The organism is Actinoallomurus spadix (assembly GCF_024055725.1).
Lineage (GTDB): Bacteria > Actinomycetota > Actinomycetes > Streptosporangiales > Streptosporangiaceae > Actinoallomurus > Actinoallomurus spadix.
The window spans coordinates 170,792-286,134 of the sequence record NZ_JAMXMX010000007.1 but is presented as its reverse complement, the minus strand read 5'-3'; the positions used below and the strand labels follow the sequence as shown (position 1 = coordinate 286,134).

Genomic DNA, 115,343 nt, shown 5'->3' with positions numbered 1-115,343 from the left:
CAGACGCAAGAGGACGATCACCGGTTGGTCGAAGTGGGTTTCCAGATCGGTGCGAAGCGTGAGACCGGGACCGTCCGCCTGGAGCGCGAGGACGGGGCTTTTTTCACCCACTGGCGCGTCAACGGCCTGCAGGAGGTCCGCGGAGCAGCGACGGGGGCGACAGAGCTCACGGTGAACGGCGTACGGCTACGGACGGACTCCGCTGAGGCACAGCCCCGGGCCTTCAGCACGTTCGCCCTGCCAGGCGGTTACACCGTCCGGCTGCCCGATAACCCGGTGCTAGGGGCGTCTCCGGAACAGGTGCACGCCGCCGGTACCGGCAACGAGGTGACCCTGCAGCCGACGGTCAAGGCGTCGGCTGTCGGTGAGGCGGACAATCAGGTCCGGAGCTACCTCGATCAGTGTGCGCAGAGTACCGAACTGTCCCCGACCGGTTGCCCTTTCTCCGTCCTGGTGTTCGGCACTCCGTCGACCCTGCGGTGGAAGATCGACAAGTATCCGCAGATCACCGTGCAGATGTCGCAGGACGGCCCCTACCTGACGACCGTCGCCGAGGGGTCGGCGACCGCGGCTGGAACGGCGAAGGACTTCAGCTCCACGGAGAAATTCTCCAAGTCGGACAGCTTCTCCGTGGAGGGCCCGGTCGAGGTCGCCGGGAACGGCGTGAAGTGGACTCCCAGGTAGGGCGCTCCGAGCCGGGTGGCGCCTATAGCGTCAGGCCTGGCCGCGCTTGGCGCGGGCCCGGGCGCGCTCCCGCTCCTTGGAGTCGAGGATGACCTTGCGCAGCCGGATCGCGTTCGGCGTCAGCTCGACGCACTCGTCGTCGGCGACGAACTCCAGGGCGGCCTCCAGGCTCAGCGCGCGCGGCGGCGTGAGCCGCTCGAACGTCTCCGCCGTCGAGGACCGGATGTTCGTCTTCTGCTTCTCCTTGGTGATGTTGACGTCCATGTCGTCGGCGCGGGAGTTCTCCCCGACGATCATGCCTTCGTACACCTCGGTGCCGGGCTCGACGAACAGCGAGCCGCGCTCCTGCAGGTTGAACATGGCGTACGCGGTGGCGGCGCCGGCGCGGTCGGAGACGAGCGAACCGGTCGGCCGGGTGCGCAGCTCACCGAACCACGGCTCGTAGCCCTCGAAGACCTGGTGCGCGATGCCCGTACCGCGCGTCTCGGTGAGGAACTCGGTGCGGAACCCGATCAGGCCACGGGCCGGGACGATGAACTCCATCCGGATCCAGCCGGTGCCGTGGTTGGTCATCTGCTCCATGCGGCCCTTGCGGACGGCGAGCAGCTGGGTGATCGCTCCGAGGTACTCCTCCGGGGCGTCGACGGTCAGGCGCTCGACGGGCTCGTGCAGCTTCCCGTCGATCTCCTTGGTGACCACGCGGGGCTTGCCGATCGTCAGCTCGTACCCCTCACGGCGCATGGTCTCCACCAGGATGGCGAGCGCCAGTTCGCCACGGCCCTGGACCTCCCAGGCGTCGGGGCGGTCGGTCGGCAGTACCCGGATGGAGACGTTGCCGATGAGCTCGCGGTCGAGCCGGTCCTTGACCAGCCGCGCGGTGACCTTCGTGCCCTTCTCACGACCGGCCAGCGGCCCGGTGTTGACGCCGAGGGTCATCGAGATGGCCGGCTCGTCCACGGTGATGAACGGGAGCGGGCGCGGGTCCTCCGGGTCGGCGAGCGTGTCGCCGATCATGATGTCCGGGATGCCGGCGATGGCGATGATGTCGCCGGGACCCGCCTGCTCGGCGGGCTTGCGCTCCAGCGCCTCGGTCATCATCAGCTCAGTGATCTTGACGCGCTCGATGGTGCCGTCGTGCTTGCACCAGGAGACCTGCTGCCCCTTCTTGATCTGCCCGGCGTGCACGCGGCACAGCGCGATACGGCCGAGGTAGGAGCTGGCGTCGAGGTTCGTGACGTGCGCCTGGAGCGGGGTGTTCGGGTCGTACGCCGGGGCGGGGATCGTCTCCCGAATGACCTGGAACAGTGGCTCGAGGTCTTCGGAGTCCGGCAGGCCGCCGTCGTCCGGCTTGGTCAGGCTGGCCCGGCCGGCCTTGGCCGAGGCGTACACGATCGGGAAGTCGATCTGGTCCTCGGAGGCGTCGAGGTCCATGAACAGTTCATACGTCTCGTCGACGACCTCGGCGATCCGCGCGTCCGGCCGGTCGACCTTGTTGACGACCAGGATGACCGGCAGCTTGGCGGCCAGCGCCTTGCGCAGAACGAACCGGGTCTGTGGCAGCGGCCCCTCGGAGGCGTCGACGAGGAGCACCACGCCGTCGACCATCGACAGGCCCCGCTCGACCTCGCCGCCGAAGTCGGCGTGCCCGGGGGTGTCGATGATGTTGATCGTCATGCCGCCGTGCCGGACGGCGGTGTTCTTCGCGAGAATGGTGATGCCCTTCTCGCGTTCGAGGTCGTTGGAGTCCATGACCCGCTCGTCGACGTCCTGGTTCTCACGGAACGCGCCGGACTGCCAGAGCATGGCGTCGACGAGCGTGGTCTTGCCGTGGTCGACATGGGCGACGATGGCGACGTTACGGAGATCGTCCCGGGTGGCGATGGGCATACGTGCGGGTCTCGCTTCGTGGTGTGGGATTCGCCGCGGGATCCACGCGGCACCCCCATTCTACTTGGCCCGCCGAGGGCGCCGATCGCGTCGCCCGTACGCCACCGGGCCGCCTGCCCCGCGCGAGATCGGTTGTGAGAAGGGGCCGCCGTCGTGGCAACCACACGCCGGGGTCAGGCGTCGAATCTTGGGCGGGACGTCTCGATCCTGGCCGGAGCATTCAACGAGGCGTCCCGCCCACGATCTTGCGCCTCCGGCGCCGCGGTCGCATGATGTGCCGTCGATGGCATCGAGGAGCACACGGTGAGCCGGTGGGCACTCCCGGGGTACACGGAGTTGCGCGAGCTCGGTTCCGGCGGTTTCGGCCGGGTCGTGCTCGCCCGCGATGACGCGTCCGGCGGCATCGTCGCCATCAAGTACCTGTTCACCCACCGGCTCGGCGGGGACCTCTTTCTGACGGCCTTCCGGGACGAGGCCCGGATCCTGGCCATGCTGCACAGCCCGTACATCACCCGGCTGTACGACTATGTCGAAGGGAGTGAGCACGCGGCGATCGTGATGGAGGCCGTCGACGGCGCCTCCCTCCGCGCGGTGCTCGACGAGCACGGTCCGGCCGGGCCGGAGGCGGCCCTGACCGTACTGAAAGGGTCACTGCTCGGGCTCGCCGCCGCGCATGCCGCCTCGGTGGTCCACCGCGACTACAAGCCCGCGAACGTCCTCGTACAGCAGGATGGCCAGAGCAAGGTCGCGGACTTCGGCATCGCCGTACGGTCGGGTGAGTCCGGCACACCCGCCGGCACCCCCTCGTACATGGCACCGGAGCAGTGGGAGGGCGGACCGGCCGGCCCGGCCACCGACGTCTACGCGGCGACCTGTGTCTTCTTCGAATGCGTCACCGGCCACCGGCCGTACGGCGGAGACCAGGCGGCCCTCCGCATCGCGCACCTGACCGCACCGATCCCGCTCGACGAGCTCCCCGAGCCGGTGCGGCCGCTCGTCGCCCGCGGTATGGCCAAGAACCCGGCCGACCGGCCGTCAGGGGCGCCGGCGTTCGTCGCCGAACTCGAGGAGGCCGCCAGGGCGGCGTACGGGCCGGACTGGGAGCGCAACGGGTGGCGGCGCCTCGCCGAGGCCGCCGCCGGCCTGGCCGCGCTGCTCCCCTTGGCGTTGCTCCTCGGCACCTCGCCCGGCGGCGTTGCCGGCGCGGGCGCGGCCGGAGGCGGCGCCGGTGTCGCCGGTACCGGAGGCGCGGGTACGGCGGCGGGCGGCACGGGTGCGGCGGGTACTGGAGGCGCCGGTGCGGTGGGGGCCGGTGGCTCGGGTGGGGGTTCCGGAACGACCACGGGCGGTGCCGGCCATGCGGTGGGCAGGAGCGTCGTCGGCAAGGCCGCCACGAAGGCCGGTCTCGCGGTCGCCGGCGCGGTCGTCGTCGGGGTGGGCGGCGCGGTGGCGGTGCTTCATCAGCATGACGAGGGCAGGAGACCACCTGCGCCGATGCCTGCGCCGAAGCCGCTCACGATCTCCTATGCCTCACTGCAGCGGAGGTTCGCGCGGCCGGAGCTCACCGTCGAGGGACGGTACGTCCAGGTCGGCGGACTGCGCGATCCGGCGATCGAGCAAACGGCCGATCGGGCCCTTCGTGCCCCGCTCGATGAACAGCTGAAGCGGTACCAGATCGCCCGTGAACCCAGCGTCCCGTCATCCGACCGTCCGACGGTGACGACGGAGATCGAGCTGGGCATGCGAGGGCCCCGGCTCGTGGCCGCCCGGTACACCTTCCTGCCGCACCACGCGCCCCTCACCCCGTTCGACCTGAACACCACGCGAGCCGTGGTGGTCGACCTGGCCACCGGGCGACGGCTGAGGGCTCGGGACATCCTGCGCGACGCGGTCTTCAGCGAGTCCGGGCTGAAGGATCTCGAAGGACGAATCGGCAAGGCGGCGCCCGGCGGCGCGCTGTGCAGCGGGGATCCGAAGATCGACCCGGGCCGGCTCAGCGCCGCCACCATCGACAACGATGACAAGGAGACGCGCGCGCTGGACCTGATGCCCACCCGGGACGGACTCGAGTTCGACGTCACGCCGTCGGCGCTGGGCTACTCCTTCTCGTGTACCGAGACGGTGATCACGGTCTCCTACGCCAGGATCTCCGACCTCGTCCGCCCGGAGATCCTGTCGCTCATTCGCACGTCGCTCGCGAAGCCGGCGCCGTCACCGTCATGAGGTCTCGCTCAAGTGCCGTTCGACCGCTTCCACCTTCGTGGTCAGACCGTCGACGACGCCTTCCCGGACATCCGCCTTCAAGACGAGGCTGACCCGCGGGCTGCGGGCCGCGACCGCGTCGACGGCGCGCTTCACCACGTCCATCACCTCGTCCCACTCGCCCTCGACGCTGGTGAACATGGCGTCGGTACGGTTGGGCAGACCGCTCTCCCGGACGACCCGGACCGCTTCGGCGACGTACTCTCCCACGGACTCGCCCACCCCGAGCGGGGTGATCGAAAAGGCGACGATCATCCAGATTCCTTCAGGTGTCTGCGCACGGCCTCGACCACGGGCAGGTCGGCCGGCAACCAGGGTACGTCGAACAGCTGGGCCTCGGTCAGCCATCGAAGCTCGGAGTGTTCCCTGGCCTGGGGTTCACCGCGCGTCAGCGAGGCCGTCCAGACCCGCATCACCATCCCGTTGTGAAGGGGACAGTCCGCACCGATCCGCTCGCCGACCACGACGTCGATCCCCAGCTCTTCGCGGCACTCCCGCACGAGAGCCTCCTGCTCGGTCTCTCCAGGCTCGACCTTCCCGCCCGGGAACTCCCACCCCCCGGCCAGTTCCGGGGGATCGGCGCGGCACGCCGCCAAGAGCCGTCCCCCGTGAATGATCGCCGCTCCCACCACGAGAGGCGACCTCCGCCGCTCACCGTGCACTCAGAGCCTCTTGGTCGGGCCGTTGTGACCGTTGTGCGCCGTTGGACGGGTGAAACCGACGGCACCACCCGGGTAGGTCTTGTAGTTCTGGTACTTGACGACGTCGCCGGTATGCGGTGCGACGATCATGATGCCCTTCTGCGGGTTGTAGACCGTACCGACGTGCCCAGGGCCGGTGTGTCCCGGCAGGTACTCGAAGAAGACGAGATCGCCCGGCTGCTCCTGCCCTCGGGGAACCAGCGCCCCCCACCAGTACTGGTCGTCCGAGAGACGAGGAATGGTGACGCCGGCGCTCTTGTAGGCGGACATCGTCAGGCCGGAACAGTCGAAGCTGTTCGGACCGGTCGCACCATAGACGTAGGGCTTGCCGATCTGCGCCTTCTCGTAGGCGATGACCTTTGCGGCCACCGCGCTCGGCGCGACCGGAGCGCCGTTCACATCGGAACAGCTCGGGCCGTTGGCTTGGACTACGTCAAAGTTCCCCGAAGCGTACTTCTTCGCCCAGGACAGGACGTTGTTCACGTATGACACCAGGTGGTTGTACATGAAGATGGCACTGCGCATCTTCTGCGGAGCGCCGTTGTGCTTCAGATACCGCGCAGCGGCGGGAATGGCATCGGCCGGATCATAGCGACTTTTCTTGCCGTCGCCGTTCCCGTCGACTCCGAACTGCGCCCACGTACCCGGGATGAACTGCATCGGGCCCCCGGCATGCGCATAGTTCTCGCCGCTCGAGACGCCGGGCGCCTTCAGCTGGCCGTGGTGGGTCTCCACCCACCCGATTCCGGCGAGCACGTTCCAGGGGATGCCGTACTGCTGACCCGCCTTCTTGTAGAGCTCCAGATAGTTGGACGGAATCCCGTTCGCGTCGCTGGACTGCTGAGGCTGCGACCCGGCACCGGACGTGTCCGTGCAATTTGCGCCACTCATGTTCTGGAAAAGATTATTCGCGCCGAAGAACAGTGGAATAGCCACTAGGCTCATGAAGAATAGCGCCGCAGCGCCTCCGGCGATGATGATCGGCAACCGGACCGCGCCTTGGTCCGACCGCGTGAAATGAAGAAGAGAGATAATACGACGGCCGTCGTTCCGTCCCCCCGAGCCGACGCCGAGCCGCAGGTGCCGGCGAAGCTTCATTTCTTTCCTTTCACTTGTCACCCACGTTGGCCTGGTCGAAGGCGTAGACGACCCAGCCCCCACCTGACCTCGTCACCGTGACGGCGTACTGCTCCTTGCTGTCATTGGGCGCACTCTCTCCCTTACTGACATGCCGCGTCTGGGTGACGAGAAAGATGAACTGGTCCTTCTCCATATCGCGGAGCGAGTCCAGATGCGCGTCGGAGGTTGAGACCTCCCTGTCCTGCTTTCGTTGGTCAAGCAAGCCCGGTACCGACGAGTCACGCTGCAGCTGTGCCAACAGATCAGTGGTGACCAGGCCCTGCATCCGTCCGAGATAGGCGTTCGGCTGCTCGTCGTACCGGTAGGTGCCGTAGGCGATGACAAAACGACGGGCGACGTCGGCCGCCGCGCTGAAGTCCTTCTGCGTGAACGGCATCAGCGAGTAGATATCGTAGGTGCCCCCGCTCGGCGGCGGCCCCGCCAAACCCGGAGCGGAGAACGTGGGCGTGGACGGCGACGGGGCGGCCACCGAGCCGCTCTTGTGCGCCGAACCTTTGTGCCTCCCGCTCCCGCTACCGATGGTGAGGATCACCCCCGCAGCGGCGAGGAGCGCCACCAGCACGGCGAACAGAATCTTGCGCTGGCGATCGGTCAGGTCCATCGGCCCCTCATTGTTCGTCGTCCTCTTCACGCTTGACCGGGCGGAGCCAGAACGGCATGGACGGACCGTCCTGGCGTGACCTGTCCGACCAGAGCGGCGGCGGCGCCTTGCCCTCCGAACGGGTCTCCTCACGCCTTCGGCTCGTGGACGCGGGGTCGGGCCGCGCTCCCGATGCTCCTCCGCGTGCCGGAGGAGCCTTCTTCGCGCCGCCCGACTCAGGTCGCGGAGTCGTACGACCGCCGGATCCTCCGCCGAGCCGGCTCCGCCCGCCGCCGGTCCCGCCGGTGCCTCCGCCGTCGGCGCCGCTCTTCTCGCCGCCGCCCGTACGGCCACGGCCTCCCCTCTCACCGCCGCCGGCCGACCGGCGAGGCGGTGTGCGGGTACCGGATCCCTGGCCCGCGTCGGTCTTGCCGGCGGCGCCCCAGCTGGGTCCGGTGGGTGCAGAAGGCGGTCGCGAGCCGCCTCCGGCGGCGCTCGGCCGTTGTTCCTCGCGGGAGGGCGAGTCGAGTGGCGCACGAGGAGCCGGCGGACGGGCCGTGCCGCCGGATCCGGACGGACGCGGACTCCACAGGCCACCGCCGCTCGCCCGCGCGGCCGGCGCGGCTGCCTGCGCGCGCGGCGACAGGTTCAGCGGAGGGGCACTGCCCCGCGCCGCCCCGGCCGCCTTCGCGGCGAGTTGCGCCGCGCGTCCGCGCCGGTCGGAGGCGCCGACAACTTCGCGGCCCGCCGTGTCGAAGTCGGCCGCCTCGTCCCCCCTCAGGGTCGGGGCACCGGCCAGAGCGCCGGAGTCGCGTTTGCCGCCCCAGCGGCCGAGCCGGTACCCGGCGGCACTGGGGATGGCGGCGGTCGCGACCGCGGTGGTCCGCTTCCGCGTCTCCCGGACCGCCATCTCCACCTCCTGTTCGCCCTTGCGGGAGCCGACGGCGGAGTAACCGACCGCGGCGAACAGGTGCTGGAAGGGTTTCCGGTAGACGAAGGCCGCCAGCGTGACGAGGGAGATGAGCAGGATCTGCAGGCCCCACGGCAGGCTCTCGGCCATGACCAGGCCGTAGCACCACAGCAGGAGCGCCAGCACTCCGATCAACGCCGCCTGCTTGAGGAGCGTCGACAGAAGCAGTTCGAACCAGCGGACCGCGATGACGCGGCCGATGCCCGGATGGATGCCGATGCCCAGGAAGATCGGCCCTGCGACGAGGAGCAGCAGGAACGAAATCTTCAGGATGATCAACATGACCGCGATGACCAGGACCAACAATCCGGCCACCAAGGCCGCTAGAAGAGCACCGAACGCTACCGCCAGCCGGGAGGTCCAGTTCTTACCCTGGAATAGGGAATAGATGCCCGGCTGCTGGCTCTTGATATCTTTTGCGACCGCCTCGTAGTCACTGCCTTTTTTATTGAGATCCGGCTTCTGATCCGAATAAGTTTCGTGTAGATCCACTGCTTGCGAAGCCAGTAGGCGAGCACCGTACTGCTGGACCACCTGGTTCTTTGGGTCGTCGGTACCGAACTCCCCCATCAACCATGGCTTGCAGACGAGCGTGACCCAGAGGCCGTTGGCGTTTCGAGTCACCGCGTCGTTCTGCGCGGGGTTCGGCGCCTTCTGGCCATCTGGGAGGCAGGAGGTGCTGGCATCGCTCTGCGGCAGAGCGGCATTGAACGCCGCCGTGGCTCCGTCGGAGACCTTCGTTCCAAGAGTGGTGAAGTCCCCGGGTCTGCCGATCAGCCATAGGAGGCCGACCATGGCGACGACCATCCATATCGTTCCTTCAGCGACCCTGCTGGCCCTCCGGCGGATGAGCCCCCACCAAGCCAGCCAGAGCGCCCCCAGGATGACCACCCAGGACCAGTACTTGGCCCCGAAGGTGTTCCCCATGCTGTGGATGACACCGTCGACGGTCTTCTTAAGCCAGCCGAGCAGAGACTCCGAGGCCGCCGCCTGGTAAATGGTGATGGTCGTCCGGTCGAAGGCCTTCGCGAGTGTGAACACCACGTTGGAGACCGAGTTACCGACCATCGCCATGGCGTCCGAGCAGCCCATGTCCACCGCATACCAGGTCTGACCGGCGGTGCCGTACCTGTCGTAGTAGCTGAGCTGCTTCGGATCCGCGGCCTTCATCTGGTCGCTGGGATAGTTCGGGGGCCGGACCATCCCGTCGATGCCCGAACCGTACTGTTCCGGAGACGGATGGTCCGCCGGGGCGCAGGCATTGTTGGGGTTGTTGTCAGGCGGCCCGGCGCTCGCGATGCCCACTGGGCTGAGGACGAACACCGCCATCAGCACGAGGACGAGGAGCGATCGGCGCTTTCCCCGGGGAGTGCCCTTCGCCGTTTGTCGTCGTCGGCGGTGACGGACGCCTGACACCCTCATCGGGGGACCTCCTGGGTGACCTCTGTGGCGGGGTCGCGGGGGGCGGTGGAGGGACGGGATGGTCGCTCGTTCCCACTATGCGGGTCCGGCGCTTGGTCCGCACTGATTTCGCCGGGCTTGGAGCGTGTCGGGTTGGTGTCGAGCCAGCGGAGGAGCTCTTCGGAGACGAGGTCCACGCCGATCCGGCCGGCGCGGCCGTCGAGGTCACGGAAGACGCACTCGCCGTTGCCGAGGTTGCGCAGCACGGCGCGGTGCTCGTCGGAGTTCTCGACCCCGAGGAGCGCCATGACGTTGCCGACCTCGTTGCGCTCGGTCGAACGGAACGAGTAGACGGACGAGAGGCAGTTCGTCACCTGCTCGTTGAGGAGGTCGCCGGCGTTCTGCGAGACGAGGATGAGGGCGGTGTTCCGGGAGCGGCCCATCCGGGAGACCTCCGGGATGAGCTTGGCGCCCTCGGGCGTCTGCGTGATCGCCCACGCCTCGTCGAGGAAGATCGTCTTGGGGAGGTGGCGGTCGAGGCCGTGCATCAGACGACGGGCGAACTGCGACACGAGGTACATCAGGGCGACCGAGAGGCGCTGCTCGTACGAGTAGTCCTCGCGGTTGATCGCGACGTCCGGCAGGGTCAGGCCGCCGAGCGTGAAGACCGTCGTCCAGCCGGCGGTGTCGATCCGCTCACCGCCGGACGGGTCGAAGCACAGGCGGGCGAGGCGCATCTCCGACATCGAGCGCAGCACCGCGCCAAGGTTCTTCGACGCCGGGTCGTCGGACGCGTCCAGATAGTCGACGACCTTGCCGAGTGAGGGCTGCGGCTGGTTGGCGACCGCGCCGACCGCCTGGATCATGGCGGACTCGCGCTCCTCGGACATGCGGGGCAGCAGCAGGCGGAGCGTCTCCGTGGCCATCGTCTTCTTGGCCGCGAGGTCGTCCCCGAAGCTGAAGGGGTCGAGGAGGCCGGGAGCGGCGGATCCGAGTGGCAGGACGCGGGCGCGGCGGCCGCGGCGGCGCAGCAGCTCGACGAGGGACTCGGCGTCGCCCTTGGGGTCGATGGCGGCGATCGTGACGCCGCGCAGCGCCATCTGGTACAGCAGCAGGAGTGCCAGGGTCGTCTTGCCGCCACCCGGCTCACCGGTGATCGCGACCGCGGTGGGACGGTTGCGCGCCGCGGCGACGAGCGGGTCGAAGTGCACGATGGACCGGGCACGGCCGAGCGTCTCCCCGATGTACGGGCCGACCCAGCCCGAAGAGGAGGTGTCCTCCCGCCGGTCGCCGAGGTCGACCGTCGCGGTGGGCATGCCACCGGCGATCGTCCGCAGCGGCTGCCGCTGGGCGTACGCGTTGACACGGATCCGGTCGCCGGGCAGCGACTCGCAGAACAGCGAGAACTGGTCGCCGGTCGAGCAGACGATGTCGATGCCCAGGTCGCGGTAGTGCTCGACGACGGCGTCGACACGCTGCTGCAGGAGCTCCTCGGTCGGCGCGGAGACGATGAGCCGGTGCCAACCGTAGACGAAGGGCAGGCGCTCCTTGGTGATGCCGTGCTCGAGCATGCGGGCGGCGTCGATCTGCTCGGCGAGCGCGATGGGCGCCTCGGCACCCGCCTCGCGGATGTGCTGATCCATGTCGCGGGCGTGCGCGAGCTTACGGGAGACGTCCTTGGACGCCTTGGCGGGCGGAACGAGCTTCATCCGCGCCGAGACCTCCACGGGGAAGGGCAGGGCGTCGGCGAAGTGCATCCACGGCTCGCCGTCCGGGAACGGCATCAGGTCCGGGAAGCGGGCGAACGACAGGTACGCGACGTACGACGAGCCGTCGGGCTGTTCCATCCGGAGGTTGGAGCGGCCGTTGACGATCGTGCCCTCGACGAGGCTCTCGATCTCACCGGCCCCCCAGGTACGGCGCGGGGTGGCCGACGGGGGCGGATCGGTCAGGGCGCCGGTGGCCGCGTGCTGGAACAACCAGGCGATCTCCGTAGACGAGGCGTGCCGGGCGTAGAGGGCGCTGCCGCCGAGGGAGCGGCCGAGCCGCTCGGCCTGCTCGGTCCAGCGGGTGATCTCCTTCTCCGGGATCGCCTCGTCGTGCAGCCCGAGGACCTCCTCGCTGCGCTTGTACAGGCCGAACATCTGCTTGAAGGCGCCTCCGGACAGCTGGGCGCCCACGCCGCGCTGGCCGAGCCGGACCCCGAGGTACACCTCCTTGGTCCAGAAGTCCTTGGACCAGACGTGGGCGTACATCTCCTCGAGGTACTCCCGCCAGCCCGGTCCCCCGTCAGAGGTCTCGTCGAGGGCGAGCGCCCACTCCGCGGCCGGGTACGTGCGGTGCGCGATTCGCAGGTGGATCTCGGCGTCCTGCATACGGATGCCGGCCAGCGCGATGGTGATGTTCGTGGCGAGCGCCTCGCGCTCTTCGTTCGTCGTGAACTCGTAGGAGACGGTCGGCAACCGGAAGTACGCCCAGGCGGCGTTGTCGGTGAGGAGGATCCGATCGTCGAAATACCGTACGGCCAGCCGGCTGCGGGCCTTGGACGCCCTGCTCATCGGTTACTCCTCGTTCGTACTGAAAACATGATCAAGCACTGCCCGGCGAGGTCCCGCCGAAGAGACGGCCGTCGTCCCGGAGCCGCCGTCCGGCGGTCGCGGCACACCGCGCGCGCCGGCGGGGACGCCCCCGCCGGCCCACTGGGTGCCCCGCCCCGAACGGGCGCGCGCCGGACGACGCCGGCTCATCGGGAGACCTCCTGCTGGGGGTAGCGCCCCGGCGTCTGGACGAGACCGCCCGCGACGACCCCGCCGAGCGCGATGTACGCCTTGCGGGTCGGAGCCCGCAGCGAACGCAACTCGTTGCGCGGAGCGCGGTCGAGGCTGAGGTGGTCGTCCCAGGGGATGCGCACGAGGGCGCGGCAGCGGCCCCTGGCGACCGACTCGGCCTGCTCGACGTCGTCCATGCTGCGGCGGCTCACCCCGTTGATCACGGTGACCGCGCGGGAGCGCAGGTCCTCGTAGCCGTGGCCGTCGAGCCACTCGAACGTCATGGCCACCGCGCGCGGCGCGTCCGAGCTGGCCGGCGCGACGAGCACGATCTGGTCGGCGTACGGCAGGACGCGGGCGACCACGGCTGCCGCGGCGTCCAGCAGCGTGATCGAGTAGAACCGGTCGAGGGTCCGCATCGCGAGGGCGTAGTCCCGGTCGTCGAGCGCCTGGACGGGGTTCTTGCCCGCCGCGACGACCTCCAGCCCGGACTTGGAGATGGAGGTGTACCGGCGCATCATCTGGTAGCCGGAGACCTGCTCCGCGTGGGCGATCAGCGAGGTGAGCGTCTCCCGTGTCTCGCTCCGGGTCCGCCGGGCCATGGCGCCGGGGCCGGGATTCACGTCGACCGCCACGATCCGGTCACCACGATGCTGGGCGAAGGTGTGCCCGAGCATGAGCGCGGTCACCGTCTGGCCGGCGCCTCCGGTGCAGCCGAGCACGACGACGCGCCGGGCGCCCGCGAACGCGGTCCGTACGCGCTGTTCGTAGTCGCCGTCGCCGTTGCCGCCGCCACCCGCGAACATGCGCCTGCGGCCTCGGCCGTCGTCGTCGCGTCCCTCGTCCTCGTGGGTCACCTGCGGCATCGGTCCGGGGCGCACGGGTGAGGCCGGACCGGAACGGACGGCGCGCGCCGGCGACTCCGGCGGCGCACCGGCGGCCTGCGGGCGGCCCTGCCAGGACTGCTCCGCGCCCGGCCGGGGCGCGGCCGGTGGCCGCGAGACGGCCGGCGGGCGGGCCTGCCGGGCCGCCGGCACCTGCGCGGGTCTGGCCGGCTGTGTCCGGGGCGGCTGGGCCGGTGATCTGTCAGGGACCGCGGGCGAGCCGGACGGGGGTGGCGTGGTGCGGGGCGACGGATGCCCGGCCGCCGGAGCGCGGGGCGGCACGGAGGGCGTCGACGATCGCCCGGGACCAGGGGGCGTCGCCGGCCGGTCGGAGGCGGGCGGCGTCGCCGGCCGCCCGGGCGCCGGCGGGGTCCAGCCCGGTGCCGGGGACCCTGCGTCCCGTGCGGCGGCCGGCCGCGTCTCCGGGGAGGGCGGGGCCTCCTCGCCGTGCGAACGGCCTCGGGCCGCTGCCGCGGGCCGGTCCGGGCGGCCGGGAGACGGCTCGCGCGGTGGGACGGAACCGGCCTCAGGTCGCGGGGCCGGGCCACGCCACGATGGGGTCGGCCACACGATCTGGTCGGTGCGGGCCTTGGCGATCTCCTCCTCGTCGTCGCTCGGCCCTGCCGGATCCCGATCGGTCGCCGCAGGACGGTCCGCCGCCGCAGGACGGTCCGCCGCCGCAGGACGGTCCGCCGCAGGACGGTCGTTCGCCGGGTCCGGAGCCGCTTGGTCCGCAGTCGCCCTCTCGCGCTCCGGCTCGGCCTCGGCCGGCGGTCGTCCGGCGGGAGCCGCCGGATCGCCGTCCCCGGCCGGCGGCTCGGTGGCGCGTGCGGCCGCGGAGCCGTCGGCGGTCTTGGCGTGCCGTCCGGGCGGCAGCGAGATCACCGACGCGGGGAGCATCCCCTCCCCGGCCTCTCCCTGACTCGTCGAGCGGTCCGGCCGGTCGCTCTCTTCCGGATCGGCGGAACGAGCGTCGGCCTCCGGTCGGGCAGCGGGTGCCGGGGCATCCGGTCGCTGAGCGGCCGGTGGCTGCACCGGTGGCTGACCGGCCGGTGGCTGGGCATCCGGTCGCTGAGTAGTCGGTGGCTGGGCGGTCGGCCGCTCGGCGGGCGTCGCGCCCTCCGGCCGCCGGGCGTCTCCGCGGTCGGAGGCGGGCGGGGCCCAGGCGTCGGGGTGCCTGCCGACGGGGCCGTGGGGACCCGCCGTGGCCGGTTTCGCCGACGTTGCCGACGAATCCGGACGCTCCGGCGTCTCCTGAGGGGCCGTGGCCTCCGGACGGGCCGGGGTGGCCGGGCCGGTGGACTCGGCCGCGGAGGGCTCCGCCGGCCGTCCCAGCGTGGGCGGGACCGGCCGGGAGGTCGCGGCGGGGGCCTCCGGTTCGTGCGAGATGTTGCGTTGCCGCGTCGGCCGGTGCGATGTGTCGTCTTCCCTGCCCTGCCCGGGGAGGGTGGCGCCGGGGGGGCTCTCCTGGGACCGTCCACGCTCGGCGACGCGCCGGTCACCGTCCTCGCCGGCGGGCGACTCCGGACCGGCGGCCCGTGCGGCGGGCACGGCGGGGGTCTCCGGCCGCGCGGGTGGGGTCGGTCTGGCCGGGATGCCCGGGAAGACCGGCGTGCGCGGTGCCGCCGGCGGGTCGGAGGCCGCGGGGAGGCCGGGGACGGGCTGGGGCGCCGTCGGCTGAGGACGGGCGGGTCGCGCCGTGTCGGGCCGGGAGGGAGGTTCGGATCGCACCGGCTGCGGACGGGTCGGCTCCACAGGGGCCGGGGTGAGCCGCCGGTCACCGGACCCGGACGAGGGCACGACGGTGGTGCCGTCGTGCGGCGTCGGCTGCAGGCTCGGCGCCTGCGGACGCTGTGCGGCGGCGGGCCGGCGCGCCGCGCCGAAGGGTGGCTGCTCCGCGGCGGGGCGGCGGGACACGCCGGAGGGCAGCTGATCGGCCCCGGTCCCGGGGTACTCGAGGAAGGGCGGCGCGGCCGGCGCCGCGTCGCGTTCGGGAGCGGGCGCGAGCTCGGCGGGCTGTTCCGTGGTCCCCGCGACGTGCATCCGGTCTCCGGCCAGGTGGCCTCGCCGCCAGATCCGGCCGACGATGGCGACCTCACCGGGCTCCCGGATCGGCGTGAGACGCGCCCAGGTGCGCGCCTCGGTGAGGTAGCGGATCTGGGAGATCAGCAGCTCGGTGAGGCGTTTGCCCTCGATGACGGGCCGGGTGGCGAGCCAGGTGAGCACACCGGGCGGGACCAGGTAGACGACGTGCCAGGGCGCGTGGAACGGCAGGCCGACCACCTGCAGCAGGATGATCCATGGCAGGAAGACACCGACGAACACCCCGATCTGCACCAACGGCAGCGGCATCGGAAGCCGTAGGTCGTAGAGCTTGTACAGCCGCTTCTCGATGCGCCAGATATTGGTGTACGTAGGCAGATCCACCCGGGCCCCACTCCCCTATTTGAGACCAGCCATGACTAGACCAGGACGACCCCGGCCGGGTTCAGCTCGTTTTGATGCCAAGGGCGGTCGCGATCGCCTTGGCCGTCGTCTCGATGATGTTGGGGACGTAGAAGATGACTCCAATGCCGATCGCGAGCAGGATGAATTGCACGAAGCGCGTGATCTCCCGTGTGAACAGGAAGAAGATCGCGACGATGGAGACGACGACCAGGAACAACGGCCCGAAGATGTCGCGCAGCCATTTGGCGAGATTGTCGGTGTCCAGGCCGTTGGCAGGCGCCGCCTCCACATGATGCGGCAGCATCGCCAGCATGTGTTGCATCATCGGGCTGGCCTTCCTTGGTCGGGGAGTGAATCGTAGCGTTGGGGACGGTCCGGCCGGGACGTCAGGATCCGGCCGGAAGCGGGGAACCTTGAATGTCCCTGACGAACCAATATGCGGCCTTCTTCACCATTGCGAGCTGGTAGGTCTGCTCGAGCGTGCCACCCGACGTCTTCCCCTGACCGGCGGGAATCTGCCAGACGACCGTCGCGGTGACGGTTCGGGAGGCGGCGTCACCACGCGGGGCGGTGACCTCCTTCAGCTGACCGAACGTCACGGTGTTGCCCAACCCGGTGACGGGCGGGTCAGAGTACCGCTGGAGGGAGCCGGCGTCGCTGGCGGCGTACGCCTTGAAGAAGTCGTTCAGCGGCTGCTGCAGGTCGTTCTCCAGCCCGGAGTCGCGGTCCTGGGCGGCCGGGGGAACCGACGCGGTCGCGGGCGGCGGCAGCGTGGCGGGGCGCCCGGTGATCGCCATCGCCCCGTCCTTCACGTAGACCGGGACGGCCAGCTGGAACAGCCGCCCGTTGGCCCGCGCGAGGAGGGTCACGACCCCGTGCTCGGTGTCGCTCGCGCGCACCGAGGCCACGTGGGCGGACTGCAGTACCGACTTGCCGGTGCCGTCCCAGCCGAGCTGCGGGTCGATCCCGCCGGAGATGAACTGGGCGAGTTGCCGCTGCCGTTCCGCGGCGTTCGCCTGGTCGTAATTCAGATAGACCTCGGCGAATGACAGGGCGTAGGCCGAGGCCGCCGTCTCCGGGAACTTCGGCTTCGCCGTATCGCCGGTCGTGGCCGTGGTGGAGCGGTTCTCGGTGAACCGCTCGAAGGGCGCACGGATGCCGTTGACCAGCACGACGATGAGGAAGGCCCAGAGGATGACCCGTCCGACATAGATGAACCAGCGGCCGCCGGATCCGCCCCAGCCACGGCGGTCACCGCCGCCACCGTCGGAACCGCCGCGGCGCTTGCCGCGGCGTCCCTTCTCCTCCGTCGTGTCCCAAGGGTCGCCGGACGAGAATCCGCCCGGCGGGTAACCGGACGCGCCGGCGTCTACAACGCCGGACGACCTGCGAGCCATCATGCCTCCGCTCGCGCCTCACCGCCCGGGATCGGCGCGCCGTCTATCCGTCTGGTCGAGTTCGGTTTACCACCTTAACCACGGCGGTCAATTGTTCCAGCCTCGAGCGAGGATGCACAGTCCCGCCGCGCGGTTGTGGACATCTCGGTAGCCGACGGAACATTACCGGACAGCGAGGTTCGTCTGCCCTGCTAGACGTTGAACCGGAACTCGACCACGTCACCGTCCTGCATGACGTACTCTTTGCCCTCCATCCGGGCCTTCCCTGCCGCACGGGCGGCGACGACCGAGCCCTCGGCCACCAGGTCCTCGTACGACACGATCTCGGCCTTGATGAAGCCCTTCTGGAAGTCGGTGTGGATCACACCCGCGGCCTCCGGGGCGGTGGCGCCCTTGCGGATCGTCCAGGCGCGGGCCTCCTTCGGCCCGGCGGTGAGGAACGTCTGCAGGCCCAGCGTGTCGAAGCCGACGCGGACGAGCTGCAGCAGGCCGGGCTCCTCCTGCCCGGTGGACTGCAGCAGCTCCAGGGCCTCCTCGTCGGGCAGCTCGATCAGCTCGGACTCGATCTTGGCGTCGAGGAAGATGGCCTCGGCCGGGGCGACCAGCTCCTGCAGGCGGGCGCGCAGTGCCTCGTCGCCGAGCTCGTCCTCGTCGACGTTGAAGACGTACAGGAACGGCTTGGCGGTCAGCAGGTGCAGCTCACGCAGCGGCGCCGGGTCGATGCCCGAGGCGTACAGTGTCACGCCGTCGTTGAGCGTCTTCTGCGCCGCCTTGGCCGCCTCGACGACCGCGAGCTTGTCGCGGTCCTTGGTCGTCCGCGCCTCCTTCTCCAGGCGCGGCAGGGCCTTCTCAAGCGTCTGCAGGTCGGCGAGGATCAGCTCGGTGTTGATGGTCTCGATGTCGCGGGGCGGGGCGACGTCGCCGTCGACGTGCGTGACGTCCGGGTCGTCGAACACCCGGATCACCTGGCAGATCGCGTCGGTCTCGCGGATGTTCGCCAGGAACTGGTTGCCGAGCCCCTGCCCCTCGGAGGCGCCCTTCACGATGCCGGCGATGTCGACGAACTGCATGGTGGCGTGCACGAGTTTGGCCGAGTCGTACAGCCTAGCCAGCTCGTCGAGGCGGGGGTCGGGCACGGCCACGACACCGACGTTCGGCTCGATCGTCGCGAACGGGTAGTTCGCCGCGAGAGCGGTGTTCTTGGTCAGCGCGTTGAACAGCGTCGACTTGCCCACGTTGGGCAGCCCGACGATTCCGATGGACAGGCTCACGGACGCAGAGTCTACGGGCCCGCCGGGACCGCCCGGGCGGCCCGCACGCCCCCGTGAGCGGCCCGTACGCGCCGCCTCCTCGCCCGCGCCCCGCGCCGCGCGACGGCTCCTCCGCGCGGCGCCCGTAGCCGGGCCGTACGCTCGGTTCCCCGCCGTACCGCGGCCCGGCGGAGGCCCCTTCCACGCGACCCCCACGAGCGCGCCGTACGCGCCGCCTCCTCGCCCGCGCCCCGCGCCGCGCGACCGCCGCTCCGCGCGGCCGAGCGGGTCGTACGGCCGGTGTCGTCGGTCGGTCATCGGTACGGTGCCCCGACCGGGGTGGCGGCTCGTCCGCGCGTCGCGCCGACTTTCTCGTGCTGCTTTGTCACGATGCGGACATGGACGTTCTCCTCGGGCTCGTGATCGGTCTGGTGCTGGGCGCGGCGCTCGGTGTCGCCTGGGCCCAGAGCCGTACCGCCGTGGTGACCGCGCGGGCCAGGGCCGCCGAGGAGAAGCTCGCCTACGTCGAGCAGGGGATGGCCGAGCGGTTCCAGGCACTCTCGGCGCAGGCCCTCGACGCGAGCAACCAGCGCTTCCTCGATCTGGCCGGCAGCCGTCTGGCCACCGCCAACGCCGAGGCCGCCGGGGAGCTGGACCGGCGGATCGCCCCGCTCAGGGACACGCTGAGCAAGGTCGAGGAACAGCTGCGCGAGGTCGAGACCGGGCGGCGCGAGTCGCACGCCATGCTGGCCAAGCAGGTAGAGTTCGTGCGGCAGAGCTCCGACCAGCTCCGCCAGGAGACCCAGACGCTCGTACGGGCGCTGCAGCGGCCGGAGGCCCGCGGGCGATGGGGGGAGCTCCAGCTGCGCCGCGTGGTCGAGATCTCCGGGATGACCCGGCACTGCGACTTCGACGAGCAGGCCACCGCCGGCAACGGTCTCCGTCCCGACCTGGTCGTACGGCTCGCGGGCGGCAAGAACATCATCGTCGACTCCAAGGTGTCCCTGGCCGCGTACCTCGACGCCGCCGGTGCGGACGGACCGGACGTGTGGGAGGCCCGCCTGGACGCGCACGCCCGGCATCTGCGCGAGCACGTGGACCGTCTGGCGGCCAAGGCGTACTGGCAGTCGTTCAGCCCGGCGCCGGAGTTCGTGGTGCTGTTCGTTCCCGGCGAGGCGTTCCTGGCGCCGGCCCTCGACCGCGACCCCGGCCTGCTGGAGTACGCGATGCGCCGCCGGGTGCACATCGCCACGCCCACCACCCTGATCAGCATGCTGCGCACGGCGCATTACGCCTGGCAGCAGCAGGCGTTGTCGGAGAACGCCCGGGCGGTGTTCGAGCTGGGCCGGGAGCTGTACGACCGGCTGGGGACGCTCGGCCGGCACGTCGACCAGCTCGGCAGGTCCCTGACCAACGCCGTCGTGGCCTACAACCGGACGATCGGGTCGTTGGAGAGCCGCGTCCTGGTGACCGCCCGCAGGCTCAACGAGCTGGGCGTGACCGACGCCGAGCTCGATCACCCGGCGCCGGTCGAGGAGCCGGCCCGCTCGCCCTCCGCGGCCGAACTCGCCGACGACGCCGAACAGGATCGCCAGATCCGCCTGCTGCCCTGACGTCGTGTCGCGAGACGCGGCGTGCTGAACGGGCTACCGTGGAGCGAGGCACTGTCGACTCTGGGGCGGGCTGGTGGCAACGGACACGCGCGGGGACCCCGAGACGGTCCCCGCTCCGCGCGGGCGGGAGAAGCGGCGTCCGCCCGCGTCTCCGGCGGGGCGCTCACGGGCCCGTTCGGCCGTGACGCTGACCGGCCGGGGCGGTGCGGTCGTGGTGTTCGGATGCACGCTGCTCGGCGCGGTCGTCGGCGGGCTGTTCGGGCTGCGGTCGGCGCAGGGCGTGCTGTTCGTGGCGGGATGTCTGCTGGCGGTCTCGGCGACCCGCCGCACGGACCTGCTCACGCTCGTGGTGAGCCCGCCGCTGCTCTTCTTCCTGGTGAGCCTGCTGTCGGCGGTCACCGTCTCGCTCGGGGAGAAGTCCTTCCTGGTGAGCGTCGTGGTGACCCTGGCGGCGAAGCTCACGTCGAGCGTGCCGTGGCTGTTCCTCGGCGCGGTGCTCGTCGTGCTGATCGCGGTTCCGCGAGGCCTGCCCGCGAACCTGCGCGACCTGCGCACCCGGGTGGCGGCCGACAATCCGTTCCGCGGGCGCACCGCGCTGCGCGACCGCGGACGCGGCCGGAGGGCGACGGACGAGGACCCGGTCCGGTGGGACGAGAGCCCCGGACGGCTTCCGGCCGCGAAGGCCCCGTCCACCGAGACCACGGAGTCCGAGGACGAAGGCTAGGGCCCGTCTCGGAGTCCCCGTCCGTAGGACAGCGGAGCTTCGCGACAGGCCTCAGGCCGACCGCAGGTCGCGGCGGAGTTCGTGCGGGAGCGCGAAGACCATCCGCTCGCGGACCGACTCGACCTCTTCGACGGTGTCGAAGCCGTACTCCGCGAGACGGGCGAGCACGCCCTGGATCAGCTCCTCCGGAACGGACGCGCCGCTGGTCAGTCCCACCGTGGCGACGCCTTCGAGCCACGCCGGGTCGATCTGCTCGGCGTAGTCGACGAGGTACGCGGCCTGCGCGCCGTGGTCCTTGGCCACCTCGACGAGACGCTTGGAGTTGGAGGAGTTCTGCGAGCCGACCACGATCACGAGCTCCGACTCCGCGGCGATCTCCTTCACCGCCACCTGGCGGTTCTGGGTGGCGTAGCAGATGTCGTCCGACGGCGGGTCGAGGAGCTTGGGGAACCGCGACCGGAGGGCCTCGACGGTGGCCTTGGTCTCATCGACCGACAGAGTGGTCTGGGAGAGCCAGACGACCTTGTCCGGGTCGCGTACCTCGATGTTCGCGACGTCGCCGGGGCCGTCGACGAGCTGGATGTGCTCCGGGGCCTCGCCGCTCGTCCCGATGACCTCCTCGTGGCCGTCGTGGCCGATCAGGAGGATGTCGTAGTCGTCGGTCGCGAAGCGCCGGGCCTCCTTGTGCACCTTGGTGACGAGCGGGCAGGTGGCGTCGATCGTACGGAGGCTGCGTCCGGCGGCCTCATCGTGAACGACGGGGGCGACCCCGTGCGCGGAGAAGACGACGATCGCGCCCTCCGGCACCTCCTCGGTCTCCTCGACGAAGACGGCGCCTCGTTCCTCGAGGGTCTTCACGACGTGGACGTTGTGCACGATCTGCTTGCGGACGTAGATGGGCGCGCCGTAGCGCTCGAGCGCCAGCTCGACCGTCTGCACGGCGCGGTCCACACCCGCGCAGTAGCCGCGCGGCTTGGCCAGAAGAACCCGACGAGTCATGTGTCCCATGGTAGGTGTGATCCGGGGGCACCGGTTTCGGGCGGAGAAAAACCCGGCGACGGCGCGTGAACGGTGCCGCGCCGTAGGGCAGAGTGGTGGATGACAGATCGTCATACCGACCAGTCCGCGTCCGCGAGGCTGGAGGGAGCTGAACACACGATGACACCATCGCCGCGCCGCCTTAAGGACCACGTCCGGGAGACCGTCAGCGAGCTTCCCATCCATGCCGCACGGCTCGCCGTGATGGGCGTCGGCCAGGCTCTCCTGCTCACCGACCGGGTCCGCAAGGACTACAAGGAGGCCCGGGAGTCGGGTCTGGCGCCGGTGCTCGGCCGGTTGATCGACGACGCGGAGGACCTGACCGGCCGGGTCGTGGGCAAGGTCACCGGGCTGGTCACGTCCGACGGGCGGACGGAGGCCGAGGAGGGCGCCGCCCCGGCCACGGCGGGCCCGGAGATCGCCGTCGGCAAGCCGGCGGCCGCCGCGGGCCGTACGCGCCCCGCGACGCCGCGCCCGAAGCCGCCGACGCGTTCCACGGCCGCTCCGGCCAAGGGCCGGGCCACCGCTCCGTCCCGCGCGAAGGGCACCACCCCTGCCGTCCCGTCGGACACGGCCGCCGCCCGCCGGGCCGGGACCGCCGAGACGAGGCCCGCGAAGCCGGCCGGACCGAGCCGGAAGGCCGGCGCAAGTGGGGGCGGCCGGGCGACCGGGCCGGCGGCGACGGAGCCGAAGACGGCGACCAGGCGGCCGTCGGCGAGGAGCACGGCGACTCCGGCGAAGGCTCCCGCGTCTTCGCCGGCTCCGGCCACGGAGGAGAAGGCCCCCACCACCGGCGCGCCACAGGCCGAGGCCGGGACGACGGCCGGCCGGGAGCTGCCCATCGCCGACTACGACCACGCGACCATCGCCTCCGTGCGGGCCCGGCTGCGCACCCTGAACGCGCGGCAGATCAACGAACTGCGCGACTACGAGCGGGCGCACGCGGCGCGCGCCGAGTTCCTGCGGATGTTCGAGAACCGCATCGCCAAGCTCCGCGGCCAGGCCTGACCCTTCGGCGCGCGCAGACGGCCGTGGCCGGGCGGCCCGGCCACGGCCGTACCGCGTCGTGAAGGTCCTCCTCAGGAGTCGGCGAAGAGCTTGGCCAGCGCGGGCAGGGCGGCCTCGATGGTCTCCCGCTCGTCCTCGCTCAGCGCCATCAGTCGTTCGGTGAGGTGGTCGATGCGCCGTTCGCGGGCGCGTAGCAGCCTCTCCGTGCCGGCCGGGGTGAGCTCGACGGTGACCACGCGCGCGTCGTCGGCGTTCCGGCCGCGGACGACCAGCCCGTCTCGCAGGAGACGCCCGATCTGCCGGGTCATCGTGGGTAGCCGGACGCCGTGCTCGGCGGCGAGGTCGGACATCCGGCGCGGGCCGGCCTCCAGCGAGCCCATGACCGCCATCTGCTGGGTCGTGATCGACTGGCCGAGACTCACCCGCCGCAGCATGAGCACGAGGTCACGGAGCCCACGGTTGATCTGGTCGGCGAGTGTCCGCGGGTCGGTCATCGCCCCTCCTCATCGCTCGGCCAGCCTAAGTTAGCTTGGCTAAGCATAAGAACGGCCCCGCCTTCCCCGGCATTCCCGCAGGGGAGGTACGCGCGCCTCAGGCCGAACGGAAGCCGGGCAGCAGCGCGGGCAGCTCACGGAGTCCGCGTTCGGTCACCTGGAGGTCGCGGGTGCCGGGTCGCGGCTCGACCAGTCCCCGCTCGACGAAGGCGTCGAGGACCTCCTTGCCCAGCGCGCCGCCGAGATGCGGGAGCCGCTGGGTCCGGTCCAGGCAGGCCGTCGCCAGTTTGCGACGCCCGGCGCGCACGGCGTCCGGGTCGACGCCGAGCTCGGCGAACGGGGAGCGCTCCGGCCCCAGGGCGAGCTCGGCGGTGCGTCCGTCGGGCGGCACGAGGGCTCCCCGGTCGACCAGCGCGGCGAACACCGCGACGCCGAGCCGGCCCGCCGTGTGGTCGTAACAGGTGCGGGCGAGGCCCTGCGCGCCTGCCCGGGGCCGCGGGCGGGTGTCGGCGGCCCCGCCGTGCGCGAAGCGGGTCAGCGCGGCGAGGACCTCACCGATCCCGGCCTCGGCCACGCGGTAGGTCGCGTGCCGGCCGGAGTGCTCTACGGCGACGAGCCCGGCGGCGCGCAGCCGCGCCAGGTGGTTGCCGAGCCGGGGCGCCGAGACGCCGAGCGCGTCGGCGAGCTGGCTCATGGTGTGCGGCCCCTCGGCCGCGAGGACCTGCAGCGCCGTGAGGCGGATCGGGTCGGCCAGCTCCCGCGCGAGCGAGGTCACCGCGCCGAGGACGGGGTCCTCGGGGTCAAGCCATCCGCTCATGGGACACCTCTTTCTCGACGCATTCACGATACACCGAAGCGTGAAGGATGCTTGTCGAGCCGATCTCCGGGAACTACGGTCACCATTAACGCAATCGTGAAAGGTGGTCGTCCGTGGTCGCCGTCTCATCGCCCGAGGTCACCGCTCCGGTCACCGCCGGCCTGCGCCGCCTGCTGTGGGGACGGGGGATCTCCGCCCTCGGCGACGGCCTGTGGTTCACGATCTGGGCGCTGTACTTCACCCGGGTGCTCCACCTCTCCCCGGCGATCGTCGGCGCCGGCATGGCCGTCGCGGGCGGGGCGGGCCTGGCGGCGGCCGTCCCCCTGGGTGCCCTGGCCGATCGGGCGAGCCCCCGCGCCGTCCTCGTCGTCGTCACGGTCGTCCGGGGCGCCGCGATGGCCGCCTACCTGCTGGTCGACGGCGCCTGGGGCTTCCTCCTGGTCACCGTGGTGTTCGTCGCGCTCGCCAACGGCGGGACCGCCGTACGGACGGCCCTGGTCGCGGCGCTGGTCCCGGACACCGAGGCCCGCCTGACGGCGCTGGGAGCGCAGCGATCGGTCCAGCACATCGGCTACGCCATCGGCGCCGGCCTCGGAGCCGTCGTCCAGTCGGCGGACCGCCCGGGGGCGTACCTGTTGGCGATCGCGGGCAACGCGGTGAGCTTCGCGGTCCTGGCCGCCCTCACGGCGGCCGTTCCGGAACCGGCCAGGCGGCCGCCGGCCCACCCGTCCCCCGGCCGGGCGTCCCAGGGCTCCCGGCCGGGCGCCCGGGCCGCCCTGGCCGACCGCCCGTACGTCACCGTGATGGCGGTGTCGGCGGTCCTCTCCCTGTGCTGGGCGATGCTGTCCACCGGGCTACCGCTGTGGATCTCGCACTCGACGCGCCTGCCGCTGTCCCTGAGCGGCGCGGTGGTGGTGATCAGCTCGGTGGGGATCGCGCTCCTTCAGGTGCCCGCCGGCCGCCTGGCGCGGACGACCGCGAGCGCCGCCCGTACCGGTTCGTGGGCGGGCGTGGCGCTCGCGGCCGCGTGCGCACTCCTGGCCACCACCGCCGGAGGCGGAGGCCTCGTGGCGGCCGTCGTCGTGATCGCCGCGGCGCTGCTCCACCTCGCCGGAGAGCTGGGGTACGTCGCCGCCGGCTGGGGGCTGTCGGTGTCCCTCATGCGGGAGGAGGCCAAGGGCGCCTACCAGGGGGTGAGCGAGGCGGCCACCGCGACCGTCCAGATCGCGGCGCCGGCGATCTTCACGTCTGCGCTGGGCGCCTTCGGCGCCCGCGGCTGGCTGCTCGTGGCCGGCGTCTTCCTCGCCGTCGCGGCCCCCCTGCCCGCGCTCGCCCGCCACGCCTCCCGCACCCGCTGAGGGCTCCGGCGGCTCAGGCCCGAGCGCGGGCGCCTCGCCGGGCCGTGACGACCATCGCCGCCACCAACGCGATCTGGAGGCCCCGGAAGACGGTCACGAGGATCACCGGGCCGGCATTCCCGGCCGGCACAAGGGATGCGTGCACGCCGACGCTCGTGAACAGGAAGAACGCGCCGGCGAGCGCCCAGCGCAGATCCCGGGTCACCGCCGTCGCCCAGACTCCGCAGGACAGCAGGAGGATCGTCAGCCCGGTGCGGGCCAGGTCGAACAGCGGAACGTCGACGGCGACCCGCGCCACGTGGCAGACGTCGTCCGCCGAGCACAACGTCACGTCGTGGGCGCCCATCGGGAGGTGCGTGTGCCAGGCCGCCCACACGATCGCCACGACGATCGGCCACCACCACGAACGGCTCTGTGGCCTGAACGAGCCGCGTACGGCGAGGACGGCGAGGATGACCAGGGCGGCCACGACGGCGCCGTACCGTATGACGGTCTCCCCGGTGCCGTAGTCGGGGCCGAACTGCGGCACGACGTGGAGGACCGAGTCACCGCCGATCAACGATCGGTTGATCTGGTAGACCTCGAGCAGCGCGACCGGCAGCGCCACCCAGAGCCGGCCGCGCAGCAGGGCCAGGAACAGGACGACGGAGCCGATCACCCAGGGCGTGTAGGAGTTCCAGACGTCCCCGTCGACCATCGTCAGGTCGCCGCAGAGGTCGGCCAGGGCGACCAGGAAGGCGCCGAGGGCCAGGCCGTCGGCCCACCACGGCCCGGATCGCGTGGTGCGCTCGCGGAGGCGGGCCGCCAGGCCGCCGCCGACCAGGCCCGCGCACTCGCGTGCCGAAGGCCTTCCGCGGTCCGCCGAGACCTCCATCAGCGTCCCGACGATCTCCTCCCCGTGCGCCCCGGTAGGCGGGTGGGTACGCCCGCAGCAGGCGCCGGTACCACGCCTCCGCGCGGCCGTCCCCCGCGCCGCTCACGACGCGCTCGCTCATGACAGCGCCGTCCCGGGTCGCCCGACAACGATCCTGGCCGCTCGTGCCATGCGTCGCGCCTCCTCGGTGACGGCTTCGGCGCCGTCCTCGGTGATCCGGAAATAACGGCGGGGTCGCCCGCCGACGGTCTCCTCGCGGTCCACGGTGATCAGGCCGGACCCGGCGAGCCGGTCGAGCGCGCCGTACAGCGTGCCGACCGCCAGTCGCACCCGGCCGCCGGACTGCTCCTCGGCGCGCTTGATGATCGCGTAACCGTGGAGGGGACCGTCGAGGAGCGCCGCCAGGATGAAGTAGGTGGGTTCGCTCATCGACCTCATGCCACCGAACCATATATCGAGTGACGAAGTATGGCTAGGCTTCCCGTCATGGCGTTGGAGTCCTCGCCGGAGTCGCCGACCCCGGTCCGTACCGTCCTGCAGCTCGTCGGCGGCTGGATCGCCAAGCTGGGCAGGATCTGGGTCGAAGGCCAGATCACCGAGCTCAACCGCCGGGGCGGCACGGTGTACTTCACCCTGCGCGACCCGGTGGCGAACGTCTCGGTGCGGGTGACCTGCCCCCGCGCCGTGTGCGACAACGCGGGCCCGGCCGTGGTCGACGGCGCGCGCGTGGTCGTGCACGCCAAGCCGGACTTCTACATCAACCGCGGCTCGTTCGCGCTGTCGGCGTTCGAGATCCGCCCCGTGGGCGTCGGCGAGCTGCTCGCCCGGCTCGAGCGCCTCAAGCAGCTTCTCGCCGCCGAAGGGGTGTTCAACGCCGAGCGCAAGCGGCCGCTGCCGTTCCTGCCCCGCACGATCGGCCTGATCTGCGGCCGTGACTCGGCCGCCGAACGCGACGTGCTGGAGAACTCCCGCCGCCGCTGGCCCGCCGTCCGCTTCACGGTCGAGAACACCGCCGTGCAGGGCTCCTACGCGGTGGGCGAGATCATCGACGCGCTGCACCGGCTGGACGCCGCACCCGACGTCGATGTGATCATCATCGCGCGGGGCGGCGGATCCCTGGAGGACCTGCTGCCGTTCTCCGACGAGGCGCTCGTCCGCGCGGTCGCCGCCGCCCGTACGCCCGTCGTCTCCGCGATCGGCCACGAACAGGACACCCCCCTGCTCGACTACGTCGCCGACGTGCGCGCCTCGACCCCGACCGACGCCGCGAAGAAGACCGTTCCCGACGTCCGCGAGCAGCTGGCGCTCATCGGCCAGCTCCGCGACCGGGGGCGCCGCTGCCTGTCCGGGCGGGTCGAACGCGAGGTCCAGTGGCTGACGGGCGTGCGCTCGCGGCCCGCCCTCGCCGACCCGGCACGGGAGATCGAGCGGCAGGCGGAGGGCGTCGCGACCCTGCGCGACCGGGCCCGGCGCTGCCTGGCCGCGGCGCTCGACCGGGCGGACGACGGCCTGTCCCACACCCGGGCCCGGCTCGTCGCCCTCTCCCCCGCCGCCACGCTCGAGCGCGGCTACGCGATCGCGCAGCGCCCCGACGAGTCCGTCGTGCGGGCGGCGGCGGACGTCCGCAAGGACGACGAGTTGCTGGTGCGGTTCAAGGACGGCCGGATCACGGTGCGCGTCGACGCGGTGTGACCGCGTACTCTCGGCCGAACCGGATGCACATCCGTCACACAAGCGGCAAAGATGGTCTCTTGCCACTGGATCACCTGCACTCGGGCTGACCGCGGACGGCGGCACGGTCCCGAGATCTCGAAAAGGACCCCCGTTGACCCAGCCCCCGCAGTACCAGCCGCCCGCTCCCGGCCCCTACGGCCAGCAGCCGTACCAGGGCCACCCACAGCAGCCGACCCCCCCGTACGCCGCCCCGCAGCAGTACGGAGCCCCACAGCAATACGCCTCACCCCAGCAGTACGCCGCCCCGCAGCAGTACCAGCAGCCCTACCAGGCGCCGCAGGGATACCCGCCCGCGCCCGCGCAACCCGGGGCGTACCCGGCCGGTCAGGGCTACCAGCAGGCGTACCAGGGGCAGCAGCCCGCCGATCCCGCGCAGGGATACCAGGGACCGCCGGCCGCCTACCGGCAGGCGCCACCCCAGGGCCACTCGGCGCCGATGGGGAACCCGTCCGCGTTCGGCGGGCCGGCGTGCCGCGTCTGCGGCAACGGGCCCGCGGCTCCGGCGACGTTCCGCGGAGTCGTCGGCGCGGTCGTCATGCACACGATCTGGACGGCGAGCGGGCCGTTCTGCCGGGACTGCGGCCTGGCGACCTTCCGGAAGCAGACGGCCAAGACGCTGGCCGGTGGCTGGTGCAGCATCGGCGCGATCGTGCTGTCGCCGTTCTTCCTGCTGTTCAACCTGATCGCCCGCGGCAAGGTGGCGAACCTTCCCGCGCCGCAGCCGGCCGTCGCCGGCGCCCGGCCGCCCGCGGACCCGGGGCCTTCGGTGTTCCAGCGGCCGGCGGCCTACGTCTTTCCGACGATCTTCGTCCTCTTCTTGCTGCTGCTGATCGTCGGAAACCTGTCCGGCTGACCGCCGCGCCGGCGCGCGTCCGGCACCCGGCCGTACCGGACGCGGCCTGCCCTTAGGGCCTGTCTCAAAGCCCCGCTGTCCTACTGCGCGGCGCCCAGGCGGCGCCTCGCCGCGTTGTCGTCGGTCGGCAGCCAAAACCAGGCTGCCTCCCTTCTCCGTCTTGCGACGCACCACCTGGACACCGCTCGCTACGGATGGGGACTTCGAGACAGGCCCTAGGGTGGGGACCGTGGCGGAGGAGAAACCGGAGCTGTCCTATGAGCAGGCCCGTGACGAGCTGACGGACGTCGTACGACGCCTGGAGGCGGGCGGCCTGACGCTGGAGGAGTCCCTGGCGCTGTGGGAGCGCGGCGAGAGACTGGCCGCGATCTGCGAGGAGTGGCTGGAGGGCGCCCGGGCCAGGCTCGCCGCGGCCATGGCCGAGCGCGCCGAGCCGGCGGAGCGCCCGGAGGGCGCCCCCTTCTGACCCGGCGGGAGCAGGCGCCGCCCGGCGACGGCCGCGGCGCCGCCGAGGCGCCGTGCGCCCTCAGGAGTTCGCCGTGCCGAGCCAGCGGGCGATCGCCGCGGCCCGAGTACGGACCCCGAGTTTGGCGTAGATGCGGCTGACGTGGTTCTTGACGGTCTTCTCGGACAGGACGAGCTCGCCGGCGATCTCCACGTTCGAGCGTCCCTGTGTGATCAGCCGCATGACCTCCACCTCCCGCGTGGACAGGCCCAGCCCTCCGCATCCGGCCGGTGGCCCGCCGGGCCGGGACTGCAGGGACTCCACCACCACCCGGGCCGCCACCGCGGAGAGCGGGTTGGCACGGCCCGCCACGACGTCGCGGATGGCGGTGACGAGGTCGTCCGGGGAGAAGGATCCGTGGACGAGGTAACCGCACGCCCCGGCCTGGATGGAGTCGCGGATCGACGCGGGGTCCTCGTTGTAGGACAGCATGAGCACCCGGCTGATCGCCGACAGCGGGCCGGCGGCACGGATCCCGTCGACGTCGGGCATGCGCACGTCGAGCAGGACGACGTCCGGGCGGAGCTGCCGGGCCACGTCGATGGCCTGCCGGCCGTCACGGGCCGTCGCGACGACCTTGAGGTCGTCGGCGGTCTCCAGGAGCGCGACGAGCCCCATCTGCACGACCGGGTTGTCGTCCACCACCATGACGCTGATCATCGAACCGCCTCCCGTACTCCGTTGACCTCCGGCAGGCTGACCGTGAGGATGCTTCCGTCGCCGGGTGAGGACGCCAGGGTCAGCAGGCCACCGACCCGCCTGGCCCGTTCCGCCATCCCGACGACGCCGTAGTGACCGTCTCGTGCCAGCGCGGCCGTCAGGTCCGCCATGTCGGGCGGGCACGCGAAGCCCTTGCCGTCGTCCCGCACCGACAGTTCGGCGCCGCGGTCGTCCGCCGTCAGGGTGACGCGCACGGTCTCGGCGGCGGCGTGGCGCTCGATGTTGGTCAGCGCCTCTTTCAGGATCGCCAGCGTCTCCGCGCGCCGGACGGGTGGGAGGCGTACGTCGTCGGTCACGCCGACCTCCACCGCGATTCCGGTGCTCGCCGCCCACTCCGCCGTCATCCGCCGTACGGCCTCGGCCAGCGGCCGGTCCTGGTGGCCGTCCCGGAGGCCGGCGATCAGTTCCCTGGCCTCCGCCAGCGCGATCTTCAGGCCGGAGGCGATGTTCTCCGCCTCCTGCTCGGCCCGGGCCGGGGACTTGCGCACCCAGGCCGGCAGGGCCGCCGCCGACAGGGCGACCCCGTGCAGCGTCTTGGCGAGGGAGTCGTGCATGTCCCGGGACAGCCTCAGCCGCTCCTCCGCGGACGCCGCGACCACCTCCGCGTCGCGGCGGGCCTCCTCCGCCTCGGCGTACTGCTGGAGCAGGCGGTGCACGGCGACGCCGACGCACCCCGCCACCGGGTAGAAGACCGGCAGGGCGACGACCGCCTGGATGCCGACGCTCTGGATGGACCGGGCGGCCCAGTCGTACAGCATGACCTGCAGCGCGCAGACGAACAGCAGGCCCCGCCACTCGTACAGCACTCCGGCCAGCGCGGAGGTGACCACGCTGAACAGGAAGAACGGGCCGAAGGCGCCGGCGGGCTCCAGGACCAGGTAGGCCGCGGCGGCGTCGACCGCCAGGGTGAGGGGCCTGCGGGCCAGCAGCGGCAGCAGCCGGCCCGGCAGCTGCGCCACCGTGAGCGAGATGACCGCGACGATGCCCATCGGGACGAGCAGCGCCGAGGTGAACGGCTCGTCGGGCACGAGGACGACCGCCATCGCGAGCAGCAGCAGCCGGGCGTACATCAGTAGCCGGACCGTGACGTGCAGCCGTGCGGACAGGGTGGCGTTCATCGGTCAGTGCGGGCAGGGCAGGTTCTCGTTGACGCGCAGGGCGACGGCGCATCGGAACAGGGTCATGAGCTGCTGGTCGTTCTGGATGGAGTAGGCGGCGCCCGCCGTCGCGCCGGCGATCCTCCGGAGCGGCCTCATGTCGACGCCGTCTCCGAAGGCCATGAGGGTGATGTTGACCTGGCGTTCGGGGTCGAAGTCCTTCTTCAGCTCGGTGACCAGCCGGTCGAGCGTGAGGCCGTCGCCGCCGGTGGCGCCGCCGGTCAGCACGAGGATCTCGTTGAGCATTCCGGGCCGGTAGCTCTGGGACAGCTCACGGTAGGCGTCGAGGATGGCGTCGTACATGCCGCCGTCCCTGCCCTTTCTCGCGTGGAGCCGTCCGATCCGCTGGAGCAGGCGGGCCCTGCGGGTTCCGGTGGTGCCGAGTTCGCGCAGCGGCCCGGCCTCGACGAGCCGCCGGTACGGGCGGTGGCGGGCGGGGAAGGCCCACAGTCCGAACTCGGTGTCGTCCTCCAGCAGGGACAGGCCGTTGCTCAGCGCGCCCGTCATCACCTGCTCGCGGGTGCCGGCGCCCATCCGGGCGAGTGTGGCGCCCGAGACGTCGACCAGTGCGATGGCCCGCAGTCCCTGCTGCATCTTCTGCCAGGTCGCGCGCATGGCGAGCGCCACTCCCGGGCGTACGACGGGCAGGACGCGCGGCGCGGCGGCGGGCAGCCCGGAGGCGGCCAGCCGGCCCGCGTCGCCGGCCGGGGTGCGGAGCCAGGCGTCGTGCAGGCGGGCCGCGCCGTCGGCCGAGCGCAGCGCGTCGAGCAGGCCGGCGGCGATCCGCCGGCGTTCCCGGTCGGTGGTGAGGACGGCGTACGGGAAGTCGAGGGTGGGCGCCGTCGCCGGGTAAACCGCGGTGACCTGGCGTCCCTCCTGCCGCTGCTGCTGGATCGTCTGCTCCGAGAGGGGCAGTACGGGGGGACTTCCCTGGTCCGCGAGGCCGGCGATGGCGTCCATGGTGTTCGAGGACGGTTTGACGCCCTGGAGCATGTGGCTGAACCTCTCCAGGCCGCCGGAGCCGCCGCCCGCGGCCGCGGAGAGGGCGAGCAGGGAGGTCATCCCGGTCGCGGACGGCATCGGGTCGAGCAGGCGCAGGCTGTAACCGCCGCCGCCGCCGAACGCACCCCATCCCTGCTGCGCCAGCCGCGCGCCCTGGCGGCGGGCGCCGTCCGGGGTCATGGCGAACACCACCGGGGACGAGGCCACGGACGTCGCGGACCGCACACCCTGGATCCTGACGCCGTCGAACCACAGCGAGGAGTCGGCGATCCAGACGTCGGGCCGTGCGCCGGCCGCCCGGCCGCCGTTCGCGAGCAGTCCCGCCGTCTGCGCGGAGTCGCCGGTCACGACGTTCACGTCGGCGCAGCGGGCCTTGTTGTAGCGGACCGCCACCTCGGTGATCGCCGGTGCGATGGCCGGGTCGGCCGTCACGGTGAGTGACCGGTCCTGGCAGGCGGTCTGGTTCCGGTAGACGAGCCAGCCTCCGCCGCCGAGCGCCAGGCCGACGACGAGGGCGACGGCCGCCGCCGTGCTCGCGCTTTCGCGTCCGCTCACCGAGGAGAGGACCGCTTCCCTGGGGCGGGGTCCCCGGGAGTCCGGTCCTGTGGAGTCCGGCGGGACGTCACGGTCTGTGAAGGCGGAGTCCACCGTTGTACGTCTCCAGAGGGAGGCGCGGGCCTGCACCCGATTCCGCAAGCGCGACGATCAGCGGGGTCCCCATGATCCCCAAAGTACCGGAATCGCCCGACTTATTGGGGGATTTCGGTCTTCCCCGGGGATGACTTCGGCTGTGGCGTCAGCGAGCCCGCGAGTACGGCGAGTTCCTCGTACGAGGCCGTGCCGGTCACGACCAGCGTGACGCCGGGTAGCCGCCGCACCAGTGACCGCTGGTCCTTGTCCTTGCGGAACGTCCTGTCCCACGTCACACCGGCCACCTGCAGCGAGCCGTCCGGCCGGCCCTGGCTCGTCATGCGGGCGACGAACCCGTCGCCGCCGTCGGGCCGCTCGTTGCTCTCCTCCAGCGCGGCGTACTGCTTGTCCGGCGTGTAGTACCCGAGGTGCCAGCCGATCGGGCCGTTCGCCCGGCCGGTCAGCCGCGTACTGGTGGGGTACCACTTCGGGCCCAGGCCCTGGGGGGCCTGCACGGTGAACGGCGCGGTCGCCACCAGGCCGTTCAGGTCGGAGTGGTAGTCGACCTGCGGTATGGCGTTCGGATTGCGCCGGGGAGTGACCAGGAGGACGAAGCCGACGACCACCATGCAGGACAGCATCGCCATGATGAACCCGGGCACCCCGGACATCAGCCGCCGGTAGACCGACGGCGACACCACGATCGGCCCCTCACCGGCGGCGCCCTCCGCGCCCGGCGCGGCGCCGTCCGTACCTGCACCGCCCGGCTTCGGGGACACCTCGCGCTCCGCCGCGGCCGCCTCCTCGGGCTCGGCGCCGCCCGGCTCGGAGGACATCTCGCTCACCGGCGCCCGGGTCGCGTCACGACCTTCGCTCACGCCGGCTCTCCAGACTCGAAATGATCGCCAGCACGTCGTCGGCCAGCCGCCGGGACGCCTCCTCGTCCTCCGACAGCGCCACCTCCGAGACCGCGCCGGACACCGCGCCGGTCAGCACGACCACGAGGGCCTCATCGACGTCGCCGTCGCCCGTCTCGAACAGCGCCGCGTTGCGCCGCGCCCAGGTGCGCAGCCGGTCGCGCAGCACCCGGTCGAAGCCGGGCGGCCCGTCGCCGGACACGAACAGGCGGGACAGGTCCGGCTCGGCGAGGCAGCCGTCGAGGTAGGCGCGCGCGCCCGCGATGAACAACCGCATGGGGTCGGACTCGCCGAGGTCTCGGGCCCGGTGGACGGCCTCGCGGGTGCGCTCCTGCTGGCGGCCCTGGAACTCGCCGAAGAGCGTCAGGTAGAGGTCGGCCTTGCCGCTGAAGTGGTGGTACAGGCTGCCGACGCTCGCCCCCGCCTTGGCGACGATGTCGGTCACCGCCGCCTGGGCGAACCCGGCCTCGGAGAACACCTCGCGGGCGGCCGCCAGCAGCGCGCTGCGCGTCGCGGCGCCACGGTCCGACGTGCGCGAGACGGGTTCGACGCTCACTGACGCGCTCCTCGTGGGATGAGAGGTGCCTGCCACTCGATGTCGCTGCTCATGACGGCCCTAGATTACGCCCTGTCTGCTCGGAAATACGATCGAAGGAGACCCGTCCGGGTGACCCGTCAGGTAAAGCCCGCCAGGAAAGGCCCACATCGCCATGACTGAAGAAACGACCGTATCGTCCCCGCTGACCACCGAGGCCCACGCCCCGGACCGCAACCTCGCCCTGGAGTTGGTACGCGTGACGGAGGCGGCGGCGATGGCCGCGGCCCGGTGGGTCGGCCGCGGCGACAAGAATGGAGCCGACGGGGCCGCGGTCAACGCCATGCGCCAGCTCATCAACACGGTCTCGATGAACGGCGTCGTGGTGATCGGCGAGGGTGAGAAGGACCACGCGCCGATGCTGTACAACGGCGAGCAGGTGGGCGACGGCACCGGCGCCGACTGTGACGTGGCCGTCGATCCGATCGACGGGACGCGGCTGACGGCGCTGGGGATGAACAACGCGATCGCCGTGATCGCCGTCAGTCCCCGCGGCACGATGTACGACCCGTCCGCGGTGTTCTACATGGAGAAGCTGGCGACGGGCCCGGAGGCGGCGGACCTGGTGGACATCGAGGCGCCCGTGGCCGACAACATCCGCGCGGTCGCGCGGGCGAAGCACTGCTCGCCCGGCGACGTGACCGTCGTGATCCTGGACCGGCCGCGGCACGAGGGCATCGTGAAGGAGATCCGCGAGGCGGGCGCGCGGATCAAGTTCATCACCGACGGCGACGTGGCCGGCGCGATCATGGCCGCCCGGGAGGGCACGGGCATCGACCTGATGCTCGGCATCGGCGGCACGCCCGAGGGCATCATCGCGGCCTGCGCGATCAAGTCCCTCGGCGGCGTGCTGCAGGGCAAGCTGTGGCCGAAGGACGACGCGGAGCGGCAGAAGGCGATCGACGCGGGTCACGACCTGTCGCGCGTGCTGACGACGGACGATCTCGTGGCCTCCGACGACGTGTTCTTCGCCGCGACCGGCATCACCGACGGGGAGCTGGCCGAAGGCGTCCGGTACGGCAAGGGGATCACGTCCACGCACTCGCTCGTCATGCGCTCGCGCAGCGGGACGATCCGCCGGATCCACAGCGAGCACAAGCTGTCCAAGCTGCGGGCCTACTCCGCGATCGACTTCGACGCGGCGGGCTGACGCACGCCGGGCGGGGGCCGCGATGGCCCCCGCCCGGAAGACCGGCAGACCGGCAGACCGGCCTACTTCACCGAGCCGGCCGTGAGGCCGCCGATGAGGTACCGCTCGATGAAGACGAACAGGATGACCACCGGCACGATCGCGATCAGCGAGGTCGCGAAGAGGTACTGCCAGTGCTGCTGGTACGACGTGACGAACCCGGGGACGGCCACGGTCAGCGGCTGCCGGTCGGGCGACGAGGTGATCGTCAGGGCCACGACGTACTCGTTCCACGCGCCGATGAAGGTGTAGATCACCGCGGTGACCAGGCCGGGCAGGGACAGCGGCAGGGTCACCCGGACCAGTGCCTTGACCTTGCCCGCGCCGTCCAGGTAGGCGGCCTCCTCCAGCGCCTTCGGGATGCTGGAGAAGTACCCGTGCAGGATCCACACGCAGAACGGCAGGTTGAAGGCGGCGTTGACCAGGATCAGCCCGAACAGCGTGTCGGTCAGGTCCAGCGCCACCATCTCTCGGTAGATGCCGATCACCAGCGCGGTCGGCGCGAACATCTGGGTGACGAGCACGAGCAGCAGGAACGCGCCGCGCCCGCGGAACCGGTGCCGCGCCGTGTAGTACGCCGCGGGCAGCGCCACCGCGAGTGCGATCAGCGTCGCCACGGCGGCGACGATGAGCGACACCTGCATGTTCTTCCAGATCGGCGCCGCCTTCCACACGTTGACGAAGTTGGCGAAGTCCCAGTGCTCCGGCAGGAGGGTTGTCGGCGACTTGGTCAGCTCGCGGTCGGGCTTGAGCGCGGTGAGCGCCATCTCCAGGTACGGCGCGATGAACACGAACGCCACCAGGTAGCCCACGCCGGCGAGGATCGCGACCTTGGCCCGGCGGGCGAACGCGCCGTCGCCCGATCCCGCCCGGTCCTTGGGACGCGGCGTGCTGCGGCCGCTCATGACTGTGCCTCCCCGCGCCAGCCGACGACCCGGAGGTAGACGAGCACCAGGATCAGGATGAGCCCGAAGTTCACGACCGCCATCGCGGCGGACTCACCGACGTCGCCGCTCCCGCTGAAGGCGAGCTTGTACATGAAGGTCGTGCTGGTGTCGGTCTTGCTTCCGGGTCCGCCGCCGGTCATCGCGTAGATGATCGGGAACGAGTTGAAGACGTTGATCACATTGATGATCGCCGCGACGAGGAGGGACGGCCGCAGGAGCGGCAGCGTGATGCGGAAGTACGTCCGCGCGCGGCCGGCGCCGTCGACCCGGGCGGCCTCGTAGACGTCCTCCGGGATGGTCTGCAGGCCGGCGAGGATGACGAACGAGGTGAACGGCAGGGAGACGAAGACCGCCACCCACATCATCCACATCATCGCCTGCGTGGGGTGCGAGAGCCAGTTCACCGGGTGGTCGATCAGCCCGGCGCCCTGCAGGACCTTGTTGACGATGCCGTAGTAGTAGTTGAGCATCCACTTCCACGTGAGCGCGGTCATCAGCACCGAGGCGGCCCACGGCACGATGACCGCCCAGCGCACGATGCGCCGGCCGGGGAAGCGGGCGTTGAGCAGCTGCCCGAGCGCCAGCGACACCACGATCGTCACGAGGACGACGCCGACCACCCACACCACGGTGCGCAGCAGCACGCTGACGAGGTCGGACTCGTCGAACAGGTCACGGTAGTTCCCGGTCCCGCGGTTGCCGAGCGTCGCCCCGGACGAGCTGATCCTCAGCAGCGATGTCCGGACCATCTCGATCACGGGCCACAGGACCACGGCCCCGATCAGGATGACGGCGGGGCCGATCCACGGGAGGGGGGCGAGCGCCCGGCCGAGCCGGCGGAGGGCGCTCGTCGACGGCGGCGACGCCGGCGCCGGGGTCGTGGCCCCGGCGCCGTGCGCCTCGATGGTGTCGTGCACGGGCGGTCCGTCAGCCGTTCTTCTGCGCGGTCTGCTGGAGCTCACTCAGGACGCTCTTCGGGTCACCGGTGATGGCGGTGCCGAGCTTCTCCTTGATGGTGTTCGCCAGCGGTCCCCAGGCGGCGTTGCCTGTGGGGTAGAACTTCGCGTTCGGCAGGGCGTCGATGAACGGCTTGTCGTACGGCACGGCGTTCGCGATCACGTCGCCCGCCGACTTGGTCACCGGCAGGAAGCCCTCTTCCTTCTGGAAGTTGGCGACGTTGTTCGCCTGGTAGAAGAAGTTCAAGAACTTGGAAACGGCGTCCTTCTTCTTGCCGCCGTCGTTCTTGAAGGCCACCAGGAAGTCCTGCACGCCGAGTGTGCTGGCCGTCGAGCCGGCCTTGGTGGGCAGCGGCGCGATGCCGTACGGCAGCTTGGCGTTGACCTTGTTGATGAAGCCCGCCGGCATGAACACGGCGCCGTTCAGCATGCCGATCTTGCCCTGTGCGAACTCGTTGAAGACGTCCTTGCGGTCGGTCGTCTCCGGGTTCGGCTGGGTGAGGCCGCTCTTGGTGAGGTCCTTGAGGTAGTTCAGCGTGTCGACGTTGGGCTGGCTGTTGATCGCCCAGTTGCCGGACTGGTCGACGTAGCCGCCGCCGTTGTTCATCGCCCACATGAAGAACTCGGCCTGGGACTCCTCGGCGCCGAGCGGCAGGCCCAGCGGGAAGACGCCCTTCACCTTGTCCTTGATCTTCTGGGCGTCGGCCTTGACGTCGTCCCAGGTCTTCGGCGGGGTGTCGATGCCGGCCTTCTTGAAGACGTCCTTGTTGTAGAAGAACAGCCGGACGCTGGACAGCAGCGGCACGGCGTACTGCGTGCCCTTGTACTTGTCGCCGTCGATGAACGACGGGAGGATGTCACTCGACACCTGCGGGGACAGCACGTCCGAGGCCGGGAAGAGCAGGCCGTCCCGGGCGAAGTCGGCGAACGCGTTGTAGTTCAGGATGTCGGGGGTCTGCTTGGTCTGGACGTAGGTCTTGACCTTCGCGTCCATCTGGGTCCAGTCGACCATTTCCAGGTTGACCTTGTAACCCTTGTTCTGCTCTTCGAACGTCTTGATCAGACCGTCCCAGAGGCCCTTGGTCTTGTCGTCGTAGACCGCGGCGACGAATCTGATCGTCTTTTCGTCACCGCCGCCGCCGGACGAGCTGCCCTTGCTACAGCCGGACACACCGAGGGCCACCGTGAGACCCGCGGCGATGGCGCCCATGAGATGCCGTTTCACCTGTCCCCGCCTTCTGCTTCTGCTTCGGGTCCGGGGCCACGCGGGTGCGCGCGACGTCCCCGGGTCACTGTCTTGGTATGGGTTCGCCAATCCCCCGGCCCGGCCCCTCAGCCCGTCACCTCTGAGCAGCCGTTTGGCGTGGCACAGCTGTGCTGCGGCTCGCGCCGCCGCCTCCTTTCACGCAGCATGAAAGGTTGTGCACGATTTATGCGCTCATTGAGCAAAATCACGCATCGCAAGGAACGATAGGAGCTGGTCCGTACCAGTTCAAGAGGGGAGGGAGGTAGGAGTCTTAACCGTTACCGAAACGGCCGTGACCTGCTGATCTCCGTGTTGCGACCGGATCACGGGTGACGGCGGCCCAGCGACCAGCGACGCCGCCGCTTGGGCGTACGGGCGTGGACGGACCCCAGCACGACCACTCCCCTGACCTCCACGACGGGCCCGTCGTTCCCGTACGCGGGCCGCACCCGCAGGTCCCGCGCGCCGAGGACGGACCGGCCGGTGAACTCCACGCGTACGCCCTCCGGCACCACGAGACGGAGCCGCCCGGCGAGCATCGTCGCCTGGACGACGACGTGCCGGCGCTGCAGCAGGGCCTCCCGCAGGTCGATCTCCACCGTCCCGAAGATCGCGGACACCGGCAGGCCGGCGGGGACGACCCAGCGCCCGGCGCGCCGTACGGTCGTGAACGCCGCGAACATCGGGCGGTCCCCGACCTGGATCGGCTGCTCCTCCGGGGCCGCCAGGTCGGCGGTCAGCTCGGTCAGCTCGCCCAGCGTGCGGGCGGAGTAGGCGCCCTCCACGCGTTCGGCGTGCTCGTCGGCGGTGAGCCGGCCGTCGCCGTGGGCGTCGCGCAGCAGCGCCACGACCCGCTCCCGGTCGGCGTCGGAGGCGCGCAGGTCACGCGCCCGCACGTGCTGGTCGTTCGCTCTCCACGGCAACTCCACGGCTCGACGATATTCGCTGGCGCGGCATGCTCACGGGTTCGTAGCGTGGAGACCATGGCGGACTCCCCGGCGATCATCCTGCGTGACGTGGTCAAGCGCTACCGCGACAAGGACGGATCGCAGATCACCGCGGTCGACGGCCTCACGCTCGACGTGCCGGCCGGCGTCTGCCTCGGCCTGCTCGGCCCGAACGGCGCCGGCAAGTCGACCACCATGCGCATGCTCACCGCCCAGTCCCGCGCCGACGAGGGCGAGATCACCGTCCTGGGCCATCCCGTCCCCGCCGAGTCCAAGGAGGCGCGGGCGCTGATGGGCGTCGTCCCGCAGACCGACAACCTCGACGAGGAGCTCACCGTCCGGCAGAACCTCGAAGTGTTCGCGCACCTGTACCGCGTGCCCCGGTCCGGACGGCGCCGGGCCGTCGAGCGCGCCCTGGAGATCGCCCAGCTCACCGGGCGCGCCCGGACCCGCGTCGTGAACCTGTCCGGCGGCATGCGCCGGCGGCTTCTCGTCGCGCGCGGCCTTGTGCACTCCCCGCGCCTCGTGCTCCTCGACGAGCCCACCGTCGGCCTCGACCCGCAGGTCCGCGCCGACCTGTGGGGCCTGATCGCCGCGCTGCGCGACGAGGGCACGACCGTGCTGATGTCCACCCACTACATCGAGGAGGCCGAGCGCCTCGCCGACACCTGCGCGGTCATGTCGAGCGGCCGGATCGTCGCCCAGGGCACCCCCGGCGATCTGATCGCCCACCACGCGGGCGACAGCGTCGAGGAGCACCACGGCCCGCCCGACCGGCTCGCGGAGATCGAGACGCTCGTCCGCCGCGCGGGCCTGCCCACCCGCCGCACCGGCCCGACCGTGTCGGTCCTGCGGGCCGAGCGCATCCCCCCGTCGCTGGCCGACGCGCTCGGCAACGGCGACCGGGTCGTACGCCGGGCGGCCAGCCTCGAAGACGTGTTCGTCGTCCTGACCGGAGAGAATGTTGGCTGACACGAGACTCCGCCGATTCGAGTGGGCGCCGGTGCGCGGCGTGTGGCGGCACGAGCTGGCGCTCTTCCGGCGCTACTGGACCTCCTCGTCGTTCGCCTCGACCGTCGAGCCGACCTTCTACCTGCTGGCCTTCGGCTTCGGGTTCGGGTCGCTCCTGGGCCACGTCGCCGGCTACCGCTACGTCGACTTCGTCGGCACGGGAGTCGTGGCGACGGCCGCGCTTTTCACGTCGGTGTTCCCGGGGATGTTCAACACCTACATCCGGCGCGTCTACCAGCACTCCTACGAGGCGGTGCTGGCGGCGCCCGTCGACGTGCACGAGCTCGTCGCCGGCGAGGCGTCCTGGATCGCCGTCAAGAGCGGCCTGTTCTCGTGCGTGCCCCTGCTGGTCGCGATGGCCTTCGGCCTCCACCCCGCCGTCGGCATGCTCGCGGTCCCGATCGTCACGATCCTCACGGCCTCCGGATTCGCGCTGTTCGGCATCTGGGCGTCCACGGTCGTCCCGTCGATCAACAGCTTCGACTACGTGATCACCGGCGTCCTCACGCCGCTGTTCCTGGTCGCGGGCACCTTCTTCCCGATCAGCGGCCTGCCGGGCTGGGCCCGTACGGCGGCGCACGTCAACCCGCTGTACCACTGCGTCGAACTGGTCCGCCACGCCGTCTTCGGCCTCCACCCGCTCGCCGACCTGGGCCACCTGGGCGCCCTGGCGCTCTTCGCCGCCGTGATGGCGTTCCTCGCCATCCGAGGGATGCGCCGCCGCCTCATCGACTGACGGCCGACGGCAGGAGTATTGACCCCCGGTGACCTGGTATCTACGCTGACGCGAACGTATTTCACGTTCCGGAGGGCAGCGTGGCGGCGGACATCGACGAACGGACCCGGAGCGGCCGGCGCGCGGCGTACGTCGCCTTCGGAGTGCAGGGCCTGAGCTTCGCCGCCCTCGTGACCCGCATCCCCGAACTGCAGAAGGCCCACAACCTCAGCGACGGCGCCCTCGCACTCGTCCTGCTGGCCGTCCCCGTGGTCGCCGGGCTCGGCAGCGTACTCGCCGGTTCACTCATGGCGCGGTACGGCAGCGGCATCGTGCTGCGGGTCGCCCAGCCGCTCGTTCTCCTCTCCATCCTCGCGATCGGCGTCGCACCCGGCGACCTCGCGCTGTACGGCGCGTCGGCGCTGTTCGGCCTGTTCGTCGGCGCCGTCGACGCGTCGATGAACGCCCAGGCCGTCACCGCCGAGACGCGGTACGGCAAGAGCCTGCTCACCGGCTTCCACGCCGTGTGGAGCGCGGCGGGCATCCTCGCCGGCCTGTGGAGCGCGCTCGCCAACCGGATCGACCTGGGCCTCGGCACCGGATTCGCCCTCCCCGCGGCCCTCGGCATCGCGGTGTCCCTGTCGTCCGGCCACCGCCTGTACCCGAAGACGCTGGAGGCCACCGGCCCGGACCTCGAGCAGCTGAAGGCCGCCGCCAAGAGGGTGCCGTGGAAGCCGATCATCATCATCGGCGCCGCGGTGACCTGCATGTACATCGCGGACTCCGCGACCTCCAGCTACAGCGCGAAGTACCTGAAGGACGACCTGCACGCCTCCGGCTCCGTGGCACCCCTCGGCTACGTCGCCTACCAGATCTGCATGCTGCTCAGCCGGACCGGCGCGGACCTGCTCGTACGCGCCCACGGCGCCGCGAGGATCGTGGCGGCGGGCGGGCTGATCGGCGGGGTCGGCCTCCTCACCGCGGCGCTCTCACCGAATCCCCTGGTCGCCATCATCGGCTTCGCCGTCGCCGGGGTCGGCCTCTCCGTCGTCGTCCCCACGTCCTTCTCGGCGGCCGGCCGGCTCGACCCGACGGGGCTCGGCATCGCCATCTCCCGGGTGAACGTCTTCAACTACGCCGGATTCGTGTTCGGGGCGGCCATCGCGGGCGCGGTCGCCTCCGACCTGTGGCTCGCCTACCTGCTGGGCGCCGCGCTGTGCCTCATCGTCCTGGTCACCGCCCGCGGCTTCGAACCGACCCTCGTCGACGGCGCGACCCCCAACCCCGCCGTCGCCGAACGCCCCGTCGCCTGACCGCCAGCACACCGCCGCCGTCATCTCCTTGGCACCACCGCGGCTTCGTTGCCGCCCCTGGAGCCTCATCCCCGTCGCCGTGGTCTCGTTGCCGTCGCTGGCGACGGAAGGATGACCGATTCATCGGGCCTGCGACGTCAAGGCCGGCGTCACGGTGCTGCTCGATCTAATCCAAGGGCGTCGCGGCTCGGCCGGGACGAGCTGCACGCCCCATCACGCCCATCGCAGTGGGGCGCATGGGAGGCCGAACCTGGGAGCGCGCTCGCAGGCCGCGGGCTTCCGCTCGGGAGCGCGTCAGGCCGGCCGCGCGTCCTTCTCGACGACCGCGACCTCGACGCAGTCGCCCTGCTGCGCCCCGCTGCGGCTGCTCTTCCGCCAGACCGGAATGCTCATCTCACCGTTCCCATCCTTGAGCGTCATGCACAGGCTCTCGAACCCGACAGCCGTAACCGTCGATCACGTCCCGGACCTCCGGGACATCGTGGAAGGGGCGGAGTCGGGCGAGAACGACTTGGGAGCGTCGAGCGGTGCGCCCGCTCGGCATGTCGGCCGAGAGTTCGAGCACACGACGGGCGGTGTGCGCGGCTTCTTCAGGCTCGTTGGCGTCCGCGAGGGCGACCGAGAGCCAGGACAGGTAGAGCGCGAGTTCCCGAGTATGCGTGCTGTCGTATCGGCCGAGCACCTCCGTCAGCAAGGGCACCGCTCTGAGCGGACGCCGCAATTCCACATGGACGCGGGCTTCCATGATCTGCAGCTCGCCCTCGTCGACCCAGTAGAGATATGCGGGGTCTTCCTCGCCACCGTGCCGCGAAAGAGCCTCGGATGCGCGTCCGAGAGCCTGGATCGCCGCTGATGCCTGTTCTGTCTTCGCATAGGCCCAGGCGACGCGGTCCCAGAAGAGCGCCTCAGCCCGAGGCGGCGCGCGGCGTCCACCCTCCTCGATCGCTGCGACTGCGAGCTCCAGACCGGTTTCAAGAGCTCCCACGTTGGTCCGGTGATAGGCGAGGGAACCGACCAGGTTGGCGGCCGATGTCCGGTCGCCGGCTTCACGCGCCGCGCTGACGCCGAGCCGATAGATCTCCTCGGCCCGCTGATCAAGACCCGCGTCACTGGCGATCCAGCCGACGACCTGTGCCAGTTCGCTGATCGCTGCGAGGAGGGCCCGGCCGACCTGCTCGCTGAAATCACCGGTCCGGTGCAGGGCCACCGCCGCGTCCAGTTCTCGTAGTGCCGGTCCGGCCAGGTCGCCGCCGGCCAGTACGTCGTCCGCCAGGCGCAGCCGATGTATGCGGGTCAGCAGGTCGGTGACCATGTCGGCACCTATTCTCCGCCCGGTCGAAACACCGAACGGCGGCCCCGGAACAACGTCCTCCGATATGCCGTGAACGAACGATTCCGCACTGGTTCGTCTTTCCAGCTCATCCAACGACACTTCGAGCGCCTCAGCGAGGTACGGGAGCCAGTATCGGGGCATACGCCGCCCTCGCTCGTACCGGCTGATCTCGTGCCGGGTGACCGTCGGACAGCCGGACAGGTCGCAGAGGATCTCGGCGAGCCGCCGCTGGCTCTTACCGGCTCGCCGTCGGAGGTGCGCTAGGTATACACCAAATTCCTCATTCGAACCACTTGGCATTGAACCTCCCTTCTCGAAGCACAGCGGCCCCCTTTATGGCCCCCTGCAGGGCCCCCCTTTCACGGAATGCCACGAGGTGTTATTGACCTGCGATGCAAATCCATCGTAACCCCATTTGGAGGAAATGGAATGGCCGAATCAACGACAGGCGCGCCGGGCGGTGTTCTCCGGCAGGAGCGGGCGATTCGTGCTCGGCTGGACGAACTCGCCGCGGCGCTGCGGGGGCACGGTCTGGAGGTGCGGGTGGGGACCAGCGCCCTGATGGTCTGGAATCCCCGGGCGTCGACGACCGACGATCCGCGCGGGGAGGCGATGAATCCGGGTCTCTCCCAGTACGTGGCCATCGCTCCCGACGAGGGGGCGTTGCACTGGTACTGGTGCTGGACCGGCCCCACGCGCGACGCGCCGCTGGAGACGGAATACATGTGCCCGGCGGAGCAGATCGACCGCGCCGCCGCACTCATCACGAGAGTCCTGCACGTCGCCGACAAAGGGGGCTCGTGAGCACCCCGTGGCCGCCCCGCCGAGATGCCCCGATCCCGGCGGAACCCGTCACTCGCGTCGATTCGGCTGCTTTACCGGCCGCACAGCCGTACGGGGCGGGAGCCGGGTCCTGGCTCGCGCGCCTGCGAGCCGAGTTCCCCCGGTGGGGAATCCTGTTCGACCCCTGGGGCCTCGCTTGGATCGCCGTACGAGGGCGGCATGAGATCGAGGTCGCTCCGACCGCGATCGCGCTTCGTGATGCCCTGACGGCCCGCGCGTTCGCCCCCGCGCCAGTGAACGGGGTGAGGTCGGACCCTGCCGCACCGGGTGCCCATCGTTCGAGCCGGCCGCGCGCCGACACGCCGCCGCTCGGTGAAGCGACCGCCGGCATGGTGCCGCCGCCGTGGCCTCCTTGCCGTCGGTACGGTCACGTCGCCGTCGGCGGTGACGATCAATGACCGGTTCGCTGGGTTCATGAGGTCATCAGCGACGTCACGGAAGCAGGGGCCCGGACCGGCTCATGAGGCTCCGCCGCCGTTCGGGGTGGTGGAGTCGGCGAAGACGCCCGCGTTCCCGTACTGCGCTGTGGGAACGCGGGCGGCGGCGGACGGCTTCAGGGGCGGAAGGCGTGCGGGGCCATCTCCTGCTGGAGGCGCTGCATGGCCTCCTCACCGGCGCGTTCGGCCTCCTCGGGGGTCTTGATCTCGGTGAGGGCGATCCGTAGGGCGGCCTCTGCGGCGTCGGCCGCCGCGCGGGCGGTGATGGCGTGGGTATGAGCGCGTTCGATGTCACCGAGACCGATGCAGTCGAAGGCGACCTGCGTGTCGTGGGCGGCGAGTTCGAGCTGGCGGGCGGCTTCGTCAAGACTCATTCTTGATCCTCCTCATCGCCGCACCTCCTACCCCCGTTCCGGCCTCCGACACAGCCGATTCGGCCGTTCGGGTGAGACCGCCTGGGCCAGGAGGTCGACCGCCTCGGTGAGGCGGTGCTCCGGCAGGCGCGCGTAGCCGACGACGATCGCGGGCGGGCCCGGATGCCGCAGGCGCATCGGAGCGACCCCGTGCACCGCGACGCCGAGGGCGGCGGCCCGGGTGACGACGCCGGCCTCGTCCGTGCCGGCGGGCAACTCGACGTACGCGTGCAGCCCGGCGGAGACCCCGTGGACGCGGACCTGCGGCAGGCGCCTCGCCAGGGCGGCGGCGAACGCGTCGCGGCGGTCCCGGTAGCGCCGCCGCATACCGCGCAGGTACCGGTCGTACGCCCCGGTCGCGATCATCCGGGCGAGGACGTGCTGGTCGAGCGCAGGCGAGCCGAGGTCGTACACCGCCCGCGCGGCGCGCAGCCGGGCGGCCAGCCACGGCGGCGCGACCGCCCAGCCGAGCCGCAGCGCCGGGGACAGCACCTTGCTCACCGAGCCGGCCAGGACGACCCGTTCGGGGGCGAGGCCCTGCAGGCAGCCGACGGGGTCCCGGTCGTAGCGGAACTCCCCGTCGTAGTCGTCCTCGATGATCACGGCGTCGGCGGCGCGTGCCCACTCGACGAGGGCCGTACGGCGGCGGGGCGACAGGACGACGCCGGTCGGGAACTGGTGCGCCGGGGTGACGAGGAGCGCCCGCGCGCCGGTACGGGCCAGGGCGGCGACGTCGATCCCCTCCTCGTCCACGGGGACTCCGATGGCCCGGACGCCGGTCGCCCGGATCATCGGGAGCTGCTGGTGGGCGAGCGGGTCTTCGACGGCGAGCAGCCGGTGGCCCTCCTCCCGGAGGATGCGCGGGACGGTCGACAGGGCGTGCGCCACCCCGGCGGTGATCACGACCGTGTCCGGCTCGGTGACGGCGGCGCGCACGCGCGCGAGGTATCCCGCGAGCTCTGTGCGGAGACGTGGCGTTCCGGCCGGGTCGGGGTAGTTGAGCTCGGCGTACGGGAGGTCGCGCAGCACCTCCCGGAGCGTCGCCGTCCACCGCTCCCTCGGGAACGCCGTCAGGTCCGGTTTGCCGGGGCGCAGGTCGTACGCGATGCCCGGCGGATCGACCGGCCCGGCGTCCGTACCGGCGGCGAGGCTGAGGGCGCGCCGGTGTGCCGTGCCGGCGGTCTCCGGCGGTGACGGGGAAGCGGCGGCGCGGGCCACCCGCGTGCCGTCGCCCTGGCGCGAGACCAGGAATCCCTCGGCGGTGAGCTGCTCGTACGCGGTGACCACGACGCCGCGGGAGACCTTCAGGTCGGCGGCAAGGTCGCGGGTGGAGGGCAGCCGGTGGCCGGGGCCGAGCGTTCCGCGCCGTACGAGGTCGCGGAGCCCGTCGGCGAGCTGCGCGGCGAGCCGGCCGGCGGAGCGGTCCAGCGTCAGATGCAGGTCCACCCGCCCGCCTCTCTGGAATGGTCCTTGATTCAGGTGATCGATTGGTCCTCGTGCCCGGACCATTGACTGCCTAGCGTTTCAGCCCATGAGGCAGAACACCACCCCGCGCGGCCTCGTCCAGGCCGCGCTCGCGATGACCCTCGTCGGGACGCTGACCGCGGTGTCGGCGGCGATCGCCCGGTACCCGGTGTACGGCGGGCAGGCCGTCCGCTACGCGGTCGCCGCGGTCATCCTCCTGGCCGTGGCCCGGTTCGGTGACCGCTCTCGCGCGTCACGGCCGCGCCCCCGCCTGACCGTCCGCGAGTGGTCGCTGGTCGCGGCGCTCGCCGCGACCGGCCTGGCCGGCTTCAACGTCTGCGTCGTCGAAGGCACCCGGTACACGACGCCCGCGATGATCGGCACGGTGGTGGGCGCGGTCCCGGTGCTCCTCGCGGTCGTCGCGCCGCTGATGGAGCGACGGCGCCCCGCCCCACGGCTGGTGGTCGCGGCGATGATCGTGACGCTGGGCGCGACGGCGGCCAACGGGCTCGGCGGCGGCAGCCTTCAGGGCCTCCTGCTGGCCCTCGGCGCCCTCGCCGGCGAGATGGCCTTCTCGCTGCTGGCCGTGCCACTCCTGCCCAAGCTCGGGCCGATGAGGGTGTCGGCGTACTCGGCGGCGGCCGCGACCCCGATGCTGCTCGTCGTCGGCCTGCTCGTGGACGGCACCGCCGTCGTGCGGATCCCGACCGCCGGTGAGGCGGCGGGCTTCGCGTACCTCGTGATCGTCGTCACCGTGGGGGCCTTCCTGCTGTGGTACGACGCGCTCGGCCGGATCGGCGCGGACCGGGCCGGGCTGTTCGCGGGACTGATCCCGGTGAGCGCGGTGGCCACGACGATGGTGCTCGGGCTGGGCAGGCCGAGCGCGGCCGAGCTCGTCGGCGCCCTCCTGGTCGGATGCGGCGTCGCGGCCGGCCTCGGTCGCAGGGTACGGCGGCCGGCCCCGGTGATCGCCGTGACCCCGGGCCGGGAATCCGTGCGCGTCGCGGAAGCGTCGCGTCCGTGACGCGGTCGGCGAGTCCGTGACGCCCGTGACGCGGCCGGGGTCGTCTCGCGGGCGGCACCGCGGCAGGGGACCTCCGTCCCGAGGCGCGTTCGGTGCCGGAACGGCCGGGTCCTAGTCTTGGAGACCCCACTCACCGTGTCGTCAGCGAGGAAGCCGATGCCCGAATTCGCCTTCACCGAGCTACTCCCCCAGGGCCCGGACGAGACCGAGTACCGCCTGCTCACGAGCGACGGGATCAGCGAGTTCGAGGCGGGCGGCCGTACGTTCCTGCAGGTCGAGCCCGAGGTGCTCCGCCTGCTCACCGAGACGGCGATCCACGACATCTCCCACCTGCTCCGGCCCGCGCACCTGACGCAGCTCCGGAAGATCCTCGACGACCCGGAGTCCTCGCCGAACGACCGGTTCGTCGCCCTCGACCTGCTGAAGAACGCCAACATCGCGGCGGCGGGCGTGCTGCCGATGTGCCAGGACACCGGCACCGCCATCGTGATGGGCAAGCGCGGCCAGCACGTCCTGACCGACGGGGACGACGAGCGCCACATCGCGCGGGGCGTCTACGACGCGTACACGAAGCTGAACCTCCGCTACTCCCAGATGGCCCCGCTGACCATGTGGGAGGAGAAGAACACCGGCAGCAACCTGCCCGCCCAGATCGAGCTGTACGCCGCGCCCGGCGACGCGTACAAGTTCCTGTTCATGGCCAAGGGCGGCGGCAGTGCCAACAAGTCCTTCCTCTACCAGGAGACCAAGGCCGTCCTGAATCCCAACCGGATGCTGTCCTTCCTGGAGGAGAAGATCCGGTCGCTCGGCACCGCCGCGTGCCCGCCGTACCATCTCGCCATCGTCGTGGGCGGCACGAGCGCGGAGTACGCCCTCAAGACCGCCAAGTACGCCTCGGCGCACTACCTCGACACGCTGCCGGCCGAGGGGAGCCCGACCGGCCACGGGTTCCGCGACCTGGAGCTGGAGCAGCAGGTCTTCGAGCTGACCCAGCAGCTCGGGATCGGCGCGCAGTTCGGCGGGAAGTACTTCTGCCACGACGTCCGCGTGATCCGGCTGCCCCGCCACGGCGCCTCCTGCCCGGTGGCGATCGCCGTGTCCTGCAGCGCCGACCGGCAGGCGCTCGCGAAGATCACCCGCGACGGGGTGTTCCTCGAGCAGCTGGAGACCGACCCGGCGCGCTACCTGCCCGAGACCACCGACGACGACCTTGAGGGCGAGGTCGTCCGCATCGACCTGAACCGCCCGATGGACGAGATCCGCGCCGAGCTCGGCCGGTACCCCGTCAAGACGCGTCTCTCGCTGACCGGGCCACTCGTCGTGGCCCGCGACATCGCCCACGCCAAGATCAAGGAGCGGCTCGACGCCGGCGAGCCGATGCCGCAGTACCTGCGCGACCACGCCGTCTACTACGCCGGTCCGGCCAAGACCCCCAAGGGCTACGCGAGCGGGTCGTTCGGCCCGACCACGGCCGGCCGGATGGACTCCTACGTCGAGCAGTTCCAGGCGACGGGGGGTTCGCTGGTGATGCTCGCCAAGGGCAACCGCAGCAAGCAGGTGACCGAGGCGTGCAAGGCACACGGCGGGTTCTACCTCGGTTCGATCGGCGGCCCGGCCGCCCGGCTGGCCCAGGACTGCATCAAGAAGGTCGAGGTCCTGGAGTACCCGGAGCTCGGTATGGAGGCGGTCTGGAAGATCGAGGTGGAGGACTTCCCCGCGTTCATCGTGGTGAACGACAAGGGAGACGACTTCTTCGCGGACACGACCGGGCCGCTGCTGACCATCGGGCGGCGCTGACGCGGGGCCGGCCGCGCCGTTCCGGCCGCGGCCGGCCGACACCGCCCCTCGGCTGGGCGTCCGAGCGGCCCGGCGGGCGTTCTGGAGCGTGACCTCTCGGGTGCGGCTACTTCGCCTTACCGCCGTTGCCGTTGCCGTTGCCGTTGCCGCCGTTCGTCCTGCCCTTGCCCTTGCCGTTGTTGCCGTTGTTGCCGGTCGCGGTGCCGCCGTCGCCGGTTCCGGTTCCCGTGCCGTTGCCCGGGGCACCGTGCCCGCTCGTGGTCTTGGTCGGCTGGGCGGTGGCGGCCGGGCTCGTCCTCGCTGGCGTCCCGCCGGGAGCCGTACGGTGCGCGGCGGGCGGGGCCGTTCCGGCCGAGTCGGGCCGGGGTGGCGTGTGACCGCGCGGCCGGAGGGACGGCGCGCCGCCCTGGGTCGGCGTGACCGTGGCGCGGCCGGTGGGCGGCCGGCTCTCCTCCCCACGGGTTCCGTAGAGCACCGTGGCGACGACGACGGCGGCCGTGGCCGCGATCGCCGCGGCGATCAGGGCGGGGACGACCGATCGCCGCGCATGCCGGGTCTCCTGCGGCCTGGTGGGGGTGACGCCGAGGCGCGCGAGCAGTTCGGCGGGCCGTGGCCGCTCCGCGGGATCCTTGGCCAGCGCCGCCTCGACGAGCGGGCGGAGCGACTCGTCCAGCCCGGTCAGGTCGGGCGGCTGGTGGATCACCCGCCCCGCCAGTTCGTCGCCGTCCCCCTCGCCGAACGGATTGCGGCCGATTCCGGCGTACGCGACGAGGCAGCCCCAGCCGAAGACGTCGGACGCGCCGGTGGCGGGCCGCCCGGTCAGCCGCTCCGGGGGGATCCAGCCGGGACTGCCCATGACGACGCCGTCCCGGGTCAGCCCGCCGGAGGCCGGAAGACGCTGGGCGATGCCGAAGTCGATGATGCGCGGGCCAGTGGGGGTCAGCAGCACGTTCGCGGGCTTGAGATCCCGATGCACCATGCCCGCGCCGTGGATCGCGGTCAGGGCGCGTGCGACGCCCGTCGCGAGGGCGCGCAACTGCTCCGGCTGCAGCGGCCCGCCGGTGTCGACGATGTGCGCGAGCGACGGGCCTTCGATGTACTCGGTGATCAGGTAGGGCGGCCGCTCGGTGGTGCCGTCGGCGAGCACCCGCGCCGTCCATCCCCCCGGCACCCGCCGCGCGCAGTCCGCCTCGCTCTGGAAGCGCAGGCGCACGCTCTCGTCGTCGGCGTCCTCGGGGCGTGCGGTCTTGACCGCGACGAGCCGGCCGTCCCGGTCGCGTCCCAGGTAGACCACGCCCATCCCGCCCGAGCCGAGCCGGGCGACCAGGCGATGGCCGCCGATGGAGGCGGGGTCGTCGACCTCCAGCGGCAGCACACCGGAAGCGAGGACGGTGAGTCCACCGAGCCCCGGAGCCGAAAAGGTTTCCATCCCCACGCCTCTTCCGATGGCGTTGACACCGAACGTGCCTGTCAGCTTCGATCTTGCAGTGACGCCGACGTGAGTGCAAGATCACGGTAAGGATCCGCGTGCCGCGACCGGCACACGCGGGTATCTTGCGCTTCGTGGCCGAGTCCCAGGACCGCTTGCTCTCCGGTCGTTACCGGCTGATCGAGGAGATCGGCCGGGGCGGCATGGGCGTCGTCTGGTGGGCGCACGACGAGGCCGAGGACCGTGAGGTCGCCGTCAAGGAGGTCCACCTCCCGCCCAGCCTGCGGCCCCGCGAACGCGAGAACCTCATCAAGCGCACCAACCGCGAGGCGATGTCCGCGGGCCGGCTGGACCACCCGGGTCTCATCGCCATGTACGACGTGGTGGTCGAGGACGACCGTCCGTGGCTCGTCATGGAGTACGTCGCCGCCCGGTCGCTGGAGGACGTCTTCGCCGAGGACGGCCCGATCTCTCCGGTCCGCGTCGCGGACATCGGGCGGCAGTTGCTCGACGCGCTGCGCGCCGCCCACGAGGCCGGCATCGTCCACCGGGACGTCAAGCCCAGCAACGTCCTGCTGGAGAACTCCGGGCGCGTGGTCCTCACCGACTTCGGCATCGCGACCTACGAGGGCGCCACCACCCTCACCCAGTCGGGGACGTTCATGGGCTCCCCCGCGTACGTCGCGCCGGAGGTCGCCAGTGGCGAGCGCGCGTCGCCCTCCTCGGACCTGTGGTCGCTCGGCGCGACCCTCTACGCCGCCGTCGAGGGACGGCCGCCGTACGACTTCGAGACGGCGATGGCGACGCTGAGCGCGCTGGTCACCGCCGAGCCCGATCCCCCGGTCCGCGCCGGACCGCTGCGCCCGCTCCTGGAGGGGCTCCTGCAGAAGGATCCCGTACGGCGGCTGACGGCCGAACGCGCGGCCGAGCTGCTGGCCGCCGCCACGGCGCCGCCGCTGCCGTCCCGGCCGGCGGAGGCGTCCCGGTCCCGGTCGAGCAGACGGTCCGCTCACGAGTGGTCCAGCCGGGAGTTCTCCGGCTTCCGGCGGGCCGGTCGCGCGCGACCCACTCCGCCCGGATTAGGATCCCCCGGCCGGGCGCGGCCCACCCCGCCCGTCCTTGGCGACTCCGGCCGCCAGCGGCCCGTCCCTCCCTCTCCCGGAGAGGACCGGCGGCCCGCCCCGCCCGCCCCCGGAGATGCCGACCGCCGGGCGCCCGCCCCCGGGGACTCCGGCCATCAGCGGTCCGGTCCACCGGTCCCCGGAGATTCCGGCCGCCAGGCGCCCGCACCGCCCGCCGCCGGAGATTCCGGCCGTCAGCGACCCGGTCCGCCCGTCCCCGGGGACTCCGACCGTCAACGGTCCATCCCGCCCGCCGCCGGGGATCCTCGCCGGGTGCGGCCTGGCCCGCCCGTAACCGGGGACTCCGGCCACTGGGCCGCGCTGCCCGGTCTCCGGCGGTCCGGCGACACGGGGCGGACCGCTCCGCCGGGTTCCGACCGGTCCCGCCGGGCAGAGCCCACGCCGCCCCGTACCGGACGTACGGGAACGGGCCGGACCAGCCGGGACCTGCCGGCGGTCGGAGCGCCGGACCGGGCGCCCGCCCGGCCGACGGCGAGCTGGCTTCCCGTCCCGAGGCCCGAGCCGCCCGGAGCCCCGGGCACCGGGCCGGCCCGTGGCGGGCGCCGATGGCTGGACCGGCGGGGAGCGCTTCCCCTGGTGACGGGCGGGGTGCTGACGCTGGCGGTCGGGGCCGGGGTGCTCGCCGGGCTGAACGGCTGGGCCGGCTCGCGGGACACGCCATCCGGCACGCGTACGTCCGGCACGCGTACGTCCGGCGCGAGGACGTCCCCCTCCACGGCACCCGGACCTCCCGCCGCGACGTCGTCGCCGCTCCTCACCGCCCGCTCTCCGGAGGCGCTGCCCGCCACCCTGCTGGACGCGTCGGACCGGCCGGTGGCGCGCCGGGTCGCGCGGAAGAGCGGCACCTGGCCGGCCGCCTCCACGCTGACGTTCGGCGTTCCGGATCGCGGCCGCCGCGTCGGGATCCTCCTCGTCTGCCGGTCCGGCGCCCGCCGGCTGTCCTTCACGGCCTACGCCGTCGGCGCCCCCGGCCGGACGGTGCGCGGCGACTGCGCGCCGAAGTCCCACCGGTTCGCGGTACCGCCCGAACTACGGCTTCCCGCCGGCGTCTCCCGCGCCCGGATCCGCGTCCACCTGCGCCGCGGGCCGAAGGCCGGCGGCGGGCGGGTCGAGTGGCTCGCCGGAGCGTACGAGTCCCTCACGAGCTGAGGCCGCGCCGGGAATACGGCTGGCGCTCCCCGAGTCGGGTAAGGACGGGGACGACGACTGCGACCGGAGACGACCATGAGCGAAATGAGTGACCGGCAGGAGTTCCGCGTCGAGCATGACTCCATGGGGGAGGTACGCGTTCCCGCGTGGGCGAAGTGGCGTGCTCAGACCCAGCGGGCGGTGGAGAACTTCCCCATCTCGGGACAGCGGCTGGACCGCGCGCACATCGCCGCGCTCGGCCACATCAAGGCGGCCGCCGCGAAGGTCAACGCCGAGCTCGATGTGATCGACAAGGGGATGGCCGACGCGATCGCGGAGGCCGCGCTGGAGGTCGCGAACGGCGACCATGACGCGCACTTCCCGATCGACGTGTTCCAGACGGGCTCGGGGACCTCGTCGAACATGAACACCAACGAGGTCGTCGCCACGCTGGCCGAGGAGCGGCTGGGACGGCCCGTCCATCCGAACGACCACGTGAACGCCTCACAGTCGTCCAACGACGTGTTCCCGTCATCGATCCACATCGCGGCGACCGGGCTGGTCGCCGGCGAGCTCATCCCCGCCCTCGGGCACCTGGCGGGCGCGCTGGAGCGCAAGGCCGAGGAGTTCGCGTCGGTCGTCAAGGCGGGGCGGACGCACCTGATGGACGCCACTCCGGTGACGCTGGGCCAGGAGTTCGGCGGTTACGCGGCCCAGGTGCGGTACGGCGCCGAGCGGCTGGAGGCCGTACTTCCCCGGCTCGCCGAACTGCCGCTGGGCGGCACCGCCGTGGGCACCGGCATCAACACCTCCCCCGGCTTCGCCGAACGCGTCATCGCCGAACTCGCCCGGGCCACCGGCCTGCCGCTCACCGAGGCCCGGAACCACTTCGAGGCCCAGGGCGCGCGCGACGCCCTCGTGGAGACGAGCGGCGCGCTCAAGACGATCGCGGTGGGCCTCACCAAGGTCGCCAACGACCTGCGCTGGATGGGCTCGGGGCCGCGCGCCGGGCTGAGCGAGATCCGGCTACCCGACCTTCAGCCCGGTTCCTCGATCATGCCGGGCAAGGTGAACCCGGTGATCCCCGAGGCGGTCTGTCAGGTCGCCGCGCAGGTCATCGGCAATGACGCCGCCATCACGTTCGGCGGCGCGGCGGGCAACTTCGAGCTGAACGTGATGCTGCCGATGCTCGCCCGGAACATCCTGGAGTCGATCCGCCTGCTGGCGACCGTCTCCCGGCTCCTGGCCGACCGGTGCGTCGAGGGCATCGAGGCCGACGCCGACCGCTGCCGGGAGTACGCCGAGTCGTCCCCGTCGATCGTCACCCCTCTCAACCGCTATCTCGGGTACGAGGAGGCCGCGGCGGTCGCCAAGCAGGCGCTGCGGGAGCGCCGGACCATCCGCGAGGTCGTCATCGAGCGCGGCCATGTCGACGCCGGCCGGTTGACGCTCGAACAGCTCGACGCCGCCCTCGATGTCCTCGCGATGACCCGGCCCGCCGGCTCCTGACCTGGCCCGCCGAGCCCAGACGCGACCCGCCGGATTCGGACCCGGCGGGCCGCGGGCGGTCCTGGCCCGGCCGCGTCCGGGGTGCCCTCATCCGGCCCGCGGCGGCCCTGTCGACGAGGCCGGCCGCCACGGGAGACGCCGGATCAGTACCAGCCGGTGGCCGCCGAGTGGCCCCAGGCCGCGCAGGGAGTCCCGTAACGGCTCTTGATGTAGCCCAGTCCCCACTTGATCTGGGTGGCCGGGCTCGTCCGCCAGTCCGCGCCCGCCGTACGCATCTTGCCCGCCGGCAGGGCCTGCGGGATGCCGTACGCGCCGGACCACGGGTTGCGGGCGCGGTGGTTCCAGCTGCTCTCGCGCATCCACAGGCGGTCGAGGCACTGGTACTGCCGGTACGACCAGCCGCGTTCGACGAGGAACGGCAGTGCGAGCACCCGGTTGCGCTCGGAGACGGTCAGCTGCGGTTGCCGGGGCGGCACTATGTCGGGCCACGCGTGGGCGGGAACCGCGCCACGTGCGGGCGGCTCTCCCGCGAGTCCGGTGATCAGGGCGGCGGCGCTGCCGAGCGCGGCCACGCCGCTCCGGGAGAGTCCCGTCAGTTTGAGGTCCAAGTCGGCTCTTCCGTCAGCCGGAACGCCGGTCACGCTCCGAGCGGGCCTTCACTCCGCCGTCGGCTGCCGCGTGGGCTGACCGGGCCACCGGACGGCGCCCCCGCAGGGGCGCCGTGCGCGACGTTCTCGCGCTTCGGAGTGACGGTGACGGAGCGTCCCGGCCGGGAGCGGTCCGTCACCACGCCATGACACGTTCCGTGACACGCCCGGCTCGACACCGCTCCCGGCCGCGTTTGTGCCGCTCTTTTACCGAGTTGTTGCCGCCGATCAGGAGTGTCGGGGTGAAGCGACGGCCGATCGGTCTCAGTACCAGCCGGTGCGGCGCATGTGTGACCATGCGCCGCAGGGCGTCTTGTACCGGCCCTTGATGTACTTCAGACCCCATTTGATCTGGGTCGCCGGGTTGGTCTTCCAGTCCTTGCCCGCGCTGCGCATCTTCTTGCCGGGCAGCGCCTGCGGGATGCCGTACGCGCCGGACCAGGGGTTGTGCGCCTTGTGGTTCCAGCTGCTCTCGCGGTTCCAGAGCTTTACCAGGCAGGGGAACTGTTTCTTGTAGCCGTGCGCCCAGCGCTTCTTCACGAGCGGCTTGGCGATGTGCTCGTTCCGCTGCTTGCGGGTGAGCTTGTGCTGCGCGGCGACGGTGGTGACCCGGGCGACGGCCGTGGTGGGCGACGCGGCCTGAGCCGGCGCCTCGGCGGTGAGACCGACGCTGAGGCAGACACCGAGGGAGAGGACCACGGCCTTGGCCGCGGAGAACCCGTTCGGGCGGTTGGAGGACAAGAAGGACCTTCCGTCAGCCGACGCGCCGGTCGCGCGGCGAGCGGTGTACGCCTCGGCCGAAGCAGCCTTCATAGAGCGGGAGGAAGGCGACCGGGCCACCGGCGGCGTCGCTGTCGGACGCCGTGTCCGGCCGTGGGGGACGGCCGGCTTCCGAGGCGGTTGCGGCGGGTGTTCCGCCGCGTCATCCCGACGGGAGTTTCACGATCCCGCGGGGGTGGTACTCCGCAGGCGCCTGGGGCCCCGCGGGTGATGTCCCGCAGAGGCGATCCGGTCCTGCGGGTGATGCTCCGCAGGTGCCGTCCGGCCCTGCGGGCGGAGCTCCGCACGCGAATCCCGCGCGGGGAGCACCACGTTCGGTGGGGAGCCTGCGGGTACGGCCCGGCGGCCCGTGGCCGCCGGGCCGGGAGGATCCGTCAGTACCAGCCGGTGCTCTGGGAGTGCGCCCAGGCGCCGCACGGCTTGCCGTAGCGGCTCTTGATGTAGCCGAGGCCCCACTTGATCTGGGTGGTGGCGTTGTTCTGCCAGTCGGGCCCGGCGCTGGCCATCTTCGAGCCGGGAAGCGCCTGCGGGATGCCGTACGCGCCGGAGGGGTTCGCCGCGTGCACCCGCCAGCCGCTCTCGCGGTTCCACAGGTTCACGAGGCAGCCGAACTGGGTGCTCGGGTCGAAGCCGTAGCTCGGCAGCAGCTGTTTCGCGATCCGCTGGGCCTCGCTCGCCGGCACGGGGTTGCCCGCGCTGCCCCCGGCCGGGGTGGGCGTCGACGTCTTGGTCGGGATCGGCTCGCCCTTGGCCAGCAGCGAGGGCCGGTCCTTCTCGGTCCGGGCGGCGCGCAGAGCGCGCTTCTGCAGCTCCTTGCGGCGCGCCGTCTCGAGGCTCTTGCGCTGCTTCTCGGTCATCGGAGCCGGCTGCTGCGCCTCGGCCTGCACCTGCTGGGCGGGAGGCTCGGCGGACTGCTTGGCGGCTCCGGAGTCGCCTCCGGTGAGCGCGAAGGCGGCGGTGCCGCCGCCGACGACCACGGCGGCCGCCGCGGCGATCGCCCCGATCTTGAGCAGCTTGCCGGAGGGGCGGGGCTTGCGGCGCATCGACGCGAAGTCGTCGCCCCCGGCGGAACCGGGGCCGTTCGGCGGCGTCGGGCCGCCGGGAACGGGACCGCCGAAGTCGTGGCGGGTGGCTTCGAGGTCATCGACCGGAGCGGTTTCGGCCGTCTCCGGGATGGGCATCGCAGAAGTGGCACCCGAGAGATCCGGCCGCTCGGGCTGCGGCGCGAGGGGAGAACCCGCCACCTTGACGTCGTCGGACGCGGGGTGGTCTTGGGGGAAACGAGCGTCGTCCCACGGTCCGTGGGGCTCGGTGCCGTCTTGTCGATCGTCTCGCCCGGGGGACCCGAAACGGTCTCCGTACAAGGCGGTCCTTCCGACGGTCGCACGCGCATGGGCACGCGTACGAGTACCTTCACCCCCGGTGCCGTCGCGGTCTCCGGCGCGGCACCCTGGGCGGGCGTCTCCTCTCGGGGTACGGCGCAGGGGGACGCGCCGGGACCGGGAGGTGTCCCGCAGGAGTGCTTACGGCGGACCACACTGCATTAAGACGGGGGGTACTCCGCAACCGGAATGGCGTGACTGATCTCACGACTAATCGCGTCACACTGGACACAACACCCCGAATACCCACGTCAATCGGGAGTTCGGGCAGTAGCACGATCGTTATGTGACGTTGGTCACATGCAACGATCCCGGCACGCGAAACTTCGTACGGTGACGAAGAACGGGGCTCCCCCGATGGAAGCGAGGGAGCCCCGGCAGGGATCGGCCGGCCCGATCAGACGCCGACGTCGCCGAGCGTCTCGGTCACGAGAGCGGCGATCGGCGACCGTTCGGACCTGGTCAGGGTCACATGGGCGAACAGCGGGTGGCCCTTGAGCTTCTCGACCACCGCGACGACGCCGTCATGGCGGCCGACGCGCAGGTTGTCACGCTGCGCGATGTCGTGGGTGAGCACCACGCGCGAGCCGGTGCCGATGCGCGACAGCACGGTCAGGAGCACTCCGCGCTCCAGCGACTGCGCCTCGTCGACGATCACGAACGAGTCGTGCAGGGAACGGCCGCGGATGTGGGTCAGCGGCAGCACCTCGAGCATGCCGCGGTCGAGGACCTCCTCGATGACCTCGGGCGTGGTCATCGCCGACAGCGTGTCGTACACCGCCTGGCCCCACGGCGACATCTTCTCGTTCTCGGTGCCGGGCAGGTAGCCGAGATCCTGCCCGCCGACCGCGTACAGCGGCCGGAACACCACGACCTTGCGGTGGCTGCGGCGTTCGAGGACGGCCTCCAGGCCGGCGCACAGCGCCATCGCCGACTTGCCCGTGCCGGCCCGTCCGCCGAGCGAGATGATGCCGATGTCCTCGTCCATGAGCAGGTCCAGCGCGATCCGCTGCTCCGCCGACCGCCCGCGCAGGCCGAACACCTCACGGTCGCCGCGTACGAGCTGTACGGACTTGTCGGGCAGCACACGCCCGAGGGCCGAGCCGCCGGCCGAGATCAGCCGTAGCCCGGTGTGGCACAGCAGGTCGCGGGCCTCCGGGAGCTCCAGCCGCCCCGCGTCGTACAGCTCCTCCAGCTGATCGGCCGCCACCTCGAGCTCCGCCATGCCGGTGTGGCCCGTCTCGACCACCGTCTCGGCGCGGTACTCCTCCGCCGCCAGGCCGACCGACGCGGCCTTCACCCGCAGCGGCAGGTCCTTCGACACGAGCACGACGTCGTGCCCCTCCTGGGACAGCGCCAGCGCCACCGTGAGGATCCGGGTGTCGTTGTCGCCGAGCCGGAAGCCGGCCGGCAGGATCGACGGGTCGGAGTGGTTGAGCTCGACTCGGACCGTTCCACCCTCGTCGCCGATCGGCAGCGGCTCGTCCAGTCGTCCGTGGGCGACCCGCAGGTCATCCAGGGTGCGGAGGGCGTTCCGTGCGAAGTAGCCGAGCTCCGGGTGGTGGCGCTTGGCCTCGAGTTCGGTGATCACGACGATCGGGAGTACGACCTCGTGCTCGGCGAACCGGGTCAGCGCCCCGGGGTCGGCGAGCAGAACGCTGGTGTCGAGGACGTACGTGCGCCGGGTGGCGGCAAGTGTGGCCACTCGTTCTCCTTCGGGCGCCTGCCCAGGCGGGTCGCCTGGGAAAGCGCCCTTTCCTCGGGGGGACCTGATACGACGCTAGGCCGGGAGAACCACCCGAGAACAGACGCGCACCGAGTGCTCGACCGGCCGAAACCGGTCGTTCGGGAACGCTCTACGAAGGGTTCACGAGCCGTAGCGCCGATGCCGCGCGGCGTAGGAACGAATCGCCCGCAGGAAGTCGACCTTGCGGAAGTCAGGCCAGAAGGCCTCGCAGAAGTAGAACTCCGAGTGGGCGCTCTGCCAGAGCATGAAGCCGGACAGGCGCTGCTCTCCCGACGTCCGGATGACCAGGTCCGGGTCGGGTTGGCCGCGGGTGTACAGATGCTCCGCGATGTGCTCCACATCGAGGAACTCGGCCAGTTCCTCGATGCTGGTGCCCCTGCTCGCGTGTTCGTGCAGGAGTGAGCGCACCGCATCAGCGATCTCACGCCTACCTCCATACCCAACCGCGACGTTCACAATCAGACCAGGAGCGTCAGATGTGCTTTCGGCGGCCTGCTTCAGCACACGTGCGGTTTTGTCGGGCAGAAGGTCGAGCGCGCCGACCGGCTGGACACGCCAGCCTTGAGCGGCCAGATCCTCCACGGTCTTCTCGATGATCGCCAGCAGCGGATCCAGCTCCTGCGCCGGCCGGGAGAGGTTGTCGGTCGACAGCAGCCACAGCGTGACCACCTCGACGCCCGTCTCCTGCGACCACTGCAGCAGCTCGGAGATCTTGTCGGCTCCCCGCTGGTGCCCGGTGGCGACGTCGCTGTGCCCCATCGATCGCGCCCACCGGCGGTTGCCGTCCAGGATCACCCCGATGTGGCGCGGCGCGGTGTCCGGGCGGAGCCTCGTCTCAAGCCGTCGTTCGTAAAGCTTGTAGACCAGGTCCCGCAAGCCCATTTGCTCGCACCTTCTTCGTCGACGACGCCGGGGGATCAGCAGTCAATTATCGCCCCAGACGGGGCATGCCGGGCGCTTACCGGTGAACTCGTGAGGACGTCTCGGTAATCGGCGCCCACGAGCCGCGCCTCGACCACCAGAGTCGTCAGGAGGTCGGCGAGCTCGGCCGAGGTCAGAACGGCTCGCACGCCGTGGCCCTCCGGCCCCCATGCCTCGACGACGGCGCGCCGGGACAGCCGCCACTCGCCGCCGTGGTGATCCGGGGCGGACAGCCAGGCGTACGACGTGCGCAGCGTGCACCGGAGTTCGGCGGTGCCGGGGGTGTCCGCGCGGTCCCGGCGCCGGAACGCGAAAAGTTCGGGCTCCCGGGTGCCGAAGCAATGATCCTCCGAGGCGCCCGGCGCCGTGGCGGCCGCCGGCTCGGGGAAGCGATCCGCCGGGTCGGGCCAGGCGCGGGCCACCGGTGAGCCGCCGGCGCGGGCGTCGGCGACCCGGCGGGCGAGCGTGGCCAGGGAGTACCCACAGCGCTCGCCCACGACGCCGAACGACCGGCCGTCGACCCGCAGTTCGAGCGTGACCTCGTACGGGGTGCCCGCCCGGTCGCGGACCGGAACCATGATCACCTCAAGCCGCGATCCGTCGACGCAGCGTAGTTCTCCCACATGGGTAAGCGTAGATTGCTCGTTTGCCGCAGATCGAGACGTCGCGTGATGCTTGACCCGACCCTGACCCGGGTGGGCCGGTGTGGAACGCCCCGGCCGGCCCGTGAGCCGCCACAGGGCGGGCGTGGGAAGTTCGCGCGGACGCCGTGAAACGCCGCGGCCCGGCGGGTGGTCCGCCGCAGGACCGGCGTGGAGGGCCCGCGCGGGACGGCGTGAAACGCCCCGGCGGCGGGTGTCCCGCCGCCGGGGCGTACCCATCCCCGAGATGGCTCAGCCGATCGACTTGACGATCGCCTCGTCCAGGCCGGTGAAGGATGAGAGGTATTCCCGGCGCTCGGCTTTCAAACGCTCGACCATGGCGTCGTACTCCTCCATCCGGCCCTGCCGCTCGTAGAGCCGCCGGGGCTGGAGGATCTCGAGGTCGTCGATGCCGGGTACGGACGACGCGATCTCGTACCCGAAGTCCGGGTCGTCCTCCCATTCGATCGTGCCCTCGACGATGGCCTGCACGATCGCCGACGAGTGCGGGATCTTGACCTTCTTGCCGCGGTCGTCGCCCTCGCCGCCGCCGACGCGACCGGTGTTGAGGACGAACACCTTCAACTCGTGGCTGTCGAGGAGTTCAAGCATCCGGTTGCCCATGTCGGCCATGTCGCGCGGGAAGAACGGGTTCGTCCCCGGCACGCGCAGGAACTTCCCGTCCTCGTCCTTGCCGCCGGCGCTCGTGCCCGTCGTCTCGCCGAGCATGAAGTACGCGGCCGCCTGCGCCCGGTCGAGCCGGGCCACGCCCGGGACGATGTTCTCGTTGCGGTTGAGGATGAGCAGGAACTCGGCGGGCTCGACCTTGTCGGCCGGCCACGGGTCCACGTACTTGAACGGCCACGTGGTCCGGCCGTTCTTGGTGTAGGAGGTGTCGAAGAAGTCGACCTTGCCGTCCGCGTCGACCGAGACGTTCTCGAGGTAGGCGTCGGGCTTCACCGTGGCGTGGTAGATGGTCGGCTCGAATTCCGGATCGAGGCCGAAGGTCTTGGCGAAGCAGCCGTTCTCGGTCGTGTAGACGCGACCGCCCGGCATCAAGGCGATGAAGTCGTCCTGCACGGGCTTACTGCCGAGCTGAGTGGTGAAAGTCGTCGTCGTCTTGCCGGTGCCGGACAGGCCCACGATGAGCACCGTCTTGTTCTCGCCGCCCACCGGGATCACTTTGCAGCCCGCGTGCAGAGAAAGGCCACCGCGCTCATAAACGATGTTGTTCCACATCCGCAGGCCGCCCTTCTTGGACTCCCCGAAGTAGTCCGAATTGAAGACCCGCGTGATGCCGGCGTTGAGGTCGACCGCGATGAGCCGGTCGTTCGGGTATCCCTCCATCGGGAGGTTCGGGGTGTACACCACCGTGGTGTCGGGCTCCCACGTCGCCGGGTCGTAGTCCTCGTCGACCGGGTAGAACAACTGCTTCTGCATGCCGGCGATGTTGGCGTTCGACGCCTCGATGACCAGGCGCGCCCTCGTACGGAAGCCGGGGTCGCTGCCGATGTAGCCGTCCACCACGACTACGTCGCGCCCGGCGAGGTGGTCGTCCTGCGCGGCGGCGACGCGGTCGTACTCGGCCCGAGTGATCGTCTGCTTGGTGGTGTTGGTCGAGTCGTCCACGATGTAGGTGGACTTGGCGCTGCGGCTGTCCACGCGGGCCTTGACCACCACGTTGCCGAACTCGGTCACCTGGGAGTTGGGCATCTTCTCGGTGAGTTCGCGCAGCCGGGCCGCGGTCGGATTCCACTCGACCGACCCGGCCTTGACCTCATACGCCACGATCGCTCCTTCGCACGGGGACACCCGATGGTTTGATGTCGGGATTTCGTGAGTGTACCCACAAGCAGCCTTTTGAACATCCCCCGGCAAAGTGATCTCAACCGCAGAGAAGGTCCCTATCGGAGCATTGGTTTAGACCTTTGGATTAGACCACTGGATTAGACCTTTGGCCTAGACCGGACCACATTTCTTGTTCCCTTGTTTCGAGTTCGTTTCGGCTTTCTCGATTAAGGCGCCGGGCCGGCGAGCCGGCGGCGGCAGCCCGGCTCGGGCCCGGGGCCCCGCCGCCGTCAGACCTGGGGCCCGGCGGCCCGTGCGCGCTCGACGTGCAACAGCGCGTCCCGCAACTCGGCCAGCCACTCGTCGGCGTTCTTGCCCACGAGGCGGACACACCAGGCGAGCGCGTCGCTCCGGCTGCGCGCCACGCCCGCGTCGACCAGCGTGTCGAGGACTCTGCGTTCCGGCTGGCGGAGCCTCGTCATCACCGGCACCGACAGCGTGGTGAACATGACCTTCTCGCCGCCGCACTCGACACCCCAGGAGACCTTGCGGGCGAAGCGGTGCTCGGCCTCTTTCGCGATGCGGACCCGGCGGTCCCGGGTGTCCTCCCGGAAGCGCTGGATCAGGTCGGCGACGGCCTCGGACCGCTCGGCCTCGGAGGCACCCTCGGGAACGCCGGGCTCGGCCAGCCGGCCGATCACGCTGATCTCCTCGCGGTCGAGGACGACGCGGGGCGGCCCGTCGAACCAATCCTCGGGCAACCGGCCGGCGAACCACTCGCGGAGTTTCTCCTCCGCGCCTTCGGTCGTAGTCATGTAATCATGATTACACAGCTCCCCGTGCCCGCCAAGGTCTCCTCAGGGTTGACAGTTACAGCGTTCTGATAGTTACTATCAATTCAGTGCGTCAACCAATAGGAAGCTACTGTCATGACCACTTCCGACAGCCGGCGATGGTGGGTGCTCGGCGCCCTCGTCGTCATCCTGCTCGCCGTCGGCCTCGACCTCACTGCGCTCAACGTCGCCCTCCCCACGCTGTCCGCGCAGCTCAACGCGGGAACGAGCGCGCTGCAGTGGATCGTCGCCTCGTACACGCTCGTCTCGGCGACCCTGCTGATCCCCACCGGGCTCATCGGCGACCGGTACGGCCGGAAGAAGACCCTTCTCACCGGCGTGGCGGTGTTCCTCCTCGGCTCGCTCGTCGCCACGCTGGTCTCCGGCCCTGCCGGACTGATCACCGCCCGCACGCTCATGGGCGTCGGCTCGGCGGCCATCACGACACTGGCCATGTCGGTGCTGCTCGTGGTGTTCCCGCCCGAGGAGCGGCCGAAGGCCCTCGGCGCCTGGGCGGCCGCGTCGTTCCTGGGCCTCCCCCTCGGCCCGATCATCGGCGGGTACCTGCTCGACCACTTCTGGTGGGGTTCGATCTTCCTGATCAACATCCCGGTCTCGGCGGTCGCGCTCCTCCTGGGGCTCATCCTGATCCCGGAGTCCCGGTCCTCCTCCGCGCCCCGGCCGGACTTCGCCGGCCTGTTGCTGTCGACCGGCGGTCTGGTCGCCCTCGTGTACGGCACCATCCAGGAGGACGAGTACGGCTGGTCGAGTCCCGGTGTGTGGGGCGTGCTGGCGGCCGGCGCGATCGCCCTCGCCGCCTTCGTCACGTGGACCCGGCGCGTCGCCCATCCACTGATCGACCTGCGCCTGTTCGCCGACCGGCGGTTCACCGGCGGGACGGTGCCGGCAACGCTGCTGACCTTCGCGATGTTCGGTGTCCTCTTCGTCGTCCCGCAGTACTTCCAGGCCGTGCTGGGAACGACCCCGCTCGGATCCGGGCTGCGGCTGCTGCCCCTGATCGGCGGCCTCATCGCCTCCTCCCGTCTGGGGGCCCCGCTCGTCAAGCGGATCGGCCCGCGCCGCACCATCGTCACCGGCGGCCTGCTGGTCACCGCCGGGTTCGTCCTCGGCGCGACGACCACCACCGGATCGGGCTACGGGCTCGCGGCGACCTGGCTGACGATCGCGGGCCTGGGAATGGGGCTGATGCTGCCCGCCTCGATGAACGCCGCGATGGGCGCCCTGTCAGCCGAGCAGGCGGGCGTCGGCTCCGCCGTCCTCATGACCATCCGGCTGGTGGGAGGGGCGTTCGGCGCGGCCGTCCTGGGCAGCGTCCTGTCCTCCGGCTACCGCGGGCGCGTGGACGTCACCGGGCTGCCACCCGCGGCGGCCGAGGCCGCCCGGGGCAAGGTCGGGGGCGGCCTCGCGGTCGCCGAGCGGCTGCACGACCCGCGGCTCCTGCACTCGGCGCGGGCGGCGTTCACCCACGGCATGGACCTCACGCTGCTGGCCGGGGCCGGGACCATGGTGGTCGCCGCGCTGCTCGCCGTGATCCTCCTGCCGCGTCGAGGTGCCGATGAGCCCGCGGGTAACGGACAATCAGCACATGAGTACGTCTCCGCTTGAACGGTCCCTCGAACAACGCCTCGGCCTGCGGGAACGGAAGAAGCTGAAGACCCGGCGGTCCATCCAGGAGCACGCGCTCCGGCTCTTCCTGCAACAGGGGTACGACGCCACGACCGTCGAGCAGATCGCCGAGGCCGCGGAGGTGTCCCCCAGCACGTTCTTCCGCTACTTCCCGACCAAGGAGGACACCGTCCTCACGGACGAGTACGACCCGTTCATCCTCGAGGCCTTCCGCACGCAGCCTCCGGAGCTGTCCCCGACGGAGGCGCTCCGCAACGTCCTCCACGACCTCATCGGCGACATGCTGGCCTCGGACCGGCAGCGGATTCTCGACCGGAGCCGCCTGATGCTCGCCGTCCCGGCCCTGCGCGCCCGTCAGGGCGAGCAGACCCGGGAGACCCAGGACAGGATCGTCGCGGCCCTCGCCGACCGGCTGGACCGTCCGGTCGGCGACTTCGAGCTGCGGGCGTTCGGCGCCGCGGTCATCGCCGTCTGGGAGACGGCCGTCCTGACCTGGGTGGAGAACGACGGCGAGGGCGACATCCTGGCGCTGCTCGACCGCGGCCTGGACTTCCTCACCGCCGGCTGCCCGCTGTGATGCCGGGTACCTTCGAGGAGAAGGGTCAGGCCTTGGTGGCGGCGAGTTGCGGGTTGACGCGGATGGCGCCCCAGAAGTTGCTCAGGTAGACGTTCTGAATCTGGATCAGGGTGCCCGTGTGCCGCGCGACGACCATCTTGCCGTTGCCGAGGTAGATGGCGATGTGCGAGACGCCGTTGAAGGTCGGGTCGTTCTTCCAGGTCAGCAGGTCACCCGGCTGGGCCTGGCTGTACGGCAGCCGCCAGCCGGCGAAGGCCTGGATGTCGGCGGTGCGCGGCATCTTGATGCCGGCCTGGGCGAAGGCGTACTGGACCAGGCCGGAGCAGTCGTAGCCGCCCTCACGGTCGGACTCGCCGCCCCAGACGTACGGCATGCCGATCTTGGACTCGGCGGCCCGGATGACCGTGTTGACCTGCTCGGCCGTCATCACGCGGCCCGGCGCGCCGGAGGTGCCGCCGGGGACGGTCGGGCCGTCGAACCGGGACTCCAGCGTGGCCGTCTTCGTGCCCTTGGGCAGCAGCTCGGCCAGTTTCCCGCGGAGCTTGGTGAGGTTCGCGTGCGGGGCGCTGACGAGCAGGGCGTTGCCGGACGGCATGCCGATCATCTGCGCGGTGTAGTGCGAGACCACGGCGTCGACCTGGTCGATGCCCATCGTGGCGTAGGCACCGACGCGCACGGACGTCTGGTGGTCTTTCCCGCCGATCCGGGTCTGGGACGCCAGCGGGATGCCGCCGTCCTGCCCCATCGTGAAGGAGATCGCGACGTCGCCGCCCGCGATGTTGTTCCACAGGGCGTCGGACTTGGCGCTCGCCTGGGGCGTGTAGGCGCGGAACGTCGACGGCTCGACGCCCAGCACGCCCACGCGTTTGCCGCCGACGTACGCCCGTGCCGCGTCGACGACCTCCACGTCCTTGACGCCCTTCACCTGGCGCACCTTCTCGATCGCGTCGGCGGGCAGCGTCTGCGCGGAGGCGACCAGCAGGTGCGGCGTGATGGTCTTCTGCAGCGCCGCGACGTGGTAGCTCGTGCTGTCCGCCGCGGCCACGAGTTGCCCACCCGGGAGCCGCAGGGACGGAGGGTGGAACGGCCCGGCGATCACCATCGCCAGGTCCGCGGCGATGGTGGTGGCCAGCGAAACGCCAACGACCGTCGGAAGCATGCGGCGGCTCGCCCAGCGCACGGCGCCCTCCCTCGTCCCCAGTGCGTTGTACGACTATGACCTACGACGGCGATGGTCGTCCAGATGCCCATACGCCACATAAGCCACTGGTGTTCGCCCGTTGGCAGGCGGGCGCTGTTCTGAGGTAACACGTCCGTAAAGCAAAGATCAAGCCCACGGCCGATCTTTATTGACAGGAGTTCCAATGAGTGGCCCGCCGGGCGGGCCGCGCACCGCACGGCGGCGGCCCGTTCACCCACCCGCTCACCGCAGGATGGGAGGCACGCACCGCACGGCGGCGGTCCCGTTCACCACCCGCCCACCGCAGGACGGCAGGCCGCTCACCGCCCGGCGGTGGTCCGGATCTGCTCCTGGAGGGCGCCGACCTCGGTGACCGGGAGCCGGCACGTGAAGTCGCGGCAGACGTACGCGGCGGGGCGTCCGTCGACCGGCGACCGGCCGTCCAGCAGGGGCACCCCGGAGCCGACGGCGACGACGGCGGGCAGCGGGCTGAGCAGCGCGGCCCGGTGCAGGTCCCGGGTACGCGGATCCTCCGCCGGACCCGCGACGGCGATCTCGAGCGGACCGGCGAGGGCCGCCTCGGCGACCGCGAGACCCCAGCCCGCGAAGCGCGAGTGCCGCTGCGCCAGCGGCGTCACCGGGCCGAGAGCGGCCAGAGCGGCCTCGCGGTGCCGCGCCGAGCCGGTGAGCGCGGCGTGCGACAGGAGCGCGCCCGCCGCCGCGAACCGGCCGGACGGCGTCGCGTTGTCGGTCGGATCCTGCGGGCGCTTCCACAGGCGTTCGGCGTCGTCGGCGGTGTCGTAGAAGCCGCCCTGCCCGTCGGCGAACCGCTCCAGAACGACGTCGAGGAGCTCACCGGCGAACCCCGCGTGGCCGGGCTCGCCGGTCACGCCGTACAGCGCGAGGAGCCCCTCGGCGAGGTCGGCGTAGTCCTCCAGGACTCCGGCGTTCGTTCCGGGGCTGCCGGCGCGCGAGGTCCGCAGCAGCCGGCCGTCCCGCCAGTGGGTCTCCCGGAGCAGCCGGACCGTCTCCCCGGCCGCGGCGACGAGGTCGGGCCGGTCGAAGTACGCGCCGCACTCGGCCAGGGCCGCGACCGCCAGGCCGTTCCAGGCGGCGACGACCTTGTCGTCGCGGCCCGGCGGGACCCGCCGGGACCGCGCCTCCAGCAGCGCGGCGCGGATCCGGGCGTACCGCTCGGCGTCGCCTGCGTCCGCGCGCAGTTGCAGGACGGAGGCCCCGTGCTCGGAGGTGCCCGCCTCGGTCACACCGAACAGCCCGGCGGCGTACGCCCCGTCCTCCTCGCCCAGGACCTCGGTCAGCTCCCCGGGCGTCCAGACGTAGTAGGCGCCCTCCTCGGGACGGCCGTCGGCGTTCTCACTGTCGGCGTCCAGGGCGCTGGCGAACCCGCCCTCCGGCGTGCGCAGCTCCCGCACCATCCAGTCGCAGGTCTCCAGGGCGATCCGGCGGGCGAGCGGAGCGCCGGTCAGCCGCCACCAGTGGGCGTACACCCGGGCCAGCAGGGCGTTGTCGTACAGCATCTTCTCGAAGTGCGGCACCCCCCAGCGTGCGTCGACCGAGTACCGGGCGAACCCGCCGCCGAGCTGGTCGTACATGCCGCCCCGCGCCATCGCCTCCAGGGTGCCCTCGGCCATCGCGAGGCCGTCACCGCCGCGCGCGGCGTGGCGCAGCAGGAACTCCAGCACCATTGACGGCGGGAACTTCGGCGCCGTGCCGAACCCGCCGTTCGCCTCGTCGTACGTCCGCGCCAGGTCCCGTACCGCGGTCTCCGGCACGTCCGGCGCCGGGGCGCCCTCGCCGCCGATCGCGGCCTGCCCGGACAGGGCCTCGACGACCTTCTGTCCCTGGGCGATCACGTCGTCGCGCTTGTCCCGCCACGCCTGCGCCACCGCCCGCAGAAGCTGCTGGAAGTGCGGCCGGGGGAAGTAGGTGCCGCAGTAGAACGGCTCGCCGCCGGGCGTCATGAAGACGGTCATCGGCCAGCCGCCCTGGCCCGTCATCGCCTGGGTGGCCTCCATGTACACCGCGTCGACGTCGGGGCGCTCCTCGCGGTCCACCTTGACGCTGACGAACAGGTCGTTCATCAGCCGCGCCGTCGCCTCGTCCTCGAAGGACTCGTGCGCCATGACGTGGCACCAGTGGCAGGCGGCGTAGCCGACGCTCAGCAGGATCGGCACGTCCCTGCGGCGCGCCTCCTCGAACGCCTCATCCCCCCAGGGGAACCAGTGGACGGGGTTGTCCGCGTGCTGCAGCAGGTACGGGCTCGTGGCGTCCTTGAGTCGATTCATCTGTGGTCCCGCCGTGGTCGGTGCGTCCGTACGTCCGGGTCCGGGGCCGGCTTCACCGTGCCCCGCCCGGTCAGTGGGTGGTCCTGCGTTTCACGCGTCACCTGCCCGGGCAGCCGACCGCGAACCCTCACACCGTATCGATCCCGCCCCGGCATGGCCGGTCCCGGTGATCCGCCCGGACTACCGGGGCCGGCCCCCATCGGGCACGCGGGCCGGGGAGCGGTGCGAACGCGCGTGCCTCTCGACAGCCGTCAGTGCTTCGCGCAGGTTCACCCGAGCCGGCTCATCCACCGGGGCGAGCAGCGCTCGCTCGGCCTCCTCGCAGGCTACGACGGCCTTCTCCACGGTGTCGCGGCCTCTTTCGGTCAGCAGGACCACGTTGCGGCGCCGGTCGTTCGGGTCGGGGTGGCGTATGACCAGTCCTTGTTCGGCCAGGGCGTCGAGGTGGATCACCATCGTGCTCCGGTCGATGCCCAGGCGTTCCGCGGCCTGCTGCTGGGACAGCGGCTCGCTGTCGGCCAGCAGGAGCAGCACGCCCAGCCGCCGGTCGTCGAGCCCGAAGGGCTCCAGCGCCTCGGTGGTCAAGGCGGACAGTCGCTGCATCGAACGCTTGAGGAGGAAGGCCAGCCGGGATGTCAGGTGAGGGCCGGGGCCGACGTCAGTGTCGGTGTCTTCGATCGACGACATGGCACTAGCGTACGCTACGCTGATTATCAGTTCGACTGACAATCAGTCGATCGCCTTATCGCCCCGACTGCAGCCCAATAGAGGACACCCTGATGAAGTACCGCACGCTCGGCCGCACCGGCATCCAGGTCAGCCCCTACTGCCTGGGCGCAATGATGTTCGGCGCCATCGGCAATCCGGATCACGACGACTCCATCCGCATCATCCACAAGGCACTCGACGCCGGAATCAACTTCATCGACACCGCCGACATGTACTCCCGCGGCGAGTCCGAGGAGATCGTCGGCAAGGCGATCAAGGGGCGCCGCGACAACGTCGTCCTCGCCACCAAGGTCAACGGCCCCATGGGCGACGACCCCAATCAGCGCGGCACCTCCCGACGTTGGATCATGACCGCGGTCGAGGACTCCCTGCGCAGGCTCGGCACCGACCACATCGACCTCTACCAGCTCCACCGCCTCGACCCCACGGTCGACCTCGAAGAAACCCTGTCCGCCATGACCGATCTGGTGCGCAGCGGCAAGGTCCGCGCCATCGGCTCCTCCACGTTCCCCGCCTCCGCGCTCGTCGAGGCCCAGTGGATCGCCGAAGCCCGCGGATTCGAGCGCCTGCGCACCGAGCAGCCCACCTATTCCATCCTCAACCGCGGCATCGAGCGTGAGATTCTGCCCGTCACAGAGAAGTACGGCATGGGCACCATGGTGTGGAGCCCGCTGGCCCAGGGCATGCTCACCGGGCGCTATCGCAAGGGCCTGCAGCCGACCACGCACCGCGGCGGATCCTTCAAGCACTACAGCGACGAGAACCGCCTCGACGTCGTCGAGCGGCTGATCCCGCTCGCCGAGGAGTCAGGGATCAAAATGACGCATATGGCCGTGGCGTTCGCCATCGCTCACCCCGGCGTCACCTCCGCGATCATCGGCCCACGCACCATGGCCCACCTCGATGACCTCCTCGCCGGCGCCGACACCGTCCTCGACGATGCGCTCTTGGACGCCATTGACGAGATCGTGCCCCCCGGAACCGACGTCGGCCAGCTCGACATGGCGTACCAGCCGCCCGCCCTGAAGGACGCCGGCCTGCGCCGTCGCGCTACCGGAGACCGAACCGCCGCCTGACCAGCCGCGAAATGAGCCGCGCGCCGGGCCCCTCGTGGCCGGAGGGGCCCGGCGCGCAATGCGTCCGTCCCGGGTGCGGAGACGCGTTGAGCCGGGGCGGCCGAAGCGCCGTGCTCACGTGCCCGGCGCTCCCGGTGTTCCGTGGGCGGCGCCGCGACGTCCGCAGGCGGGCGTGTCATGAAGGAAGCTTTCAGGTAGGCCGAAGGCGGGCTCCAGGAAGATCGGCCATCATCGCGGCCCATGCGAATCCTCCACGGCGGAGCGATGCTGGCCTCGGCGGCCGCGCTCGCCGTCTGCGCCGGCTGCGGATCCTCCGGCAGCAAGACGGCCGCCTCACCCTCCGGTTCGGCCGGCGCGTCGGGCGCCGGCGGTTTCGCGGCGTACGCCGCCTGCCTTCGTCAGCACGGTGCCACCATCCCGACCGCCCGCCCCAGCGGGCGGCCCTCCGGCCGGCCGGGGCAGGGAGGCGGCGGATTCGGCCGCTCCTTCGGCGGGGTGAGCCAGGCGGCGCGGGACGCCTGCCGGTCGCTCGCCCCGCAGGGGCAGCGCCAGGGCATGCAGGAGCTGCAGGCGTTCCGCAGTTGCCTCAAGGACCACGGGGTGACGCTTCCGACCCCGACCCCCGGTGCCGGGCGCCCGCCCGCCGCGAACCGTACGCCGGGCGCCCGTCCGTCTCCGGGCATGCGCTACCTCGGCGGGCTGAAGACGTCCGATCCGAAGGTCGCCGCGGCGCTCAAGATCTGCAGACCGCTGCTCCCGACCTTCACCCCCCGCCCCGCGGCGAGCTGAGCCGTACGATCCCTGTCCCACTCCGTGAGAGGCGGGACAGGGGTCTGTGGCGTCAGGGTCGTTGCGTCACCGTGGTGGCCGTGACGCCGCCGTCCTGGCCGGGAGTGCCCTGGACGACCACGGAGGTGCCGGCCTTGAGGTCCTTGACCTTGGCGCTCTTGGTCACCGAGACCTTCGTGGCACCGGTGGTCTTCACGCGCACGATCCCGTCGGCCGTCTGGACGTAGATGACGTCGCCGTCCACGAGCTTGACGGTGCCGGTGGTACCGCCGCCCGCGCCGCCGCCCGCACCGCCCTGACCGGCGGTGCCGCCCTGACCGCCCGCGCCGCCCTGACCCGCCGCGCCGTTCTGGTCCGCCGCGCCGCCCTGACCGGTGGCGCCGCTCCGCGCCGCCGTCCCGCCCTGCGCGCCTCCGCCGAAGGCACCGAGGCGGCCGCCGCCCGCGCCGGGGAGACCGGCTCCGCCCTGGCCGTTCCGGGCGAACTGCGGAAATCCCGCGGTGGTCTGCTTCTTCCCCCAGTGCTTGTCCGCCTGCACACCGCCGACGAAGCCGGCGACGACCAGCACCCCGGCGGCCAGGGCCATCGTGGCGGAGGGAAGCCGGCGGTCCCTCCGTGGCTTGGCCGCGGCCAGTTCCTCGGCGAGGTCACCCTCGAACGGTGAGGTGCGCAGCAGTTCCTCCGGTGGCACCTCGTCGACGGGTGCGTCGCTGCCCTTGCGCCGTGTTCCAGGCACAGTCTCTCCCTAAGTGCTATTCGTGGCGAAGTGCTTCGATCGGCCGGAGCTTGGCCGCGCGGTTGGCCGGATAGCCGCCGAAGAACAGCCCGATGGCGACGGACACGCCGAGCGCCAGCGCGATCGAGCTCGGCACGATCACCGGCTGCACTCCCACGACCGTGAACCGGCTGCCGATCACGCCCGCCGCGACGCCGAGCAGCCCGCCGAGGAGGCTGAGGACGGTCGCCTCGACGAGGAACTGGCCGAGGATCGCGCCCTTCGGCGCTCCGATGGCCTTGCGGATCCCGATCTCGCGGGTCCGTTCGGTGACGGTGACGAGCATGATGTTGGTGATGCCGATGCCGCCGACCAGGAGGCTGATGGCCGCGACCGCGCCGAGCAGCACCGTGAACGTCCGGCTGCTGCTGCTGATCGCCGACTGCAGGGTCGCCTGGTTGAGGATCTGGAAGTCGGCGGCGTTGGACCCGGAGATGCCGTGCCGCTGGTTCAGGATGCCGGTCACCTCGGACTGCGCGGTGTCGACCGCCTTGGGCGACGTGGCCTGCACGACGATCTGGTTCAACGCGCCGTACCCGGTCAGGCTCTGCTGCACGGCCGGCAACGGCGCGATCGCGACGTCGTCGGCGTCCTGGAATCCGGACGAGCCCTTGGTCTTCAACACACCGACGACGGTGAAGTTGACGCCGCTGACGGTGATCTGCCTCCCGACGGGGTCGACGGTGCCGAACAGGTCCTCGGCGACCGTGTTCCCGATGACCACGACCTTGCGGCCGTTCAGTACGTCGTCGGCCGTGAAGTACGTGCCCCGGGCCACCGGGGCGTTGGACGCCTCGAAGTACGCCGGGTACGTGCCGACGAACTGCTGGATCGCGTGGGCGGTCCCCTCGTACGTCGCGTTCGCCGACGACGCGGTCACCACCGGCGAAACGCTCTTCACCGAGGGGGCGCTCTTCGCGTCGGCCAGCGCGCGGGCGTCATCGACGGTCAGGTTCTTCGCCTGGGCGCGGGGCCCGGTCTGCTGCGCCGCTCCCCCTGAGCCGCCGCGCAGCAGCCGGGCGAGTCCGCCGCCCCCGCCGCCGCGGCCGCCCGAGGTGGACGGCATGACGGTCAGGGTGTTGGTGCCGAGGCGTTCGATGTTCTTCTGCACCTGCTGGGACGAGCCGTTCCCGACCGCCACCAGCATGATCACCGCTCCGACGCCGATGAGGATGCCGAGGGTGGTGAGGCCGCTGCGCAGCTTGTTGGCGGCCAGCCCGTGCAGGGCGAACCTGAGGACTTCCAGCGTCATCGGTTCCGCACCTCCGCCTCCGCCGGCCCGGGCGGCGGGCCGGCCACGGGCGCCGCGCGCCGGTCCTCGACGACACGGCCGTCGACGAGCCGGATCACCCGCTTGGCACGGGCCGCGACGTCGTCCTCATGGGTGATCAGCACGATGGTGCGGCCGTCTGCGCTGAGCCGGTCGAGCACGCCTAGGACGTCCTCCGTGGAGCGCGTGTCGAGATTCCCGGTGGGCTCGTCGGCCAGCAGGAGCGCCGGGGAGGTCACCAGCGCGCGGGCGACGGCGATGCGCTGCTGCTGGCCTCCGGACAGTTCGTTCGGCTCGTGGCCGACGCGATCGGCGAGGCCGACCTGCGCCAGCGCGGCCAGCGCCCGCCGCCGCCTTTCCGGGGCCTTCACCCCGCCGTACGCGAGCGGCAGTTCGACGTTGGCCAGCGCGCTCATCCGCGGGATCAGGTTGAAGGACTGGAACACGAACCCGATGCGCCGGTTGCGCAGGACGGCCAGCCGCCGGTCGTCGAGCGCGCCGACGTCGAGACCGTCGAGGAGGTACCGGCCGCCGGTCGGGACGTCGAGGCAGCCCAGGATGTTCATCAGGGTCGACTTGCCCGAACCGGACGCGCCCATGATCGCCACGTAGTCGCCCTCGTCGACGGTGAGGCGGATACCGCGCAACGCGTGCACGGCCGTGTCGCCAGCGCCGTACACCTTGGTGACGTCCTGGACGTCGAGGACGGTCGTCACCCCCGGCCTCCGCCGCGAGCGCCGCCGACGCCACCGCCACCGACACCACCGCCGGCGCCGGGGAAGCGGCCCGCGGGGAATCCGCCGGTGCCCGCCGTCGAGCCGACCGCGATCAGGACCTGGTCGCCCTCGTTCAGCCCGGACTTGATCTCGGTGCCCTGGTCGCCCTGGACACCGGCCTGCACGACCCGGAGCACCTGCCTGCCGCTCTGCAGGACGGTCACGGTGCTGCGGCCACCGGCGGTCCGTACGGCGGCGGTCGGCACGTACAGCACGTTCTGCGCCCGCGCGGTCGTCACCCGGACCGTGGCGGTCGCACCGATGCGCAGCCCGGCGGGCGGATCGGTGAGCGAGACGGTGACGCCGTACTGCACGACGTTGTTCGACGTGGTCGCGGTCTGGTCGATGGCGGTGACCTTGCCGGACGCCTGGGCGTTCTGGACGGCGTCGAACGTCACGGTCGCCTCCTGGCCCTTCTTGAGCTTGGCGACGTCGGCCTCCGTGAAGTTGCCGGTGACCACCAGCCTGGAGGTGTCGGCGATCGTCATGAACCCGCCGCCGGAACCGCTCGACGACCCCGTGGAACCGGCCGAACCCGACGAGCCGGCGGACCCGCCACCGCCGCCCGAGCCGCCCGAACCCGAGGACGAGCCACCGGACGAACCGCTCGAACCGCTCGAACCGCTGGACGATCCGCCGACGGTGCCGTTGACCGTGATGACGGTGCCGTTGAAGGGGGCGACGAGCTCGGTGCCGTCGAGGGCGCGCTTGGCGTTGTTGTAGGACGCCTTCGCCTGCATGTAGGAGGAGTATCCCGAGGCGGTCGACGTGTCACCGGCCTCGGCGGCGTCCAGGGCGGCCCGCGCGGCCTCCAGGTCGTCCCTGGCACCCGCGTCGTCGACGGTGGCCAGGACGCGGCCCTTCTTGACCTTGTCGCCCACCTGCACGTTGATCTTGTCGACCGTGCCGCTGGTCGCGAAGGAGAGGTCCTGGGAGCGGGCGCTGGCGACCGTGCCGGAGGCCGAGACGGAGGCGACGATCGTGCCACGGCTCACCTGGACGGTCCGGCCCGGGGACGACGCACCCGCGTCATCGCTCAACGAGAAGTACGCGACCCCGGCCCCGCCCACGAGCAGAACGGCCAGAGCGCCGTTGACGAGCACGCTACGACGTCGGAGGAGGGATTTCACCCGCCAAAGGCTCCCGGAACCTGCTTGGGCGAACCTGATCCGTTCCTGAGAGCTTCCTGTGGACTCCGGCGATACCGGAGCCGGTTCCGAGGCCACGACCAGTGGGCGGCCGTCACGGGGAGGCGGTCTTCAGGGAACTCTGAGGATGGGTTCGGGTCGCCGTGACCTTCATCCGCCAGGATGCCCCGCGTGAACCGCCCGACCATGCGCCATCTCCGGAGACCACCGTGGCTGACAGCCGGCGCGGTGGTCATGCTCACGTCCGGGGTGGTGCCCCTCGGCGACTCACCGGCCGGCGGCGCGACCTACGCCGTGGTGCGGCGCGGGACCGTGACGGCGACCGCCGGTGCCGCGGGCACCGTGCGCAGTGCCGACACCCGAGAACTCGCCTTCGGCACCTCCGGAAAGGTGCGGGAGGTCGAGGTCACCCCGGGCACCCGGGTGCGCGCCGGCCAGGTCCTCGCCCGCCTCGACGACACGGCGGCCCGGGAACAGGTCGCCGTCGCGAAGGCGGTACTCGCGGCGGCTCGGCAGACCTACGCGGACGCGCTGCGAGGCGTCTGCACGAACTCCAGCGGAACCGGCTCCAGCGGCGGCTCCGGCGGTACGGGCGGCGGCTCGGGCGGTACGGGTAGCAGCGGCGGCTCCGGCGGTACGGGTAGCGGTGGTACGGGCGGCGGCGCGGCGGGCGGGAACGCCGGCGCGAGCGGAGCGACCGGGACCGCGTCCGGAACGATGGTGCGGACGGCCGGCTTCCGGCGCCCCCGACCGCCGCGGGCCCCGAACCCGGCACCCACCGCCACCTCGCCCACGCCGACACCGACCCCCAAGCCGACCCGCAAGCCCAGGCCGAGGCCGACGCACAAGCCCACGCCGACTCCGACGCCGACCTCACCGCGGCCAACCCCCACCGCTCCCCCGCCCACGCACTCCCCGGGGCCGACCGGCCACCCGACACCGACCGGGCATCCAAAGCCCACCGGGCATCCGAAACCGAGCGGCCACCCGAGACCGAGCGGCAAGCCCGGGGCGGGCGGCGGCCGGCCCGGCGGGGCCCGTCCAGGCGCGGGCGCCGGCGGAGCGAGCCGTGGCGGCGCGGGCGGTGGCGGTGGCTGCCGGCCGAACGCCGCCCAGCAGGCCTCCGCGAAGGTGACCCAGGCGGAGGTCGGCGTCCGGCAGGCCGAGCGCGCGCTGTCCGCCACCACCCTTGAGGCGCCGATGACCGGCACCGTCCTGTCCGTCGCGGGTACGGCCGGGGACCAGGTCGGCGCGGGTAAGGGCGGGTTCCTCACGCTCGGCGACCTGGACGACCTCCAGGTACGGGCCCTGTTCTCACTCGGTGACGTCGACCGGCTGAAGATCGGCCAGCGGGCGACGATCGGGCTCGGGATGTCACCGAACGGGCAGTACACGGGCACGGTCACCGGGATCGACCCGGCGGCCACCACCAGCGGCAACCTCGCGCGGGTCGGCGTGAACATCTCCCTCGACGACCCGCCGGCCGGTGTGCTGGCCGGCATGAGCGCGACCGTCGACGTCGTGACCGCGCAGGCCCAGAGCGCGCTGTACGGTCCCGCCGCCGCGGTGCGGGCCGCCCCCGGCGGCAGGGCCACGGTCCTCGTACGCCACGATGGGCGGAGCATCACCAGGGTGGTGCGGCTCGGAGTGCGGAGCGATCGGTACGTGGCGATCACGGGTGGTCTGTCCTCCGGTGACCAGGTGGTACTCCCGGCGGGCAACGGCCCGGACGGTTTCCCGGAGACCGCCTTCCCCGGCACCTGAGGACCCGCCCCATCTGCGCCGAGGGTTCTCGTCGCGCCGACCACGAAGATCCTCGGCACTACGCCCAGCGGCCCGCCCCCCGACCCCGCCGGGCGCCGAGACGCCGGCGGCCCGGGGAAGCGGTCCCTGGGTTCGGGGCGCTTCGCCGGGCCGTCCGGGGGTTTCCCCCGCCGAATCCTGCTCGCTCGGGGTCAGTTTCCCGAGTTGGCGGTGAGCGTCACGCTCACCGTGTGCTTGCCGCCTCCCCGGATGAAGGTCAGCGAGATCTTGTCGCCGGGCTGGTGGGTGCGGATCGCCGCGGACAGGCTCTGGGAGTCCTCGATGGCCTTGCCGTCGACCTCGGTGACGATGTCGCCCTCCTGCAGGCCGGCCGACGCCGCCGGGGTGGATTTCTGCACGCCCGCGATGAGGGCGCCCTGCTGGTCGCCGGCCACGTCGGAGAGCGAGACGCCGAGGTAGGCGTGCGAGGCCTTGCCGGACTTGATGAGCTGGTCGGCGACCTGCCTCGCGGTGTCGATCGGGATCGCGAACCCGACCCCGATGTTGCCGTCGCTGCCGCCGGACGTGGCGATCGCGGTGTTGATGCCGATGACCTGGCCGGACGCGTTCACCAGCGGGCCGCCGGAGTTACCCGGGTTGATCGCCGCGTCCGTCTGGATCGCGTCCCCGATCGTCGCTCCCGAGCTGCTCTGCTGCTGCCTGCCCTGCTGGCCCCAGCCGGGGAGGCCGGGCTGCTGTTGCCGCTGGTCACCGCCCTCGTTGAGGGTGCGGTGCAGGGCGCTGACGATGCCGGAGGTCACGGAGCCCTCCAGGCCGAGCGGGCTGCCGATCGCGACGACCGGGTCGCCGACCTGGAGCTGGTCGCTGTTGCCGAGCGTCGCCGGCTTGAGCCCGGACACTCCAGACGCCTTGATCACCGCCAGGTCCGTGGAGGGGTCGGTGCCGAGCACGGTGGCGGAGGCCTTCTTGCCGTCGCTGAAGTTCACCGAGATCTGGCCGCCCTGCGTGGCGTCGGCCACGACGTGGTTGTTGGTCAGGATGACGCCGTCGGAGCGCAGGACGACGCCGGAGCCCTCGCCCTGACCGGTCGGGGTCGTCACCGTGATCGACACGACGCTGGGCTGCACCGCCTGGGCGATGGCCGCGATCCCGGTGGCGGTCCGGTTGGACGCCCCCCGTACGGCGGTCGGGCTGGCGTACACGGTCCGGCCGTGGTCGACCAGCGCCGCGACGGCGCCTCCGGCGAGCCCTCCGGCGAGGACCAGGGCCAGTGCGATGCCGCCGGCGGCCGCCTTGCGCCGTGCGGTCAGCCGGCCGACCTGGCCCTGCTGGGTCTGGGGCGGGTAGGCGTACGCCCCCGGGTGCGCGCCGTACGGCTGCCCGTACGCCCCGGGGCCGTGGGGCGGCTGCGGGCCGCCGGGCGCGCCCGGGCCGTGGGGCGGCTGCGGGCCCGGTGCGCCGTACGCCGCGGCGCCGATGGCGTTCGGCTGCTCGCCCTGCGGCGCGTACGCCGCCGCCTCCGGCCGCGCGCCGTACGGCTGCTCTCCGCCGCCGCCCTGCGCCTGCGGGCCGTGGGCCCTCGGCTCGTCCGGTGTCTCGCTCGCCGCCGGCGCGGCGGCGGGTCCGGCCTGTTCCGCGCCCTGCCACTGCTCGGACGGCGGCCAGGAGCGTACGTCCTGGGGCTCTGCTGCTTCGGATGTGGACGAGGAACCCGTCCGTGACTCCACGGACGGTGTCGTCCCGGCCTGCGGTTCTTCGGGGCGCTCGTCCGCGGGCCGGTCGTGGGTCTCCATTGCTTCGTCCCCCAAAGTCGGTACTTTGTCTGACAGTCCGAGGATGTCCACCGTGCCTTGAACGGCGCTGAGCCCAAGCTGAAAGTTCGCGCAATAAGGCCGGGGTAAAAGCCGAACGCCTACGCGGAGACGGTCTCGGCCGGGTCCGCGTCGATCGCGTCCGGGTCGAGCGGGAGGGTGATGAGGAAGGTGGCGCCCTTGCCCGGTGCCGTCTCGACCTCGACCGTGCCGCCGTGCGCGTGGACGAGGCCGGCGACGATCGCCAGGCCGAGGCCGGTGCCGCCGCGGCTGCGGGCGGGATCCGCGCGGTAGAACCGTTCGAACACCCGCTCCGCCTGCTCCCGTGGCATGCCCTGTCCCTGGTCGGCGACCTCGAGTACGGCCGCCGGAGCGTCGCCCAGCCGCCCGGAGTGCACCGTCACCTCGACCGGCGTGCCGGCCTGGGTGTGCTGCAGCGCGTTGGTCAGCAGGTTGCGGATGACCTGCCGGAGCCGCAGTTCGTCGCCGGTCACGATGAACGCCGAGCCGCTGCGCACGGACAGCGTGATCTTCCGGTCGGCGTCGAGGACGCGGGCGTCGTGCACGGCCTCGGCGGCCAGGGCGAGGAGGTCGACGGGGCGCATGGCGAGGGGGCGTTGCTGGTCGAGCCGGGCCAGGAGCAGCAGGTCGTCGACGAGCGCGCCCATCCGTACGGCCTCGTCCTCGACCCGGGCGATGAGCCGGTCGAGTTCGGCGCGGTCGACGTCGTCGCGCTGCCGGTAGTACTCGGCGAACCCGCGGATCACGCTCAGCGGCGTGCGCAGTTCGTGGCTGGCGTCGGCGACGAAGCGCCGCATGCGCTCCTCGGACTCGCGGGCGGTCGCCTCCGACCGGGCCTGCGCGTGAAAGGCCGTCTCGATCTGGGCGAGCATGCCGTTGAGGGCGTCGCCGAGGCGGCCGACCTCGGTGCGCGGGTCGGCGTCGGGAACGCGGCGCGACAGGTCGCCGGTCGCGATGGCGGCCGCCGTGTGCTCGATGTCCTCCAGGGACCGGAGGCTGGCGCGCACGATGGCGATGCCGAGCCCGGCGATGAGGACGACGACGACGCTGCCGACGATCAGTTCTACGCCCACGAATCGGCGCACCGTGCGCCCGACCTCGGTCAGGTCGGCGGCCGCGACCACGTAACCGGTGCCGACGGGCTCGACGTACACCCGCCAGCGGACGTCCCCCGAGACCGCCCTGAGGGTGATCGGCCGCTGGGCGTGCTCGTCGAGCCAGTCCGGGTTCTCGGGGATGGCGGGATCCGGCTGGACGGTTCCCCAGGGGGACACGGTCGTGCTCTTGAGCACCTTGCCGTCGGCGTCGCGGATCTGGACGAGGGTTCCGGCGCCCTGCCCGGGCAGGGGCTTGGCCGGCTGGGCGAGGGACCGCTCCGCCCGGTGCAGCAGGTCCTGCAGTTGCAGGTCGGTGCGGTCCAGCAGATAGTCGCGCATGACGGAGACGCTCGCGACCCCGGTCACGACGAGGGCGAGGAGGACGAGCGTGACGACCGCGGCGATGAGCTTGATTCGCAGCGGGGTCCGGGCGGACAGGCGCCGCGCCCAGGCGGTCATCAGCGCTCCGGTGGGAGGCGCAGCACGTAACCGACCCCGCGCAGCGTGTGGATCAGACGGGGGCCGAGCTTGTCGAGCTTGCGGCGCAGGACCGAGACGTAGGACTCGACGATGCCGGTGTCGCCGCGGAAGTCGTAGTCCCAGACGTGGTCGAGGATCTGCGCCTTGGACAGCACCCGGTTGGCGTTGGTCATGAAGTAGCGCAGCAGCTTGAACTCGGTCGGCGACAGCTGGATCGGCTTACCGGACCGCCAGACCTCATGGCTCTCCTCGTCGAGCTCCAGGTCGGCGAAACCGAGCCGGGGCGGGGGCTCGGCGGGACCGCCCTGGGCACGGCGCAGCACGGCGCGGATCCGCGCGATGACCTCCTCGAGGCTGAACGGCTTGGTGACGTAGTCGTCCCCGCCGAGCGTCAGTCCGCGGATCTTGTCCTGGGTGGCGTCCCGCGCGGTGAGGAACAGCACCGGGATGTGCGCTCCCCCGCCGCGCAGCCGGCGGATGACGTCGAAGCCGTCCATGTCGGGCAGCATGACGTCCAGCACGATCAGGTCGGGCCGACGTTGCAGGGCGACCTGGACGGCCTCGGTGCCACCGGTCGCCGTCGCCACCTCGAAACCCGCGTAGCGCAGGCTGCCGGACAGCAGTTCGAGGATGTTGGGCTCGTCTTCGACCACGAGAAGTCGGGCTTCGCTCACCCCTCCATAGTGACCTGCGGAGTTGAGTGCTACCTGAACGTGCCCTGAGAGCCTGCTCGGGAGAGGCCACGCGGGGCCTGGGCATCGGGAATGAACCAGGTAGATGCACGTTACACATAACACCGGTGCAGGAGGGTACGGACATGCCTCGGACAGAGGCACGACGGCGGAGGGGGTCCCGCGTTGGTGACCAAAGTTCCCCAGGCGTACACGGCGCCGCCCCCGGTGGTAACCAGGGCGTCCGCGGAATCCCGTGCCCGCTGGTGGCCGGAGGTGCTCCTCCTTCTCGTCGTGTACCTGATGTACGACGGCGTGCGCATGCTGGTGGCCGCGGGTCACGGGCAGGCGTTCGCGGACGCGCATCACCTCGTCGGTCTCGAGCGGACCCTGCACCTCGCCCACGAGCGGGAGGTCAACCACGCCGTCTCCGCCGTGCCGGTCCTCGGCGTCACGATGTCGTACGCCTACGCGGCGCTGCACTACGCCGTCACGCCGATCGTGCTGGTGTGGCTGTGGAAGAGGCGTCCCGCGCAGTACGCGCGGGCCCGTACGACGCTGGTCGCCGCGACCCTGCTCGGGCTGGTGGGGTTCACGCTGTTCCCGACCGCCCCGCCGCGGATGCTGCCGGGCTTCGTCGACACGCTCGCGAAGTATCACGAGTGGGGCTGGTGGTCCGGGGACGCCAGTGCGCCGAAGGGGCTGGGCGGTCTGACGAACGAGTTCGCCGCGATGCCGTCTCTGCACGTGGGCTGGGCGGCGTGGTGCGGGTGGCAGGTCGCGCGCAACACCACCCGACGGCTGCTGCGGTTCCTCGCCGTGGCCTACCCGGTCTTCATCTTCGCCGTCGTCATCGGGACGGGCAACCACTACGTCCTCGACGCGGTCGCCGGGCTGACCGTGATCGCCGTCGGAGCCGGGCTGGCCGGTGCGACCGACCGGCTCCGCGACCGGTCCACGGTCCCCCGCGTACCGGCCTCGGCCTGACACACCGGAGCGCACGGCCGCACGCTCACTCGCGTCAGGCCGTGCGCCGTCCGGGTCGGCCGTACGCCGTCCCTGTCGGCGGTACACCGACTCGCGTCGGCCGTGCACCGATCCGCGTCAGACCTCGGGGCGCCGGTGCGGCGTCAGGCCTTGGGCTCTTTCGTGTCCGGCCGGGCCTGGGCCTTCTGCCGGCGCTCCCAGTCGGCCTGCCGGAGCTCGTCCTCGCTGGGCGCCTCGATGCGGCGGATGTGCCGGTTCATCGAACGGATCAGGAAGAAGAGCGTCACGCCGAGCGCGGCGACGATGAAGAAGGCCACGACCCCTGGGGTGACCTGGTCTTCGTTGACCGCGAGATACATCATGACAGGCACACCTTCTCCCGGATGCCGGCGAACAGGTCGTCCTCCGGCAGCTCCGTGTCGACCAGGGAACGAGCCAAATGGTAGTCCTCGGTCGGCCACGCCTTCTTCTTGAGCTCCGTCGGGCAGGCGAAGAACGGCCCGTTGGGGTCGATCTGGGTGGCGTGCGCGAGGAGCGCCTGGTCGCGTACGTCGAAGTGGTCGGCGCACGGAACGCGCGTGGTGATCTCCCACTGGAGCGGGCGGTCCTGCCAGCGCTTGAGCATCTCGGTGTAGGGCGACTCGAGGCCCGCCTCGACCATCGCCGCGTGCTCCGCCTGGAACCGCTCCTGGTGGAAGGTCATGTGGTAGTAGAGCTTGAGGGGCTGCCACGGCTCCCCGGTGCCGGGATAGCGGTCGGGGTCGCCCGCCGCCTCGAAGGCCTCGACCGAGACCTTGTGGCACATGATGTGGTCGGGGTGGGGATAGCCGCCGTTGTCGTCGTAGGTCAGCATCACGTGCGGCCGGAACTCCCGGACCGCCCGCACCAGCGGCTCACTCGCGACCTCGATCGGCTGCAGGCCGAAGCATCCCTCCGGGAGCGGCGGCAGCGGGTCGCCCTCGGGCAGGCCGGAGTCGACGAAGCCCAGCCACTGCTGCTCCACGCCGAGGATCTCCCGGGCCTTGGCCATCTCCTCCATGCGCACCGCCGCGAGGTCGGCCTTGATCTCGGGCCGGTCCATCGCGGGGTTGAGGATGTCGCCGCGCTCACCGCCCGTGCAGGTGACGACCAGGACCTGGACTCCCTCGGCGGAGTAGCGCGCCATCGTGGCGGCGCCCTTGCTGGACTCGTCGTCCGGGTGAGCGTGGACGGCCATCAGGCGCAACGGCTCGGTTCCGGTCGGTCTCTCGGACAACGTAGGCTCCCCGTCAGCGTAAGGTCGTAGTCGTCGCGCGGGCGACCCCGGTGATCGGAGGCGCCCCGTCAGGTGGATTCTTCCGGAGAACACCGGCCCCCCGCACGAAGATTCCCGGTGGGGGCCACCGTAATGAGCCCCACCGACACTCGAGGGAGGGATGCGGTGTTCGACCTCGGCACGATCCCGGGTGCGGCCACGCCGCGACGCCGATGAGCACGGCGACCGCACCGAGCGCCGACCGCAAGGGCAACAAGGTGGCCTACGCGGTCATCGGCGTGCTGGTGGCGATCTGCGCCGTGGGCTGGGCGATCATCGTCGGGTTCTCGGAGGGCAGGCCGGGGATCACACCGGAGGTCATCTCCTTCCAGCTGGCCGATCATTCGGTGCGCGTGCACTATCAGATCAGCAAGCCGAAGGGCGATGACGTGCGCTGCGCCCTCGTGGCGTACGACACCGACCACTCCGAACTCGGCCGGGCCGAGGTGACGGTTCCCCCGGGCACCGGCAGTGTGGAACGGCACCAGGAGTTGCCGACGTCATCACGGGCCACATCCGTGACGGTCAACGACTGCCGCGTAGGTTAAAAAGGACTCCCCACTGGGGAACAAACATGAACGTCATAACGGCATAAAGCTCTCGTCGCTCGGCTACTGCACGTTCAAGTGCCGGTAGCCTAGAGAGTTCAACGGCCGCACTTCGTGTGATGAGGAGTACCCGTGACCGAGACCCGCAATGAGAACGTCACCTGGCTGACCCAGGAGGCGTACGACCGGCTCAAGGCCGAGCTGGACTACCTCACGGGCGAGGGCCGGATCGCGATCGCACAGAAGATCGAGGCCGCCCGTGAAGAAGGGGACCTGCGGGAGAACGGCGGATACCACGCGGCCAAGGAGGAGCAGGGCAAGCAGGAGGGCCGCGTCCTCCAGCTCCAGCAGATCCTGCAGAACGCCCGGGTGGGTGAGGCGCCGCGTACCGAGGGCGTGGTCGGTCCCGGAATGACCGTCACCGTGCAGTTCGTCGGCGACGACGAGGAGGTCACGTTCCTGCTGGCCTCCCGTGAGGAGAGCGGCGCCCCGATCGACGTCTACTCCCCCAAGTCCCCGCTCGGCGCCGCGATCAACGGCAAGAAGGTCGGCGAGAAGGCCAAGTACAACCTGCCGAACGGCCGGAGCATGGAGGTCGAGATCCTCGACGCCACGCCGTACGTCGGCTCCTGAGCCACCCGGCTTCCGAGCCACCCGGTCTCTGAACCGGCCCGGTCTTCGAACCGGCCCCGGTCTCTGAGCCACCCGAGCGCCGCCGGCGCCCGGACATCCACGTCATCGCCCGTACGCCCCTGGCGTGCGGGCGATGACGCGTGTGCGCTCACGGCCGCGCCGCGGCTCGTACGAGCGGCAGCGTCCGCTGCGGCACGGGGGTCGCCAGCGCGATGACGGTCGAGGTCCGCTGAACGCCCTCGACGTCGACGATCAGGTCGATGACGCGTTGCAGGTCCTGGTTGCCCCGGCCGACGATGCGGCAGAGCATGTCGCCGCCGCCGGTGATGGTGTGCACCTCGATGACCTCGGGGATGGCCGCCAGCCGGGCGGCGACGGGGTCGTGCCCGCCCGCCTGCCGGATCTCCAACGTGACGAACGCCGTCACCTGGTAACCCAGCTTGGCCGGGTCGACCTCCGGCCCGAACCCGCGGATGACGCCGCGCTCCTGCAGCCGGTCCAGCCTCGCCTGCACGGTGCCGCGGGCCACGCCGAGCCGGCGTGAGCACTCCAGGACGCCGATGCGCGGCTCGGCGTCGAGCAGCCCGATCAGCCGGGCGTCGAGGTCGTCGATCATCTCGTCTCCCCGTATCTCCTGGGCAGGGTGTCCAGATCTGCCCAGTGCCTCCGACCAGCACTGTACAAGTTGCCCAGTGATTCCGGCAGGTCTTGCGCAACCTGTACCCGGCGATCGACATTGTGGGAGAACCTCGCCCACCGCCGTGCAGGGAGTGACCATGACCCAGGCCACCGAGCAGCAGCACCGCGCGCCGTACCCGCGCCGCGATGATCCGTTCCCCGTCAAGGGCATGGACGCCGTCGTCTTCGCCGTGGGCAACGCCCGCCAGGCGGCGCACTACTACTCGACCGCGTTCGGGATGCGCTGCGTCGCCTACAAGGGGCCGGAGACCGGCAGCCGCGACGAGGCCGCGTACGTCCTGGAGTCCGGTGGCGCCCGCTTCGTGCTCAAGGGCGCCGTCCGCGCCGGCACCGACCTCGGCCGTCACGTCGCCGAACACGGGGACGGCGCGATCGACCTGGCCATCGAGGTGCCCGACGCGGAGGCGGCCTACCAGCACGCGATCGCCCAGGGCGCGCGGAGCGTCGAGGCCCCTCACGTCCTGGAGGACGAGCACGGCAAGGTCGTCGTCGCTGCCATCGCGGCCTACGGCGAGACCCGGCACTCGCTCGTGGAACGCTCGAACTACTCCGGCCCGTACCTGCCCGGTTACGTCGCCGCCGACCCGATCGTGGCGCCGCCCCAGAAGCGCTTCTTCCAGGCGATCGACCACTGCGTCGGCAACGTCGAGCTCGGCCGGATGGACGAGTGGGTGAAGTTCTACCAGCGCGTCATGGGCTTCACGAACATGAAGGAGTTCGTCGGCGACGACATCGCCACGGAGTACTCCGCGCTGATGTCCAAGGTCGTCGCCGACGGCACCAGAAAGGTGAAGTTCCCGCTCAACGAGCCGGCGATCGCCAAGAAGAAGTCCCAGATCGATGAGTACCTGGAGTTCTACGGCGGCCCGGGCATGCAGCACATCGCACTGGCCACGAACGACATCCTGTACACCGTGGACGCGATGCGCGCGGCGGGCGTGGAGTTCCTCGACACTCCGGACTCCTACTACGAGGACCCGGCGCTGCGCGAGCGCATCGGCGACGTCCGGGTGCCGATCGAGGAGCTGCAGGAACGGCGGATCCTGGTCGACCGCGACGAGGACGGCTACCTGCTGCAGATCTTCACCAAGCCGGTGCAGGACCGGCCGACGGTGTTCTTCGAACTGATCGAACGGCACGGCTCGCTGGGCTTCGGCAAGGGCAACTTCAAGGCCCTTTTCGAAGCGATCGAACGCGAGCAGGAACGTCGCGGAAATCTCTAGTCGGCGATCACTCGCGCCGCGCGCCGGAGATTTGCGGTAAGAAGCGGGCAAAGCTTTTTTGGGTGAATCGCGGTGACCGGTCCGGTTCCGCCCCGTGGTGGGCCGGATCGGGCAGAACGGCGAGTTCGCTTTATCCGCGTTTTGCGGCGAGGCTGGGGCGGTGAGCCTTCCCTCTCCCCGCCTCCCCCTGAGCGCGCTGCTCGTCGGCGTGCTCACCGCCTGCTCGTCCAACGGGGGCTCCGCCCGCTCACCGACGGCCGCCTCGGTGGCACCGGCCGTCGGCGCCGTGAGTGCCGGAGACGCGTACGTCCCCGGTGACGGCAACGGCGGCTACGACGTGCAGCACTACTCACTGGACCTGCGGATCACGCCGAAGGCGACACCGGAACTGGCCGGCACCGCGACCGTGACCGCGGTCGCGACGGGACCGCTGACCCGCTTCGACCTGGACCTCACCGGGCTGAACGTGTCCGAGGTCACGGTCGACGGCCGGACGGCCTCCTACACCCGCAGGGACAGCGAGCTCACCGTCACTCCCGCCGCGCCGATCGCCCGCGGCGGAAGGTTCGCCGTACGCGTCCGGTACTCCGGGATTCCCCGGCAGATCGACGATCCGGTGCTGGGCCGGTACGGCTGGCTGTCCACCTCGGACGGCGTCTTCACCGGCGACGAGCCGAGCGGGGCGCACACGTGGTTCCCCTCGAACGACCACCCGGAGGACAAGGCGAGCTTCGACTTCCGGCTCACCGTGCCGCACGGCCTCACCGCGATCGCCAACGGGATCCAGACCGGGACGGCCACCACCGGGAACTCCACGACCTACCGCTGGCGCGAGGACGCCCCGATGGCGACCTACCTCGCGATGGTGGACGTGGGGCGCTTCAAGGTCCGCACCGGCCGTACGCCCGGCGGCGTCCCGGTGTACGCCGCGGTCGACCCGACCGTCACGACCACCACGGCGGACAAGCTGTACGACACGACCGCACGCGTCGTCGACACGTGGGCGAAACTCTTCGGCCCGTACCCGTTCGCGTCGGCCGGCGGGGTCGTCGACAACCTCCAGGTGGGGTTCGCGCTGGAGACCCAGACCAAGCCGGAGTACGGCCCCGCGATGGGCGCCGACCCGACGACGATCGCGCACGAGCTGTCGCACCAGTGGTTCGGGGACAGCGTCACCGTGACCCACTGGAGCGACATCTGGCTCAACGAGGGCTTCGCCACGTACGCCGAGTGGCTGTGGGGCGAGCGGAGCGGCACCGGCCCGTCGGTGCAGGCGCAGTTCGACCAGAGGTACCGCCAGACCGGCAGCCCGGACCTGTGGACGGTCCCCCCGGCCGCGCCGGGCCGGGCGCAGCTGTTCGGCCGCTCCGTGTACGAACGCGGCGGCATGACGCTGCACGCGCTGCGGCAGAAGGTCGGTGACGCGAAGTTCTTCGCGATCCTGCGGGCCTGGACGAGCGAGCACCGCCACGGCAACGCCACCACCGGTCAGTTCATCGCGCTCGCCGAACGGGTCTCCGGCAAGGATCTCGGCAGGTTCTTCCAGGTCTGGCTGTACGGAAAGAAGCGCCCGACCTCGTGGTGACCGCCGGTCGTACCTTGTGATCGGCGATCACAGAGAGCATGCTGAGTCCCGCGTGACGCCTCGGGCGTGGCGCCACCGAAGACAACTGGAGAGGTGCATGGCAAGGCTTACCCCACGAGCTCTGTCGATCGCCGCCATCGTGGCGGCGGCCGGTCTGCTCACCCCCCTGTCCGCCGCCCAGGCCAAGGCCGGGTTCACCCCCGGCGCGCCCGGCGCCGGCGACCCGTACTTCCCCGACATGGGCAACGGCGGTTACGACGCCCGGCACTACAGCCTGTCCCTGGCGTACGACGCCGGCACGAAGGCGATCGACGCCGAGGCCAGGATCTCCGCGACCGCGACGCAGAACCTCTCCCGGTTCGACCTGGACCTCCTCGGTCCGCTGAAGGTCGGCAAGGTCAAGGTCGACGGGCACACCGCGAAGTTCGAGCGCACCGGCGCGCAGGAGCTCGTGATCACTCCCCCGCACGGCCTGCGCAAGGGCCGGTCGTTCACGGTGGACGTCACGTATTCCGGCGTCCCGCAAATGATCAACGACAAGGCGCTCGGCATCTCCGGCTGGATCCAGACGCACGACGGCGCGGTGGCGCTGTCCCAGCCGTTCGGCTCGGCGACCTGGTACCCCGTCAACGACAGCACCGCCGACAAGGCCACGTACGACTTCACCATCACGGTGCCGAAGGGCCTGCAGGTGCTGGCGAACGGCGAGCCGGCCGGCACCCGCACGCACGGGGCGACCACGACCTTCCGCTGGGTGGACAAGCAGCCGACCGCGAGCGAGCTCGTCATGGTCGCGATCGGCCACTTCGACGTCAAGGACACCCGCACGCCGAGCGGCCTGCGCAACATCACCGCCGTCGACCCGGCCGCGGTGAAGTCCGCCACGGCCTCCGACGACTTCAACCGGGCCACGGCCGACATCATCGACTGGGAGCAGAAGCTGTACGGCCGCTACCCGTTCGGCTCGGTCGGCGGCATCGACGTGCTCGCCCCGGCCGTCGGCTACTCCCTGGAGACGCAGGGCCGTCCGGTGTACGCCCGGCGGTCGGCGGGCGCGATCCCGAGCGCGGGCCTGCTCGCCCACGAGCTGGGGCACCAGTGGTTCGGCGACGCCGTGACCCCGGCGCAGTGGAAGCACATCTGGCTGAACGAGGGCTTCGCGACCTACTCCGAGTGGCTCTACAGCGAGCAGCACGGCGGTCAGACGGCGCAGCAGCTGTTCGACCAGGCGTACGACTCCCCGGACACCGACTGGAGCGGCAAGGTCGCCGACCCGGGCCGTGACCACATCTTCGACGACCTGACCTACACGCGGGCCGCGATGACGATCCACCAGATCCGCAAGGCCGTCGGCGACAAGGCGTTCTTCCAGCTGATCAAGGCGTGGCCGGCGGCGCACCGCTACGGCAACGCCACGACGGCGCAGTTCGTCTCGTTCACCGAGCACTTCACCCACGAGGACCTGGACAAGCTGTTCCAGGCGTGGGTCTACAGCGAGGGCAAGCCCGCCCTCTGACCTCCCGTACGACGCGGCCCGGCGATCTCTGTGAGATCACCGGGCCGCTCACCGTTCGAAGGCCACCACCCGTCGACCACGATCACTTCGACGCAGTTGCCGCCGGGTCAGCAGGTGCCCTGTCGGCCGTTGAGGGCGGCGGTGAGGGCGTGGGCCAGTTCACGGGGAGTTGGCGCGCGTGCGCCGGGCACCCGGTCGTGCGCGCCCAGGACCTTCAGGACGCAGCGGCGGAAGGTCTCGCTGAACTGCGCGTAGTACGGGGTGACCGAGCGGAGGCGGGCATGGTAGAGCGCGGCCTGGAGGGTGTTCGCGAACTCGCTGAACCGCTGCGGGGACGGGAGCTCGTCGGGCCGGTACTTCGGGTCCGGGCAGGGCGTCACCCCTTCGAAGGCCGAGGTACGGGACGGGGTGAAGCCGCCGCAGGAGAACATGCGGCGCTGGGCGTCCGTGCCGGTGAGGAAGTCGATGAGCGCGCGGCTGTCCGCCTTGTGCCTGGAGTGGGCGGAGACCGCGAGGTCCCATCCGCCGAGGACGCTGACGCCCGTTCCCGGGAGGGTCGTCACCTGAAACCCGTCACCGACGCGCGGGTCGGCGATGAGCTGCCGGAAGGCGTACGGCCAGTTGCGCATGAGTCCCGTGGCGTGGTCGGCGAAGGCGTCGAAGGAGCCGTCCTCCTCGTACGAGCGGGAGCGGGCCAGGGCCGGGTTCGCGGTGGCCAGGCGGTCGATCCCCGCCAGTACGATCGCGGCGGTCCTCTCGTCGACCTTGTCGATGGGGCCGCTGAGGACCGCCCTCCGCTGGGTGTTCCAGATGACCTCCAGCGTGTTGACGGTGAGTCCCTCGTAGTCCTTCAGCTGGGTCGCGTAGCCCCGGCCGAGCAGGTCGTCCCACGAGCTCGGTGCCCGGTCGCCGCGCCGGACGTAGAGCAGGCCGGCGTCGGTGTACCAGGGGACCGCGTACTGGCGCCCTCGCCACCGGCCCGTCTCCAGGGTCTGCGGCACGAAGTCGCCCGGGTCGTCGAGCCGGGAGCTGTCGACCGGCGCGAGGAGACCCCGCCGGACGTACTCCGGGATCCACGCGATGTCGGCGACGACGACGTCGTAGGCGCAGCTTCCCGAGCCGAGGGCCGCGGCGAGCTGGCTGCGCACGTCGTCGGTCGACCGCGCTATCTCGACGAAGGTCGCCGGCGTGCCGGGGTGCTCCTTGTTCCACTGGTCGATCAGGGCGCGCCGCTGGAAGTCGGGGCTGATGTCGACGTCCGCGGCGACGACCAGGCCGTGATGTTCTCCGCAGCCCGCGACGGCCGGGCGGTAGGACAGCGACCACTTCACGCCGGGCAGGATGACCAGCGTCAGCGCCGCGGCCACGATGGAGGCGGCGAGGCGTCTGCGCCGCCTCGCGCGCCCGTTCCGGTACCCCGTGCCGACGGCCATCGCTATCCCCCGGAGATCTCGGACGCGATGAGGCCGGCGAAGTCGTCGGTCGTGAGCTGTGCCCGGTCGAGGCAGGAGCCCGGGCCGAAGGCGCCGGCGAAGTCCCTGACCGGCGGATCGTCGCAGCCCGAAGGGCCGGTCAGCACGGTCAGGACGCGGAGGGCGGGGAAGCGGGCCCTGATCTGCCCGGCGAGGTCGCGTGCCCGCCGGGCGGCGTCCTGCGGGTCGGTCTTCGGCTGCCCGTCGGTGAGCAGGAGCAGGGTCTGTTTCCCCTGCTTCAGCCACGGGAGTGCCTGCCCGACCGCCGTGACGAGGTCCAGGTCCCGTCCATCGGTGGTGGCCCGGTGCACCGCGCCGAGGACGTTATCGAAGGCGGTCCCGTCGCCGGTGTCACCGATCGGTCCGGTCGCCGGGTGGGTGACGCTCGAGAAGAAGAACAGACGGGTCGGGGTCCCCGACCGGACGTCGGCCATGACGCGCTCGGCCAGTCCTTGCGCCCGCGCCAGGCGCGGCCCGCCGGCCACGGTGTTGGCCATCGAGCCGGAGACGTCGATCATCAGGGTCACGGGGTACTTCGGCCGGGCCTTGTCGTAACAGTCGAGGCCACGGCTCAGCGATCCGCTACAGCCGGAGGCGTGGAGCGCGGGGCGCGACACGGTCTCCGGCACGTCGTTCCGCTGGCTCTGCAGGATCTTCCGGTACGGCGTGCTCGCCGGGAACCGTCCCGCCGCGGTGCGCAGTCCCTCGTGGGTCAGCTCGCCGTGCTCGAGCCAGTGGGAGAAGTCGTCGACGGCCTGGGCACGCCGGCCGGTGTCCTCACCGGGCCAGCGCAGATGGACGAACGGGTGGTCCAGCAGCGGCAGGTCGCTGGTGTAGAACGGGTAGAGCCGCCACTTCGCGGAGGGGACGCGCCCGGGGCAGGACACGTCCTGCCGCAGGTCGTCGCCGCGGTCATAACGCGCGAGGACGCTCTCCGGGACGACGACCGCCGTGTTCGTGGGCGGGCTCTTCCCGGCCGCGTCGTCGGCACGGAACCGGCACAGCAGCGAGGTGGCGTCACCGGTGGAGAGCGGACTCTGGTCGAGTGATCCCTCCACGTCCTCGTCGGAGGCTCGGTCCGCCGCGCGTAACGCCTGGTACAGGACCGGGGTCGACAGCAGCGCGGACTCGGAGGTGTCGGGGGAAGGGCGCACCACCGAGTTGACGATCCGGTAGGTCCGGAAGGTCTGAAGCAGTGCGGCCAGGCTCGGGCGGCCCGCGTCGCCTCCCAGGTCGGGGCGGTCGGCGTCGGCGAAGACGCCCAGGACCATGGGTGAGGTGCCGACCGATCCGGCCGCGTGGACGCTGCCGGCTTCGACGCGTATCGGGTTCTGGGTGAGGGAGCACGAGTCACCGCTGTCGAGGCGGTCCCGTACCCAGTCGACGGTCTCGCCGCTGTCGGGGATCCAGATGTCCGGTCGCGGGCCCAGCAGTGCCAGCCGTGACGGGAGCTTCGAACAGTCGAGCCGGTCGAGTGCCGACTCCGGGCTCACCCAGCCACCGGCCAGGCCGTTCTTGAGCCGGTCGAGTGAGGAGATCGTGGCGACGGTCACGGTCACCGTCCGGCAGCCGTTCCCCGACGTCTCGGCGGCGTAGCGGTGGGCCGCTTCGGTCAGCAGAGCGGCGTTCTCGGGGCCGGTGACCACCCGGAGGTCCATCGGCTCTCCGCAGACCTCGTGGTGCGTCAGCGAAGGCCAGAGCCGGTCCGTCGTGTAGGGCACCACGCTCGTCACGAGGAAGTAGACGGCCGTGGCGGCGGCGATCCCGGGGAGACCGCGGACCGTCCATCGCGCCGCGCCCGACACGACGATCTCGATGTAGTCGGCGATTCCGGAGCCCGGCGAGGACGGCGACTCGATCCAGCGCAGCAGCACTGCGGCCAGAACGACCGCCACGGCCATGATGCCGAGGAAGAAGAGTAACTGCTCCCAGAACGGCCACTTGGTCGCGTAGAAGGTGAAGAAGGCTCCGGGCCCCTGGAGCAGCGCGATGGTCAGCTGGACCACTCGGTGTCGCTTCGTGGCGCGATCGACCGAGGACATCTCACTTCCCAACGAGCGACTACGACGAAGGATCCAGGTAACGAGCCTCTGACATCAGGCCCCCGAGCGCCATAACGGTTTCATAACGCCTCGGTCACCGAGGACCGGCCGGTCAGCCGAAGCTCAGCGTGTACCCCTCCGCGCGCAGGCGGCCGAGGACCTCGTCACAGTGGTCCGGGCCCCGGGTCTCCAGATGCAGGGACACCTCGACCTCGTCCACGTTGAGCCGGGCGGCGGTCCGCTGGTGAACGACGTCCAGGACGTTGACCCCGAGCTCGGCCAGCTCACCGAGCAGCGTGACGAGCGCGCCGGGCCGGTCCGGGAGCCGTACACGGAACATCAGGTAGCGGCCGGCCACCGCCAGCCCGTGACGAAGCACCTTCGACAGCAGCAGCGGGTCGATGTTCCCGCCGGACAGCACCGTCACCACGGGCGGCTCGAACATGTGCGGCCGGTCCAGCAGCGCGGCGACGCCGACCGCACCGGCGGGCTCCACCACCTGCTTGGAGCGTTCTAGGCAGTTGAGCAGCGCCCGGGAGATCGTCTCCTCGGAGACGGTGACGACCGAGTCGACGAGCTTGGAGACCAGCTCGAAGGTGAGGTCACCCGGCCGGCCGACCGCGATGCCGTCGGCCATCGTGGCCGACGGCGCCACGGAGACGGGGCGCCCGGCGGCCAGCGACGGCGGGAAGGCCGCCGCGCGCTCGGCCTGAGCGCCGACGACGCGCACGTCCGGGCGGGGCTCCTTGACGGCCGCCGCGATCCCCGCGACCAGGCCACCGCCGCCGACGGGCACCACGATCGTGCGGACGTCCGGGTACTGCTCCAGGATCTCCAGGCCCACCGTGCCCTGCCCCGCCACCACGTCGGGGTGGTCGAACGGATGGATGAAGACGGCTCCGTTCTCCCGTGCGTAGGCCGTGGCTGCCGCCAGGCAGGCGTCGACGCCCGGCCCGCCGAACACGACCTCCGCGCCGTACGCCCGGGTCGCGGCGACCTTCGGCAGCGGCGCGCCCTCCGGCATGAAGACGACGCTCCGGCAGCCGAGCAGGGTCGCGGCCAGCGCGACGCCCTGCGCGTGGTTCCCGGCGCTGGCCGCGACGACGCCGCGCGCCCGCTCCTCCGCACTGAGGCGCGCGATGCGGACGTACGCCCCGCGGGCCTTGAACGATCCCGCGCGCTGGAGGTTCTCGGCCTTGAGCAGAACGGGACCGCCGACCTTCGCCGACAGCGACCGGGACTCCAGGATCGGGGTCGTCACGGTGACATCGCGCAGCACGTCCTGAGCCGCGCGGACCTCATCAACGCCGACGGGACCGCTCATGTCACGAGTCTCCCACGGCGCCGTCCGCACTCAGGGCAGGCGTTCGCCAGACCCTCGCCATGGCGGCGACCGGAGTTTCCGGCCCGGACGCGCCCTACTCGTCCACCGTCCAGTAGCGGTCCTCGGCGAGGACGAAGGCGGCGGCGCCGATCAGGCCCGCCGTCTGGCCCAGCGCGGCCGGGACGACCCGGGCCTGGCGGGCGAAGTCCATGCGGGCGTGGGCCCGCAGCGTGTCCTCCAGCGGCCGGAACAGCAGTGGCCCCGCCTGGGACAGGCCGCCGCCGATCGCGACGACCTCCAGATCGCACAGGTGGGTCGCGGAGGCGATCGCCACACCGAGCGCCCAGCCCGCGCGGTTCATCGCCCGCACGGCGATGGGGTGCCCCCGGGCGGCGTCGTCGGCGAGCTCCTTGGCGGTCTCGCCGGTCCAGCCCTGCTCCCGTGCCCACGCCGCCAGGCCGGGGCCTCGCGCGATCGCCTCCAGGCAGCCGCGGCCGCCGCACTCACAGGAGGGCCCCTCATGGTCGACGATCACGTGGCCGATGTGCCCCGCGTTGCCGCTGACACCGTCGACGAGGCGGCCGCCGAGGATCAGGCCGCCGCCCACGCCGGTCGAGACGACCATGCCCAGCATGTCGGTGCGCCCGCGGCCCGCGCCGCGCCAGTGCTCCCCGACCGCGACGGCGACCGCGTCGTTGTGGATCCGGACCGGCAGGCCCGGGTACCGCTCCTGCAGCCGCTCGCGCAGCGGGAACCCGCGCCACGCCGGGATGTTGAGCGGCGAGACCTTCCCGCCCGGCCAGCTCATCGGGCCGCCGCAGCCGACCCCGACGCCGACCGGCCGCGTGTCGGGCAGCCGGTCGATCAGGCTGAGCATGGTCCGCCAGAGGGTCTCGGCTTCGGCGTGCGGCGGCTGCGGCGTCGCCATGCGCTCGTACGCGGCGATCCGCCCGCCCGGCTCGACATGCGCGACCGCCAGCTTGGTGCCGCCGATGTCGACCGCGAGGACACAGCCCGTCACGCGGGACCCTCCTTGCCGCCGGGCCCGAAGGCCAGGATGGACGCGGTGAAGCTGTGGACGTGGTTGCGCCCCGCGACCGGCCCGATCTCCCCCGCGGCGAAGAACCCGCCGACGCCGGGTCCGCCGAGCACCTCGCGCAGCGTGCGCACGTCATGGTCGGAGTCGACGAACATCGCGCGGCCCCGGCCCGTGCACGAGAACAGCAGCGCGCCCTCGATGGGCGTCAGGTCCAGGTCGCCCAGGAGGCGACCGAGGTCCTCGTCCGCCGCGTCGGCGTCGCGCACGTGGAAGCGGACGGTGCGGCCGATCTCGATGATCTCCCCGGCCGCGAGCGCGCCCACCTCGGGGTCCGCGCCGATCACCCCGCGGACCAGGAAGTCGCCGCGCTCCTGCCGCTCGGCGTACTCGTCCATGGCCACGCCGATGAGCAGGCCCGCCTCGACGAGCCCGCGCTCGTCCTCCGGCAGCCCGCCGACGATCTCCTCCAGCTTGGCCAGCGCGGGCATGCCGGCCAGTTCGTACAGGATGTTGTCCTCGGCCTTGGTGACGACCATGGTCGGGCCGATGGGCCGGGCGCCCTGGCTGACGACGGTGGAGGTCATCACCGAGCCGCCGAGGAGCACTCCGACGGCGCCGGAGTCGGCGATCTCGCCGTCCGCGAAGAGCCGGGTGGTCCCGCGGCCGCCCGGGCCGGTCGCCAGGCCGCCCACGAGCGGGAGGCCGGGCAGCACCTCGCCGGACCGCTCGACGAACGCGTCCACCGGGAAGCTGTACGGGTCGGCGAGCAGCACCGCCACCACGTCGTCGTCACGGGTCTGCGGCATGCCCACGACCGCCAGGCGCGACGTCGCCTCGTCGTCCGACCCGGGGAACTTGAGCGTCTCGAGCCGGAACGGCTCGACGCGCGCCTCCGGGAGGCACGCCGCCCAGGCGCTGACCGCGCTGACCCCCTCGACTCCGTGACTGCCGCCGATCACCCCGGGCGCGCCGCAGCCGATGACGTTGGGGGTGCCCGCGACCTCCATCGCCCGCTGCGCCGCCGGCTCGACGGCCTCCGGGCTCGGCGCGGACACGAAGACGAACACCAGATCCGGAGGGCCGTCCAGCGGGGCCACCGCCTGTGCCACCGCGGACTCCGCGGCCGCGACCAGGTCCGGACCGACCGCCAGCCCGTCGCCGAAACGCGCCATTCGCCCCCCTCCCCTCCACCGTGGGTCCGATGCTTACGGTCTACCACAGCCGCCTGACGAAGCCACGGGTCAATGATCGGCTTCGTGGGGCGACGCGCCCCCCGGTCGGATGCGGCGGCGGGGTTCCCGGCATAGGGTCGGGAACATTGACGCTGAAGAACGTACTGCGCCACGACGGACGCCGGCCGTCCGGCGAGTGAGGAGCGGTGCCCAGTGAATACGCGACCGACGACGCTCGGGGAGCTCCGGGCGACCGGCCATGTCCACCGGTCCGTGAAGGCCGAGATCCGGCACAACCTGCTCGCGCGGCTCCGCTCCGGAGAGCCCCGGTTCCCGGGCATCGTGGGGTTCGACGGCACGGTTCTGCCGCACGTCGAGCGCGCGCTCCTCGCCGGGCACGACCTCGTCCTGCTCGGTGAGCGCGGTCAGGGCAAGTCCCGGCTGATCCGCACGCTGGGCGGGCTGCTGGACGAGTGGACTCCCATCGTCGAGGGCTGTGAGATCAACGACCACCCGTACGCCCCGGTGTGCGTGCGCTGCCGCCGGCTGCTCGCCGAGGCGGGCGACGACCTGCCGGTGGCCTGGAAACACCGGGACGAGCGGTACGGCGAGAAGCTCGCCACGCCGGACACGAGCGTCGGCGACCTCATCGGCGACATCGACCCGATCAAGGTCGCGGAGGGCCGCACGCTCGGCGACCCGGAGACGGTGCACTACGGCCTCGTGCCACGGACGAACCGCGGCGTCTTCTGCGTCAACGAGCTGCCCGACCTCGCCGAGCGCATCCAGGTCTCGCTGCTGAACGTCCTGGAGGAGCGGGACGTGCAGATCCGCGGCTACAACCTGCGGCTGCCGCTCGACATCCTGCTGGTGGCCAGCGCGAACCCGGAGGACTACACCAACCGCGGCCGGATCATCACGCCGCTGAAGGACCGCTTCGGCGCGGAGATCCGCACCCACTATCCCCTCGACGTCGACGAGGAGCTCGTCCTGATCGGCCAGGAGGCCGAGGTCGCGGCGGCGGTGCCGGTGCACCTGATGGAGGTCATCGCGCGGTTCACCCGGCTGGTGCGCGAATCCCCGGCGGTCGACACGCGGTCCGGCGTGTCCGCGCGGTTCGCGATCGCCGCGACCGAGACGGTCGCCGCCTCCGCGCTGCGCCGCTCCGCGCTGGCCGGTGAGGAGCAGCCGGTGGCACGCGTCTGCGACCTGCCCTCGATCGTGCCGACGCTCCTCGGCAAGGTCGAGTTCGAGGTGAGCGAGGAGGGCCGTGAGGAGGAGGTGCTGGCGCACCTGCTCCGCCGGGCGACCGCGGAGACCTGGCGGCGCACGCTCGGGCCGGTCGACCTGAGCGGCCTGCTCGACCGGTTCGACCGCGGCGCCACGGTCGGCTCCGGTGAGCTGGTCGCGGCGGCCGACCTGCTGCACCGCATCGGCCCGGTGCCCGGCCTGTCCCGGATCATGAACGCCCTCGGCATGGAGGGCGAGTCGCCGGGTCACGCGGCGGCGGCGCTGGAGTTCGCCCTGGAAGGGCTGTACCTCATGCGCCGGCTGTCCAAGGACACCGAGGACGGCACCACGACCTACCGGACGTGACGGGGGCCCGGACCCCGTCATCTTCCCGTTCCGGCGGAGGCCGGGACGGGAGCGAGCCCCGGCTCGGTGCGGGCCGGGCGTAGCGAGGGAGGAGGTCGCCGTGGCCGGATACCGCTACGGTCCGTACCACGAGGGGCCGGACCCGCTCGCCCCTCCGTACGACGTGCGCGCCGCGCTGGACGCCATGGGCGATTCGATGCTGGAGGGCACGAACCCCGGTGACGCGCTGCGCGACCTGCTGCGCCGCGGCCTGCCCGGCGAGCGGCGGCGGCGCGGGCTGGACGACCTTCTGCGGCAGGTCCGGTCCCGCCGGCAGGAGCTGCGCGGGCGCGGCCGGCTCGACGGCACGCTGGAGGAGGCGCGGGCGCTGCTCGACCGGGCGATCGGCCAGGAGCGTGCGGCGCTGTTCCCGGACCCGGGCGACGACGCGCGGCTGCGGGAGGCCGAGCTCGACACCCTGCCGAACGACACCGCGCAGGCGGTGCGCCGGCTCGCGTCGTACGAGTGGCGGTCGCCGGAGGCGCGGCGGACGTTCGAGGAGCTGAAGGACCTGCTGCGCCGTGACGTGCTGGACGCGCAGTTCCGCGGCATGAAGCAGGCCCTGAGCGATCCCGACCCGGCGGCGATGCGGCGGGTCAAGGACATGATGGCCGCGCTCAACGACATGCTGGAGAAGGACGCCCGGGGCGAGCACACCCAGGAGGACTTCGAGGCGTTCATGCGGGAGTACGGCGAGTTCTTCCCGGAGGACCCGCGGAACCTGGAGGAGCTCGTCGACTCCCTGGCGCGGCGCGCCGCCGCGACGGAGCGCCTGCTCGCCTCGCTCACCCCGGACCAGCGGGCGGAGCTGGCGGCGCTGATGGCCCAGACCCTGGAGGACGCCGGGTTGGCCATGGAGATGCAGCGGCTGGGGTCCTCGCTGCGGCAGCGCCGGCCCGACCTGGACTGGTCCGGCTCCGAGCGGATGTCGGGTGAGGACCCGATGTCCGTGGGTGACGCGACGACCGCGCTGGAGGAGCTCGCGGACCTGGCCGAGCTGGAGGGCGCGCTGCGGCAGGACTACCCCGGCGCGCGGCTGGACGACGTCGACGAGGAGGCGGTGCGCCGGGCCCTGGGCCGCCAGGCGGTCGACGACCTCGCCGAGCTGCGCCGCATCGAGGCCGAGCTGGAGCGCCAGGGCTACCTGAAGCGCAAGGGCGGGTCGCTGGAGCTGACGCCGAAGGCGGTGCGGCGCCTCGGGGAGACCGCGCTGCGCCGGGTGTTCGCCCAGCTGGACACGGCCCGGCGCGGCGACCACGACCAGTCCGACGCCGGTCAGGCGGGCGAGCTGACGGGCGGCAGCCGGCCCTGGCAGCACGGCGACGAACAGCCGATCGACGTCGTGCGCACGGTGTCGAACGCCCTGCGCCGTGGCGGGTCGCGTGCGGGCGGAACCGGTGTGCGCCTGACGGTGGACGACTTCGAGGTGCTGGAGACCGAGCGCCGTACGGCGGCGGCGGTGTGCCTGCTGGTCGACCTGTCGTACTCCATGGCGCTGCGCGGCACGTGGGGTTCGGCCAAGCAGACCGCGCTCGCCCTGCACACGCTGGTGGCGAGCAAGTACCCGCAGGACGCGATCCAGGTCATCGGGTTCTCCAACTACGCGCGGGTGCTGCCGCCCACGGAGCTGGCCGGGCTGGACTGGGACATGGTGCAGGGCACGAACCTGCACCACGCGCTGCTCATCGCCGGGCGGCACCTGGAGAAGCACCCCGAGCACGAGCCGATCGTGCTGATCATCACGGACGGCGAGCCGACCGCGCACCTGCTCCGGGACGGCCGGTCGTCGTTCGACTGGCCGCCGTCGCGCGAGACGCTGGAGCTGACGCTCGCCGAGGTGGACAAGATGACCCGGCGGCGCGCGACGCTGAACATCTTCATGCTCGCCGACGACGAGCGCCTCGTCGCGTTCGTGCAGGAGGTCGCGCGGCGCAACGGCGGCCGTGTGTTCGCGCCGACGCCGGACCGGCTGGGCGAGTTCGTCGTACGGGACTACCTGCGGGTCCGCCGGGGCGGGGGCGGGTGATGCGGCCCCGGCCCCGGCGCGGGTCGTCCGGGGAGTTTGGAACGGAGGCTCCGGGCTAAGACCAGACCATGTCGAGCGCCGACCGCCTGCTCCTGTTCCTGCACCTCGGCTTCGCGATCTTCGCCCTGGGGCCGCTGACCGCGGCGACCATGGCGACGCCCCGCTACATCCGCCGGGCCCAGCCGGGCGTCGTGCGCTACCTGAACCGCGCGACCCGGGTCTACGGCCTGCTCACCCTGGGCATCTTCCTGTTCGGCGCGCTCCTGGCGCACGGGCGGTTCGACCAGATGTGGCTGTCGGCGTCGATGACCCTGTTCATCGTCGCCCTCGTGCTGCTGTTCATCGTCGAGCGCGATCAGCGCAAGGCCGTGCACAAGCTCGAGGTCGCCGACGCCGAGCGGCGCCCGGCGCCGGCGGCCGCCGCCCCGCAGTCGGCCGCGGAGACCGCCGCGGCCGAGACGGCCGGCGGCGGCGCCGTCACCGCGCCGGGCGAGGGCCCGGCCGCCGGGGCGGCGGACGCGGGCCCCACGACGCCGGAACCCGCGCCCCGGGCTCCGCTCGGCGAGCCCGCCAAGGTGGAGACCGGCCGGATCGCCACGATCTCCGGCGTCGTCGCGCTCATCTGGCTGGTGATCCTCGTCCTGATGGTCTGGAACGCCTAACTCTCGAGGGCCTGCTCCAGGTCGGCGAGGAGGTCGTCGACGTCCTCGATGCCGACCGACAGGCGTACGAGGTCGCCCGGCACCTCCAGCGGCGAACCGGCGGCGGAGGCGTGCGTCATCCGCCCCGGGTGCTCGATCAGCGACTCGACGCCGCCCAGCGACTCCCCGAGCGTGAAGACCTTCGCCCGCTCGCAGACGCGTACGGCCGCGTCCTCGCCGTCGGCGTGCCGGAAGGACACCATGCCGCCGAACGCCCGCATCTGCTTGGCCGCGACCTCGTGGCCGGGGTCCTGCGGCAGGCCCGGGTAGTGCACGGCGGCGACCCGCGGGTGGCGGCTGAGGAACTCGGCGATCCGCGTGGCGTTGGCGCAGTGCCGGTCCATGCGAACGCCGAGCGTCTTGATGCCGCGCAGGGTCAACCACGCGTCGAACGGCCCGGCGACGGCTCCCATGGCGTTCTGGTGGAACGCCAGCTCCTGGGCGAGCTCGACGTCGGCGGCCACGAGCGCGCCGCCGACCACGTCGGAGTGACCGCCGAGGTACTTGGTGGTCGAGTGCACGACGACGTCGGCGCCGAGGGCGAGCGGGCGCTGGAGGTACGGCGAGGCGAAGGTGTTGTCCACGACGAGGCGGGCGCCCGCCTCCCGTGCCACGTGCGCCAGCGCGGCGATGTCGGCCACGCCGAGCAGCGGGTTCGTGGGGGTCTCGACCCAGATGGCCCTGGTCTCCGGGCGTACGGCGGCGCGCACGGCCTGGACGTCCGTCAGCGGCACCGGGTCGTACGCCACGCCCCACCGGGCGAGGACCTTCGAGATCAGCCGGAACGTGCCGCCGTAGGCGTCATCGGGGATCAGCACGTGGTCGCCCGGCTTGCAGATGGTGCGCAGCAAAGTGTCCTCGGCGGCCATGCCCGAGGCGAACGCGAGACCCCGCACGCCGCCCTCGATCGCGGCGAGGCACTCCTCCAGCGCCGTCCGGGTCGGGTTGGCCGACCGGCTGTACTCGTATCCACCGCGCAGTCCGCCGACGCCGTCCTGCTTGTACGTGGACACCTGATATATCGGCGGAACGACCGCCCCTGTCGCGGGATCGGCCTCTTGACCTGCGTGGATGGCGAGGGTCTCGAAGCCGGTCTCGTGGTTGAAACCGTCCATGCACGCGAGGTTAGTGCCTCTTAGGGGGCGGCTGAGCGGCGCGCCGTCCATACCGGGGGATGATCCGTCTCCACCGTAGGGACTAGGGCGGATATCGACTCTAACGGTGAGGCAAAGCCCGTTTTGCCTGGATATCGTCGGTGCGTTACTCAAAGACACTCTACGAAGGGGAGCCACCCGTGTTCGGATGGCTGGGGCGTGGTGTCGTCAGACACCCTTGGTGGACGATCGTCGCGTGGCTCGTCGCGGCGGCCGTCCTGGTGGTGTTCGCCCCCAAACTGACCACCAAGTCGGACCAGCAGGCGTTCCTGCCGAAGAAGTACGAGTCGGTCGCGGCCTCGACCCTCGCGGAGAAGGCGTTCCCCAGCGGGGATCAAAAGGTCAGCCGGCAGATGGTCGTCGTCAAGCGGAGCGACGGGGGCCCGCTGACCGGCGCCGACCAGCAGAAGATCGGCGAGGCGGCGAAGGCGATCCAGGCCAAGGCCATCCCGGGCGTCCAGCAGGTCGCCACCGACCCGAAGACGACGCTCTCGCAGAACCACAAGGTGCAGCTGATCGTCGTCGGGCTGCCGAACGGCTTCGACAGCAAGACCCAGAAGACAGGCCAGGACGCGGTCAAACAGGTTCGTGACGTGACCGCCGCCCAGCTCAAGGGCAGCGGTCTGGCCTACGGCGTCGCCGGTGACTTCGCCTCCAGCCTGGACAACGAGAAGTCCAACCAGCAGACGATGGAGCTGATCGGACTCGCGACGATCGTCCTGATCATCACGCTGATTTTGATCATCTTCCGCAGCCCGATCGCGGCGTTCCTGCCCATCATCGTGATCGTCCTGGTGTCCCAGGTGGCGAACGCCGTCACCGCGTTCATCGGGAAGGCGTTCGACCTCAGCTTCGACGAGGGCTTCAACGTCATCATCCTCGTCGTCCTGTACGGCATCGGCACCGACTACATCTTGTTCCTGCTCTTCCGGTACCGGGAGCGGCTGCGGGCCGGTGACGACAAGAAGACCGCGATGATCACGAGCGTCGAGCGGGTCGGTGAGGCCATCGCCTCGGCCGCCGGCGCGGTCATCGCCGCGTTCATCGTCCTGGTGCTCGCGTCGTTCAAGGCGTTCGGCTCACTCGGGCCACAGCTGGCGATCGCCGTCGCCGTCATGTTCGTCACGTCGCTGACGCTCGTCCCCGCGATCGTGTCGCTGCTGGGCCGTTTCGTGTTCTGGCCGTCGAAGGCGTGGAAGAAGGAGCCGAAGCCCGGCCTGTGGGTGAAGATCGGCAACGGCGTCGGCCGCCGGCCGGTCGCGGCGGCGCTGGCCTCCGGCATCGTCCTCGTGGCCCTGGCCGCGGGCGCCCTCGCGTTCAAGGCCGACTACGACTTCCAGGCCGCGGCCCCGCAGAACACCGAGTCGGCCAAGGCGATGAAGGACCTGCGGGCGAGCCTGCCATCCGGCCTGACGGCGCCCACCGAGGTGTACGTCCAGGGCAGCGGCCCGCTCGACAAGACCGCGGTGAGCAAGTTCGACCGGACGCTGGCGGGAGCCAAGGGTGTCGGCCAGGTGGCGCCGCCGCAGTTCAGCCAGGACGGAAGCGTCGCCAAGATCACCGTCATCCTCAAGCTGAACCCCAACTCCAACGAGGCGATCAGCCTGGTCAAGGGGCCCTTCCGGGACGTCGCGCACCAGAACGCCCCGCCCGGCACCAAGGTGCTGGTGGGCGGCACCACCGCGGCGTTCGCCGACATCAACACGGTCAACAACCGCGACCTGTCGGTCATCCTCCCGGTGGCGGTCCTGCTGATCGGCCTGATCCTCGCGCTGCTGCTGCGCGCGCTGGTCGCTCCGATCTACCTGGTGATCGCGGTGCTGCTCGGCTTCACGGCCACGCTCGGCGCGACCGTCGGGGTGTTCCAGGGCGCCGAGGGCAAGAGCGGGCTGATGTTCCAGCTCCCGATCATCCTGTACCTCTTCGTCCTGGCGATCGGCACGGACTACAACATCCTGATGATCGCCCGGCTTCGCGAGGAGGCGCAGGAAGGCCATGACCCGCGGCGCGCCGCCGCGCTCGGCATCCAGCACGCCGGGCCGACCGTCGCGGCGGCCGGCGTGATCCTGGCCGGCACCTTCGGAGCCCTGACCCTCTCGCCGGACTCGATGTCGGCGGAGATCGGCTTCGGCGTCGCGATCGGCATCCTGCTGTCCGCCTTCGTCATGTCGGCGTTCTTCGTGCCGTCCATCACGGCGCTGCTGGGCCACAAGGCATGGTGGCCCGGGCACGGCGACGCGGTCCGGCGGCGGGACGAACCGCCGGCGGCGGAGCCGTACGACCTGGTCGACCGCCCGGTCTGACCGGCCGGTGACGCACTGAGGCCCCGGCGGCGCGCTCCTCGCGCCGCCGGGGCTTCGCTTTTCGCCGATTCATTATTCATTGCCGGGAATTCCGCCGTTCGACCTTTCCTTGACAGGGAAATGGGCGGCGATTGAGAATCGGTGCGTCACCGCCCCGCCGACCGGCCGGGCGTTCGGAGATGTACGGGGGTCATCTCTTGAATCGGGCGATTCACAGTTTTGTGTCCGTTCTGTCGTGCGCCGGCACTGCATTGTCACCGCTTTCCGCGTCGCATGCGGCCGCGGACGGCGCACCGTCCAAGGTGACGTTCGCCGCGATCGCGAAGAGATATCTGCAGAGGCGCGCCGACCAGCTGACGCCCGCGGGCGGCGGCCGGCGGGCCAGTGACGCCTCGACCATGGGCGGCGAGCTCGCGCGGACGTTCGCTCAGGAGGCCGTCGCGCTGACGCGGCGCCGCGACGCGCTGCGGCTGATCGACGGCGGTTACCGCAGCGCCGAGGTCGAGGTCACGCCGGGCGCGCTCACCGTCGACGGCTCCCGGGCCAGGCTGGACGTCACCGAGTACACCGAGCTCTTCTTCGCCTCGGTCGCCGCGGACGCACCGTCCGATCACGAGGCCTACGTCCTGCCGCACGACCTGGAGTTCCTGCGATCGGGCGGGGTCTGGCGGGTGACCACCGACCACGCACGGGTGGCGCCCGGCGGGCCGCCGCCCGGCACCCGGCTCGAGTCTCCGCCGCCCGCACCGCCCACGCCGGACGACCCCGCCCCTCGGCCGGGAGACGGGCCGCCGGCCGACACGAGGAGACCCGCCGACGGGGCCCGGGGCGACGTCCCGATGGCGACGCAGGGACTGGGCGCGCGGGAGAAGGCGGCGGCGGTCTGGTACGCGGAGAAGTACTGGTATCACCACAACGGCGCGTACCGCACTTACGCCCAGGATTGCACCAATTTCATCTCCCAGGCCATGCGGCAGGGCGGCTGGCGGTTCATCGGCTCGGGCTTCTGGAGCCGCAAGGACAAGACGAAGTGGTATTACGGGTCGAATACCCATACCACCAGCCATACATGGGCCAATGCGGAGGATTGGGGCATTTTCGCTAGGGACAAGTCCCACCGGACCGCCCGACTCGGCAACGTCTGGTATCTCCAGCCCGGCGACGTCCTCCAAGCCGACTTCGACCCTGGGAGCGGAAAGGACCACAGCATGATCGTGGTGGCGTGGGACCGCCGCGGCGAGCGCTACCTCGACTACCACAGCAACGACACCTGGCATCGAAAGCTCTCCTACCTCCTTCAGCAGTTCCCCCACGCCCGCTGGTACGCCCACCGGACGTGACCCACACCGTAGGAGCCACCGTGACGCCGTATTCGCAGCTCCGCCGGCGCGGGCGCCTGCTCGTCCTCGCCTGCCTGATCATCGCCACGCAGGCGCCGGGCGCCTGCTCGTCCTCCAGCGGGGCCGACTCCCCGCGGGACGTCATGGACGCCTACGTCAAGGCGATCAACGCGAAGGACGAGAAGGCCCTGCTCGCGCTCGTGCGAGACGACCGGCGGCACGACCGCTCGGCCAGGGACGACGCGCACCGGCTCGTCACGCGCGCCGGCGGGGACCTCGTGGTCGATCACCTGGACATCCGCCGGGACGTCGCCCCCGACTTCGCGTCGGTGGGCCTCGTCGGCCACACCGGCCACGGCCCGTACCACGACCAGGTCGTGCTGGTCAGGCACGACGGCCGCTGGTGGCTCGTGCTCGGCGGCGCTCCGGCCCGGAGCCCGGCGCCCACGGCGGCCACCACCCGTCCCGCCTGAGCGACCTCACCGGCCGGCTGACGCGACGAGGCCCCGGTGGCGCGCTCGTCGCACGCACCGGGGCCTCGTCGTCGAGTGTGACCTCGTCGTTCGTTGTGGCCTATCGCCCGGTCGGCCGGTCAGCCGGTCGCGAGGAAGCCCAGGAGGTCCTGGCGGGTGATGAGACCGGCCGGCTTGCCGTCGACGAGGACGACGGCGGCACCGGCGTTCTCCAGGACGCTCACGGCCTTGCTCACGCCCTCCCCCGAGCCGACCATCGGCAGCGGCGGCGCCATGTGGTCGCTCAGCGGATCGTCGAGACCCGCCTTGCCGCTGACCAGGGCGGCCAGAAGGTCGCGCTCCCCGACGGAGCCGACGACCTCGGCGGCCATGACCGGCGGCTCCTCCTTCATGACGGGCAGCTGGGAGACGTCGTACTCCCGCAGGATGGACACTGCGGTGCCGACCGTCTCATGCGGATGGACGTGCACGAACTCCGGCAGCCCGGACCCCTTGCGGGCCAGCACGTCGGCGATGCGCGGCTCCTCGGTCTCGGCACTGAGGAAGCCGTAGTCGGCCATCCAGTCGTCATTGAAGATCTTGGACAGGTAGCCGCGGCCGCCGTCGGGCAGCAGGACGACGACCACGTCGTCGGGGCCGGCCTCGGCCGCGACGCGCAGCGCGGCCACGACCGCGAGCCCGCAGGAGCCCCCGACGAGCAGCCCCTCCTCGCGGGCCAGCCGCCGCGTCATGGTGAACGAGTCCTTGTCGCTGACGGCGATGACCTGGTCGCAGATGTCCCGGTCGTAGGTCTCGGGCCAGATGTCCTCGCCCACGCCCTCGACGAGGTACGGCCGGCCGGTGCCGCCGGAGTAGACCGATCCCTCCGGGTCCGCGCCGATGACCTTGACACGCCCGCCCGAGATCTCCTTGAGGTACCGGCCGGTGCCGGTGATGGTGCCGCCGGTCCCGATGCCCGCGACGAAGTGCGTCACCCGGCCCTCGGTCTGCGCCCAGATCTCCGGCCCCGTCGTCTCATAGTGGGAGCGCGGGTTGTTCGGGTTGGCGTACTGGTCGGGCTTCCAGGCTCCGGGGATCTCGGCGGCGAGCCGGTCCGAGACCGAGTAGTAGGAGTCCGGGTGGTCCGGTGAGACCGCGGTCGGGCAGACCACGACCTCGGCGCCGTAGGCCCGCAGGACGGCGATCTTGTCGTTCGCGACCTTGTCCGGGCATACGAAGACGCAGCGGTAGCCCTTCTCCTGCGCCACGATCGCGAGCCCGACACCGGTGTTGCCGGAGGTGGGTTCGACGATCGTGCCACCCGGCTTGAGGGCGCCGGACTCCTCGGCGGCCTCGACCATCCGGACGGCGATGCGGTCCTTCACCGAGCCGCCCGGATTGAAGTATTCGACCTTGGCGAGCACCTGCGCGCGGGCTCCGGTCGTGACGTTGCGAAGGCGCACCAGGGGGGTGTCCCCGATGAGCTCCGTCAGCGAGTTGTGCACGTGCACCAGCGACGTCCCTGTCGTCGGCAATAAGTTCTGTTCAGACGGTACCCCACCCGCCCTGACCACCGGGTTCGGCGCTCGTGACGGTGAGTCGCCGCGGGTGGTCGACGCACGGGGCTACCCATCAGTAGGTTTGCGGCCTGGCACGCAGTAGCCTGCGAACGGGACTGGAGGGCCGCCGCCCGGCCGGCCAAGGAGAAGGAGAGCCATCATGCCCGAGGCTGTCATCGTCGCGACCGCTCGCTCCCCGATCGGTCGAGCCTTCAAGGGATCGCTGAAGGACCTGCGCCCCGATGATCTCACCGCGCGCATCGTGCGGGCGGCGCTCGACAAGGTCCCGCAGCTGGACCCGAACGACATCGACGACCTGCTGCTGGGCTGCGGCCTGCCCGGCGGCGAGCAGGGCTACAACATGGCCCGCGTGGTCGCCATCCTCCTCGGATACGACAACATCCCGGGCGCCACGATCACGCGCTACTGCTCCTCGTCCCTGCAGACCACGCGAATGGCCTTCCACGCCATCAGGTCCGGCGAGGCGGACGTCATCGTCTCCGCCGGGGTGGAGATGGTCAGCCGGTTCGCCAAGGGCAGCAGCGACGGCCTGCCCGACACCCAGAACCCGCTGTTCGGCGAGGCCCAGGCCCGTACCGCCAAGCGCGGCGAGGGCAACGCCGAGACCTGGCGCGACCCCCGCGAGGACGGCGCGCTCCCCGACGTCTACATCGCGATGGGCCAGACCGCCGAGAACGTCGCCCAGCTGCGCGGCATCAGCCGTGAGGAGCAGGACGAGTTCGGAGTGCGCTCCCAGAACCTCGCCGAGAAGGCGATCGAGAACGGCTTCTTCGAGCGTGAGATCACGCCGGTGGAGCTGCCCGACGGCACCGTGGTCAGCAAGGACGACGGCCCGCGCGCCGGAACGACGCTCGAGAAGGTCTCCCAGCTCCAGCCGGTCTTCCGGCCCGACGGGACGGTGACGGCCGGCAACTGCTGCCCGCTCAACGACGGCGCGGCCGCGGTCGTCGTGATGAGCGACACCAAGGCGGCGGAGCTCGGCATCACGCCGCTGGCCCGCATCGTCTCCTCCGGGGTCTCGGCGCTGTCGCCGGAGATCATGGGGCTCGGGCCGGTGGAGGCGTCCCGCCAGGCCTTGAGGCGAGGCGGCCTGACGATCGACGACATCGACCTCGTCGAGATCAACGAGGCGTTCGCCGCGCAGGTGATCCCGTCCTACCGCGACCTGGGGATCGACCTCGACAAGCTGAACGTCAACGGCGGCGCGATCGCGGTGGGCCACCCGTTCGGCATGACCGGCGCGCGGATCACGGGCACGCTCCTCAACGGGCTCCAGTGGCACGACAAGACCTTCGGCCTCGAGACGATGTGCGTCGGCGGCGGCCAGGGCATGGCGATGGTGTTCGAGCGCCTCAGCTGAGGTGTCCGGAGGCCCAAGCGACGGGCCGGTTCACGTAAAACTCCCCGGCGGGACACGCCCGCCGGGGAGTTTCGTTAGCACCTCGTAACCTGCGACGGGCGGACGGTGACGAATGATCTACGTGCCGTGACAGAAAGCTCTCCGCCGGGGGGTTGTGTGATTGCGATGGGTGTTGCAGAGTCATCAACAAGCAGCACGCCCAGCCAGGAGGTGCCTATGTCTTTGAACCACTCACCGGAGACGCACAAGAACCTCATCGCACGCATCCCGAAAGTCACAGGACGTGACCTCCCCGAGTGGTTCGAAGCCATAGACAACGGCCCCGCCTTCCTCCGATGCGACGAGCGGGTCAACTGGCTGGCGGACGAACACGGACTCTCCCACGGCTACGCCTCCGCCCTCGTGCACGAGCACGAGCTGCACCGGCGCGCCGTCCGATTCTGACCCGGCGTGGAGCAGCGCAGGGCGCTCGACTTCATCGCCAAGCACCACCGAGCGGTGATGGTCACGTTCCACGCCGACGGCCGCCCGCAGACCTCGCCTGTCCTCTGCGCGGCCGATGACGAGGGGCGGATCATCGTCAGCACACGCGAGACCGCGGCGAAGACGCGCAACCTGGTGCGCGATCCCCGCGTCACCTTCTGTGTCTTCACTGACGCCTTCTTCGGCGAGTGGATCCAGGTGGACGGCGAGGCCGAGGTCGTCCGCCTGCCCGACGCGATGGACCCACTGATCGACTACTACCGGAAGGTCTCCGGCGAGCATCCCGACTGGGACGACTACCGCGCGGCGATGGAACGAGATCGCCGGGTCGTCGTCCGGGCGACGATCGTGCGCGCCGGTCCGGACTTCCACGGCTGAGCCGGCGCCGGCGCCCCGCTCCTCGCGGAGGCGCCGGCGCCGGCCATGCCCTGGCGGCATCCGCCGCACGCCGCCCGCGTCAGTCCTTGTCGGCGCCCTCGTCAGTCCCGGTCGTAGAAGTAGGACAGGAACCGGAGCAGCTCCAGGTAGATCCAGAGCAGGCTCACGGTCAGTCCGAACGCCGCGAGCCACGCGGCCTTCCGCGGCGCGCCCGAGCGGACCCCGTCCTCGATGGAGCGGAAGTCCAGCAGCAGGTAGAAGCAGCCGACGAGGATCGCGACGACGCTGAAGGCGATGCCGAGCGGGCCGTTCTCCCGGAGCCCGATCCCGCCGACGTGGAAGAGCGACACGAGCAGGTTGAGCAGCATGAGGCCCAGGAGCGCGAACCCGGCGGCGACCACGAAGCGGACGAATTTCGGGGTCACCCGGACGATCCGCAGGGCGTAGACGGTGAGTGTCGCGCCGAACGCCAGCGCCGTGCCGACGACGGCCTGCAGCACCACGCCGTTGTAGAAGGAGTTGTAGGCGTGGCTCACCACGCCGACCGTCACGCCGTACGCGGCCGCGTAACCGAGCACGAGGGCGGGATTGACCCGGCGGCCGAACGTCAGGATCGCCCAGCAGATCAGCCCGACCACGACGCCGGCGAGCGCGACGGCGTTGGCGAGGCGGTCCGGGACGAGGATCCACGCGGCGGCCCCCGCCACGGCGAGCGTGCCGAGCGTGAGGAGGGACCGTACGACGACGTCGTCGATCGTCATCGACCGGGGCGGCGCGTACGACGACGTGTTGTACATCGCCTCGAGCTGGTACACGCTCGGGGCGTATCCCGACGACTGCTGCCCGAACGCGCCACGCCGGGACAGGACCGGGTTCCGGCTCTCCATGGCTCTCCTCCGACTCGTTGTTGACGATTCAACGACGGCGCCCGGTCACGTGTTCCCCACCGGCAGGGTCCCCCACACGTTCCCGCGCCGCGCGGGAGAGGCATCGGCAGGCTCGTCGCGGAACGCCCATATCACGGATTGCACGGATCCGCGCGGCCGATATCGGACAAGAAGCGGCGGACCGATACCGACCGAACTGACGGCCATAATGCCGCCAGGGACACTCGGACGAAAGGTGTGGATTGCTTCCCACGACCCTTGTCAAGCTGCAGTGCCCCCGGTCGGAGTCGAACCGACACAACCGACTCTTTTAGGGAGTCTGCCTCTGCCTGTTGGGCTACGGGGGCGGCGTAATCATACCGGGCATGAGCCAATAAGGGACCACCCAGTAAATGCGACAAATAACGCCTATTAGTGCCGCGCCCTAATTACAGGCCGAATACCACTCAGTCTTTAGCGGCGAGCTCGAACTCCTCGCGGGGCCGCGTGATCGACCCCAGCGAGACGACCTCCCGCTTGAAGAAGAAGGCGAGGGTCCAGTCGGCGGTCACCCGCGCCTTGCGGTTGACCGTGGGCACCCGCGACAGGTGGTACGTGCGGTGCAGCCACCAGGCGATGAGCCCCCGCATCTTCACGCCGTAGATCTGGGCGACGCCCTTGTGCAGCCCGAGGCTGGCGACCGAGCCGGCGTAGGAGTGTTCGTAGCGCTTGAGCTCCTTGCCGCGCAGCATGGCGACGACGTTGTCCCCCAGGACCTTCGCCTGCCGGACGGCGTGCTGCGCGTTCGGCGCGGTCAGGTTGCCCGGTTTCGTCAGATCGGGAACGGCCGCGATGTCACCGGCGGTGAAAGCGCCCTCCACGCCCTCCACCGTCAGCTCGGCGGTGGCCTTGAGCCGGCCCTTCTCATCAAGTGGGAGATCGGTGCGCCGGACGAGGGGATTGGGTTTGACACCCGCCGTCCAGACGAGTGTTCCCACGTCGAACTCTTCACCATCACTGAGGACGATGTGGTGCCCTTCGGCCGATTTGAGGAGCGTCTGGAGTTTGATCGCGATGCCGCGTCGCCGCAGCGTCTCGACCGTCCAGCGGCCCATCTCCGGGCCGACCTCCGGCAGGATGCGGTCGCTCGCCTCGACCAGCACCCACCGCATGTCGGACGGTTCGATGGTCGGGTAGTAGTCGCAGGCGTCGCGGGCCATGTCCTCCAGCTCCGCCAGCGCCTCGACACCCGCGTAGCCGCCGCCGACGAAGACGAACGTCAGCGCCCGCCTGCGGACCTTCTCGTTGGCCGTCGAGGCCGCGATGTCGAGCTGCGCGAGCACGTGGTTGCGCAGGTAGATGGCCTCGCCCACCGTCTTGAAACCGATGCCGCACTCGGTGAGGCCGGGGATCGGCAGCGTCCGGGAGATGGATCCGGGGCAGAAGACGAGGACGTCGTAGGAGAGCACGCGCGTCTCGGCGGACTGCTCGCCGCCGCCTCCCTCCGCGCTGGTGCTCCCGACCACCTGGACCCACGCCTGGCGCTTCGCGTGCTCGACCTTGGTGACCCGGCCGTTGAGGATCGTCGCCCGCGGGAGCACGCGGCGCAGCGGCACGACGACGTGCCGTGCCTCGACGTTGCCGGCCGCCGCCTCCGGCAGGAACGGCTGGTAGGTCATGTACGACTGGGGGTCGACCACCGTGATCTGCAGTTCGCCGCTCTTGAGCTCGCGGCGCATCTTCTTGTGCAGACGGAGCGCGGTGTACATGCCTACGTAGCCGCCACCGACGATGAGCACGTGCGTTGCCATACGGGTTTCGGTACCCATGGGATCCTCCCGAAACGGCCGGATACTTTGTGAAAAGTTTCACAATCTCGCTTTTTACTCTACGCCGGCAGGCCGGGCGATCACAGACCCCGTCCTGTGAACCCGATCACGTACGAACCACTCGGCGAGAAGCCGCGTCAAAGAAGGAGAAGGAACCCGCGCGGTGACGGGCGGAGCGAGGGGGCCGTGCAGTGGAAGCGGGGGCTCCACTGTGCGCCGCCCCGCCCGTCACCCGCCGGATCCGCCGCCCCCGGGGCGCCTCACCCCCGGCACCGGACACGCGGGCCGCTCACACGGACGGCCTGGCCCCGGTCCGGGCTCAGCCGGGAAGGCGCGCGTACCCGCGGGCCCGGGTGAACACCGCGTCGAGCATCGGCTCCGTCACCCGTCCCGTGAAGGTGTTCTGCTGGCTCGGGTGGTAGCAGCCGAGCAGCAGGGTCTCGGCGCCGTCCGGCGCGATCAGGGGCACCTCGACGCCGTGCCCGAAAGCCGGGCGCGGAGCGGGCAGGGCGTACCCCGCCTCCCGCAGCGCCGGCCACAGCGCCTGCCAGCCGTATCCGCCCAGCACGACGATCGACCGGACCGTCCCGGCGACGAGGGCGAGCTCACGGACGAGCCAGGGAAGGCAGGCGGAGCGTTCGGCCGGGGTGGGCTTGTTGGCCGGCGGCGCGCAGCGCACCGGGGCCACGACCCGGGCGCCGAGCAGCCGCTGCCCGTCCCCCGCGTGGGTGCTGGTCGGAATCGCGGCCAGACCGGTCCGGTGCAACGACGCGAAGAGCCAGTCGCCGCTGCGGTCCCCGGTGAAGATCCGTCCGGTGCGGTTGCCGCCGTGCGCGGCGGGCGCCAGGCCGACGATGAGGACGCGGGGCTCCGGATCCCCCCAGCCCGGGACCGGGCGGCCCCAGTACTCCTCCTCCGCGAACGCCCGGCGGCGTTCGACGGCGACCTGTTCCCGCCAGGCGACGAGGCGGGGACAGGCGCGGCACACCGACTGGCGCGCGACGAGCTCGCCGAGCGCGGGGGCGGAGTCCGCGAGGGCGCGGACGTCCTCCGGGGTCCGCGCGACCGGCGTGTCCGGGCCGGCGGGATCCTCCGGATGTCCGGATCCCGGGGGGATGAAGGGGGCGTTCATGCCGTCGTACTCGGTTCGCTCCTGCGGGGTCAGACCAGCGACCAGGCGATGCCGTCGAGGATGTCCCGCTCGCTCACGATCACGTCGGCGAAGGCGTACTCGCGCATGATCCGGTCGAGGATGAGCGCCCCGGCGCCGATGACGTCGACCCGCCCGGGGTGCATGACGCCGATCCTGCCGCGCTCGTCGTGCGTCGAGCGCAGCAGCGTACGGGTCACGTCGTGCACCTGGCGCGCCTTGATCCGCGACAGGTGGATGCGCTCGGAGTCGTACGCGGGCAGGTCCAGGGCGATGCCCGCGACCGTGGTCACGGAGCCGGCCAGCCCGACCAGGGTGCGCGCCTCGGCGACGGGTACGGCCGGCAGGCTCTCGGCCGGGCGCGCGGGCGCGGTCTCGGCGAGCGCGCGGGCGGCGGCGAACGGGTCCGCGGCGTCGGCCAGCGCGCGGGCGGCCGCCGGGT

General features: G+C 71.4%; 100 protein-coding genes, 1 tRNA gene and 1 pseudogene (2 of these 102 running past the window's edge). 38 read left to right on the top strand and 64 right to left on the bottom strand.

Features of this window, described 5'->3' with window-relative positions:
* Nucleotides 1–684 carry the 3' portion of a hypothetical protein gene (locus NE235_RS12945; protein ID WP_252802268.1) on the top strand. Its footprint begins 240 nt before the window's first position, so 684 of the gene's 924 nt are visible here — the last part of the coding sequence; the start codon falls outside the window, past its left edge; it ends in the stop codon at nt 682–684.
* 30 nt (nt 685–714) lie between these two features.
* On the opposite strand, the gene typA is transcribed toward NE235_RS12945, so the two are convergent.
* Nucleotides 715–2,571, bottom strand: a complete 1,857-nt coding sequence (gene typA, locus NE235_RS12940; protein ID WP_252802266.1) for a translational GTPase TypA — start codon at nt 2,569–2,571, stop codon at nt 715–717.
* A 303-nt stretch (nt 2,572–2,874) separates the two neighbouring features.
* Between typA and NE235_RS37320 the strand changes: the two genes are divergently transcribed.
* A complete protein-coding gene (locus NE235_RS37320; RefSeq protein WP_308206065.1) occupies nt 2,875–4,794 on the top strand; it encodes a serine/threonine-protein kinase in 1,920 nt (639 codons plus the stop codon).
* Here NE235_RS37320 and NE235_RS12925 read toward each other — a convergent pair.
* The 10 genes from NE235_RS12925 to ychF form a co-directional block, all read right to left on the bottom strand.
* Nucleotides 4,789–5,088, bottom strand: a complete 300-nt coding sequence (locus NE235_RS12925; protein WP_252802264.1) for an MTH1187 family thiamine-binding protein — start codon at nt 5,086–5,088, stop codon at nt 4,789–4,791. The two genes, NE235_RS37320 and NE235_RS12925, sit on opposite strands and share 6 nt — an antisense overlap.
* On the bottom strand, nt 5,085–5,462 hold the full coding sequence (locus NE235_RS12920) for a (deoxy)nucleoside triphosphate pyrophosphohydrolase (RefSeq protein WP_308206064.1): 378 nt from the start codon (nt 5,460–5,462) through the stop codon (nt 5,085–5,087). The genes NE235_RS12925 and NE235_RS12920 overlap by 4 nt, the downstream gene beginning before the upstream one ends.
* 33 nt (nt 5,463–5,495) lie before the next feature.
* On the bottom strand, nt 5,496–6,632 hold the full coding sequence (locus NE235_RS12915) for a C40 family peptidase (RefSeq protein ID WP_252802262.1): 1,137 nt from the start codon (nt 6,630–6,632) through the stop codon (nt 5,496–5,498).
* A 10-nt stretch (nt 6,633–6,642) separates the two neighbouring features.
* On the bottom strand, nt 6,643–7,275 hold the full coding sequence (locus NE235_RS12910) for a hypothetical protein (RefSeq protein ID WP_252802260.1): 633 nt from the start codon (nt 7,273–7,275) through the stop codon (nt 6,643–6,645).
* 7 nt (nt 7,276–7,282) lie between these two features.
* Nucleotides 7,283–9,553: a type IV secretion system protein gene (locus NE235_RS12905; RefSeq protein WP_252802428.1), complete on the bottom strand. Its 2,271-nt coding sequence runs from the start codon at nt 9,551–9,553 to the stop codon at nt 7,283–7,285.
* Between the two features lie 89 nt (nt 9,554–9,642).
* On the bottom strand, nt 9,643–12,183 hold the full coding sequence (locus tag NE235_RS12900) for an ATP-binding protein (protein ID WP_252802257.1): 2,541 nt from the start codon (nt 12,181–12,183) through the stop codon (nt 9,643–9,645).
* A gap of 185 nt (nt 12,184–12,368) precedes the next feature.
* Entirely contained in the window at nt 12,369–15,704 is a 3,336-nt protein-coding gene (locus NE235_RS12895) for a TcpE family conjugal transfer membrane protein (RefSeq protein WP_252802255.1), read from the bottom strand.
* Between the two features lie 61 nt (nt 15,705–15,765).
* Complete coding sequence (locus NE235_RS12890; protein ID WP_406567571.1) at nt 15,766–16,038, bottom strand: hypothetical protein; 273 nt, start codon at nt 16,036–16,038, stop codon at nt 15,766–15,768.
* A gap of 73 nt (nt 16,039–16,111) precedes the next feature.
* Nucleotides 16,112–17,122: a conjugal transfer protein gene (locus NE235_RS12885; RefSeq protein WP_252802253.1), complete on the bottom strand. Its 1,011-nt coding sequence runs from the start codon at nt 17,120–17,122 to the stop codon at nt 16,112–16,114.
* A gap of 191 nt (nt 17,123–17,313) precedes the next feature.
* On the bottom strand, nt 17,314–18,393 hold the full coding sequence (ychF, locus tag NE235_RS12880; protein ID WP_252802251.1) for a redox-regulated ATPase YchF: 1,080 nt from the start codon (nt 18,391–18,393) through the stop codon (nt 17,314–17,316).
* Between the two features lie 377 nt (nt 18,394–18,770).
* Here ychF and NE235_RS12875 point away from each other — a divergent pair, with 377 nt between their 5' ends.
* Both NE235_RS12875 and NE235_RS12870 read left to right on the top strand, forming a co-directional pair.
* Nucleotides 18,771–19,985 carry a DNA recombination protein RmuC gene (locus tag NE235_RS12875; RefSeq protein WP_252802242.1) on the top strand — a complete coding sequence of 405 codons (1,215 nt, stop codon included), beginning with the start codon at nt 18,771–18,773 and terminating at the stop codon, nt 19,983–19,985.
* A gap of 181 nt (nt 19,986–20,166) precedes the next feature.
* Nucleotides 20,167–20,709: a DUF6542 domain-containing protein gene (locus tag NE235_RS12870; RefSeq protein WP_252802240.1), complete on the top strand. Its 543-nt coding sequence runs from the start codon at nt 20,167–20,169 to the stop codon at nt 20,707–20,709.
* A gap of 51 nt (nt 20,710–20,760) precedes the next feature.
* Here the strand turns inward: NE235_RS12870 and NE235_RS12865 are convergent, their stop codons facing one another.
* A complete protein-coding gene (locus tag NE235_RS12865; RefSeq protein ID WP_252802238.1) occupies nt 20,761–21,708 on the bottom strand; it encodes a 4-hydroxy-3-methylbut-2-enyl diphosphate reductase in 948 nt (315 codons plus the stop codon).
* Nucleotides 21,709–21,867: 159 nt separating this feature from the next.
* On the opposite strand from NE235_RS12865, the gene NE235_RS12860 reads away from it, so the two are divergent.
* Nucleotides 21,868–22,755 carry a hypothetical protein gene (locus NE235_RS12860; RefSeq protein WP_252802236.1) on the top strand — a complete coding sequence of 296 codons (888 nt, stop codon included), beginning with the start codon at nt 21,868–21,870 and terminating at the stop codon, nt 22,753–22,755.
* Nucleotides 22,756–22,826: 71 nt separating this feature from the next.
* On the opposite strand, the gene NE235_RS12855 is transcribed toward NE235_RS12860, so the two are convergent.
* Both NE235_RS12855 and NE235_RS12850 read right to left on the bottom strand, forming a co-directional pair.
* Nucleotides 22,827–23,249, bottom strand: a complete 423-nt coding sequence (locus tag NE235_RS12855) for a MarR family winged helix-turn-helix transcriptional regulator (protein ID WP_252802233.1) — start codon at nt 23,247–23,249, stop codon at nt 22,827–22,829.
* A 97-nt stretch (nt 23,250–23,346) separates the two neighbouring features.
* Complete coding sequence (locus tag NE235_RS12850; RefSeq protein WP_252802231.1) at nt 23,347–24,066, bottom strand: ArsR/SmtB family transcription factor; 720 nt, start codon at nt 24,064–24,066, stop codon at nt 23,347–23,349.
* Between the two features lie 113 nt (nt 24,067–24,179).
* On the opposite strand from NE235_RS12850, the gene NE235_RS12845 reads away from it, so the two are divergent.
* Nucleotides 24,180–25,424 (top strand): MFS transporter, encoded by a 1,245-nt coding sequence (locus NE235_RS12845; protein ID WP_252802228.1) that lies wholly within the window; start codon nt 24,180–24,182, stop codon nt 25,422–25,424.
* Between the two features lie 13 nt (nt 25,425–25,437).
* On the opposite strand, the gene NE235_RS12840 is transcribed toward NE235_RS12845, so the two are convergent.
* Both NE235_RS12840 and NE235_RS12835 read right to left on the bottom strand, forming a co-directional pair.
* Nucleotides 25,438–26,298, bottom strand: coding sequence for a hypothetical protein (locus NE235_RS12840; protein ID WP_252802226.1), 861 nt, complete (start codon nt 26,296–26,298; stop codon nt 25,438–25,440).
* A gap of 117 nt (nt 26,299–26,415) precedes the next feature.
* Nucleotides 26,416–26,736 (bottom strand): PadR family transcriptional regulator, encoded by a 321-nt coding sequence (locus NE235_RS12835; RefSeq protein WP_252802224.1) that lies wholly within the window; start codon nt 26,734–26,736, stop codon nt 26,416–26,418.
* 48 nt (nt 26,737–26,784) lie between these two features.
* Between NE235_RS12835 and xseA the strand changes: the two genes are divergently transcribed.
* The 3 genes from xseA to NE235_RS12820 all read left to right on the top strand — a co-directional run bounded on the left by xseA (nt 26,785) and on the right by NE235_RS12820 (nt 29,351).
* Nucleotides 26,785–27,990, top strand: coding sequence for an exodeoxyribonuclease VII large subunit (gene xseA / locus NE235_RS12830; protein ID WP_252802222.1), 1,206 nt, complete (start codon nt 26,785–26,787; stop codon nt 27,988–27,990).
* A gap of 133 nt (nt 27,991–28,123) precedes the next feature.
* A complete protein-coding gene (locus NE235_RS12825) occupies nt 28,124–28,885 on the top strand; it encodes a hypothetical protein (RefSeq protein ID WP_252802220.1) in 762 nt (253 codons plus the stop codon).
* Between the two features lie 229 nt (nt 28,886–29,114).
* Nucleotides 29,115–29,351: an exodeoxyribonuclease VII small subunit gene (locus NE235_RS12820; protein ID WP_252802218.1), complete on the top strand. Its 237-nt coding sequence runs from the start codon at nt 29,115–29,117 to the stop codon at nt 29,349–29,351.
* Between the two features lie 60 nt (nt 29,352–29,411).
* Here NE235_RS12820 and NE235_RS12815 read toward each other — a convergent pair whose 3' ends face one another.
* The 5 genes from NE235_RS12815 to NE235_RS12795 all read right to left on the bottom strand — a co-directional run bounded on the left by NE235_RS12815 (nt 29,412) and on the right by NE235_RS12795 (nt 34,372).
* On the bottom strand, nt 29,412–30,050 hold the full coding sequence (locus NE235_RS12815; protein WP_252802216.1) for a response regulator: 639 nt from the start codon (nt 30,048–30,050) through the stop codon (nt 29,412–29,414).
* On the bottom strand, nt 30,047–31,228 hold the full coding sequence (locus NE235_RS12810; protein ID WP_252802214.1) for a sensor histidine kinase: 1,182 nt from the start codon (nt 31,226–31,228) through the stop codon (nt 30,047–30,049). The genes NE235_RS12815 and NE235_RS12810 overlap by 4 nt, the downstream gene beginning before the upstream one ends.
* A gap of 3 nt (nt 31,229–31,231) precedes the next feature.
* Nucleotides 31,232–32,824 (bottom strand): substrate-binding domain-containing protein, encoded by a 1,593-nt coding sequence (locus tag NE235_RS12805; protein WP_252802212.1) that lies wholly within the window; start codon nt 32,822–32,824, stop codon nt 31,232–31,234.
* 194 nt (nt 32,825–33,018) lie between these two features.
* On the bottom strand, nt 33,019–33,777 hold the full coding sequence (locus NE235_RS12800; RefSeq protein WP_252802209.1) for a DUF4245 domain-containing protein: 759 nt from the start codon (nt 33,775–33,777) through the stop codon (nt 33,019–33,021).
* A complete protein-coding gene (locus NE235_RS12795; protein ID WP_252802207.1) occupies nt 33,761–34,372 on the bottom strand; it encodes a TetR/AcrR family transcriptional regulator in 612 nt (203 codons plus the stop codon). The genes NE235_RS12800 and NE235_RS12795 overlap by 17 nt, the downstream gene beginning before the upstream one ends.
* A 154-nt stretch (nt 34,373–34,526) precedes the next feature.
* Here NE235_RS12795 and glpX point away from each other — a divergent pair, with 154 nt between their 5' ends.
* Nucleotides 34,527–35,561 (top strand): class II fructose-bisphosphatase, encoded by a 1,035-nt coding sequence (glpX, locus tag NE235_RS12790; RefSeq protein WP_252802205.1) that lies wholly within the window; start codon nt 34,527–34,529, stop codon nt 35,559–35,561.
* 62 nt (nt 35,562–35,623) lie between these two features.
* Here the strand turns inward: glpX and NE235_RS12785 are convergent, their stop codons facing one another.
* From NE235_RS12785 to NE235_RS12770, 4 genes are all read right to left on the bottom strand, one after another.
* Nucleotides 35,624–36,505, bottom strand: coding sequence for a carbohydrate ABC transporter permease (locus NE235_RS12785; RefSeq protein ID WP_252802203.1), 882 nt, complete (start codon nt 36,503–36,505; stop codon nt 35,624–35,626).
* Nucleotides 36,502–37,464, bottom strand: a complete 963-nt coding sequence (locus tag NE235_RS12780; RefSeq protein ID WP_252802201.1) for a carbohydrate ABC transporter permease — start codon at nt 37,462–37,464, stop codon at nt 36,502–36,504. Before NE235_RS12780 ends, NE235_RS12785 begins: the two co-directional genes overlap by 4 nt.
* Nucleotides 37,465–37,474: 10 nt before the next feature.
* Nucleotides 37,475–38,728, bottom strand: a complete 1,254-nt coding sequence (locus NE235_RS12775; RefSeq protein WP_252802199.1) for an extracellular solute-binding protein — start codon at nt 38,726–38,728, stop codon at nt 37,475–37,477.
* Between the two features lie 344 nt (nt 38,729–39,072).
* Nucleotides 39,073–39,678, bottom strand: a complete 606-nt coding sequence (locus tag NE235_RS12770) for a DUF1707 SHOCT-like domain-containing protein (RefSeq protein ID WP_252802197.1) — start codon at nt 39,676–39,678, stop codon at nt 39,073–39,075.
* A gap of 54 nt (nt 39,679–39,732) precedes the next feature.
* Here NE235_RS12770 and NE235_RS12765 point away from each other — a divergent pair, with 54 nt between their 5' ends.
* From NE235_RS12765 to NE235_RS12755, 3 genes are all read left to right on the top strand, one after another.
* Nucleotides 39,733–40,668 carry an ABC transporter ATP-binding protein gene (locus NE235_RS12765; RefSeq protein ID WP_252802195.1) on the top strand — a complete coding sequence of 312 codons (936 nt, stop codon included), beginning with the start codon at nt 39,733–39,735 and terminating at the stop codon, nt 40,666–40,668.
* Nucleotides 40,658–41,443, top strand: a complete 786-nt coding sequence (locus NE235_RS12760) for an ABC transporter permease (protein WP_406567569.1) — start codon at nt 40,658–40,660, stop codon at nt 41,441–41,443. The genes NE235_RS12765 and NE235_RS12760 overlap by 11 nt, the downstream gene beginning before the upstream one ends.
* A gap of 80 nt (nt 41,444–41,523) precedes the next feature.
* Nucleotides 41,524–42,735, top strand: a complete 1,212-nt coding sequence (locus NE235_RS12755; protein ID WP_252802191.1) for an MFS transporter — start codon at nt 41,524–41,526, stop codon at nt 42,733–42,735.
* A gap of 294 nt (nt 42,736–43,029) precedes the next feature.
* On the opposite strand, the gene NE235_RS12750 is transcribed toward NE235_RS12755, so the two are convergent.
* The 3 genes and pseudogenes from NE235_RS12750 to NE235_RS12740 all read right to left on the bottom strand — a co-directional run.
* Nucleotides 43,030–43,128: a DUF397 domain-containing protein gene (locus tag NE235_RS12750; protein WP_252802190.1), complete on the bottom strand. Its 99-nt coding sequence runs from the start codon at nt 43,126–43,128 to the stop codon at nt 43,030–43,032.
* Between the two features lies 1 nt (nt 43,129).
* The gene (locus NE235_RS12745; protein WP_252802424.1) at nt 43,130–44,047 is read right to left on the bottom strand and encodes a tetratricopeptide repeat protein; all 918 of its coding nucleotides are present in this window, start codon (nt 44,045–44,047) and stop codon (nt 43,130–43,132) included.
* A 111-nt stretch (nt 44,048–44,158) separates the two neighbouring features.
* Nucleotides 44,159–44,368: pseudogene (locus tag NE235_RS12740) on the bottom strand (helix-turn-helix domain-containing protein); the annotation flags it as partial.
* Between the two features lie 129 nt (nt 44,369–44,497).
* Between NE235_RS12740 and NE235_RS12735 the strand changes: the two are divergent.
* On the top strand, nt 44,498–44,872 hold the full coding sequence (locus NE235_RS12735) for a hypothetical protein (RefSeq protein WP_252802188.1): 375 nt from the start codon (nt 44,498–44,500) through the stop codon (nt 44,870–44,872).
* A 592-nt stretch (nt 44,873–45,464) separates the two neighbouring features.
* On the opposite strand, the gene NE235_RS12730 is transcribed toward NE235_RS12735, so the two are convergent.
* A complete protein-coding gene (locus NE235_RS12730) occupies nt 45,465–45,722 on the bottom strand; it encodes a hypothetical protein (RefSeq protein WP_252802186.1) in 258 nt (85 codons plus the stop codon).
* A gap of 27 nt (nt 45,723–45,749) precedes the next feature.
* Complete coding sequence (gene pdxR, locus NE235_RS12725; protein WP_252802184.1) at nt 45,750–47,207, bottom strand: MocR-like pyridoxine biosynthesis transcription factor PdxR; 1,458 nt, start codon at nt 47,205–47,207, stop codon at nt 45,750–45,752.
* A gap of 85 nt (nt 47,208–47,292) precedes the next feature.
* On the opposite strand from pdxR, the gene NE235_RS12720 reads away from it, so the two are divergent.
* Together NE235_RS12720 and NE235_RS12715 are read left to right on the top strand one after the other, a co-directional pair.
* Nucleotides 47,293–48,249, top strand: coding sequence for a DMT family transporter (locus tag NE235_RS12720; RefSeq protein ID WP_252802182.1), 957 nt, complete (start codon nt 47,293–47,295; stop codon nt 48,247–48,249).
* A gap of 156 nt (nt 48,250–48,405) precedes the next feature.
* Nucleotides 48,406–50,046 carry a fumarate hydratase gene (locus NE235_RS12715; RefSeq protein ID WP_252802180.1) on the top strand — a complete coding sequence of 547 codons (1,641 nt, stop codon included), beginning with the start codon at nt 48,406–48,408 and terminating at the stop codon, nt 50,044–50,046.
* 106 nt (nt 50,047–50,152) lie between these two features.
* On the opposite strand, the gene NE235_RS12710 is transcribed toward NE235_RS12715, so the two are convergent.
* On the bottom strand, nt 50,153–51,475 hold the full coding sequence (locus NE235_RS12710) for a serine/threonine-protein kinase (protein WP_252802178.1): 1,323 nt from the start codon (nt 51,473–51,475) through the stop codon (nt 50,153–50,155).
* A 134-nt stretch (nt 51,476–51,609) separates the two neighbouring features.
* Between NE235_RS12710 and NE235_RS12705 the strand changes: the two genes are divergently transcribed.
* Together NE235_RS12705 and NE235_RS12700 are read left to right on the top strand one after the other, a co-directional pair.
* Nucleotides 51,610–53,766 (top strand): serine/threonine-protein kinase, encoded by a 2,157-nt coding sequence (locus NE235_RS12705; protein ID WP_252802176.1) that lies wholly within the window; start codon nt 51,610–51,612, stop codon nt 53,764–53,766.
* An 84-nt stretch (nt 53,767–53,850) separates the two neighbouring features.
* Entirely contained in the window at nt 53,851–55,254 is a 1,404-nt protein-coding gene (locus NE235_RS12700) for a class II fumarate hydratase (protein ID WP_252802422.1), read from the top strand.
* 143 nt (nt 55,255–55,397) lie between these two features.
* On the opposite strand, the gene NE235_RS12695 is transcribed toward NE235_RS12700, so the two are convergent.
* The 8 genes from NE235_RS12695 to NE235_RS12660 all read right to left on the bottom strand — a co-directional run bounded on the left by NE235_RS12695 (nt 55,398) and on the right by NE235_RS12660 (nt 63,975).
* Nucleotides 55,398–55,862: an aggregation-promoting factor C-terminal-like domain-containing protein gene (locus tag NE235_RS12695; RefSeq protein WP_252802174.1), complete on the bottom strand. Its 465-nt coding sequence runs from the start codon at nt 55,860–55,862 to the stop codon at nt 55,398–55,400.
* A 303-nt stretch (nt 55,863–56,165) separates the two neighbouring features.
* Entirely contained in the window at nt 56,166–56,642 is a 477-nt protein-coding gene (locus tag NE235_RS12690; RefSeq protein ID WP_252802172.1) for an aggregation-promoting factor C-terminal-like domain-containing protein, read from the bottom strand.
* Between the two features lie 413 nt (nt 56,643–57,055).
* A complete protein-coding gene (locus NE235_RS12685; RefSeq protein WP_252802170.1) occupies nt 57,056–57,862 on the bottom strand; it encodes an aggregation-promoting factor C-terminal-like domain-containing protein in 807 nt (268 codons plus the stop codon).
* Nucleotides 57,863–58,460: 598 nt separating this feature from the next.
* Nucleotides 58,461–59,768, bottom strand: a complete 1,308-nt coding sequence (locus NE235_RS12680) for a PhoH family protein (RefSeq protein ID WP_252802163.1) — start codon at nt 59,766–59,768, stop codon at nt 58,461–58,463.
* Between the two features lie 162 nt (nt 59,769–59,930).
* Entirely contained in the window at nt 59,931–60,692 is a 762-nt protein-coding gene (locus NE235_RS12675) for an isoprenyl transferase (protein WP_252802162.1), read from the bottom strand.
* 35 nt (nt 60,693–60,727) lie between these two features.
* Entirely contained in the window at nt 60,728–61,354 is a 627-nt protein-coding gene (locus NE235_RS12670) for a hypothetical protein (protein ID WP_252802160.1), read from the bottom strand.
* 270 nt (nt 61,355–61,624) lie between these two features.
* Nucleotides 61,625–63,160, bottom strand: coding sequence for a phosphoenolpyruvate carboxykinase (locus tag NE235_RS12665; protein ID WP_252802158.1), 1,536 nt, complete (start codon nt 63,158–63,160; stop codon nt 61,625–61,627).
* Nucleotides 63,161–63,450: 290 nt separating this feature from the next.
* Complete coding sequence (locus NE235_RS12660) at nt 63,451–63,975, bottom strand: hypothetical protein (protein WP_289848526.1); 525 nt, start codon at nt 63,973–63,975, stop codon at nt 63,451–63,453.
* Between the two features lie 114 nt (nt 63,976–64,089).
* On the opposite strand from NE235_RS12660, the gene NE235_RS12655 reads away from it, so the two are divergent.
* A complete protein-coding gene (locus NE235_RS12655) occupies nt 64,090–65,619 on the top strand; it encodes an MFS transporter (protein WP_252802156.1) in 1,530 nt (509 codons plus the stop codon).
* Nucleotides 65,600–66,217, top strand: a complete 618-nt coding sequence (locus tag NE235_RS12650; protein ID WP_252802154.1) for an acyl-CoA-like ligand-binding transcription factor — start codon at nt 65,600–65,602, stop codon at nt 66,215–66,217. The genes NE235_RS12655 and NE235_RS12650 overlap by 20 nt, the downstream gene beginning before the upstream one ends.
* Nucleotides 66,218–66,242: 25 nt before the next feature.
* On the opposite strand, the gene NE235_RS12645 is transcribed toward NE235_RS12650, so the two are convergent.
* From NE235_RS12645 to NE235_RS12635, 3 genes are all read right to left on the bottom strand, one after another.
* Nucleotides 66,243–67,397 (bottom strand): C40 family peptidase, encoded by a 1,155-nt coding sequence (locus NE235_RS12645; RefSeq protein ID WP_252802152.1) that lies wholly within the window; start codon nt 67,395–67,397, stop codon nt 66,243–66,245.
* A gap of 320 nt (nt 67,398–67,717) precedes the next feature.
* Nucleotides 67,718–69,703 carry a thioredoxin domain-containing protein gene (locus NE235_RS12640; RefSeq protein ID WP_252802150.1) on the bottom strand — a complete coding sequence of 662 codons (1,986 nt, stop codon included), beginning with the start codon at nt 69,701–69,703 and terminating at the stop codon, nt 67,718–67,720.
* A 180-nt stretch (nt 69,704–69,883) separates the two neighbouring features.
* Nucleotides 69,884–70,390, bottom strand: coding sequence for a MarR family winged helix-turn-helix transcriptional regulator (locus NE235_RS12635; RefSeq protein ID WP_252802148.1), 507 nt, complete (start codon nt 70,388–70,390; stop codon nt 69,884–69,886).
* A 155-nt stretch (nt 70,391–70,545) separates the two neighbouring features.
* Here NE235_RS12635 and NE235_RS12630 point away from each other — a divergent pair, with 155 nt between their 5' ends.
* On the top strand, nt 70,546–71,508 hold the full coding sequence (locus NE235_RS12630; protein WP_406567568.1) for an aldo/keto reductase: 963 nt from the start codon (nt 70,546–70,548) through the stop codon (nt 71,506–71,508).
* Nucleotides 71,509–71,748: 240 nt separating this feature from the next.
* Entirely contained in the window at nt 71,749–72,297 is a 549-nt protein-coding gene (locus tag NE235_RS12625; protein WP_252802145.1) for a hypothetical protein, read from the top strand.
* 52 nt (nt 72,298–72,349) lie between these two features.
* On the opposite strand, the gene NE235_RS12620 is transcribed toward NE235_RS12625, so the two are convergent.
* The 4 genes from NE235_RS12620 to NE235_RS12605 are packed head-to-tail and all read right to left on the bottom strand — an operon-like array spanning nt 72,350 to nt 76,248.
* Nucleotides 72,350–73,033, bottom strand: a complete 684-nt coding sequence (locus tag NE235_RS12620) for a hypothetical protein (RefSeq protein WP_252802438.1) — start codon at nt 73,031–73,033, stop codon at nt 72,350–72,352.
* Nucleotides 73,034–73,049: 16 nt separating this feature from the next.
* The gene (locus tag NE235_RS12615; RefSeq protein WP_252802143.1) at nt 73,050–74,324 is read right to left on the bottom strand and encodes an ABC transporter permease; all 1,275 of its coding nucleotides are present in this window, start codon (nt 74,322–74,324) and stop codon (nt 73,050–73,052) included.
* Entirely contained in the window at nt 74,321–75,058 is a 738-nt protein-coding gene (locus NE235_RS12610; RefSeq protein ID WP_252802142.1) for an ABC transporter ATP-binding protein, read from the bottom strand. The genes NE235_RS12615 and NE235_RS12610 overlap by 4 nt, the downstream gene beginning before the upstream one ends.
* Nucleotides 75,055–76,248 (bottom strand): efflux RND transporter periplasmic adaptor subunit, encoded by a 1,194-nt coding sequence (locus tag NE235_RS12605; RefSeq protein WP_252802141.1) that lies wholly within the window; start codon nt 76,246–76,248, stop codon nt 75,055–75,057. The genes NE235_RS12610 and NE235_RS12605 overlap by 4 nt, the downstream gene beginning before the upstream one ends.
* Nucleotides 76,249–76,437: 189 nt before the next feature.
* On the opposite strand from NE235_RS12605, the gene NE235_RS12600 reads away from it, so the two are divergent.
* Nucleotides 76,438–78,030 (top strand): efflux RND transporter periplasmic adaptor subunit, encoded by a 1,593-nt coding sequence (locus tag NE235_RS12600; RefSeq protein ID WP_252802140.1) that lies wholly within the window; start codon nt 76,438–76,440, stop codon nt 78,028–78,030.
* Between the two features lie 191 nt (nt 78,031–78,221).
* On the opposite strand, the gene NE235_RS12595 is transcribed toward NE235_RS12600, so the two are convergent.
* The 3 genes from NE235_RS12595 to NE235_RS12585 all read right to left on the bottom strand — a co-directional run bounded on the left by NE235_RS12595 (nt 78,222) and on the right by NE235_RS12585 (nt 82,113).
* The gene (locus tag NE235_RS12595) at nt 78,222–79,838 is read right to left on the bottom strand and encodes a trypsin-like peptidase domain-containing protein (RefSeq protein ID WP_252802139.1); all 1,617 of its coding nucleotides are present in this window, start codon (nt 79,836–79,838) and stop codon (nt 78,222–78,224) included.
* 104 nt (nt 79,839–79,942) lie between these two features.
* The gene (locus NE235_RS12590) at nt 79,943–81,418 is read right to left on the bottom strand and encodes a sensor histidine kinase (protein WP_252802137.1); all 1,476 of its coding nucleotides are present in this window, start codon (nt 81,416–81,418) and stop codon (nt 79,943–79,945) included.
* Nucleotides 81,418–82,113 carry a response regulator transcription factor gene (locus NE235_RS12585; RefSeq protein WP_252777673.1) on the bottom strand — a complete coding sequence of 232 codons (696 nt, stop codon included), beginning with the start codon at nt 82,111–82,113 and terminating at the stop codon, nt 81,418–81,420. The genes NE235_RS12590 and NE235_RS12585 overlap by 1 nt, the downstream gene beginning before the upstream one ends.
* Nucleotides 82,114–82,299: 186 nt before the next feature.
* Here NE235_RS12585 and NE235_RS12580 point away from each other — a divergent pair, with 186 nt between their 5' ends.
* On the top strand, nt 82,300–83,097 hold the full coding sequence (locus NE235_RS12580) for a phosphatase PAP2 family protein (RefSeq protein WP_252802135.1): 798 nt from the start codon (nt 82,300–82,302) through the stop codon (nt 83,095–83,097).
* A gap of 143 nt (nt 83,098–83,240) precedes the next feature.
* Here the strand turns inward: NE235_RS12580 and NE235_RS12575 are convergent, their stop codons facing one another.
* Together NE235_RS12575 and mca are read right to left on the bottom strand one after the other, a co-directional pair.
* The gene (locus NE235_RS12575; protein ID WP_252802133.1) at nt 83,241–83,459 is read right to left on the bottom strand and encodes a hypothetical protein; all 219 of its coding nucleotides are present in this window, start codon (nt 83,457–83,459) and stop codon (nt 83,241–83,243) included.
* Nucleotides 83,456–84,313: a mycothiol conjugate amidase Mca gene (mca, locus tag NE235_RS12570; RefSeq protein WP_252802420.1), complete on the bottom strand. Its 858-nt coding sequence runs from the start codon at nt 84,311–84,313 to the stop codon at nt 83,456–83,458. Before mca ends, NE235_RS12575 begins: the two co-directional genes overlap by 4 nt.
* Before the next feature lie 251 nt (nt 84,314–84,564).
* Between mca and NE235_RS12565 the strand changes: the two genes are divergently transcribed.
* Both NE235_RS12565 and greA read left to right on the top strand, forming a co-directional pair.
* Complete coding sequence (locus NE235_RS12565) at nt 84,565–84,939, top strand: DUF4307 domain-containing protein (protein ID WP_252802131.1); 375 nt, start codon at nt 84,565–84,567, stop codon at nt 84,937–84,939.
* 132 nt (nt 84,940–85,071) lie between these two features.
* Complete coding sequence (gene greA / locus NE235_RS12560) at nt 85,072–85,572, top strand: transcription elongation factor GreA (RefSeq protein ID WP_252802129.1); 501 nt, start codon at nt 85,072–85,074, stop codon at nt 85,570–85,572.
* A gap of 148 nt (nt 85,573–85,720) precedes the next feature.
* On the opposite strand, the gene NE235_RS12555 is transcribed toward greA, so the two are convergent.
* On the bottom strand, nt 85,721–86,188 hold the full coding sequence (locus NE235_RS12555; protein ID WP_252802127.1) for an Lrp/AsnC family transcriptional regulator: 468 nt from the start codon (nt 86,186–86,188) through the stop codon (nt 85,721–85,723).
* A 160-nt stretch (nt 86,189–86,348) separates the two neighbouring features.
* On the opposite strand from NE235_RS12555, the gene hppD reads away from it, so the two are divergent.
* The 3 genes from hppD to NE235_RS12540 all read left to right on the top strand — a co-directional run bounded on the left by hppD (nt 86,349) and on the right by NE235_RS12540 (nt 90,595).
* Nucleotides 86,349–87,494, top strand: a complete 1,146-nt coding sequence (gene hppD / locus NE235_RS12550) for a 4-hydroxyphenylpyruvate dioxygenase (protein ID WP_252802124.1) — start codon at nt 86,349–86,351, stop codon at nt 87,492–87,494.
* A 160-nt stretch (nt 87,495–87,654) separates the two neighbouring features.
* Nucleotides 87,655–89,079, top strand: coding sequence for a M1 family metallopeptidase (locus tag NE235_RS12545; protein WP_252802122.1), 1,425 nt, complete (start codon nt 87,655–87,657; stop codon nt 89,077–89,079).
* Between the two features lie 97 nt (nt 89,080–89,176).
* Nucleotides 89,177–90,595, top strand: coding sequence for a M1 family metallopeptidase (locus tag NE235_RS12540; protein ID WP_252802119.1), 1,419 nt, complete (start codon nt 89,177–89,179; stop codon nt 90,593–90,595).
* Between the two features lie 107 nt (nt 90,596–90,702).
* On the opposite strand, the gene NE235_RS12535 is transcribed toward NE235_RS12540, so the two are convergent.
* From NE235_RS12535 to NE235_RS12515, 5 genes are all read right to left on the bottom strand, one after another.
* On the bottom strand, nt 90,703–92,028 hold the full coding sequence (locus tag NE235_RS12535) for an extracellular solute-binding protein (protein ID WP_252802117.1): 1,326 nt from the start codon (nt 92,026–92,028) through the stop codon (nt 90,703–90,705).
* A gap of 2 nt (nt 92,029–92,030) precedes the next feature.
* Nucleotides 92,031–94,109 carry a vWA domain-containing protein gene (locus NE235_RS12530; protein WP_252802115.1) on the bottom strand — a complete coding sequence of 693 codons (2,079 nt, stop codon included), beginning with the start codon at nt 94,107–94,109 and terminating at the stop codon, nt 92,031–92,033.
* Between the two features lie 112 nt (nt 94,110–94,221).
* The gene (gene ilvA, locus NE235_RS12525) at nt 94,222–95,433 is read right to left on the bottom strand and encodes a threonine ammonia-lyase (RefSeq protein ID WP_252802114.1); all 1,212 of its coding nucleotides are present in this window, start codon (nt 95,431–95,433) and stop codon (nt 94,222–94,224) included.
* A gap of 94 nt (nt 95,434–95,527) precedes the next feature.
* A complete protein-coding gene (locus NE235_RS12520; protein WP_252802112.1) occupies nt 95,528–96,454 on the bottom strand; it encodes an ROK family protein in 927 nt (308 codons plus the stop codon).
* Nucleotides 96,451–97,644 carry an FIST signal transduction protein gene (locus tag NE235_RS12515; RefSeq protein ID WP_252802110.1) on the bottom strand — a complete coding sequence of 398 codons (1,194 nt, stop codon included), beginning with the start codon at nt 97,642–97,644 and terminating at the stop codon, nt 96,451–96,453. Before NE235_RS12515 ends, NE235_RS12520 begins: the two co-directional genes overlap by 4 nt.
* Before the next feature lie 213 nt (nt 97,645–97,857).
* On the opposite strand from NE235_RS12515, the gene NE235_RS12510 reads away from it, so the two are divergent.
* The 3 genes from NE235_RS12510 (at nt 97,858) to NE235_RS12500 (ending at nt 101,967) form a co-directional block, all read left to right on the top strand.
* Complete coding sequence (locus tag NE235_RS12510; RefSeq protein WP_252802109.1) at nt 97,858–99,240, top strand: sigma 54-interacting transcriptional regulator; 1,383 nt, start codon at nt 97,858–97,860, stop codon at nt 99,238–99,240.
* A 100-nt stretch (nt 99,241–99,340) separates the two neighbouring features.
* Complete coding sequence (locus NE235_RS12505; protein WP_252802107.1) at nt 99,341–101,305, top strand: VWA domain-containing protein; 1,965 nt, start codon at nt 99,341–99,343, stop codon at nt 101,303–101,305.
* Nucleotides 101,306–101,373: 68 nt separating this feature from the next.
* Nucleotides 101,374–101,967, top strand: coding sequence for a hypothetical protein (locus NE235_RS12500; protein WP_252802105.1), 594 nt, complete (start codon nt 101,374–101,376; stop codon nt 101,965–101,967).
* Here the strand turns inward: NE235_RS12500 and NE235_RS12495 are convergent.
* The gene (locus tag NE235_RS12495) at nt 101,964–103,121 is read right to left on the bottom strand and encodes a cystathionine gamma-synthase (RefSeq protein WP_252802103.1); all 1,158 of its coding nucleotides are present in this window, start codon (nt 103,119–103,121) and stop codon (nt 101,964–101,966) included. The two genes, NE235_RS12500 and NE235_RS12495, sit on opposite strands and share 4 nt — an antisense overlap.
* 179 nt (nt 103,122–103,300) lie before the next feature.
* Here NE235_RS12495 and NE235_RS12490 point away from each other — a divergent pair, with 179 nt between their 5' ends.
* The 3 genes from NE235_RS12490 to NE235_RS12480 all read left to right on the top strand — a co-directional run bounded on the left by NE235_RS12490 (nt 103,301) and on the right by NE235_RS12480 (nt 107,276).
* Entirely contained in the window at nt 103,301–105,463 is a 2,163-nt protein-coding gene (locus NE235_RS12490; RefSeq protein WP_252802101.1) for an MMPL family transporter, read from the top strand.
* A gap of 302 nt (nt 105,464–105,765) precedes the next feature.
* Complete coding sequence (locus tag NE235_RS38140) at nt 105,766–106,803, top strand: amidase domain-containing protein (RefSeq protein WP_252802099.1); 1,038 nt, start codon at nt 105,766–105,768, stop codon at nt 106,801–106,803.
* A gap of 20 nt (nt 106,804–106,823) precedes the next feature.
* Complete coding sequence (locus NE235_RS12480) at nt 106,824–107,276, top strand: Cif family virulence factor (protein ID WP_252802097.1); 453 nt, start codon at nt 106,824–106,826, stop codon at nt 107,274–107,276.
* A gap of 119 nt (nt 107,277–107,395) precedes the next feature.
* Here the strand turns inward: NE235_RS12480 and NE235_RS12475 are convergent, their stop codons facing one another.
* Nucleotides 107,396–108,766: a cystathionine beta-synthase gene (locus NE235_RS12475; protein WP_252802095.1), complete on the bottom strand. Its 1,371-nt coding sequence runs from the start codon at nt 108,764–108,766 to the stop codon at nt 107,396–107,398.
* Nucleotides 108,767–108,974: 208 nt separating this feature from the next.
* Between NE235_RS12475 and NE235_RS12470 the strand changes: the two genes are divergently transcribed.
* The 3 genes from NE235_RS12470 to NE235_RS12460 all read left to right on the top strand — a co-directional run bounded on the left by NE235_RS12470 (nt 108,975) and on the right by NE235_RS12460 (nt 111,056).
* Nucleotides 108,975–110,195: an acetyl-CoA C-acetyltransferase gene (locus tag NE235_RS12470; RefSeq protein WP_252802093.1), complete on the top strand. Its 1,221-nt coding sequence runs from the start codon at nt 108,975–108,977 to the stop codon at nt 110,193–110,195.
* A 216-nt stretch (nt 110,196–110,411) separates the two neighbouring features.
* Nucleotides 110,412–110,639, top strand: coding sequence for a DUF4287 domain-containing protein (locus NE235_RS12465; protein ID WP_252777695.1), 228 nt, complete (start codon nt 110,412–110,414; stop codon nt 110,637–110,639).
* A gap of 6 nt (nt 110,640–110,645) precedes the next feature.
* Nucleotides 110,646–111,056 carry a PPOX class F420-dependent oxidoreductase gene (locus NE235_RS12460; RefSeq protein ID WP_252802091.1) on the top strand — a complete coding sequence of 137 codons (411 nt, stop codon included), beginning with the start codon at nt 110,646–110,648 and terminating at the stop codon, nt 111,054–111,056.
* Nucleotides 111,057–111,157: 101 nt separating this feature from the next.
* Here NE235_RS12460 and NE235_RS12455 read toward each other — a convergent pair whose 3' ends face one another.
* From NE235_RS12455 to NE235_RS12435, 5 genes are all read right to left on the bottom strand, one after another.
* Nucleotides 111,158–111,943 carry a Bax inhibitor-1/YccA family protein gene (locus NE235_RS12455; RefSeq protein ID WP_252802089.1) on the bottom strand — a complete coding sequence of 262 codons (786 nt, stop codon included), beginning with the start codon at nt 111,941–111,943 and terminating at the stop codon, nt 111,158–111,160.
* A gap of 272 nt (nt 111,944–112,215) precedes the next feature.
* Nucleotides 112,216–112,290 (bottom strand) — tRNA-Leu (locus NE235_RS12450).
* Between the two features lie 99 nt (nt 112,291–112,389).
* Nucleotides 112,390–113,733, bottom strand: coding sequence for an NAD(P)/FAD-dependent oxidoreductase (locus NE235_RS12445; protein ID WP_252802087.1), 1,344 nt, complete (start codon nt 113,731–113,733; stop codon nt 112,390–112,392).
* 337 nt (nt 113,734–114,070) lie between these two features.
* Nucleotides 114,071–114,883, bottom strand: a complete 813-nt coding sequence (locus NE235_RS12440) for a uracil-DNA glycosylase (protein ID WP_252802085.1) — start codon at nt 114,881–114,883, stop codon at nt 114,071–114,073.
* 29 nt (nt 114,884–114,912) lie between these two features.
* Nucleotides 114,913–115,343: the 3' end of a Ppx/GppA phosphatase family protein gene (locus NE235_RS12435; RefSeq protein WP_252802083.1), read on the bottom strand. The gene runs 673 nt beyond the window's last position; the window shows 431 of its 1,104 coding nt (coding positions 674–1,104); the start codon falls outside the window, past its right edge; it ends in the stop codon at nt 114,913–114,915.

Coding starts and splice junctions, on each gene's coding strand:
- typA (WP_252802266.1), bottom strand. CDS start 2,571: ATGCCCATCGCCACCCGGGACGATCTCCGTAACGTCGCCATCGTCGCC.
- NE235_RS12925 (WP_252802264.1), bottom strand. CDS start 5,088: ATGATCGTCGCCTTTTCGATCACCCCGCTCGGGGTGGGCGAGTCCGTG.
- NE235_RS12915 (WP_252802262.1), bottom strand. CDS start 6,632: ATGAAGCTTCGCCGGCACCTGCGGCTCGGCGTCGGCTCGGGGGGACGG.
- NE235_RS12910 (WP_252802260.1), bottom strand. CDS start 7,275: ATGGACCTGACCGATCGCCAGCGCAAGATTCTGTTCGCCGTGCTGGTG.
- NE235_RS12905 (WP_252802428.1), bottom strand. CDS start 9,553: ATGGCGGTGTTCGTCCTCAGCCCAGTGGGCATCGCGAGCGCCGGGCCG.
- NE235_RS12900 (WP_252802257.1), bottom strand. CDS start 12,183: ATGAGCAGGGCGTCCAAGGCCCGCAGCCGGCTGGCCGTACGGTATTTC.
- NE235_RS12890 (WP_406567571.1), bottom strand. CDS start 16,038: ATGCTGGCGATGCTGCCGCATCATGTGGAGGCGGCGCCTGCCAACGGC.
- NE235_RS12885 (WP_252802253.1), bottom strand. CDS start 17,122: ATGGCTCGCAGGTCGTCCGGCGTTGTAGACGCCGGCGCGTCCGGTTAC.
- NE235_RS12875 (WP_252802242.1), top strand. CDS start 18,771: ATGGACGTTCTCCTCGGGCTCGTGATCGGTCTGGTGCTGGGCGCGGCG.
- NE235_RS12865 (WP_252802238.1), bottom strand. CDS start 21,708: ATGACTCGTCGGGTTCTTCTGGCCAAGCCGCGCGGCTACTGCGCGGGT.
- NE235_RS12860 (WP_252802236.1), top strand. CDS start 21,868: ATGACACCATCGCCGCGCCGCCTTAAGGACCACGTCCGGGAGACCGTC.
- NE235_RS12855 (WP_252802233.1), bottom strand. CDS start 23,249: ATGACCGACCCGCGGACACTCGCCGACCAGATCAACCGTGGGCTCCGT.
- NE235_RS12850 (WP_252802231.1), bottom strand. CDS start 24,066: ATGAGCGGATGGCTTGACCCCGAGGACCCCGTCCTCGGCGCGGTGACC.
- NE235_RS12840 (WP_252802226.1), bottom strand. CDS start 26,298: ATGGAGGTCTCGGCGGACCGCGGAAGGCCTTCGGCACGCGAGTGCGCG.
- NE235_RS12835 (WP_252802224.1), bottom strand. CDS start 26,736: ATGAGGTCGATGAGCGAACCCACCTACTTCATCCTGGCGGCGCTCCTC.
- xseA (WP_252802222.1), top strand. CDS start 26,785: ATGGCGTTGGAGTCCTCGCCGGAGTCGCCGACCCCGGTCCGTACCGTC.
- NE235_RS12815 (WP_252802216.1), bottom strand. CDS start 30,050: ATGATCAGCGTCATGGTGGTGGACGACAACCCGGTCGTGCAGATGGGG.
- NE235_RS12810 (WP_252802214.1), bottom strand. CDS start 31,228: ATGAACGCCACCCTGTCCGCACGGCTGCACGTCACGGTCCGGCTACTG.
- glpX (WP_252802205.1), top strand. CDS start 34,527: ATGACTGAAGAAACGACCGTATCGTCCCCGCTGACCACCGAGGCCCAC.
- NE235_RS12785 (WP_252802203.1), bottom strand. CDS start 36,505: ATGAGCGGCCGCAGCACGCCGCGTCCCAAGGACCGGGCGGGATCGGGC.
- NE235_RS12765 (WP_252802195.1), top strand. CDS start 39,733: ATGGCGGACTCCCCGGCGATCATCCTGCGTGACGTGGTCAAGCGCTAC.
- NE235_RS12760 (WP_406567569.1), top strand. CDS start 40,658: ATGTTGGCTGACACGAGACTCCGCCGATTCGAGTGGGCGCCGGTGCGC.
- NE235_RS12750 (WP_252802190.1), bottom strand. CDS start 43,128: ATGAGCATTCCGGTCTGGCGGAAGAGCAGCCGCAGCGGGGCGCAGCAG.
- NE235_RS12745 (WP_252802424.1), bottom strand. CDS start 44,047: ATGGTCACCGACCTGCTGACCCGCATACATCGGCTGCGCCTGGCGGAC.
- NE235_RS12735 (WP_252802188.1), top strand. CDS start 44,498: ATGGCCGAATCAACGACAGGCGCGCCGGGCGGTGTTCTCCGGCAGGAG.
- NE235_RS12730 (WP_252802186.1), bottom strand. CDS start 45,722: ATGAGTCTTGACGAAGCCGCCCGCCAGCTCGAACTCGCCGCCCACGAC.
- NE235_RS12720 (WP_252802182.1), top strand. CDS start 47,293: ATGAGGCAGAACACCACCCCGCGCGGCCTCGTCCAGGCCGCGCTCGCG.
- NE235_RS12715 (WP_252802180.1), top strand. CDS start 48,406: ATGCCCGAATTCGCCTTCACCGAGCTACTCCCCCAGGGCCCGGACGAG.
- NE235_RS12710 (WP_252802178.1), bottom strand. CDS start 51,475: ATGGAAACCTTTTCGGCTCCGGGGCTCGGTGGACTCACCGTCCTCGCT.
- NE235_RS12700 (WP_252802422.1), top strand. CDS start 53,851: ATGAGTGACCGGCAGGAGTTCCGCGTCGAGCATGACTCCATGGGGGAG.
- NE235_RS12685 (WP_252802170.1), bottom strand. CDS start 57,862: ATGCCCATCCCGGAGACGGCCGAAACCGCTCCGGTCGATGACCTCGAA.
- NE235_RS12675 (WP_252802162.1), bottom strand. CDS start 60,692: ATGGGCTTGCGGGACCTGGTCTACAAGCTTTACGAACGACGGCTTGAG.
- NE235_RS12660 (WP_289848526.1), bottom strand. CDS start 63,975: ATGACTACGACCGAAGGCGCGGAGGAGAAACTCCGCGAGTGGTTCGCC.
- NE235_RS12655 (WP_252802156.1), top strand. CDS start 64,090: ATGACCACTTCCGACAGCCGGCGATGGTGGGTGCTCGGCGCCCTCGTC.
- NE235_RS12650 (WP_252802154.1), top strand. CDS start 65,600: ATGAGTACGTCTCCGCTTGAACGGTCCCTCGAACAACGCCTCGGCCTG.
- NE235_RS12640 (WP_252802150.1), bottom strand. CDS start 69,703: ATGAATCGACTCAAGGACGCCACGAGCCCGTACCTGCTGCAGCACGCG.
- NE235_RS12635 (WP_252802148.1), bottom strand. CDS start 70,390: ATGTCGTCGATCGAAGACACCGACACTGACGTCGGCCCCGGCCCTCAC.
- NE235_RS12630 (WP_406567568.1), top strand. CDS start 70,546: ATGTTCGGCGCCATCGGCAATCCGGATCACGACGACTCCATCCGCATC.
- NE235_RS12625 (WP_252802145.1), top strand. CDS start 71,749: ATGCGAATCCTCCACGGCGGAGCGATGCTGGCCTCGGCGGCCGCGCTC.
- NE235_RS12615 (WP_252802143.1), bottom strand. CDS start 74,324: ATGACGCTGGAAGTCCTCAGGTTCGCCCTGCACGGGCTGGCCGCCAAC.
- NE235_RS12590 (WP_252802137.1), bottom strand. CDS start 81,418: ATGACCGCCTGGGCGCGGCGCCTGTCCGCCCGGACCCCGCTGCGAATC.
- NE235_RS12575 (WP_252802133.1), bottom strand. CDS start 83,459: ATGATGTATCTCGCGGTCAACGAAGACCAGGTCACCCCAGGGGTCGTG.
- mca (WP_252802420.1), bottom strand. CDS start 84,313: ATGGCCGTCCACGCTCACCCGGACGACGAGTCCAGCAAGGGCGCCGCC.
- NE235_RS12565 (WP_252802131.1), top strand. CDS start 84,565: ATGAGCACGGCGACCGCACCGAGCGCCGACCGCAAGGGCAACAAGGTG.
- NE235_RS12555 (WP_252802127.1), bottom strand. CDS start 86,188: ATGATCGACGACCTCGACGCCCGGCTGATCGGGCTGCTCGACGCCGAG.
- hppD (WP_252802124.1), top strand. CDS start 86,349: ATGACCCAGGCCACCGAGCAGCAGCACCGCGCGCCGTACCCGCGCCGC.
- NE235_RS12540 (WP_252802119.1), top strand. CDS start 89,177: ATGGCAAGGCTTACCCCACGAGCTCTGTCGATCGCCGCCATCGTGGCG.
- NE235_RS12535 (WP_252802117.1), bottom strand. CDS start 92,028: ATGGCCGTCGGCACGGGGTACCGGAACGGGCGCGCGAGGCGGCGCAGA.
- NE235_RS12530 (WP_252802115.1), bottom strand. CDS start 94,109: ATGTCCTCGGTCGATCGCGCCACGAAGCGACACCGAGTGGTCCAGCTG.
- ilvA (WP_252802114.1), bottom strand. CDS start 95,433: ATGAGCGGTCCCGTCGGCGTTGATGAGGTCCGCGCGGCTCAGGACGTG.
- NE235_RS12515 (WP_252802110.1), bottom strand. CDS start 97,644: ATGGCGCGTTTCGGCGACGGGCTGGCGGTCGGTCCGGACCTGGTCGCG.
- NE235_RS12500 (WP_252802105.1), top strand. CDS start 101,374: ATGTCGAGCGCCGACCGCCTGCTCCTGTTCCTGCACCTCGGCTTCGCG.
- NE235_RS12495 (WP_252802103.1), bottom strand. CDS start 103,121: ATGGACGGTTTCAACCACGAGACCGGCTTCGAGACCCTCGCCATCCAC.
- NE235_RS12470 (WP_252802093.1), top strand. CDS start 108,975: ATGCCCGAGGCTGTCATCGTCGCGACCGCTCGCTCCCCGATCGGTCGA.
- NE235_RS12465 (WP_252777695.1), top strand. CDS start 110,412: ATGTCTTTGAACCACTCACCGGAGACGCACAAGAACCTCATCGCACGC.
- NE235_RS12455 (WP_252802089.1), bottom strand. CDS start 111,943: ATGGAGAGCCGGAACCCGGTCCTGTCCCGGCGTGGCGCGTTCGGGCAG.
- NE235_RS12445 (WP_252802087.1), bottom strand. CDS start 113,733: ATGGCAACGCACGTGCTCATCGTCGGTGGCGGCTACGTAGGCATGTAC.
- NE235_RS12440 (WP_252802085.1), bottom strand. CDS start 114,883: ATGAACGCCCCCTTCATCCCCCCGGGATCCGGACATCCGGAGGATCCC.